Consider the following 109,786-nt stretch of genomic DNA (forward strand, 5'->3'; position numbering starts at 1 on the left):
GACCAGCGTTTCCGTATCGGGACGCGGCACCAGCACGCGGGCATCGACCTGCAGGCTGAGGCCATGAAATTCTTTTTCACCCAGCAGGTAGGCGACAGGCTCTCCGGCCCGGCGGCGCGAGAGCTGCGCAGCCAGCGCAGACCATGCGGTATCGGGCATCGCGTCGGTGTCGTGCGCCAGCAGCCAGGCACGGTCGTGCGGCGCACGGCCCAGCGCATGCAGCAGCAGCAGCTGGGCGTCGAGCCGGTCGACGCCCAGCGCGATGGACGCGGCCAGCGCCTGCGCCACGGTGGCCGGCTTCGGGTTCTCGACGGCGCTCATGCCGGCAGGCTCGATTCCAGCTCGGCCAGCTGCTCGGCCTCGCGCGCGGCGCGCAGCGCGCCCAGCACGTCGCCCAGGTCGCCTTCCATGATGGCGAGCAGCTTGTAGAGCGTGAGGTTGATGCGATGGTCGGTGAGCCGGCCCTGCGGGAAGTTGTAGGTGCGGATGCGGTCCGAGCGGTCGCCGCTGCCGATCAGGCCCTTGCGCATGGCGGCGTCCTTGGCGGCGCGCTCGCTGCGCTCCTTCTCCTGGATGCGCGCCGACAGCACCTGCAGCGCTTTCGCCTTGTTGCGGTGCTGGCTGCGGTCGTCCTGGCACTCCGCCACGATGCCGGTCGGGATGTGCGTGATGCGCACGGCCGAGTCGGTCTTGTTGATGTGCTGCCCGCCAGCGCCGCTCGCGCGGTAGGTGTCGATGCGCAGGTCGGCCGGGTTGATCTGCACCGCGACCGTCTCGTCGGGCTCGGCCAGCACGGCGACCGTGCAGGCGCTGGTGTGGATGCGGCCCTGCGTCTCGGTGGCCGGCACGCGCTGCACGCGGTGGCCGCCCGATTCGAAGCGCAGGTGGCCGAACACGTCGTCGCCCACGATGCGCACCACCACTTCCTTGTAGCCGCCGAGCTCGCTCTCGCTCTCGCTGACGATCTCGCAGCGCCAGCCGGCGCGGTCGCAGTAGCGCGTGTACATGCGCAGCAGGTCGCCCGCGAAGAGGGCCGATTCGTCACCGCCCGTGCCCGCACGGATTTCGAGGAAGGCATTGCGCGCGTCGTCCGGGTCCTTGGGCAGCAGCAGGCGCTGCAGCTCGTCCTCCAGTTGCACCAGCTCGGCCTCGCCGCTGGCGATTTCCTCCTTTGCCATCTCGGCCATGTCGGGGTCGTCCAGCATTTCCTTCGCGCCGGCGATGTCGGCCTCGCGCTGCCTGTAGCGCTCGTAGCGGCCCGCGACCTGCGTCACCTCGGCGTGCTCGCGCGAGATGGTGCGGTACTGGGCCATGTCGCTCATGATGTCTTCGCGCGAGAGCAGGAAGTCGAGCTCGCCCAGGCGCTGGGCGTAGCGTTCGAGTTGGTGGCGGAGAAAGGATTTCACGGAGGAAGGAGGCTCGAAAAAATGGGGATGTGCTGCCGTGCGAAGGCAGGGCGCATGAAAGCCGCAGCCATGCAGGCCGGGCCGCCGATGAGCGTCGCTAACGCTCTTTGCGCAGGAAGAGGCGCGAGATCGTCTGCGCCGTCTGCTCGCGCGAGGCGGCATCGCCCGCGTGCAGCTCGGCCATCGCGCCGTGCATCATCTTCTGCGTGAGGCCGCGAGACATGGCCTCGAGCACGGCCTCCACCGATTCGCCCTTGGCCAGCAGCTTGCGCGCACGCGCCATCTCGGCGGCGCGCCACTCGTCGGCCTGCGCATTGAGCTGCTGGATCAGCGGCACCGTGCCGCGCTGGCCCAGCCAGTGCATGAAGCTCTGCACGCCGGCGTCGATGATCACCTCGGCCTGCGCCACGGCGGCCTGGCGGTTGGCCTGGCCCTGCTGCACGACCTGTGCGAGGTCGTCGACGGTGTAGAGATAGATGTCTTCCAGCGCCTTCACCTCGGGCTCGATGTCGCGCGGCACGGCCAGGTCGACCATGAACATCGGGCGGTGCTTGCGAGCCTTGAGCGCACGTTCGACGGCGCCCAGGCCGATGATCGGCAGCGTGCTGGCGGTGCAGCTCACGATGATGTCGAACTCGGCCAGCCGCGAGGGCAGGTCGGCAAGGCGCATCGCCTCGCCGCCGAAGCGCGAGGCCAGCTTCTCGCCGCGCTCCAGCGTGCGGTTGGCGATGGCGATGGCCTTCGGCTCCTTGGCCGCGAAGTGCGTGGCCGCGAGGTCGATCATCTCGCCCGCGCCGACGAAGAGCACGCGCGTCTTGCGCAGGTCCTCGAAGAGCTGGCCGGCCAGCCGCACCGCGGCGGCGGCCATGCTGATGGAGTGGGCGCCGATCTCGGTGGCGGTGCGCACTTCCTTGGCCACCGCGAAGGAGCGCTGGAACAGCTGGTTGAGCGTGCTGCCGAGGGCGCCGGCCGTCTCGGCGGCGCGCACGGCGTCCTTCATCTGGCCGAGGATCTGGGCCTCGCCCAGCACCATCGAGTCGAGCCCGCTGGCCACGCGGAAGGCGTGGCGGGCGGCTTCGCCGTCGTGCAGGGTGTAGGCGTGCGAGCGCAGCAGGGCGGGGGCCACGCCGCCGCTCTGGGCGAGCCAGCCGAAGGTGTGGTCGAGCGCGGCGTGCTCCGAGGCGCAGTAGATCTCGGTGCGATTGCAGGTGGAGATGATCGCGGCCTCCACCTGGGGATGGCGGCCGGAGGCGAAGGAGCTGCGCAGGCTCTGCAGCGTGGGGGCGATCTGGTCGAGCGCGAACGCGAAACGACCGCGCAGATCGAGCGGCGCGGTCGTGTGGTTCAAGCCGAGGGCCCAGACTGACATGCCCGTGATTATAAAATCAGCAGCCCCACGGGGCTTGACGAGGGACAAATGGCTTTCCCTATGACAGCCATAACCCTGGACACATGTTCCAGCCCGTGCGCAACCTCCTCCGATGGACCTGCCGGCCCTCCTGAACCACCTGCTTAATTTCGTAGCACCCGCGGCTTTCCTGGCGCTGGTGCTGGCCTTTGCCGGGCGCTTCCTGGGCGGCGGGCGCGCCGGCGTCCCGCGCTGGTGGCTGCAGTTCGCGCTGACCTTCGCGGCCGGCGTCGGGGTGCTGGTTGCCGGGCTGGTGGTGTTCGGGCGCGATGGGGCGATGGCGACCTACGCCGCGCTGGTCGTGGTCTGCGGCACGGTCCAGTGGCTGGCGATGCGCGGCTGGCGCCGCTGAAATTTCCCCCCGCTCAGCCAGGCAGCCGCCGGATCATGTAGACCGACTCGCCCGGGTAGGTGGCAAGCCGGGCCTGCTGCTGCGGGCCATGAGGCAGCGTGGCCGCATAACCTTGGCGCTCCCAGAACCCCACCGACGATTGCACCGACACCAGCGTCGACTGCCGCCAGCCGGCATGCAGCGCATGGGCCCAGGCATGGCGCACCAACCGGGGCCCCAGCCCCATGCCCGACGCGTCCGGATGCACCGCCAGGTCGTGCAGGTAGAGCGAATCGGCCTGCGCCGCCACCTCGAACTCGCCGTGCAGCGGCGTCAGCTTGCCGGCCACCGACGGATAGCCCGCCAGATAGGCCCGCACGCCGCCTTCATGTTCCACCACCCAGCCCGTGTGCGGCGCGGCGGCGAGCCGTCTGGCGATGAGCGCGCCGTCTTCCACGAAGCCAGCGCCGTAGCAGGCAAGCTGGATCGCCAGCACCGCGTCGAGGTCGTCGGTGCGCATGCCGCGCACGATGACGTTGTCGGGCGCCATCAGGCCAGCAGCAGCTTGTCGTCGTCCAGCTTCTCGCCGCGGGTCTGCTCGAACATGCGCAGCAGGTCGGGCACGTCGAGGCCCGAGCGCTGCGGTCCGGCCACGTCGAGGATCACCTGGCCCTCGTGCAGCATCACCGTGCGCGAGCCGTAGTCCAGCGCCTGGCGCATGCTGTGCGTCACCATCATCGCGGTGAGCTGGCCGGCCTCGACGATCTTCGCGGTCAGCTCCAGCACGAAGGCGGCGGTCTTGGGGTCGAGCGCGGCCGTGTGTTCGTCGAGCAGCAGGATGCGCGAGGGCCTGAGCGATGCCATCAGCAGGCTCACCGCCTGCCGCTGCCCGCCCGAGAGCAGGCCGATGCGGTCGGCCAGGCGGTTCTCCAGCCCCAGCTTCAGGATCGACAGCTTCTCGCGGAACATCTCGCGCAGGTTGCGGTTGAGCGCGAAGCCGAAGGCCCGGCGCTCGCCGCGCTTCCAGGCCAGCGCCATGTTCTCCTCGATGGTCAGCGCCTCGCAGGTGCCGGCCATCGGGTCCTGGAACACGCGCGCCACCATGCCCGAGCGCTGCCAGGCGTTCATGCGCGTCACGTCCTTGCCGTCGATCTCGATGCGGCCCTTGTCGACGATCAGGTCGCCGCTCACCGCATTGAGGAAGGTCGACTTGCCCGCGCCGTTCGAGCCGATCACGGTGACGAACTGGCCGGTGGGAATCTCCAGGCTCAGGCCGCGCAGCACGCGGTTCTCGATCGGCGTGCCCGGGTTGAAGGTCATCTCGAGTTGTTGGGCGCGCAGCATCAGTTCTTCCCCTTGAACAGGCCACCCAGCCTGCGCTTGTAGGCGGGCACCAGCAGCGCGAAGGCCACCAGCACGGCGGTCACCAGGTTCAGGTCCTGCGCCTGCAGTCCCATGAAGTCGGTGTTCAACGCCATCGCGATGAAGAAGCGGTAGAGCAGTGCACCCAGCACGCAGGCCAGCGTGGTGATGACCATGCTGCGCGCCGGAATCAGCGTCTCGCCGATGATCACCGCGGCCAGGCCGATCACGATCGTGCCCACGCCCATCGAGATGTCGGCCGTGCCCTGGCTCTGCGCGAACAGCGCGCCGGCCAGTGCCACCAGCGCGTTCGACAGCGCCAGGCCGGCCATGGTGTGGAAGTCGGTGGAAATGCCCTGCGCCCGCGCCATGCGCGCGTTGCCGCCGGTGGCGCGCATCGCGAGGCCGGCCTCGGAAGCGAAGAACATGTCGACCACGATCTTCGCGACGACCACGATCAGGAGCAGCAGAAGCGGCTTGGCCCACTGCTCGGGCATGCCGCCGAAGCTGGCCATGCTGAACACCGTGGGTTCGGTGATGAGCGCCACGTTGGGCTTGCCCATCACGCGCAGGTTGATGGAGTACAGCGCGATCATCACCAGGATGCTCGCGAGCAGCTGCATGATCTTGAGCTTGACATTGAGCCAGGCCGTGACCCAGCCCGAGGCGGCGCCGGCCACGCAGGCCACTGCGGTGGCGGCGACCGGATTCCAGCCCGCCACGATCAGCGTCGCGGCCACGGCAGCGCCCAGCGGGAAGCTGCCGTCCACCGTGAGGTCGGGGAAGTTGATGATGCGGAACGACAGGAAGACGCCCAGCGCGACCAGCCCGAATATCAGGCCGATCTCGATGGCGCCCAGCGAAGCGATGAGCGACATGGGAAGGAGGAAGACGGGTTCGGCTTCTTACTTCGTGCTCACGACCTTGGCGGTCTTCAGCAGCTCGTCGGACAGCGTCACGCCCTGCAGCCTGGCCGCGCCCGGGTTCACCACCAGCTCGAAGTTGGCGCTGGTCTGCGACGCGATGGCGCCGGGCTTCTCGCCCTTGAGGATGCGCACCACGACCTTGCCGGTCTGGCGGCCGATGTCGGTGTAGTTCAGGCCCAGTGCGGCCACGGCGCCGCGCTCGACGGTGGCGGTGTCGGCCGCCACCACCGGCAGCTTGCCCTGCTGCGCCACCTTCACGATGCCCTCGAAGGCCGAGACCACGTTGTTGTCGGTGGGCGTGTAGATCACGTCGGCCTTGCCGACCAGGCTCTGCGCGGCGGTGGGCACGTCCACCGTGCGGGCGGCGGCGGCTTCGACCACGGTCATGCCGGCGGCCGAGGCGGCCTTCTTGAGCGAGTCGACGATGGCCACCGAGTTGGCTTCGCCGGGGCTGTAGATCACGCCGATGCGCTTGGCGGCGGGCACCACCTGCTTGATGAGGGCGATGTGCTTTTCCAGCGGCGACAGGTCGGACACGCCCGTCACGTTGGTGCCCGTGGGCTCCCAGCTCTTCACCAGCTTGGCCGCCACCGGGTCGGTGACCGCCGAGTACACCACCGGAATGCTCTTGGTGGCCGCCACCATGGCCTGCGCCGACGGCGTGGCGATGGCGACGATCGCATCGGGCTGGTCGCCCACGTACTTGCGGGCGATCTGGGCGGCGGTGCCCACGTTGCCCTGCGCGCTCTGGTAGGTGAACTTGAGGTTCTTGCCTTCCTCGTAGCCCGAAGCCTTCAGCTCGGCCTTCACGCCGTCGCGCACCGCGTCCAGCGCCGGGTGCTCGACGATGGCGGTCACGGCCACCGACTTGGTGTCGGCCGCGAACGAAGGCGCGGCGGCCAGCATGCCGAGGGCCAGGGCCATTGCGCTGAAGGGGGTGCGAAGCAAAGCGTTTTTCACGGGAAAGGGTCTCCGGGTGGGGATTTGGATGCGTCTGAAGCCGCCGGCGGGTGCCGGCGGCGAGGGATTCAACGGCTGGACATCGCGTCGTGCGGTCCGGGCGCCACGGAGTCTAGATCGTACTTTGCACAATTAAGGTGCATGAAAGCCTCGGGCTTACCCCGCTTTGCGCCATAAAATTGCATCGATCTGGTGCATTGGGAGAAGAAATTGCATGACATCGCACTCGACCGGATCGACCGGAAGATTCTCGAGCACCTGCAGGCCCACGGCCGGGCCACCAACCTGGAACTGGCGGAGGCAGCCAATCTCTCGCCCGCCCAGTGCCTGCGGCGCCACCGGCGGCTGGAGGAACTGGGGCTGATCCACGGCTACGCGGCGCGGCTGAACGCGCGCCACATCGGGCTGGGCGTGACCGCCTTCATCCACGTGACCATGGCGCGCGGCCATGTCGACGAGCTACCCAAGTTCCAGGACCTGATCGCGGACATGAAGCAGATCCTGGAGTGCTACTCGGTGACGGGCGACTTCGACTACGTGCTCAAGGTCGTCGCGCACGACCTCGAGTCGCTCTCTCAGTTCCTGATGCACACGCTGATGCACATGCCCGGCGTGTCGGCGGTGCGCTCCAGCGTTTGCCTCAACGAGATCAAGTTCACCACGGCGCTGCCGCTGGAGTGAAGGAGGCGGGAGCGGACAGCCGAACGCAGAAGGAATACAAAAACTACGCAGAGGTCGCAGAAGGAGAACCAAAAAAGTTTTCTTCTGCGACCTCTGCGAAACCTTCGCGACTTCTGCGTTCGGCTGTCCGCTCCCGATCCCGCTCCCGATCCCGCCTTCAACCCGCCCCGCCAGGCGCCGGCGGCGGTGCCGTCATCACCATCGTCGGCACCGCCAGCGGCAGCGAGGCGTTCTTCAGTTCGTCGAGGATGGTGAACAGCAGGTCGCTGCGCACGCCGCCCGCGAGCCGGGGGCTCGCCACGTAGGCGATGGCCTGGAAGATCAGGAGCCCGTTCTCGATGCCCTCCAGCGTGAGCGAAGGCGCCGGCGTCTCCAGCACGCCCTCGTGCGCCTTGCAGGCCGCGAGGATCAGCTCGCGCACGCGCTGCGCGTCGGTGGTCAGCGGCATCGGCAGGCGGATCAGCACCCGGCCCTCGGCGTTGGCCAGCGTCATGTTGCGCACGGTCTTCGTGATGAACTCCGAGTTCGGCACGATCAGCGTCGAGCGGTCGCCCAGCTGGATCTCGGTGGCGCGCACGTTGATGCGCCGCACGTCGCCCTCGGCCGTGCCCAGCACCACCCAGTCGCCCACCTTCACCGGCTGCTCGGCCAGCAGGATCAGCCCCGAGATGAAGTTCTGCACGATGGCCTGCAGGCCGAAGCCGATGCCCACCGACAGCGCGCTGGCCACCCACGCGATGCGCTCGATGCCGATGCCCAGCGCCGACAGCGAGAAGGCGATCACCAGGATGCCGCCCACGTAGCCCAGCAGCGTGGTGATGGAGCTCTGCATGCCCGGCTCGAACTTGGTGTTGGGCAGGTAGCTGCGCGCGAGCCAGCGCTTGAAGATGCGCAGCACCACGAAGCCCACCACGGCCACCGCGACCGCGCTGAGGATCGCGCCCGGCACCAGCTGGAACTCGCCCACCTTCACGCCGGTGCCGAACTTGCCGCTGCGCTGGAACACCTCGCCCGGCCCCGTGCCCAGCGGCGCGGCCAGCGCCACCAGCATGTAGAAGAAGAGCGCCACCCGGCTGATCGCCGAGAGCACCGTGGCGGCCTGGTCCAGCGTCTGCGGCGCGAGGTTGAAGCTCTTCTGCAGCCGCTGGCCGAAGCCGGCGCGAGACGACACCGTGGCCATGAACACGTCGTCCGCGAACTTGAAGAGCACGTAGAAGGCGGCCGCGACGATGCCGCTCCAGGCCAGCTGCGAGGCCAGGAAGCTCGCGAGCGCCACGTAGCCCAGCGCCACCAGCACCCAGATCGCGATCATCAGCATGCCGATCAGCGCCACCAGCAGGCCGACCCACATCGGCCGCTCGGGCAAGCCGGCTTCGGCCGCGTCGGCGCGCAGCGGCTTCACGAGGTAGAGCACCGAGGCGACCAGCGCCGTCAGCACCAGCGCGGTGAGCACGTGCGTGGCCACCACGGCGGCGAAGCTGGCGTCGATGAGCGCGTTGACCTCGGCCGGCGTCCAGGCCAGCACCGCCACCAGCGCCACCATCCAGGGCAGGGGCGCGAGCCGGCTGGCCATCTCGTCGGGAATGGGCGGCAGCCGCCACGAGGGCCGGCGCGTGGCCAGCAGCCCGCGGCCCAGCCCGATCACGAAGGCCATGAACACCAGCAGCTGCGCGGCCGACTGCAGCACCTTGCGCGCCTGCGGTTCCCAGGTGGCGAACTCCTTCAGCACCTCGACGAAGCCATGCGCCGCCACCGCCACCAGCAGCACGTGGCTGGCGACGATGCCGATCACCAGCACCGAGCGCCGCAGCCGCCCCGCCGGCAGGTAGCGCGCCGCCAGCCAGGCGAGCAGCACCTCGGCGCCCCAGATGCCGAACAGCGTGAGCAGCAGCGCGCCCACCAGCGCGGCGATCACCGGAAGGCGGGTCTCCGGCTGGGTGGCGGCCACCAGGCCGTCGTTCACCGAGGAGACCATCGCCTTCAGGCGCACCAGGTCGTCGGGCCAGGCTTCGCGCAGGTCGCTCCAGAACTCGGTGGTCAGTGGCGAGGCCGCGCGCTCGGTGAGCTGCGCCTCGAACAGCGCCCGCCGCTGCGTGACCAGCTCGGTGCCGCGCTGGCGCACGTCGACCGACAGCAGGCGCGCGAGGCGGATGTCGGCATCCAGTGCGTTGCGCTCCTTCGTCAGGCTCGCACGCTGGCGGGTGATGTCGGGGTCTTCGGTGGTGCCGGCGGCGGGCGGATTGCCAAGCTCGCCGAGCTTGGCGTTCAGATCGGCCAGATCGCCGGTGCGCGCGGCGACGAACTTGTCGGCCTGCACGCCGATGTCGTTGATCTGGGCGAGCAGCTTGCGCGCGTCGTCGTCCGTCTCGGCGGCGTTGCTGAGCTTGGTGAACTGCGCGCGCAGCTCGGCGATCGTGGGGGCAGGGGCTGCGGCGGCCGCGGCGGCGCTGTTGGCGTTGTTTCCGTTGCCGGCGTCCGGTTGCGCCTGCGCACCGCCGCAGATGAACAGGGCCGCGAGGCAGAAGCTCGCGAAGCGTTGGGTCCAACTCATGGCCGCATCATAGAAGCCGCCATTTCGTAAGGACTGGTAAGAATCTCCGCGTCAGGCGGCTGGAGGAAAGAGATCGACCCTGTCGGTGATGATGCCGTCGGTGCCGAGCTCGATCAGCCGCTGCGCGGCCCAGTCGTCGTTCACCGTGTAGCTCAGCGCGCGCATGCCCGCCTCGTGCACCAGCGCCACCACGGTGGCGTCCCACAGCGCGTGGTTGCAGACGATGGCGACACAGCCGAGCTGCCTGGCCGCCTCGAGCCAGCCATCCCAGAGCTTGTCGAGCAGCAGGCCGCGCGGCAGCCCGGGCTGCACCGCCTGGGCGCCCTTGAGCGATTCGACCTGGAAGGAGGTGAGCAGCGGCGGCACGGCTGCGCCCTTCCAGAGGCGGGCGGCCTCACGGGCGACCACTTCGCCTGTCTCGCGCTCGGTGCCGGGCGTGGGCTTGATCTCGATGTTGAGCAGATGGCCGTTGGCCAGGCAGAAGCGCGCCAGATTCTCCAGCGTGGGCAGCGGCTCGCCCGCGTAGGCGCGCGAATGCCAGCCACCCGCGTCGAGCTGCGCCAGCGCGCTCCAGGGCTGCGCGCCGCCGGTGCCGTGGCCGCTGGTGGTGCGATCGAGCGTGGCATCGTGCATCAGGAACACCACGCCATCGGCGCTGAGTTTGGCGTCGCACTCGAACATGCGATAGCCGTGCGAGGCGCCGAGGCGGAACGCGGCCAGCGTGTTCTCGGGAGCGAGCTTGCCGGCGCCGCGGTGGGCGACCCAGCGGGGGTAGGGCCAGGGATTCAGCTCGGCCATCGATCAGTCCGCGCGTTTGCCGGAGCCGGCGTCGAACCAGTGCAGCTTGTCTTCGCGCGCCGCGATCTTCACCGTGTCGCCTGCAACTGGCGGATGGTCGGCCTCGTCGGTGCGCATGATGATCTGCTCGTCGCCGATGCGGCCGTACACCAGCCGCTCGGCGCCCAGCAGTTCGACCTGCTCGACCTGCACCGACCAGCCGCTCTCGTCGAGCTTCAGGTGCTCGGGGCGGATGCCCAGGATCTGGCCCGGGCGCACGCCGGGCGCGTGCTTCAGCAGGTTCATCGGCGGCGAGCCGATGAAACTCGCGACGAAGGTGGTGGCGGGGCGCGAGTACACCTCCTCGGGGGTGGCGAACTGGTCCATCACGCCGCCGTTCATCACGATGATGCGTTGGGCCAGCGTCATGGCCTCGACCTGGTCGTGCGTGACGAACAGCGAGGTGATGCCGAGCTCGCGGTGCAGCTTCTGGATCTCGAGGCGGGTCTGCGCCCGCAGCTTGGCGTCGAGGTTCGACAGCGGCTCGTCGAACAGGAACACCTGCGGCTGGCGCACGATGGCGCGGCCCATGGCCACGCGCTGGCGCTGGCCGCCGGACAGCTCGCGCGGCTTGCGCTCCAGCAGGTGGCCCAGCTCGAGGATCTTCGCGGCCTTGTCGACGCGCGTCTTGATCTCGGCCGGCGGGACCTTCGCGATCTTCAGGCCGTAGGCCATGTTCGCGAACACGCTCATGTGCGGATACAGCGCGTAGTTCTGGAACACCATGGCGATGTCGCGCTCGGCGGGCTCCAGGTTGTTCACCACCTTGTTGCCGATGGCGATCTCGCCGGCGGAGATTTCCTCCAGGCCGGCCACCATGCGCAGCAGCGTGGACTTGCCGCAGCCCGAGGGCCCGACGATGACGATGAACTCGTGGTCGGCGATCTCGGCGCTCACGCCGTGGATGACCTGGTTCGCCTTGGGCCCGTGGCCGTAGCGCTTGATGACGTTGCGTAGGGAGAGGGAAGCCATAACTTATTTTTCAGTGTCCACGAGGCCTTTGACGAACCACTTCTGCATGAGGACCACCACCAGCGCCGGCGGCAGCATCGCGAGGATGGCGGTCGCCATCACCACGTTCCATTCGTTCTGGCCGTCGCCGCCGGCGATCAGCCGCTTGATGCCGACCACGATCGGGTACATGTCCTCGTTGGTGACCGCCAGCAGCGGCCAGAGGTACTGGTTCCAGCCGTAGATGAACTGGATCACGAAGAGCGCGGCGATGCTGGTCTTCGACAGCGGCAGCAGCACGTCGAAGAAGAAGCGCATCGGGCTCGCGCCGTCCATGCGGGAGGCCTCGGTGAGTTCCTCGGGCACCGTCAGGAAGAACTGCCGGAACAGGAAGGTGGCAGTGGCCGAGGCGATCAGCGGCACCGTCAGGCCCGCGTAGCTGTTGAGCATGCTCAGGTCCGACAGCACCTTGTAGGTGGGCAGGATGCGCACTTCCACCGGCAGCATCAGCGTGACGAAGATCGCCCAGAAGCAGATCTTCTTGAACGGGAAGCGGAAGTAGACGATGGCGAAGGCCGACAGCAGCGAAATGGCGATCTTGCCGACGGCGATGACCAGCGCCGTCACCAGGCTCACCCACATCATGTGCGCCACCGGGGCGTTGGAGCCTGCGCTGCTCGCGCGGCCGAAGAGCGCGCCCTTGTAGCTCTCCAGCATGTGCGAGCCCGGCAGCAGCGGCATCGGCCGCTGCACGATCTCCTGCGCCGTGTGCGTGGACGCCACGAAGGCGAGGTAGATGGGGAAGGCGACGATCAGGACGCCGAGGATCATCACCACGTGGGCCAGGATGCCCTGGGTGCTTCTTCTTTCAACCATGTCAGTACTGCACCTTCTTTTCGACGTAGCGGAATTGCACGATGGTGAGCGCGATCACGATCACCATGAGCACCACCGACTGCGCGGCCGAGCCGCCGAGGTCCAGGGCCTTGAAGCCGTCGTGGTAGACCTTGTAGACGAGGATTTCCGTGTCCTTGCCCGGGCCGCCCTCGGTGGCGGCGTGCACGATGGCGAAGGTGTCGAAGAACGCGTAGACCACGTTCATCACCAGCAGGAAGAAGGTGGTGGGCGACAGCAGCGGGAACTGCACCGTCCAGAAGCGGCGCCACGGGCGCGCGCCGTCGATGGCGGCCGCCTCGATCAGCGACTTCGGGATGGACTGCAGCCCCGCCAGGAAGAACAGGAAGTTGTAGGAAATCTGCTTCCACACGGCGGCCATCACGATCAGCGTCATCGCGTGCTTCGAGTTGAGCAGGTGGTTCCAGTCGATGCCGATCTTGCCCAGCGCATAGGCCACCACGCCCAGCGAGGGGGAGAACATGAACACCCACAGCACGGCGGCCACAGCGGGCGCCACGGCGTACGGCAGGATCAGCATGGTCTTGTAGAACATGCCGCCGCGCACGATGCGGTCGGCGAACACGGCCAGCGTCAGCGACAGCGTCAGGCCGATGCTGGCCACCAGCACCGAGAAGATGGCGGTGGTCTTGAACGACTCGGCGTAGGCCGGGTCCTCGAAGAGTTCCCTGAAGTTCTGCAGCCCGACGAAATCGACCGAGGTGCCGAAGGCATCCTGCTGCTGCAGCGACTGCAGCAGGGCCTGTGCGGCCGGCCAGAAGAAAAACACGAATATCACCGCCATCTGCGGTGCCAGCAGCAGCCAGGGCAGCCAGCCCGAGCGAAAGAAGACGCGTTTTTCCATGAACCCTCTACATATAAAAATCCCGCCCGGCCCGCTCTTGCGCAAGAGCGGACGGGGGCGGGCGATATTAGCCGGACACGCGCGGGGTCCGGTTGTCGATCGTCAGCTCTTGTTGGCCTTCTGGAAGCGTTCCAGCTGCTCGTTGCCGCGGGTCACGATGGCGTCGAGGGCTTCCTTGGCGGTCTTCTTGCCGTTCCAGACCTGTTCGAGCTCTTCGTCCTCGATGGCGCGGATCTGCACGTAGTTGCCCAGGCGGATGCCGCGGCTCTTGTCGGTGACCTTGCGGATCATCTGCGTCACGGCCACGTCGGTGCCAGGGTTCTGCTTGTAGAAGCCCGAGTCCTCGGTGAGCTTGTACGAGGCCATGGTCACGGGCAGGTAGCCGGTGCGCTTGTGGCTGGCGGACTGCACTTCAGGCGTCGAGATGAAGCTGAAGAACTTGGCCACGCCCTTGTACTCGGCCGGTTTCTTGCCCGACATGACCCACAGGCTGGCGCCGCCGATCACGGTGTTCTGGGGCGCGCCGGGCACGTCCGGGTAGTAGGGCAGGGGAGCCAGGCCGTAGGCGAACTTGGCGTTCTTCGCCACGTTGCCGTAGAAGCCCGAGGACGTGTTGATCATGGCGCACTCGCCCGACACGAACGAGGCCTCGGGCACGTTGCCGCGGCCCTTGTAGATGAACAGGCCCTGCTTGGCCATGCTGGCCAGGTTCTCGATGTGGCGCTGGTGCAGCGGCGAATTGACCTTCAGGCGCGCGTCCAGGCCCTGCAGGCCGTTGGCCTTGCTCGCGAACTCGACGTTGTGCCAGGCCGAGAAGCTCTCGACCTGCGTCCAGTTCTGCCAGGCCGTGGTGAATGGGCACTTGTGGCCGCTGGCCTTGAGCTTGGCGGCGGCGGCGACCACCTCGGGCCAGGTGGCGGGAGCCTTGTCGGTGGGCAGGCCGGCGGCCTTGAAGGCGTCCTTGTTGAAATAGAAGATGGTGGTCGAGCTGTTGAACGGGAAGCTCAGCATCTGGCCGTTGGGCGCCGTGTAGTAGCCGGCCACGGCGGGGATGTAGGCGGCCGGGTCGAACTTCTCGCCCGCGTCCTTCATGACCTGGCCCACCGGCACGATGGCACCCTTGCTGGCCATCATGGTGGCGGTGCCCACTTCGAACACCTGCAGGATGTGCGGGGCGTTGCCGGCACGGAAGGCGGCGATGGAGGCCGTCATCGATTCGTCGTAGGTGCCCTTGAAGGTGGGGACGACCTTGTATTCCTTCTGGCTCTCGTTGAACTGCCTGGCCAGGTCGTTGACCCACTCGTTGTTGACGGCGGTCATGGAATGCCACCACTGGATCTCGGTCTGGGCCTGCGCCACGTTGAACAGCGTGGTGGCGGCCAACGCCGATGCCAGCGCGAGCGTCTTGAATCGCATGAAGACTCCTGAAGGGAAAAATGGAAAGCGCGGATGCTAGGGCATGTGGATGACACAGCCGCGTCACATTGGCGCACGGAGCACGGGTTTCCTCCAATCGGGGAAACCCCTTTGGACCCTTCGGCCTTCCCTTGCCTTTTCGGCCGGATTTGGCCCTGTTCGCAGCAGGCCCGGCAGGGGGCGAGGCCTCTCTTGCTGCGCCGCACCATGCTAGCATCGCCCTCCCTTTTTTCGGCCTAGCCTGTCGCCGTGGCCGGGGCTTCCAAGAGACCTCCATGAGCAGCAAAACCTCCCTCGACAAAAGCAGGATCAAGTTCCTCTTGCTCGAAGGCATCCACCCCTCGGCCGTGGAGGTGCTGCGCGCCGCCGGCTACACCAACGTCGAGTCGCTGCCGGGCGCGCTGCCCGATGCCGAGCTGAAAGAGAAGATCGCCGACGTGCACTTCCTGGGCATCCGCTCGCGCACCCAGCTCACGGCCGAGGTGTTCGCTGCGGCGCACAAGCTGGTGGCGGCAGGCTGCTTCTGCATCGGCACCAACCAGGTCGACCTCGAAGCCGCCCGCGAACACGGCGTGGCGGTGTTCAACGCTCCTTATTCCAACACCCGCTCGGTGGCCGAGCTGGTGCTCGCCGAAGCCATCCTGCTGCTGCGCGGCGTGCCCGAGAAGAGCGCGGTGGCGCACCGCGGCGGCTGGCTCAAGTCGGCCGAGAACGCCTACGAGATCCGCGGCAAGACGCTGGGCATCGTGGGCTATGGCTCGATCGGCGCGCAGCTGTCGGTGCTGGCCGAGGCGCTGGGCATGCACGTGGCCTTCTACGACGTGGTCACCAAGCTGCCGCTGGGCAATGCGCGCCAGGTGCGCGACCTGCACCAGCTGCTGGCCCAGAGCGACATCGTCACGCTGCACGTGCCCGAGACCCAGGCCACCCAGTGGATGATCGGCGCGGCCGAGATCGCCGCGATGAAGCCCGGCGCGATCCTCATCAACGCCTCGCGCGGCACGGTGGTCGAGATCGATCCGCTGGCCGAGGCGCTGAAGGCGCGCAAGCTGCTGGGCGCCGCCATCGACGTGTTCCCGGTGGAGCCGCGCAGCAACAAGGACGAGTTCCAGTCGCCGCTCAGGGGCCTGGACAACGTGATCCTCACGCCCCACATCGGCGGCTCGACCATGGAGGCGCAGGCCAACATCGGCCTGGAAGTGGCGGAAAAGCTGGTCAAGTACAGCGACAACGGCACCTCGACCTCGTCGGTCAACTTCCCCGAGGTGGCGCTGCCGGCGCACCCTGGCAAGCACCGGCTGCTGCACGTGCACCGCAACGTGCCGGGCGTGCTGTCGGAGATCAACAAGATCTTCTCGGACAACCACATCAACATCTCCTCGCAGTTCCTGCAGACCAACGAGAAGATCGGCTACGTGGTGATGGACATCGACGCGGCCTCCTCCGACCTGGCGCTGGAGAAGCTGGCGAAGGTGGGCGGGACGATCCGCAGCCGCGTGCTGTTCTGACCCGGCCTCCCGGAGGGAGGTGATTCCCCCGGAAGCAGCGCCTATCACAAGGCCGCAAGCACGGTCACGAGGCAAGACCCCGAGCGCTGCAATAAAATCCCCAGCCCGGCTATGGGCGCGCAGCGCCCGGCCGAGGCGCCCCACCCGATGAATGCTCCGACCGCGTTGAATACGCTATTGGCACAGGCCGCAGAGCCTGTCCGACTGCGCGAGATCCCGTACAACTACACCAGCTTCTCCGATCGCGAGATCGTGATTCGCCTGCTGGGCGAACGCGGCTGGGAACTGCTGCAGACCTTGCGTGCCGAGCGCCGCACCGGCCGATCGGCGCGCATGCTCTACGAGGTTCTGGGCGACATCTGGGTGGTGCAGCGCAACCCCTACCTGGTCGACGACCTGCTCGACAACCCGCGCCGCCGCGGCCAGCTGGTCGATGCCCTGAGGCACCGCCTGGCCGAGGTGCAGAAGCGCCGCACCCCCGACAGCGACCTGCCGCGCGACCAGCTCGTGGGCGAGCTCACCGGCCTGGTGGGCGATGCGGTGGCTGCCTTCGACACCAAGTTCCGCGACGTCGCCGCCCTGCGCCGCAAGGCCACGCGCGTGCTGGGCCGGCTCACCGCCAAGGACAACATCAAGTTCGACGGCCTCTCGCGCGTCGCCCACGTCACCGACGCCACCGACTGGCGCGTGGAGTACCCCTTCGTGGTGCTGTGCCCCGACACCGAGGCCGAGATGGCGCTGCTGGTGAAGGGCTGCATCGAGCTGGGCCTGACCATCATCCCGCGCGGAGGCGGCACCGGCTACACCGGCGGCGCCATTCCGCTGACCTGGAACAGCGTCGTCATCAACACCGAGAAGCTGGAGGCGATGACCGAGGTCGAGCACGTCGCGCTGCCCGGACTGGCCGACCCGGTGCCCACCATCTGGACCGAGGCCGGCGTGGTCACCCAGCGCGTGGCCGACGCGGCCGAGCGCGCGGGCTTCGTCTTCGCGGTCGACCCGACCTCGGCCGAGGCCTCGTGCGTGGGCGGCAACGTCGCCATGAACGCGGGCGGCAAGAAAGCCGTGCTCTGGGGCACGGCGCTCGACAACCTGGCTTCGTGGCGCATGGTGACGCCGCAGGCCGAGTGGCTCGAGGTCACGCGCATCGGCCACAACCTCGGCAAGATCCACGACGCCGAAAGCGCCGTGTTCGAGCTGCAGTACTACGCCGCCGACGGCAGGACCAAGCTGCGCAGCGAGCGCCTGGAGATCCCGGGCCGCACCTTCCGCAAGGAAGGCCTGGGCAAGGACGTGACCGACAAGTTCCTCTCGGGCCTGCCGGGCATCCAGAAGGAGGGCTGCGACGGCCTCATCACCAGCTGCCGCTGGGTGGTGCACCGCATGCCGGCGCACACCCGCACCGTCTGCCTCGAATTCTTCGGCAACGCGAAGGACGCGGTGCCCAGCATCGTCGAGATCAAGGACTTCATGTTCGCCGAGCAGAAGCGCTCGGGCGTGCTGCTGGCCGGCCTCGAACATCTGGACGACCGCTACCTCAAGGCTGTGGGCTACGCCACCAAGTCGAAGACGCACGGCGGGCTGCCCAAGATGGTGCTGTTCGGCGACATCGCGGGCGACGACGCCGACGCGGTGGCGCGCGTCACCTCCGAGGTTGTGCGCATTGCCAACTCGCGCAGCGGCGAAGGCTTCATCGCCATCAGCCCCGAGGCGCGCAAGAAGTTCTGGCTCGACCGCAAGCGCACGGCGGCCATCAGCCGCCACACCAACGCCTTCAAGATCAACGAAGACGTGGTGATCCCGCTGCCGCGCATGGCCGAGTACAGCGACGGCATCGAGCGCATCAACATCGAGCTGTCGCTGCAGAACAAGCTCGCGCTCACCGACGAGCTCGAAGCTTTCCTCACGCGCGGCAACCTGCCGCTGGGCAAGACCGACGACGCACACGAGATTCCTGCGGCCGAGCTGCTGGAAGATCGCGTCGCGCAGGCGGTGGCGCTGGTGCAGGAAACGCGCGCGCTGTGGGCCGGCTGGCTGAAGGACGTCGACGCGCTCTTCCCGCAGCTGCAGGACCACTCGCTGCGCGCGAGCTGGAAGACCCAGCTGCGCCAGCCGCTGCAGGCCATCTTCACGGGCGCGGAGTTCGCGCCGATCCTGGCGGAGTGCACCGCCATCCACAAGCGCGTGCTCAAGGGCCGCGTGTGGGTCGCGCTGCACATGCACGCGGGCGACGGCAACGTGCACACCAACATCCCCGTCAACAGCGACAACTACGACATGCTGCAGACCGCGCATGCCGCGGTGGTGCGCATCATGGCGCTGGCGCGCAGCCTCGACGGCGTGATCTCGGGCGAGCACGGCATCGGCATCACCAAGCTCGAATTCCTGAGCGACGACGAGCTGCGTCCCTTCACCGAGTACAAGGCCAAGGTCGACCCCGAAGGCCGCTTCAACAAGGGCAAGCTGCTGCGCGCGCCCGCGGGCAAGCCCGAGACGCTGCACGCCGACCTGACCAACGCCTACACGCCGAGCTTCGGCCTCATGGGGCACGAGTCGCTCATCATGCAGCAGAGCGACATCGGCGACATCGCCAACAGCGTGAAAGACTGCCTGCGCTGCGGCAAGTGCAAGCCCGTGTGCGCCACGCACGTGCCGCGCGCCAACCTGCTGTACAGCCCGCGCAACAAGATCCTCGCGACCTCGCTGCTGGTGGAGGCCTTCCTCTACGAAGAGCAGACCCGGCGCGGCGTGAGCATCAAGCACTGGGAGGAGTTCGAGGACGTGGCCGACCACTGCACTGTGTGCCACAAGTGCCTCACGCCCTGCCCGGTGAAGATCGACTTCGGCGACGTGTCGATGAACATGCGCAACCTGCTGCGCAAGATGGGCCAGAAGAGCTTCCGCCCCGGCAACGCGGCCGCGATGTTCTTCCTGAACGCGACCAATCCGCAGACCATCAAGGCGGTGCGCGCGGGCATGGTGGGCGTGGGCTTCAAGGCGCAGCGCCTGGCCAACGACCTGCTGCGCGGCCTCACGAAGAAGCAGACCTCCGCGCCGCCGGCGTCGCTCGGGCCGGCTCCGGTCAAGGAGCAGGTGATCCACTTCATCAACAAGAAGATGCCGGGCAACCTGCCGAAGAAGACGGCGCGCGCGCTGCTCGACATCGAGGATGCGGACTACGTGCCGATCATCCGCAACCCGAAGGCGACCACCTCCGAGACCGAGGCGGTCTTCTACTTCCCGGGCTGCGGATCGGAGCGGCTGTTCTCGCAGGTGGGGCTGGCCACGCAGGCCATGCTCTGGCATGCGGGCGTGCAGACCGTGCTGCCGCCGGGCTACCTGTGCTGCGGCTATCCGCAGCGCGGCAGCGGCCAGTTCGACAAGGCCGAGAAGATGATCACGGACAACCGCGTGCTCTTCCACCGTGTGGCCAACACGCTCAACTACCTCGACATCAAGACGGTGGTGGTGAGCTGCGGCACCTGCTACGACCAGCTGCAGGGCTACCAGTTCGACAAGATCTTCCCGGGCTGCCGCATCGTCGACATCCACGAGTACCTGCTCGAGAAGGGCATCACGCTCGCCGGTGCGGCCGGCGGCGGCTACCTCTACCACGACCCCTGCCACTCGCCGATGAAGCAGCAGGACCCGATGAAGACGGTGAAGGCGCTGGTCGGCGACAACGTGCTCAAGAACGACCGCTGCTGCGGCGAGTCGGGCACGCTGGGCGTGTCGCGGCCCGACATCTCCACGCAGATCCGCTTCCGCAAGGAACAGGAGCTGAAGAAGGGCGAAGCCGCGCTGCGCGAAGCCGGCAAGGTCGGCGAGAAGGAGAACGTGAAGATCCTCACCAGCTGCCCGAGCTGCCTGCAGGGCCTCTCGCGCTACGGCAACGACCTGAACAGCGGCCTGCTCGAAGCCGACTACATCGTGGTCGAGATGGCCAACAAGATCCTCGGCGAAGACTGGATGCCGAACTACGTGGAAGCCGCCAATCAGGGCGGCATCGAGCGGGTGCTGGTGTGACGTCGAAGGTGCAGGGCTGCGTGCTGTGCGAGGGCCCGGGCGGGCGCCTCGTGTTCGAGGGCGCGAAGCTGCGCGTGATCCATGCCGAGGAGGCGGGCTTCCCGGCCTTCTATCGCGTGGTGTGGCGCGAGCACGCGCCGGAGTTCTCCGATCTCGACGAGTCCGACCGTGCCCTGTGCATGGAAGCGGTGACTGTGGTCGAGCAGTGCCTGCGCGAGCATCTGAAGCCGGCGAAGATCAACCTCGCCGCGCTTGGCAACATGGTCGCGCACCTGCACTGGCATGTCATCGCGCGCTTCCCAAACGACAGCCACTTCCCCGGCTCGGTGTGGGCGCCGGTGCAGCGCGAGCGCGATGCGGCGCTCGAAGCTGACATTGCCGCGCGCCTGCCCGCCGTCGAGGCTGCGATGATCGAGCGATTGGGCAACAGGAGCTTCTGATGGCAGGCTTGAAACCTGGCGCACCGACGCCGCAGTCGATCACCGTGCACGGGCAGTCGCGCGTGCTCGAAGTGGGCTTCTCCGACGGCGCGACCTTCCGCATTCCCTTCGAGCTGATGCGCATCTGCTCGCCCTCGGCAGAAGTGCAGGGCCATGGTCCCGGACAGGAAGTGCTGCAGACGGGCAAGCGCGACGTCGAGCTCGTCGAGCTCGAGGCAGTGGGCAACTACGCGGTGCAACCGACCTTCAGCGACGGCCACAACACGGGCATCTATTCGTGGGACCTGCTCTACGAACTGGGCGAGAAGCAGGCCGAGCTGTGGTCTGCCTATGAGCGCCGGCTGGCCGAGGCGGGTGTCGACCGCGACGCGCCGATGATCGAGAAGGGCGGCCACGCCTGCGGCAGCCACTGAGGCCTTCGAGGCAGCGCAAGAATCCGCCGCTGCTATTGAAAAGATAGCCCTACGCCCAGAAAGGGCGGGGCTGAAAAAGCAACAAATGTCCGCCGTGGTCGCGGGGTCGTCGACTTGATGTGAAGGCTTCCGGCCTAACATCGGTCGCATGAGTACCACACACTTCGGCTTCGAAACGGTCGACGAAAGCGAGAAGGCCCGCCGCGTTCGCGGTGTCTTCGATTCGGTCGCATCGCGCTACGACATCATGAACGACCTGATGTCGGCAGGCCTGCACCGCGCCTGGAAGGCATACACCGTCATGGTCGCGAACGTGGGCGAAGGCTCGCGCGTCCTCGACATCGCAGGCGGCACCGGCGACCTCGCACTGGCCTTCGCCAAGAAGGTCGGCGCCAGCGGCCAGGTGGTCCACACCGACATCAACGAAGCCATGCTGCGCACCGGCCGCGACCGGCTGCTCGACGCCGGCGTGGTGCTGCCCACCATGGTCTGCGACGCGGAGAAGCTGCCCTTTCCCGACAACCACTTCGACGTGGTCACCGTGGCCTTCGGCCTGCGCAACATGACGCACAAGGACGCCGCGCTCAAGGAGATGAACCGCGTGCTCAAGCCGCGCGGCAAGCTGCTGGTGCTCGAGTTCTCGAAGGTCGCGAAGCCGCTCGCGAAGGCCTACGACTGGTACTCCTTCAACGTGCTGCCGAGGCTCGGCAAGCTCGTGGCGGGCGACGATGCGAGCTATCGCTATCTCGCCGAATCCATCCGGATGCACCCCTCGCAGGAGGAGCTCAAGACCCTCATGAAAGAGGGCGGTTTCGGACATGTGGACTATCACAACATGACTGGGGGAATCGCTGCCCTCCATGTTGGAATCAAGTGTTGAAAAAGCGGATCTTTCGCTCGAGAGGAGACGACGATATGAAGAGTTTGGGTTCTTTGTTCCTGGCAGCCGCGCTGGTCCTGGTCAGTGTCCAGGCCGAGGCTGCGCGCATCGGTGGCGGCAAGTCGATGGGTCGCCAGTCGTCCAACGTGACGCAGCGCGAGTCCGCAGCGCCTTCGGCACCCGCGCAGCAGAACGCGACCAACGCGGCAGCGGCCAAGCCCGCAACGCCCGCGCCCGCGGCAGCTGCACCGAAGCGTCCCTGGGGCGCGATGCTCGGCGGCCTGGCCGCCGGCCTGGGCCTCGCATGGCTCGCCAATTCGCTGGGCCTCGGCGCCGGCTTCGCCAACATCCTGCTGATCGGCCTGCTGGTGCTGGCAGGCGTGGTGGTGTGGCGCATGATCAAGTCGCGCTCGCAGCCCGTTGCCAATCGCCAGGGCGGCTTCGCCTTCCAGGGCGCCGGTGCCAGCCCGAGCAACGCGAGCGCTCCGGCGCAGTACAGCCCCAACAACGTGGGCAACGACGCATCGGCGCGTCCCTGGGAGCGCAACAACGCTGCCTTCGATGCCACGCCGCACGGCAGCAGCCTTTCGGCGGCTGGCGCAGCGGCAGGCGGCAGCATGATCGGCTCGGCACTCGGCGGTTCGCAGTCGTGGGGCATTCCCGCCGGCTTCGACGTCGACGGCTTCCTCGGCGCTGCAAAGCGCAACTTCGTGACCCTGCAGGACGCGTGGGACCGCGCCGACGTGTCGACGCTGCGTTCGATGATGACCGACGGCATGGTCGACGAAATCCGTTCCCAGCTGGCCGACCGCGCCAGCCACACCGGTGGTGCCTCCAACAAGACCGAAGTCGTGATGCTCGACGCCAAGCTGCTCGGCATCGAGGAGCTGCCAGACGCCTACATGGCCAGCGTGGAGTTCTCCGGCATGATCCGCGAAGACGCCTCGGCCGGCCCGGGCCCGTTCCGCGAAGTGTGGAACATGACCAAGCCGGTCAGCGGCAACAGTGGCTGGCTGGTCGCGGGCGTACAGGCACTGCAGTAATAAAAAGCTGAAAAGCGGCCCTCACGGGGCCGCAACGCAGGCGGGATAATGGGGACATGGCCACACCATCGTCCCCATTTTCTTTTCTAGGCGATCTCTTCAACACCATTGGCGAGCGCCTGCAGCCCCCGGACTGGGCGGTCCACGAGATCCAGAACCGCGCGGTCCTGTTCCTCAACCATGTGCTCCAGCAGGAGCCCGAGGCCCAGCAGCGGCTGCTGCGCCAGCAGGGGCGGGTGGTGCGCTTCCAGTGGCGCTTCGTGACCATGGAGCTGGTGGCAACGCCGGCCGGCCTTCTCGACCTGGCCCCCGCCGGTTCGGTGCCCGAGCTGACGCTCACCGTCACCGACGACTCTCCCTTCGACATCGCCCGCGCCGCGCTTCGAGGCGACAAGCCCGCCGTGCAGATCATTGGCGACGTGCAGCTGGCGGCCGAGGTCAACTGGCTGGTCGACCATGTGCGCTGGGACGTCGAGGACGATCTGGCCCGCGTGATCGGCGACGTGCCCGCGCATACGCTGGGCAACGCCGTGCGCCGTGTTGTCGGTGCGCTGCGCCAGTTCGTCGGCAACCGCACGGCCGGCAAGGCCGGCGGTTCGGCTGTCGGCCCCGCAGGCAACGCCGAATGAGGCGCTTCTACCGCGGACTTTTCATCGTCTGGGTCGCGCTGCGCTACGGCCTCGACGAGCTGGTGCTCTCGAGCTTCCAGAAGCCCTGGGTGCGCGGGGTCACGCGCGTTCTTTCCTTCGGGCGCAACCTCGATGCGCCGCGCGGCCAGCGCCTGCGCGAGGCGCTCGAGCGCCTCGGCCCCATCTTCGTGAAGTTCGGCCAGGTTCTGTCGACCCGGCGCGACCTGCTGCCGCCCGACATCGCCGACGAGCTGGCCTTCCTGCAGGACCGGGTGCCGCCGTTTCCCTCTTCCGTGGCCATCGCCACCATCGAGCGCGCGTTCCGCCGCCCGGTGAGCGATGTGTTCGTGCAGTTCGACGAGACGCCCATCGCCAGCGCATCGATCGCGCAGGTGCACTTCGCGACCATCCGCACCAACGAGGGCGAAGAGCGCGAGGTGGCGGTGAAGGTGCTGCGCCCCAGCATGCGCGGCGTGATCGAGAAGGACCTGGCGCTGATGGCCATGATGGCCGGCTGGCTCGAGAACCTCTCGGCCGACGGCAAGCGCCTGAAGCCGCGCGAGGTGGTGGCCGAGTTCGACAAGTACCTGCACGACGAGCTCGACCTGGTGCGCGAGGCCGCCAACGCGGCCCAGCTGCGCCGCAACATGGCCGCGCTCGACCTGGTGCTGATTCCCGAGATGTTCTGGGACTTCTGCCACCCCGAGGTCATCGTGATGGAGCGCATGAAGGGCGTGCCCATCGCGCAGATGGACCGCCTGCGCGCGGCCGGCGTCGACATTCCCAAGCTGGCGCGCGACGGCGTGACCATCTTCTTCACGCAGGTGTTCCGCGACGGCTTCTTCCACGCCGACATGCACCCGGGCAACATCCAGGTGAGCCTGGAGCCGGAGACCTTCGGGCGCTACATCTCGCTTGACTTCGGGATCATCGGCACGCTGACCGAGTCGGACAAGGAATACCTCGCGCAGAACTTCGTGGCCTTCTTCCGGCGCGACTACAAGCGCGTGGCCGAGCTGCACCTGGAAAGCGGCTGGGTGCCGGTGGGCACCCGGATCGATGAACTGGAGGCGGCCATCCGTACCGTGTGCGAGCCGTACTTCGACCGGCCGCTGAAGGAAATCTCGCTGGGCATGGTGCTGATGCGCCTGTTCCAGACCTCGCGGCGCTTCCACGTCGAGATCCAGCCGCAGCTGGTGCTGCTGCAGAAGACGCTGCTCAACATCGAGGGCCTGGGGCGCAACATCGACCCCGAACTCGACCTCTGGGCCACGGCCAAGCCCTTCCTCGAGAAGTGGATGGTCGACCAGATCGGCCCCAAGAAGCTGCTGCAGCAGCTCAAGGCCGAGGCGCCCAGGTACGCCAAATTGCTGCCCCAATTGCCTCGATTACTGCACGATTTCCTGGAGAATCGCCCAGTCGACAACCGCCGCGAGCTGCTCGAGCTGCTGGCCGAACAGAAGCGCACCAACCGGTTGCTGCAGACCATCGTCTACGGTGGCATAGGTTTTGTATTGGGGTTGCTCGCCATGCAATTGCTGGTGCGCGTGCGTCTGTTCTAGAGGAGTCTGTGCCGTGTTGTTGACGCTGGTCATCGTCTATCTGCTTGTCACCATCGCGATCGGCCTGTACGCCGCCAAGCGGGTGAAGAACACCACCGACTTCGCCATCGCCGGGCGGCACCTGCCGCTCTACATGATCGTCACGACCACCTTCGCGACCTGGTTCGGCTCCGAAACGGTGCTCGGCATCCCGGCCAAGTTCATCGAGGGCGGGCTCAACGGCGTGGTCGAAGACCCGTTCGGCGCCGGCACCTGCCTGATCCTGGTGGGCCTGTTCTTCGCCGGCAAGCTCTACCGCATGACGCTGCTGACCATCAGCGACTACTACCGCGAGCGCTACGGCCGCGGCGTGGAGGTGGCCTGCTCGCTGATCATCATGCTGAGCTACCTGGGCTGGGTCTCGGCGCAGGTCACGGCGCTGGGGCTGGTGTTCAACCTGCTGTCGGGCGGCGTGGTCAGCATCCCGGTGGGCATGGTGATCGGGGTGATCTCGATCCTGGCCTACACGCTCTTCGGCGGCATGTGGTCGGTGGCGGTCACCGACTTCATCCAGATGATCATCCTCGTGGCCGGCCTGGCCGTGATCGCGATGTTCGCGGGCAACATGGCCGGCGGCGCCGACAAGGTGGTGGCCTTCGCGGTCAGCAAGGACCTCTTCAAGTTCTGGCCCGAGCCGAGCTGGCACGACATGGTGTTCTTCTTCGCCGCGGCCATCACGATGATGCTGGGCTCCATCCCGCAGCAGGACGTGTTCCAGCGCGTGATGTCGGCCAACAGCGTCAAGGCGGCCCGCCGTGGCCCGGTGATCGGCGGCCTGGCGTACATCCTCTTCGCCTTCGTGCCGATGTTCCTCGTGGCCAGCGCGCTGCTCATCATGCCGGAGCAGACCGGCGCGCTGCTGAAGGAAGATCCGCAGAAGGTGCTGCCCACGCTGGTGCTCGAGAAGATGCCCTTCGTGATGCAGGTGCTGTTCTTCGGCGCGCTGCTGTCGGCCATCAAGTCGACGGCCTCGGCCACGCTGCTGGCCCCGAGCGTCACCTTCACCGAGAACATCTGGCGCCAGTTCCGCCCGGCCGGCACCGATCGCCAGAACCTCATGACCATGCGCATCACGGTGCTGCTGTTCAGCGCCGCCGTGCTGGCCTACGCCATTCGCATGCAGGGCACGCCGATCTACGAACTGGTTTCGGGCGCCTACCAGGTGCCGCTGGTGGGCGCCTTCGTGCCGCTGGTGTGCGGCCTGTACTGGCGCCGGGCCACCACGCAGGGCGCGGTCGCCTCGATCGTCCTGGGCATCGGCGTGTGGCTGCTGTTCCTGCAGGTGCCGTCCTGGGGAGCCGTGTTCCCGGCCCAGCTGGCGGGTGTTCTGTGCTCTTTCGCGGGCATGGTGGCCGGCTCGCTGCTGCCGCAATGGTTGGCGAACACTCACACGCCGCACCGCCCGCTGGCCACGGAGCCGGCCTGAAGCCGGGGCCCGCCGGCCGGGCCGGGCGTCCTTTCACGGGGGCGCCCCTATAATCGAGGGCTTTGCGAGCGGCCGCTGCGCCGCTTTTTTGACCTCATTTCCCATGCCCATCTACGCCTACAAGTGCAGCGCCTGCGGCTTCGCCAAGGACGCTTTGCAGAAGATGTCCGACGCACCCCTCACGGTGTGTCCGGCGTGCGGCGCGAGTGCGTTCGAAAAACAGGTCACGGCCGCCGGCTTCCAACTCAAGGGCTCGGGCTGGTACGTGACCGATTTCCGTGACGGCGGCGGCAAGAAGTCCGAGCCGGCCACGTCGCCCGCCTCCGGCGAATCTTCGTCTTCCTCCTCTTCTTCCACCACGTCAGCCGCGCCGAGCCCCGCTCCGGCGCCCGCCGCACCGGCTCCCGCGCCGGCCGCGACGAGCGGCGACTGAAACACCCCCCGACCGCCATGCTCGCCCTGCGCAAATGGTTGCTGTCCGGCCTGCTGGTCATCGTGCCGCTGGTCATCACGCTCGGCGTGCTGAACTGGATCATCGGCACGCTCGACCAGACGCTGTGGCTGCTGCCCGAGCAGTGGCAGACCTGGCTGAGCGACCACAAGGTGCGCGGCCTGGGCGTGCTGCTCACGCTGGCGATCCTGCTGGTGGTGGGGGCCACGGCCAGCAACTTCGTCGGCAAGCGCCTGCTCGGCTGGGGTGACGCCGTGGTCCGGCGCATCCCGGTGGTGCGCTCGATCTACTCCAGCGTCAAGCAGGTGTCGGACACGCTGTTCTCCGAGAACGGCAATGCCTTCCGCACCGCGGTGCTGGTGCAATGGCCGCGCGAAGGCGTGTGGACCATCGCCTTCGTGACCGGCGCGCCCGGCAACGAGGTCGCCGCGCATCTCGGCGAGGGCGAGTTCCTCAGCGTCTATGTGCCGACCACGCCCAATCCCACGGGCGGCTACTTCGTGATGCTCAAGCGCAGCGACTGCATCGAACTGAAGATGAGCGTGGACGAAGCGCTCAAGTACATCGTCTCGATGGGGGTGGTCGTTCCAGGCGGCCCTGCCACGGTGGCGGTGAAGTCTTCCAACTCATAAAAGAACGAACGCGCCCGCGAGGCGCCGGAATGGATTCCTATGGCCATGCGTACTCAATATTGCGGTCTCGTGACCGAAGCCCTGCTGGGCCAGACCGTCACCCTTTGCGGCTGGGTCAACCGTCGCCGCGACCACGGCGGCGTGATCTTCATCGACGTGCGTGACCGCGAAGGCTACGTGCAGGTGGTGTGCGACCCCGACCGCGCCTCGACCTTCGCCGTGGCCGAGAGCCTGCGCAACGAATACTGCGTGCAGATCACCGGCCTGGTGCGCGCGCGGCCCGAAGGCACGACCAACGACCAGCTCAAGAGCGGCAAGATCGAAGTGCTGTGCCATGAGCTGAAGGTGCTGAACCCCTCGGTCACGCCCCCGTTCCTGCTGGACGACGACAACCTGTCGGAAACCACCCGCCTCACGCACCGCGTGCTCGACCTGCGCCGCCCGGCCATGCAGCGCAACATGCTGCTGCGCTACAAGGTGACGATGGAAACGCGCAAGTTCCTCGACGCCAACGGCTTCATCGACATCGAGACGCCGATGCTGGGCAAGTCCACGCCCGAAGGCGCGCGCGACTACCTCGTGCCCAGCCGCGTGCACGACGGCAGCTTCTTCGCGCTGCCGCAGTCGCCCCAGCTCTTCAAGCAGCTGCTGATGGTGGCAGGCTACGACCGCTACTACCAGATCGTGAAGTGCTTCCGTGACGAAGACCTGCGCGCCGACCGCCAGCCCGAATTCACGCAGATCGACATCGAGACCTCGTTCCTCGCCGAGGAAGAGATCCGCGAGATGTTCGAAGGCATGATCCGCAACGTGTTCCGCAACGCCGCGGGCATCGACCTGCCGGTGTTCCCGACCATGACGTACGCGGACGCGATGTTCAAGTACGGTTCGGACAAGCCCGACCTGCGCGTGAAGCTCGAGTTCACCGAACTCACCGAGTTGATGAAGCGCGTGGAATTCAAGGTGTTCTCCAACGCCGCCACCATGGCCGGCGGCCGCGTCGTGGCGCTGCGCGTGCCCGGCGGCGGTGCCGAGGGCGGTCTCTCGCGCGGCGAGATCGACGCGTACCAGGAGTTCGTCAAGATCTACGGCGCCAAGGGCCTGGCCTACATCAAGGTCAACGACGCTGCTGCCGGCCGCGATGGCCTGCAGAGCCCGATCGTGAAGAACCTCGACGACAACGCGCTGGCCGAGATCATCGCGCGCACGGGTGCGCGCAACGGCGACATCCTGTTCTTCGGCGCCGACAAGGAAAAGATCGTCAACGACGCCATCGGCGCGCTGCGCATCAAGATCGGCCACAGCGCCTTCGGCAAGAAGAGCGGCCTGTTCGACGACCGCTGGGCGCCGCTGTGGGTGGTGGACTTCCCGATGTTCGAGTTCGACGAGGAAGGCCAGCGCTGGAGCGCCGTGCACCACCCGTTCACCGCGCCGAAGGACGGCCACGAAGACCTCATGGACACCGCGCCCGAGAAGTGCATCGCCAAGGCCTACGACATGGTGCTCAACGGAATCGAGATGGGCGGCGGCTCGGTGCGTATCCACCGCGAGGAAGTGCAGAGCAAGGTGTTCCGCGCGCTGAAGATCAGCGCCGAGGACGCGCAGCTCAAGTTCGGCTTCCTGCTGGACGCGCTGCAGTACGGCGCGCCGCCCCACGGCGGCATCGCCATCGGCCTGGACCGCCTGGTCATGCTGATGACCGGCGCCGAGTCGATCCGCGACGTGATCGCCTTCCCCAAGACCCAGCGCGCGCAGGACCTGCTGACGCAGGCACCGAGCCCGGTCGACGAGAAGCAGCTGCGCGAACTCCACATCAAGCTGCGCAACGCGCAAGCATGATGTTCGCCCCCAGGCTGCGCGCACTTCGTGTCGCTTCGCCAACCCCCGACCGGGGGCAACACCTGAGGCCCGGCAAAGCCGGTTCCTCGGTGTTCCGCGAAGAAAACTGAGCGCCCCCGATGACGACTGGTTCTCGGCCCTGGAAGATCCCGGAGTCGGTGCTGGTCGTGATCCACACGCCGGCGCTCGATGTGCTGCTGATCCGGCGTGCGGATGCCGAGACCGACTTCTGGCAATCGGTCACAGGCAGCAAGGACGTGGCCGACGAGCCCCTGGTGCTCACCGCGGCGCGCGAGGTGGCCGAGGAAACCGGCATCCTGTGCGGCGAAGGCACGCCGCTGGCCTCGCAACTGGTCGACTGGCAGCTGCGCAACGTCTACGAGATCTACCCGCGCTGGCGCGCCCGCTATGCACCGGGCGTCACCCACAACACCGAGCACCTTTTCGGCCTGCGCGTGCCCGAACGCGTCGTGCCCACGCTCGACCCCCGCGAGCACACCGACTGGCGCTGGCTGCCGTACCGCGAGGCGGCGGACGCCTGCTTTTCCCCATCGAATGCCGAAGCCATTCTGTTGCTGCCAGAATTTGCGCGATGAACCAGCCGGCAGCAGCAGCGGTGCAGAACCTCCGCGTCGCGACCTACAACATCCACAAGGGTGTGCAGGGCATCGGCCCCGCGCGGCGGCTCGAGATCCACAACCTCGGCCACGCCATCGAGCAACTCGACGCCGACATCGTCTGCCTGCAGGAAGTGCGCAAGATGAACCGGCAGGCGGCGGCGCGTTTCGCGCGCTGGCCCGAGCTGCCGCAGGCCGACTTCCTCGCGCCCGAGGGCTACACCGCCGTCTACGAGACCAACGCCGTCACGCGCCATGGCGAGCACGGCAATGCGCTGCTCACGCGCTGGCCGGTGCTGGGCACTACCCACCAGGACATTTCCGACCACCGCTTCGAGCAGCGCGGGCTGCTGCACGTGGTGATCGACGTGGAAGGCCGGCGGGTGCACGCCATCGTGGTGCACCTGGGGCTCATCAAGGGCAGCCGGGTGCGGCAGATCGCGCGGCTGCGCGAGTTCATCGACCGCGAGGTACCGCCCGGCGAGGCCGTGGTGGTGGCGGGCGACTTCAACGACTGGGGCGCGCGCATGCGCTACGCCATGAACGCCATGGGCCTGCGCGACACCAGCGATCTGCGCGGTCCGCGCACGCTCACTTATCCCTCGCGCCTGCCGGTGGCGCAGCTCGACTTCGTCTACGGGCGCGGGCTGGAGCCGCTGTCCTGCGTGGTGCCGCGCGGTCCGATCTGGGCCCGCATGTCCGACCACCTGCCGCTGGTGGCTGATTTTTCACTCCTTAATTGATAGCATTGCTCCGAGAAGGGACGGGCGTTGCGGCCCCGAATGTCTGGAGCCATTCACTGGTACGATCTTTGCCATGCTGAGGAAAACCGACGTCGAACCGCGCCCCGATCGAAACGACGATGACGAGGGCACGCCCGTCTCCGTGAAGATCCGCGAGCGCATCACCGCGGCGCGCAAGCGCTTCAATGCCAACGACAACATCTCCGAGTTCATCCAGCCCGGCGAGCTGGAGGCCCTGCTCGACGAGGTCGAGGTCAAGATGAAGGACGTGCTCCAGAGCCTGGTGATCGACGTCGAGAACGACCACAACACCGACAACACCGCGCGCCGGGTCGCCAAGATGTACCTCAACGAGGTGTTCAGGGGCCGCTATGTGGCGGCGCCTTCGCTCACCGAGTTTCCGAACGCCGAGCACCTGAACGAGCTGATGATCGTCGGCCCGATCACCGTGCGCAGCGCCTGCTCGCACCACTTCTGCCCGATCATCGGCAAGCTCTGGATCGGCGTGATGCCCAACGAGCACACCAACGTGATCGGCCTGTCGAAGTACGCGCGCCTGGCCGAATGGGTCATGGGCCGTCCGCAGATCCAGGAAGAAGCCGTGGTGCAGCTGGCCGACCTGATCCAGGAAAAGACCCAGCCCGACGGCCTGGCCCTCGTCATGGAGGCCGAGCACTTCTGCATGGCCTGGCGCGGCGTGAAGGAAATGGACAGCAAGATGATCAATTCCGTGATGCGCGGCGTGTTCCTGAAAGATCCGAGCCTGCGCCGCGAATTCCTTTCCCTCCTGCCCAGAAAGGACTGAGCCATGCTGGTCCGACTCCTCTACGCCAGCCGCGCCGTCGACACCAGCCCCGAGGCCATCGAGTCGATCCTGGCGCAATCGCGCACCCACAACACCGCGTGCGGCATCACCGGCATCCTCTGCTATGGCGCGGGCACCTTCCTGCAGGCCATCGAAGGCGGCCGCATGGCCATCTCCGAGCTCTACGGCCACATCCAGCGCGATGCGCGCCACAAGGACGTGGTGCTGCTGCACTACGAAGAGATCTCCGAGCGCCGCTTCGGCGGCTGGACGATGGGCCAGGTCAACCTGTCGAAGCTCAACGCATCGACGCTGCTGAAGTATTCCGAGAAGCCCGAGCTCAACCCGTACGCGGTGTCGGGCAAGGTCTCGTTGGCGCTGCTCGAGGAACTGATGGCAACTGCCGCCATCGTCGGCCGCCACTAGAACGTGGCTCTCGCGCTCGGCACTTCGCATCCCCGCTGCGCTCCTCGGAGCCCGCTCGCGCCTTTGAGCGGCCCGGCGGCGCGCGGTCTCGCATAGCTCGAGGTGCCGCTCTCCGCATTCGCGCTGATCCTGCTCGCCGGGATCATCCACGCCAGCTGGAACATCGCCGCCAAGAAAGCGAACGGCGACGCGCGCTTCAGCTTCCAGGCGAGCGTGTTCAACATGGTCATCTGGGCGCCGGTGGGCATCGTGCTAGGCTGGAACGTGGTGCCTGGCTGGGGGCGGGCGGAGTGGGGCTTCGTCGTGCTCAGCGGCGTACTGCACGTCCTGTATTTCATCGTGCTGCTGCGCGGCTACCGCAAATCCGACCTCACGGTGGTCTATCCGCTGGCGCGCGGCTCGGGGCCGCTGCTGTCCTCGCTGGTGGCGGTGCTCTTCCTCGGCGAGAAGATCAGCCTCGTCGGCGTGGCCGGCATCCTTGGCGTGGTGGCCGGCGTGTTCCTCATCGCCGGCGGCCCGCGCCTGTGGCAGAAGGCGCACGACCCGGCGCAGCGCGCGCGGGTGCACAAGGGCATGCGCTACGGCGTGCTGACCGGCGCTTTCATCGCGGCCTACACGGTGGCCGACAGCTACGCGGTCAAGTTCCTCGCGATGTCGCCGATCCTGCTCGACTACATGGGCAACCTCGTGCGCATCGTGCTGCTGCTGCCCGCGGCGCTGCAGGACCGCGCGACCACCATGCGCATGTGGCGCGACCAGTGGAAATACGCGCTGCTGGTGGCGGCGATCAGCCCCGTCTCGTACGTGCTCGTGCTCTACGCGGTGCAGCAGGCGCCGATCTCGCACGTTGCACCGGCGCGCGAGGTGTCGATGCTCTTCGCGGCGCTCATCGGGGGCCATCTGCTGCGCGAGGGAGACCGGCTGCTGAGGCTGATGGGCGCGATGTTCATCGCCGCCGGCGTGGTGGCGCTCGCCCTGGGCTGAGCCAGTGCTGCTGTTCGGCTGCGACTTCTCCAGCGCGCCGACGGCACGCAAGCCCATCGTCGTCGCAACAGGCGAACAGAGCGGCACCGACAGGGTCGTGCTGCGCGGCCTGCAGCGCTTTTCCACGCTCGACGCCTGGGGCGAATGGCTGTGCGCCACGCCGTCCTGGACCGGCGGTTTCGACTTTCCGTTCAGCCTGCCGCGGGAACTCGTCGAGCAGCTGCGATGGCCGCTGCAGTGGGAGCCGCTGATGGCCCACTACGCCGGCCTGAGCCGCGCCGAGATCCGCCAGACCTTCGCCGCCTTCTGCGCGGCGCGCCCGGTGGGCGGCAAGTTCGCGCACCGCAAGGCCGATGGGCCCGCAGGCTCGAGCCCCTCGATGAAGTGGGTCAACCCGCCGGTGGCCTACATGCTCCATGCCGGCGTGCCGCGCCTGCTCGCGGCGGGTGCGCGCATTCCGGGGCTGCACGCCGGCAGGGGGGCCGATCGCATCGCGCTGGAGGCTTATCCGGGTCTGCTGGCGCGCGAGCTGATCGGACGGCGCAGCTACAAGAGCGACGACCTGGCGAAGCAGACACCCGAGCGCCGAGCCGCGCGCGCCGACCTGCTGGCGGCGCTCGAAGCCGGCTCGTCCCGCCTCGGGTTGAGGCTGGCCGTCACCGCGCCGCAGCGCGCGGAGTTGCTCGCGGACGCACGCGGCGACGACATCGACGCCGTGCTGTGCCTGCTGCAGGCCGCCTGGGGCCTGCAGCGCGCCGCAAGCCCCGGCCCGGGCCATGGCCTGCCGGAAGACTTCGATCCGCTTGAAGGATGGATCGTCAGCGCCTGAGCCTCGTTGTCCTACACCGCTTCGGGCTTCCGTCGGCGTTCGCCGCCATGCGGCGGCGCCTAGATTGACTGCGGTGGGCCACCCCGGCCCACCTGTTTCAACATCAATCCATCAGGAAGGAAGCGACATGAACAAGGATCAAGTGGCAGGCCGCGTCGAGGAAGCCAAGGGCAAGCTGAAGGAAGTCGCCGGCAAGGTTGTCGGCAACGAGAAGCTCGAAGGCGAGGGCATTGCCGATCAGGCCGCCGGCAAGGTGCAGAAGACCTACGGCGACGTGAAGGAAAAGGCCAAGGACGCGATCAAGTCGGGCGCCGACAAGCTGTGACCGGTCGGGGGCGGGGGCATGCATCCAGCCCGGCTGCCCCGTTCACACACTCTCTTTTTCTTCCCCATTTCCAATTTCCAAGAAGCGACAGGAGGACTGCCATGAACAACGGATCGAACATTCGACAACGCGTCGCCGGCATGCCGTACGCGCACGTCTGTCTTGCCATGCTGCTGGCCGGCGCCGCGCTGGCCCTGGCCGGCTGCGACAAGGGCGACAACCGCACTGCCGGCGAGAAGCTCGACAGCGCCGTGGCGAAGACCGAGCAGGCGGCCGACACGGCCGCGGCAAAGACGGGCGAGGCCCTGAAGGACGCCAAGGCCAAGGTCGAGTCGTCCAACACCACCGCTGAGGTGAAGGAAGGCGCCGCCAATGCCAAGGAAGCGCTCAAGGAGGCAGGCGCGGCAGTGAGCGCGACGATGGACGATGCTGCCATCACGGCCTCGGTCTCCGCCGGCCTTGCCAGGGACCCGGACCTGAGTGCCATCAAGATCGACGTCGACACCAAGGCCGGCGCCGTGAGCCTGAAGGGGCCGGCACCCTCGGCCGCCGCGAAGGCGCGGGCCGAGGAGATCGCCAAGGGCGTGCAGGGCGTGACCTCGGTGAGCAACCAGCTCGAGGTGAAGGGCTGAAGATCCCCTTCGACCCCCGGCAACGAAAAAGCCCGGCGCTGCCGGGCTTTCTCATGGGCGGGGCCTTCGTCGCTCAGTGGCCGAGCCAGTCCTTCAGTTCGTCGGCATGCTCCTCTTCGTCGGCGAGGATGCCTTCGAGCATGCGGCGCGTGGTCGGGTCCTTGTCGCCGATGAGCGAGATCATCTGGCGGTACGACTCCACGGCGATGCGCTCGGCGATCAGGTTGGCGCGCACCATCGACTGCAGGTCGGTCGATTCGTCGTAGGAGGCATGGCTGCGTTCGAGCAGGTGCGTGGGCGCGAAGTCGGGTTCGCCGCCCAGCTGCACGATGCGTTCGGCGATGAGGTCGGCATGGGCCGACTCTTCGTTGGCGTGCACCAGGAACTCGTCGGCGATGGCTGGCGACTCCACGCCGTTGGCGGTGAAGTAGTGGCGCTTGTAGCGCAGTATGCAGACCAGTTCGGTGGCCAGCGCATCGTTCAGGAGCTTCACGACGTCGTCGCGCCAGGGGCCGTAGCTCGGCGTGACGGCACCGTCGTCCAGGCTGTTGCGGGCTGCGTCGAGGCCGCTCTGGTCGAGCGCCAGGTGCTGGTGGCCGGAGGCCTTGGAGGAGGCTGCCGTGGAGGAAACGTCGTTTTTCATGGAGAGTCCTTTCGTGGGGGGCGAGTTGAATTCGGGGTCTTGCTCATCAGGGTGTTGACGAGGTCGGCCACGTCGGATGTCTTCAGTACGGCCGCGAGCACTGCCGTCGCCGACAGCAGTCGCCAGGGCTTGACCAGCACCAGCAGCGCGCCGGTGGCGGCCGCGGCTGCCATCAGCTTGGCCGGCTCCTTGCGGGCGTAGTGCTCCAGCATCGGCCGCGCCAGCTGGCCGACCGCATGCGCGGGATGCCTGCGCCACCAGCGTTCCAGCACGCTGCGCCCCACGGCGAGCCATACGTTCGCGTTTCTTCTTCGGCTGCCTCCGCGTTCCCCTTGCCCTGCGGGATCTCCTTCTCCTCTTTCGTGCGGGTGGCCTTGGCGCCGGCCTGTGGCCTGCGCTTCATAGTGTGCGTATTCCAGGTCGTCCAACCGGGGATCGGAGCCGGCGTGGCCGCGGCCTTGATGGCTGTCGTCGTCCACGCCGCCGTTCAGCTGCCGCACCAGCGCGCGGCGCGAAAGGGCCAGGCGCTGCTGAGGCGAGAGTTGCTCGGAATGCGAATGGCGGCGCTCAGTACCGGTCATGGCGTGCTCCGGCTTCGTGCAGGGCCTGCAGGTCGGCATCGAGCTGCGAGCGCAGATCCTCGAAGGCGTAGTGGGGTGCGGGCCGCGCCGCGTACCAAGTGCAGATGGCCGCGATCACCACGGCCACGCCCGGAACGGCCACAAGCACCCAGTGGAAGCTGCCGTGCATCACGCCCAGCAGGATCGCAACGCCTATCAGCCCGAGGGCCAGGGTGATGGTGGCCACCGCCAGCACGGCCGCGACGATGCGCGTGGCGATGCCGCGTCCCGCCTGGGCGGATTCCTGCCGGATGAGGGCGGCGTAGTTGGCGAGGTGTTCAGCGACGAGTTCCGGATGCCCGAGCACCGTGGAAAAAATCGGATGGAGCATGGTGCCGGGGTCGATCGACGATGAACGCCTGTTGCCGTATTGATCAGTAGTCGTCGCGGCTGCGGCGGCTGGCCAGCACGATGAGCGCGGTGATGGCGGCGCCGGCCGCCGCCGCCAGCAGCACCGAGCGCACGGGCTGGTCGGAGATGTAGCGGCCCGTGACGTCGGCTGCCTGTTCGAGGCGGCGCTGTGCGCGCGCACTGGTGGTGGACGCGGCATCCAGGCCGCGCTGAACGGCTTGCTGCACGCGGGCGGCAAGCTGCTCGACGGCCGGCTCGGAATCGCGCTGCAGGTCGCGGACCTTTTCGCCCGCCGCATTCACCGCGTTCTGTGCATAGGCGCGGGTCGTTTCGACCGCGTCACGGGCGGTCTGGCGCGCTTCTTCGGCGATTTGCGAGGGAGTCTTGGTCGTCGTGTTCATTTGAAAGTCCTTTCCGGAAAAGTGAAATGCGCAAGCCTGTTGATCGTAACGACGCTACTTGCGTCGTAGCAAGCCGGCAAGGAAGCTCGCGATCGCGAGGATCACGAAGATCACGAAGAGGATCTTGGCGATGCCCACCGCGCTGGCGGCGATGCCGCCGAACCCGAAGAGGGCGGCGATCAGGGCGATGACCAGAAACACCACGGCGTAATGCAGCATGTGGAACTCCTTCGAGGCTTGGCTCGTTGTCTTGAAAACATCGCACCGGACTCCCCAGAAAAGGAAGGCTCCGGCGCCATGGATGCAACCTTAAGTGGGGGGCCGTCCCTGACCTGTCAGCGGCCGTGGCTGGGGTGCGTAGGAGATGGCCGAGTGGCCTTGCGGCGGCGTGTGCAGAAGTGCCGCCCTCGACCGTCCCGGCCCGGGCTCAGGCCGGCTTGACGATCGGCAGCATGGCGCTCAGCCGCGTGCCCTTGCCCGGCACCGACGCCACCGTGAGCCTGCCGCGCGCGGCTTCCACGCGGTGCCGCATCCCCGCGAGGCCGTGGGTGGAGGGCCGCACGCGAAGCGTGTCGAAGCCCTTGCCGTTGTCCGCCACTTCCACCACCACGTGGTTGTCGTAGTTCTTCAGGACGATGGTGGCCTCGGTGGCCTCGGCGTACTTGCCGATGTTGGTGAGGCTCTCCTGCACCATCCGGTAGATGGTGAGCTGGCGCGATTCGTCCATGGTCACCGGCTCCAGCACCATCTCCACCTGCAGGCCCGAGCGCTCGCCGAACTCGCGCCCCAGGATCTCCAGCGAAGCGACCAGCCCGAGGTTGGCCAGCGAGGAGGGCCGCAGGTCCTCGATGATCCGGCGCTTCAGCGCGATGCCGCTGTTGAGCAGCTCGGTCAGATGCTGCAGCCGCTGGATCGCGTCGGGCGCGTCCGCCAGCCGCGACTTCAGCCGCGCCACGTCGAGCTTGGCGGCGGTGAGCAGCGAGCCCAGTTCGTCGTGCAGTTCGCGCGCAAGGAAGCCGCGCTCGGTTTCGCGCACGTCCTGGAGGTGGGTCGCCAGTTCGGCCAGCGAGGCTGTGCGCTCGCGCACCTCGTCTTCCAGGGCGTTGCGCTCGCGCTGCAGGGCCTCCTGCTGGCGCTCGCCAATGGAGCGCAGCGCATGGGTCTGCCGCAGATACAGGAAGAAGGCGATCAGCGCGGCCACCGCCACGATGGAGGTGCCGATGCGCGCCAGCTGCAGCGAGCGCAGCACCTGCGCCTGGCTCTGGTGCAGGGTGCCGTTGCTGATCTTCACCAGCTCGCCGGCGGTGGTGCGGATGGCCTCCATCTCCTCCTTGCCGACGTCGGTGGTGATGACGAACTTCCAGGCGTCCTCCTTGCCGTCCTGGCGCAGGCGCACGCTCATGTCCATCTCGGCGATCTTGCGCAGCACGTGCTTCGACAGCTCGGTCAGCTGGGCGAGCTCGGCGGGCCGGCCGGCGTACAGGCGGCGCAAGGTGGCGAGGTGGCCGTCGACCTGCTTGACCGCGTCGTCGTAGGGCTTTCGGTAGCCGGCCTCGCCGGTCAGCAGGTAGCCTCTCTGGCCGGTCTCGGCGTCCAGCATGTTCTGCAGCAGCTGGTTGAGCGTGCCGCGCACCTGCTGCGCCTCGTCGATGTCGGCGAGGGCGCGGCTGGACTGCCGGTACCCGGCCTCGTTGATGCCGACGAGGGCCAGCGCGGCCAGTGCCGCGAGCAGCAGGCTCACGGCCATTCTTGGTGGGGCTAACCAGTGCATGAAACTTTCAAGGCTGCTTGCGGCGCAAGTTCGTGAATAATTGACAACAATCAGGGACCTGGCATGTTGCGACCCTCGGGTGCGCAACACAACGACGAAAGTAACAAATGATCAAAATCGGAATTGTGGACGACCACGCCATCGTGCGATCGGGCCTCCGGCAGTTCTTCTCCGAGCACGTGGACCTGCGCGTGGCGGGTGAAGCTGCCAGCGGCCGCGAGGCCATCGAACTGGTGCGCACCACGGAGCTGGACGTGCTGGTCATGGACCTTTCGATGCCCGGGCAAAGCGGTATCGACGCACTCGCCATGATCCGCGCCAAGGCGCCGGACGTGGGCATCCTCATCCTGAGCGGCTACCCCGAGGAGCACTACGCGATGAACCTGATCCGTCAGGGGGCGAGCGGGTACCTCAACAAGGAGTGCGATCCCATCGAGATCGTCAACGCCATCCGCACCATCGCGCTGGGCCGGCGCTACATCACGCCCGCCGTGGCCGAACTGCTGGCCCGCCAGCTCGACCGCAAGGACGACGCCGCGCCGCACGAGCAGCTCTCGGAGCGTGAATTCCAGGTGTTCCTCAAGCTCGCCAAGGGCGAGACCGCCGGTGACATCGCCAAGACGCTGTCGCTGTCGGTGAAGACCGTGAGCACCTACCGCACGCGCCTGATGGAGAAGATGAATCTCTCCTCCAACAGCGACCTCACGTACTACGCGCTGAAGAACAAGCTGATCGACTGAGATCGGCTGGTGGGCGGGGAAGGGGTCCAAGGCGGCTTCTTCTCGCTTCTTCTTATTGCTCAGCCGGCAGCGCCGGGTGAAGAGCGCGAGGCCCGGTCGCGGGCCTGCACGAGGCAGAACTCGACCAGCGCGTCGATCTCGTTCGACTTGTCGAAAACCGCATCGACCCCGAATTCCGCGCAGCGCCGCCGGATGTCGGGCGTCGCGTAGTTGCTGAGCACCACCACCTTCTGCACCGGCTTGCGGGCCTGGCAGGCCTGCAGCACGCCGAGGCCGCTGCCCTGCTTGAGGAAGAGGTCGACGATCATGAGGTCCCAGTCGCCGTCGTGGCCGAGCAGCCATGCGCGCGCGCCGCTCTCTGTGTCGGCGAAGCCGACCACGGTGGTACAGGTGAGCTCTTCCAGCGTGCCGATGAGGTTTTCACGGATCGTGAGGTTGTCCTCGACAACATAAGTCTGCAATCTGGAATCCATGCCGAACCACTCTTCCTCTGAGCTTTTGCGGACGCCTTCAGCGTGCGCCCGTTGGCAGGAACTGCCTGCGGCTCGACTTTGCTTCGTCCCCTGCGCGCATCATGCAAGCTTCGGCGGCTGGTGGCTGTAGGCGGGTTCCGACGCGGCCTGCGCAGGCGCCTCCAGTAGGCAATCCCTCACGATCTCTGCGGTTCGTGGCCGACCGCGGCGGGGCGATCGACTGAGTTACAAGGAGCCCATGGCAACGACGAACGCAACGACGAACGTACCGAAGAAGGCCGGCGTCCTGCGCGGCCGGCCGCTCTGGCAGAAGCTGCTGGCGGGCCTCGTGCTGCTGGTTGCGTTGCTGGCGATCGGGCTCGCCTTCTTCCCTTGGGACGTGCTGCGCGAACCGGTCAACCGCTACGTCAGCGAGAAGACCGGGCGCAAGTTCGAGATCACCCGGCGGCTCGACGTGGGCCTGGGGTGGCGGCAGGCCACCGTGAGGCTGGACGGCGTGGAGTTCGCCAACCCCTCATGGGCGCGCGATCCCTATCTGGTGAAGGCGGAGCGTGCCGACTTCGACATACGCCTCTGGCCGCTGATCTCGAGCAGCGTCGTCATTCCCAGGCTGGCGCTTTCCTCCCCCACGGTGGGACTGCAGATGGAAGCCGACGGCCGCCGCACATGGTCGCTGGGCAAGGAAGGCAGGGACAGCTCCGAAGGCGGCACCGTGCCCACCATCGGCCAGGTGCAGATCGACAGCGGCGCGGTCGACTTCCTGGCCAAGCACCTCGGCGTGGACCTGCATGCCGATCTGAGCTACGACAGCGGCCGCGGCGAGATGCCGCTGGACTACCGCATCAAGGGCCGCTACAAGGGCCAGCCGCTGACCGCCAGCGGGCGCACGGGCAATGTGCTGCAGATCGAGGCCACGAACGCGCCGCCTTTCCCGATCGAGATCCGCGCCGCTGCGGGCCAGACGCAGCTGAGGGCGGCCGGCACGGTGGCGCGCCTGTCGGACCTGGACGGCATCGACGCCAGGTTCGATATCAAGGGCCAGACGCTGGGTGCGCTGTTCCCGCTGCTGGGCATCGCGCTGCCGCAGACCTCGCCCTACACCCTGAGCGGCAAGCTCGACAAGCGCGGCAAGCTGTGGGAGGCCTCGGGCCTGAAGGGGCGCCTGGGCCTGTCCGACATCGCGGGCGACATGCGCTTCGACCAGTCCGGCAAGCTGCCGCACCTGGCGGGCGATTTGCGCTCGAACGTGATGGACATGGACGACCTGGGCCCGCTGATCGGCCTGCCGCCCACGGCGCGCACCGCCGCCACGGTGGAAGGGGTCGCGCCGCCGCCCACAGTCACCCAGGTCAAGCGGCCCGGCGGCAAGGTGTTGCCCACTGCGCCGCTGGACTTCGATCGCCTGCGCGCCATGAACGCCGACGTGAAGTACACGGCCGATCGCATCCGCAACGTGCGCGAGGTGCCGCTGGAGCGCGGCAGCGTGCAGGTGAAACTGGCCGAAGGCGTGCTCACGCTCGATCCGCTCGACCTGGGCGTGGCCGGCGGCAGGCTCAGCGGCGCGATCCGCATCGACGGCTCGAAGAAGCCCGCGGACATCCGCGCCTCGCTCGACGCCCGGGCCATGCAGCTGGCGCGGCTGTTCCCGAAGCTCGAAACCACCGGAAACAGCGTCGGCAGGCTGGACGGGCGCATCAATCTCTCGGGCTCCGGCAGCACCGTCGCCAACTGGCTCGGCGGCGCGTCGGGCGATGTGGCGGTCATCTCCGGACGCGGGCAATTCGGCAACCTGCTGCCGGTGTTCGCGACGCTGGTGGGCGGCGACATCATCAAGTTCATCCTGCGCGGCGACCGCAACGTGGAGCTGCGCTGCGCGGCCCTGGCCTTCGACGTCAACAAGGGCCTGATGACCGGGCGCACGCTGGTGGTGGACACCACCAACGCCGTCTTCATCGCCACCGGCCAGGCCAACCTGGCGACCGAGGGGCTGGATTTCGTGATCCGCCCCGAGCCCAAGAGCAAGAACATCCTCTCGATCCGCACGCCGCTGGTGGTGGGCGGCACATTCGGCGATCCCAAGGGCGGGCTGGAGGTCGGCCCGCTGGCCGGGCGCGGGCTGGCCGCGCTGGCGCTGGGTGCGGTCAATCCGCTGCTGGCACTCGCTGCGACCATCGAGCCGGGCCCGGGCGAGGATTCGAACTGCCAGGGCGTGGTGGCGCAGGCGAACAAGCCCACGGCGGGGGCGGCAGCCAAGGGCGCCGCCCGGGCGAAGGGCGCGAAGCAGCCTAACTAGACCGGAGTGGAGGGGAAGGTCGCGCGTTGCGCGCAGACGCTGCAGTGCGGATCGCGCGCCACGCGCAGCGTGTCGAACGAGGTGCTGCGCCCGTCGAACATCAGCAGCTTGCCCGCCAGGGACGGGCCGATGCCGGCCAGCAGCTTCAGCGCCTCGCTGGCCTGCAGCGTGCCGATGGTGCCCACCACCGGGCCGAACACGCCGAGCACCGCGCAGCGCGTTTCCTCGAAGCTCGCATCGGGCGGGAACAGGCAGGCATAGCAGGGCGAGGCGGCGTCGCGGGTGTCGTAGACGCTCAATTGCCCGTCGAAACGGATCGCCGCGCCTGCCACCAGCGGCTTCGCATGCGCCACGCAGGCGCGGTTGACGGCCTGCCGGGTAGCGAAGTTGTCGCAGCAGTCGACCACCACGTCGGCCTCGGCCACGAGACGCGACAGCAGCGCCTCGTCGGCGCGCAGTGCGTGGGTTTCGATGGCGATGTCGGAGTTGATGTCGCGCATGGCCTGCGCGGCTGATTCGACCTTCGGCAGGCCGACGCGCGCATGGGTGTGGGCCACCTGGCGCTGGAGATTGGTGAGATCGACTTCGTCGTCGTCGACCAGCACGATGTGGCCGACGCCCGCTGCCGCAAGGTACAGGGCCACCGGCGAGCCCAGCCCGCCGGCGCCTATGACCAGAACCCGTCCGGCACTGACACGGGCCTGCCCGTCGATGCCGAATTCTTCCAGAAGGATGTGGCGCGAATAGCGCAGCAGCTGGTGATCATTCATGCTCGCCCCCAGGCTTGCCCACTTCGTGTGGCCGCCCACACCCTATCGGGGGCAATACCGGCGGCCCGGCAAGGCCGGTTCCGCGGTATTCCTGAAAAGAACCGACTTGCCGGCTCAGTTCTCTTTCTTCTCTTCCTTGTTGTCGACGATGACCTGCGTCTTGCTCACGAGCACCGGCTGGCCCTTCAGGCGGTTGAGCGCCTGCACGAGCGGGAAGTCCTTGTCGGTGCCGAACTCGGGCACCTTGCGGTCCTGCGGCGGCTTCTTGGCTTCTTCCTCGAGGCGCTTGCGGGCTTCGTCGCGGGCCTTTTCGCGTTCCGGGTCCTTGACTTCTGGGCCCTGGCCGCTGGCCAGGTGCTTCTCGAGGTCGGCCTCGCGCATGCGCAGGGCGGCGAAGGGGCTGCCCTCGGCGCTTTCGTCGACCAGCACGTTCGGCACGATGCCCTTGGCCTGGATCGAGGTGCCGCTGGGCGTGTAGTAGCGCGCGGTGGTGATCTTCAGGCCGGTGTCGGGGCCGAGCGGGCGCACCGTCTGCACCGAGCCCTTGCCGAAGGTCTGGCTGCCCATGATGGTGGCGCGCTTGTGGTCCTGCAGCGCGCCGGCGACGATCTCGCTGGCGGAAGCCGAGCCTTCGTTCACCAGCACCACCAGCGGCACGGTCTTCAGCGCGGCCGGCAGGCTGCGCAGCGGGTCGCTGCCCGAACGGCGCTGGTAGAACTCCGGCGCTGCCTTGTAGACCGACTTGCTCTCGGCCAGCTGGCCGTCGGTGGTGACCACCGTGACGTTCTCGGGCAGGAAGGCCGACGACACCGCCACGGCCGCGTCGAGCAGGCCGCCCGGGTCGTTGCGCAGGTCGAGCACCAGGCCCTTGAGGTTCGGGTCTTCCTTGTAGAGCTCATCGATCTTCTTGACGAAGTCGTCGACGGTGCGCTCCTGGAATTGCGAGAGGCGGATCCAGCCGTAGCCGGGCTCGATCATCTTGCCGCGAACCGACTGCGTGCGGATCTCTTCACGCGTGATGGTCACGGGGAAGGTGCGGCTCTCGTCCTTGCGGAAGATGGTCAGCAGCACCTTGGTGTTGGCTTCGCCGCGCATGCGCTTGACCGCCTCGTTCAGCGACAGGCCGCGCACGGCGGTGTCGTCGATCTTGGTGATCAGGTCATTGGGCTTGAGGCCCGCGCGGAAGGCGGGGGAGCCCTCGATGGGCGAGACGACCTTGATGAGGCCGTCTTCCTGCGAAATCTCGATGCCCACGCCGACGAAGCGGCCCGTGGTGCCTTCCCTGAATTCCTTGAAGGACTTCTTGTCGAAGTACTGGGAGTGGGGGTCGAGCCCGGCGACCATGCCGGAGATGGCGTCGGAGATGAGCTTCTTCTCGTCGACCGGCTCCACGTAGTCGCTCTTGACCATTCCGAAGACGGCGGCGAGCTGCTGCAGTTCCTCGAGCGGCAGGGGCGCGAGCGAGCCGCGCGCGACTGTCTGCAGCGAGACGGTGGTCAGGACGCCTGCAACGGCGCCGGCGGCGACCCAGCCGGTGATCTTGAGTTTCTGGCCCATCATGAGTGGTTGTCCTTGTCGGCGGCTGTCAGTCCAATATACACAGCTTGGAAGCAAATTGTTTGCCGGGGTTCCACGGGTGGAGCGCCGGACGGGGGCTTTTCAGGGCGCTCCTGGCGGGCCTTCTCAGCCCTTGCCCTGCGATGCCACCGCGGCGGCGGCCTTTTCGGCGGCCGCGGCATCGCCGAGGTAGTAGTGGCGCAGGGGCTTGAGGTCGTCGTCGAGCTCGTACACCAGCGGGATGCCGTTCGGGATGTTCAGCCCGACGATGTCGTCGTCGGAGATGCCGTCGAGGTACTTCACCAGCGCGCGGATCGAGTTGCCGTGGGCCGCCACCACCAGCCGGCGGCCGGTGCGGATGGCCGGCGCCATCGATTCGTTCCAGAAGGGCAGAACGCGCGCCACGGTGTCCTTCAGGCACTCGGTCAGCGGGATCTGCTCGGGCGAGAGCTTGGCGTAGCGCACGTCGCCGCGCTCGCTGCGCGGGTCGTCGGCTTCCAGCGGCGGGGGCGGGGTGCCGTAGCTGCGGCGCCAGACCAGCACCTGCTCGTCGCCGTATTTCTTGGCGGTTTCGGCCTTGTTCAGGCCCTGCAGGCCGCCGTAGTGGCGCTCGTTGAGGCGCCAGGAATGCACCACGGGCAGCCAGGTGCGGTCGAGTTCGTCGAGCGTGTGCCACAGGGTGCGGGTGGCGCGCTTGAGCACGCTCGTGTAGGCGACGTCGAAGTCGTAGCCTTCGGCCTTGAGCAGCCGGCCGGCCTGCTTGGCCTGTTCGACGCCGGTTTCGGTCAGGTCGACGTCGGTCCATCCGGTGAAGCGGTTTTCGAGATTCCAGGTCGATTCACCGTGACGGATCAATACCAGTTTGTGCATGTGGGAGGCCTTTGGCTGCGCTTGCGAAACCCCGCATTCTAAAATCCCCGGTTTGCCATTCAAGGAACCCCCGTGAAATTGATCGAATTCGTCACCGCGAACTGGATGCTGATCCTGATCGCGCTCAGCTCGGGTGCCATGCTGGCCTGGCCGCTGGTGCGGGGGGCGGGCGGCGGAACGCTCACCGCGCAGGGCGCCGTGCAGCTCATTAACCGCGAGCGCGCCGTGCTGGTCGACGTGCGCGAGCCCGAGGAGTTCGCCACCGGCCACATGATCGGCGCCAGGAACGTCCCCCTGAACCAGCTCGAGGAAAAGCTCGCCAGCACGGTCAAGAACAAGAACGTGCCGCTGCTGCTGGTCTGCGCCACCGGCGCCCGCGCCCAGCGCGCCGTGGCGGTGGCCAAGAAGCTCGGTTACGAGCAGGCCCAAGCGGTGTCCGGCGGGCTGAAGGCGTGGAAAGAGGCTAACCTGCCGGTTGAAAAAGCCTGAAATCCCCCCGAGATGGAGCGTATGCAAGCAGTCAAGATGTACACCACCGCCGTTTGCCCCTACTGCATACGCGCGAAGCAGATCCTGAAGTCCAAGGGCGTCGAGCAGATCGAGGAGATCCGCATCGACACCGACCCCCAGGCCCGCAACACCATGATGGAGATCACCCAGCGCCGCACGGTGCCCCAGATCTTCATCGGCGACACCCACGTGGGCGGCTGCGACGACCTGATGGCGCTCGACAGCCGCGGCGGCCTGGTTCCGCTGCTGCAGGGCGCCTGAAACCGGCCCTGCCCCGGAACCGTCCTGCGACGGGGCCATAATCGCCAGTTCACTCATCTGCAGCCCGCTGCGGGACCCCCTCCCCGGCGGGCATTGTTTTGATCCTCGAAAGTTCAGCCATGGCCGACCAGCAAGCCCAAGATCCCGTCTTCCAGATCCAGCGCGTCTACCTCAAGGACCTGTCGCTCGAGCAGCCCAATTCGCCCGCGATCCTGCTGGAGCAGGAGCAGCCCACCGTCGACATCCAGCTCGGCGTGGACGCACAGCCCGTGGCTGAAGGCATCTTCGAGATCACCGTGGCCGCCACCGTGCAGACCAAGATCGGCGACAAGACCGTGTTCCTGGTCGAAGCCAAGCAGGCCGGCATCTTCGAGATCCGCCATCTGCCCGAAGAGCAGATGGGCGCCATCCTCGGCATCGCCTGCCCGCAGATCGTCTACCCCTACCTGCGCGGCAACGTGGCCGACGTGATCCAGCGCGGCGGCTTCCCGCCCGTGCACCTGGCCGAAATCAACTTCCAGGCCATGTACGAGCAGCAGCAGGCCCAGGCCGCCGGCCAGGCTGCGCCCTCGCTGGCGCAGTAATCACGGCTTGAAGCCGTACAGCCGCAGCAGCCACCGACGCCGATGAAGATCTGCGTTCATGGCGCCGGCGCCTGGGGCACGGCGGTCGCCGTCAACGCGGCGGCCCGCCACGAAGTCACGCTCTGGGCGCGCGACGCCGCCCAGGCCGACGCCATGTCGGCCGCGCGCGAAAACTCCCGCTACCTGCCCGGGCTGGCCCTGCCGGCCTCGCTGGCCGTTCGCGCCGGCGACATCGCCCAGGCGCAGGCCGGCGCCGACCTCGTCATCGTGGCCACCCCCATGGCCGCCCTGCGCGAGCAGCTCATCGCACTGCGCGGCACCGCCGCCGCCGTGGCCTGGCTGTGCAAGGGCGTCGAGCCTGCGCTCGACGCGTCTTCGCCCGCATCCTTCGGCCTGCTGGCCCACGAGATCTGGGCGCAGGTTGCTCCTGAATTGAGAGCGGGCGTGCTCAGCGGCCCCAGCTTCGCGCAGGAAGTCGCCGAAGGCCGGCCGACCGCGCTGGTGGCCGCCAGTCCGCACGCCGCCGTGCGCGACATGCTGGTCGACGCCTTCCACGGCCCTGCGCTGCGCGTCTATGCCAACGAGGACATCGTGGGCGTGGAGGTGGGCGGCGCGGTCAAGAACGTGCTGGCCATCGCCACCGGGCTGTGCGACGGCCTCGCGCTGGGGCTCAACGCCCGCGCGGCGCTCATCACTCGCGGCCTCGCCGAAATGACGCGCTTCGGCCTCGCGCTGGGTGCCCGCGCCGAAACCTTCATGGGCCTTTCTGGCCTGGGCGACCTGGTTCTGACCTCCACCGGCGACCTGTCGCGCAACCGCAAGGTCGGCCTGCTGCTCGCGCAGGGCCGCACGCTGGCGCAGGCCGTCGATTCGCTGGGCCACGTGGCCGAGGGCGTGTATTGCGCCCGCACCGTGGTGCAGCGCGCGCGCGGTCTCGGCATCGAGATGCCCATCGCCGAGGGCGTGGTCGCGCTGCTCGATGGCCGCATGAGCCCCCAGGACGCCGTGGCGGCCCTCGTCGGCCGCGAGCCGGTGCCGGAATCGGTGCAGCAGCCCCAACCGGGCGCCACCGCTTCCCCCCGTCAATCCCCCTGAGAAAAACGCAGAGACAAAGAGAGCCATGAGCCTTCGCTTTGATTTTTCAGCGTCGGCCGTGGCCGCGCTGGCCCTGTCCGATGCCACCCGCGCATTGCAGGAAGACGTCGCCGACGGCGACCTCACCGCCTCGCTGGTCGACCCCGCCCGCAGCGCCCGCGCCCGCGTGCTGGCCCGCGAGGAGGCCGTGGTCTGCGGCGCGCCCTGGGTGGAGGCCACGCTGCGGCAGCTCGATCCGCAGGTGCGCATCCAATGGCTCTGCGCCGAGGGCGAGCGCTGCGAGGCCGGCCAGACGGTGCTCGAAATCGAAGGCTCGGCCCGCGCGCTGCTGACGGCCGAGCGCACCTCGCTCAACTTCCTGCAGCTGCTGAGCGCCGTCGCCACCAAGACCGCGCTCTATGCCGACGCCGTGCGCGGCACCCGCGCGCGCATCGTCGACACCCGCAAGACCATTCCCGGCCTGCGCCTCGCGCAGAAGTACGCGGTGCGCACCGGCGGCGGCCTCAACCACCGCATCGGCCTGTACGACGCCGTGCTCATCAAGGAAAACCACATCGCCGCGGCCGGTGGCGTGGCCGCGGCCGTGCGCGCCGTGGCCCCTGCGGCCGCGAAGGCGGAATTCGTCGAGGTCGAGGTCGAGACGCTGGCCCAGCTGCGCGAGGCGCTCGATGCCGGCGCGCGCATGGTGCTGCTCGACAACATGGACCTGCCCACGCTGCGCGAGGCCGTGCGCATCAACGACGGGGCCGGCGAAGGCCGCAAGGCCGTGCTCGAGATTTCGGGTGGCGTCACCCTGGAGGGCCTGCGCGCCCTGGCCGAGACCGGCGTCGACCGGATTTCCGTCGGTGCCCTGACCAAGGACGTCAAGGCGATCGACTACTCGATGCGTTTCCAGGAAGGCTGATCCGTCCATGTCGTCCACGGTCATCGACGTCGACTACGAGCAGCCCGCCGGAACCAGGGCCGGCGCCGTCTGCGACACCCGCCACGCCTGGGCGCGCGTGCCGCCCGAGCCATCGCCCGACGAGCGCATCGCGCTGAAGGAGCGCATCCGCCGCCTGCTGCGCGAACGCAATGCGGTGATGGTGTCGCACTTCTACGTGCATCCCGACCTGCAGGACCTCGCCGAGGAAACCGGCGGCATCGTGAGCGACTCGCTCGAGATGGCGCGCTTCGGCCGCGACCACACCGCGCAGACGCTGGTGGTGTCGGGCGTGCGCTTCATGGGCGAGACCTCGAAGATCCTCTCGCCCGAAAAGCGCGTGCTGATGCCCGACCTCGACGCGAACTGCTCGCTCGACCTGGGCTGCCCCGTCGACCAGTTCAGCGCCTTCTGCGACCAGCATCCCGACCGCACCGTGGTTGTCTACGCCAACACCAGCGCGGCCGTGAAGGCGCGCGCCGACTGGCTGGTCACCTCCAGCTGCGCGCTCGACGTGGTGAACGCGCTGCATGCGGCGGGGCAGAAGATTCTGTGGGGCCCCGACCGCCACCTGGGCGACTACATCCGCCGCCAGACCGGCGCCGACATGGTCAGCTGGAACGGCGCCTGCATCGTGCACGACGAGTTCAAGGCGCTGGAGCTCGAGCTGCTCATGAAGGAGCACCCGAAGGCCAAGGTGCTGGTGCACCCCGAGTCGCCTTCCGACGTGATCGCGCTGGCCGATGCGGTCGGCTCCACCTCGGCCATCCTCAACGCCGCGCAGCGCATGGACGCCAAGGAGTTTATCGTCGCCACCGATAGCGGCATGCTGCACAAGCTGCGCACGCTGAACCCCGCCAAGGTCTTCATCGAGGCGCCCACGGCCGGCAACGGCGGCACCTGCAAGAGCTGCGCGCATTGCCCCTGGATGGCGATGAACGGACTGGTGGAGCTGGCGAATGCGCTGGAGACGGGGGCGGGGGAGATCCACGTCGATCCGGCGCTGGGGCTGCGGGCACGCGTGCCGATCGATCGGATGCTGGCGTTCACGGCCGGGTTGAAGAACGGGCAGGCCCCGGGGGGCCTGGTGGCGGGCATCGGCGCCGCCTGAGGTGTTGTTCCCTCTCCCGCTTGCGGGAGAGGGTTAGGGTGAGGGTCTTGGGCCTTACAACATCGCGTGGCCTTCGATGCCGTCAGCCCTCACCCCAACCCTCTCCCCGAGGGGAGAGGGAGCAAGCCCCTAGAAATCCACGGTGCAGGAATCGCCCATCGCCTCGCGCCACACCCGCACGCGCGCCAGCGAGGGCCGCAGGTCCGGCAGCGCATCCGCGATGAACACGCACAGGTTCTCCAGCGTCGGCGGATGCAGCCCCGGCACGTCGTCCAGCAGGTGATGGTCGAGCTGCTCGCGCACTTCCGCGAGCCGGCGGCGCAGCAGGCCCAGGTCGATCACCATGCCGGTCACGGGATCGCGCTCGCCCGAGAGCCACACTTCCGCGTGATAGGTGTGGCCGTGGATACGGCGGCTTCCTTCGGCCTCGATCTCGCGCTTGAGTGTGTGGGCGGCGTCGAAGAAAAAGCGTTGGCTGATGGTGAATCGCATCGTCGAAAGAGAAAACTCGGAAAAAGGGCGCCCGCCTCAGCGGATGCCGGTGATCTTGTGCGTCTGCACGCTCAGGCGCCACACGGGCTGCTTCATGCATTCGGCAATGCACAGTTCGGTGTTCGCGAGCTGGTCGGGCCCGTCCATGGGCTGCAGGAAGCGGTGGGTGAACTCGCCGGTGCGTGCCATGGTGTCGAGGTCGAACCCGGCCTGGGGCCACACCAGCTTCAGCTCCTGCCCGCGCCGCTGCACCCATGGCGCGCCGGCCTTGGGGCTGATGCACAGCCAGTCGATGCCCTCGGGCGCCTCGACCGTGCCGTTGCTCTCCACCGCGATGCGGAAGCGCCGCGCGTGCAGCGCGTCGACCAGCGCCTTGTCGACCTGCAGCAGCGGCTCGCCGCCGGTCAGCACCACCAGCCGGTGGTCGGCATCGGTAGCAGGCCATTGCGCGGCGATGGTGTCGGCCAGCAGGTCGGCGGTCTTGAACTTGCCGCCCAGCGTGCCGTCGGTGCCTACGAAATCGGTGTCGCAGAAACGGCAGATGGCGGAGGCGCGGTCTTCCTCGCGGCCGGTCCAGAGGTTGCAGCCCGCGAAGCGGCAGAACACGGCCGGCATGCCGGCCTGTCCGCCTTCGCCCTGCAGCGTGTAGAAGATTTCCTTGACGCTGTAGGTCATGGGGCAGCCGTCTCGATCTCGAGGTTGTCGATCAGCCGCGTGCTGCCCAGGCGCGCGGCGGCCAGCGCCACCAGCGGCTCGCCGGCAGCCGGCGCCTGCAGGTCGGAGCGGCGGCGCAGCACCAGGTAGTCGGGTTGCCAGCCGCGCTGCGCGAGCGCCTGCATGGCGCGGGCCTCGATCGCGCCGAGGTCGCGCTCGCCCGAGCGCACCGCCTCGGCCATCGCCTTCAGCGCCTTCGAAAGCTGCACCGCCTCGGCACGTTCGCTCTCGCTGAGGTAGCCGTTGCGCGACGAGAGCGCCAGGCCGTCTTCGGCTCGGAAGGTCTCGCCGCCCACGATCTCGATAGGCAGCGCGAACTGCCGGACCATGTGCCGGATCATCATCAGCTGCTGATAGTCCTTCTTGCCGAACACGGCCACGCGTGGCTGCACGCACTGGAAGAGCTTCATCACCACCGTGCACACGCCGATGAAGAAGCCGGGGCGGAAGTGGCCTTCGAGGATGTCGGCCAGCGCAGGGTCGGGATGCACCTTGCAGGTCTGGGGCTCGGGGTAGAGCGCCTTCTCGTCGGGAGCGAACAGCACGTCGCAGCCGGCCGAGCGCAGCTTCTCGCAGTCGATCTCCCAGGTGCGCGGGTAGGTGTCGAAATCTTCGTGGGGCAGGAACTGCAGGCGGTTCACGAAGATGCTGGCCACCGTCACGTCGCCCAGCGGCTTGGCCTGCTTCACCAGGGCCAGGTGGCCGTCGTGCAGGTTGCCCATGGTCGGGACGAAGGCGGGACGCCTGAAGGCGGCCAGGTGGCTGCGCAGGTCGTCGATGGTGTGTGCGATGTACATGAGGGGGGTTCCTTCCTTGCCAGGCGCCTTACCAGGCGTGGATGCGGTCGTCGGGGAAGCTGCCGTCCTTGACGGCCTGCACGTAAGCCTTGAGCGCGGGCAGCACGCCCGGCGCGTCGGCCATGAAGTTGCGCACGAACTTCGGCATCTTCCCGAGGTTGATGCCCAGCATGTCGTGCAGCACGAGCACCTGCCCGGCTGTGGCCTTGCCCGCGCCGATGCCGATGGTGGCGCAGTGCTTCAGTTCGGCCGTGAGCTCGGCGGCCAGCGCGGCCGGCACCATCTCGAGCACCAGCATCGCCGCGCCCGCGTCCTGCAGTTCATGGGCCTGCTGCTTCAGCAGCGCGCCGGCCGTGTCGCCTTTGCCCTGGACGCGGTAGCCGCCCAGCGCATGCACCGTCTGCGGCGTCAGGCCGAGGTGGGCGCACACGGGAATGCCGCGCTCGACCAGGAAGCGCACCGTGTCGGTGGTCCAGCCGCCGCCTTCGAGCTTGACCATGTGCGCGCCGGCCTGCATCAGCACGGTGGCGCTGCGCAGCGCCTGTTCGCGCGACTCCTGGTAGCTGCCGAAGGGCAGGTCGGCGATGAGCCAGGCCGTGCCCTGCACGCGGCGCAGGCCGCGCGAGACGCTGTCGGTGTGATAGCGCATGGTGTCCAGGCTCACTCCCACCGTGCTGTTCAGGCCCTGGCAGACCATGCCGAGCGAGTCGCCGACAAGCAGGCAGTCGACGCCGGCCGCGTCGGCCATGGCGGCGAAGGTGGCGTCGTAGGCGGTGAGCATCGCGATCTTCTCGCCGCGCGCGTGCATGTCGGCCAGGCGCGGCAGGCTCACCGGCTTGCGCGAGGCAGGTGGGGAGGCCGGCGGGAGCGTGCCGTAAGGCGAGGCCGGCGGTGCTTCAGTGGCGGCGGTGGTGGGCGTGGTGTTCGACATGGTTGGGTTTCTCCCTGCGGGCGTCGGTGGCCGGGCATCCTTGAGTGAAGAAAAACGAACGGGTGGGGGTTATCGGTCTGCCGGAGGCGCCAGCACCGTGGGTGCGGCGGGCTCGGCGAGCGAGGGGTAGTCGCGGCTGAAATGCAGGCCACGGCTCTCGTGGCGGGCCTGCGCGGAACGCACGATCAGCTCGGCCACCTGCACCAGGTTGCGCAGCTCGAGCAGGTCGCGCGTGACGTGGAAGTTCGCGTAGAACTCCTGGATCTCGGCCTGCAGCAGCGCGATGCGGTGGCTCGCGCGCTCCAGGCGCTTGTTGGTGCGCACGATGCCGACGTAGTCCCACATGAAACGGCGCAGCTCGTCCCAGTTGTGGGAGATGACCACGGTCTCGTCGGCGTCGGTGACGCGGCTGTTGTCCCAGGCGGGCAGTCCGGCGAGTTCGCGCACCGGTGCCGAGGCGATGGCGCCGGCCGCCGCGCGCGCGAACACCATGCACTCGACCAGCGAGTTGCTCGCAAGCCGGTTCGCGCCGTGCAGGCCGGTGCAGGCGGTCTCGCCGATGGCGTAGAGGCCCGGGATGTCGGTGCGCCCGCTCAGGTCGCTGAGCACGCCGCCGCAGGTGTAGTGCGCGGCGGGCACCACCGGAATCGGCTCGCGCGTGATGTCGATGCCCAGCTCCAGGCAGCGCGCCAGGATGTTGGGGAAGTGCTCCTTCAGGAACGCGGCCGGCTGGTGCGAGATGTCGAGATACACGCAGTCCAGGCCGTGCTTCTTCATCTCGAAGTCGATGGCGCGGGCCACCACGTCGCGCGGGGCCAGTTCGGCGCGCCCGTCGTGTTCCGGCATGAAGCGGGTTCCATCGGGCAGTTTCAGCAGCCCGCCTTCGCCGCGCACCGCTTCGCTGATCAGGAAGGACTTCGCGTGCGGGTGGTAAAGGCAGGTCGGGTGGAACTGGATGAACTCCATGTTCGACACCCGGCAGCCCGCGCGCCACGCGGCTGCGATGCCGTCGCCGGTGGCCGTGTCCGGATTGGTCGTGTAGAGATACACCTTGCCCGCGCCGCCGGTGGCCAGGATGGTGTGCGGCGCTCGGAAGGCCTGCACCTCGTCGGTATCGCCGTCGAGTGCGTACAGGCCCAGGCAGGCGGCGTCGTCGAGCCCAAGCTTCGGGCCGGTGATGATGTCGACCAGCGTGTGGTTCTCGAACAGCGCAATGTTCGGCGTGCGGCGCACCCGTTCGATCAGCACCTGCTGCACCGCCGCACCGGTGGCGTCGGTCACGTGCACGATGCGGCGCTGGCTGTGGCCGCCTTCGCGCGTCAGGTGCAGGCCGCCATCTTCTTCCGAGAAGGGCACGCCCAGCTCGCGCAGCCAGCCGATGGCCTCGGGAGCGTGCTCCACCACGAAGCGCGTCGCCTCGGGGTCGCACAGGCCGGCGCCGGCCACCAGCGTGTCCTCGACGTGCGCGTCGAAGCTGTCGCCCGCGGCCAGCACCGCCGCGATGCCGCCCTGCGCCCAGGCGCTGGAGCCGTCGTTCAGAGCGCGCTTGGTCAGCACGGCCACGCGGTGCGTGGGCGCCAGGTGCAGCGCGGCGGAGAGGCCGGCCAGTCCGCTGCCGACGATGAGGACGTCGAAGTCGCGCACGAGGTATGAATCAGGAAGGGGAGTACGCCAGCCGCACGTAGATGGGAGCGAAGGCTTCCGCCTGCGTGATCTCGATCAGCGTCTCCTTCGCGAGCTCCAGCATCGCGATGAAGGTGACGATCAGCACCGGCACGCCGCGCGACACGTCGAAGAGCTTCTCGAACTCCACGAAGCGCTGGCCCTGCAGGTGGCGCAGCACGATGCTCATGTGCTCGCGCACGTTGAGTTCCTCGCGCGAGATCTTGTGGTGCTGCACGAGCTTGGCGCGCTTCATGATGTCGGCCCAGGCGTCGCGCAGCTCGATCACGTCCACGTCGGGAAAGCGCGGCTTCAGCGACTGCTCGATGTAGACCTGCGCCTTCCAGAAGTCGCGGCCGTACTGCGGCATGGCGCTGATGGCGGCGGCCTGCAGCTTGGTCTGCTCGTACTCGAGCAGGCGGCGCACGAGTTCGGCGCGCGGGTCTTCGGCCTCTTCGCCGTCGGCCACCTTCTTGGGCGGCAGCAGCATGCGCGACTTGATCTCGATCAGCATCGCGGCCATCAGCAAATACTCGGCCGCGAGCTCGAGGTTGCTCTGGCGGATCTCGTCGACGTAGCTCAGGTACTGCCGCGTGAGCCCCGCCATCGGGATGTCGAGGATGTTGAAGTTCTGCTTGCGGATCAGGTAGAGCAGCAGGTCGAGCGGGCCCTCGAAGGCCTCCAGGAACACCTGCAGCGCCTCGGGCGGGATGTACAGGTCCTTCGGCATCGCGAACAGCGGCTCTCCATAGAGCCTCGCGAGCGCGACCTGGTCGACCACCTCGGGCATGTCGACCACCAGCGTGCCGTTGTCCTCGTCGCTGTTCATCGTGCCGGTGCTACCGTTTCAATAGCGGCCGACGCAATGCGGACGGGGATTTGCTGCCAATTCGGCATCGGCGAATGGCTTACTTGGTCTGGGTCTGGTAGACGTAGGGCTGCTGGGGCACGCGGGCTTCGCTGTATTCCTCCAGCAGGCCGCGGTCGAGGTGCTTGTCCCACAGCAGGGCGCGGCCGGCGCGCTGCTCGGCCTCCAGCGTCGGCTTCTTTTCCTTCATCTCCTCGATGAAGTTCGTGATCTCGGAGGTGTAGTGGGGGCGGCGGAAGATGGACATAGACTGGACCTTTGATTGGCGCGAATTTTACCGGGGACGGGCATGAAGCAATTTCGAGCGTGGCGGATCGGCATGGCAATCGGGTGTCTGGCGGCTGCGATCGGGCTCGCCGCATGCGACTCGAAGAACATCGGCGAGCTGGAGGAAGGCGTCTCCACCGAGGCCGACGTGCGGGCCCGCTTCGGCCAGCCCGAGAACATCTGGGACGGCGCGGGCGGCGCCCGCGTGTTCGAGTACAACCGCCAGCCCGCGGGCCAGAAGAACTACATGATCACCATCGGCACCGACGGGAAGATGAGCGCCCTGCGGCAGGTGCTCACGCCCGAGAACTTCGCCAAGGTGCAGCCCGGCATGATGATGGAAGACCTGCGCAAGATGCTGGGCAAGCCCGCGAAGGTCACGCCCTATGCGCTCAGGCGCGAGACCGAATGGGAGTGGCGCTGGGTGCAGCCGCCGAATTCGCCCATGGTCTTCACCGCCACGCTCGACGACGACCAGCGCGTGGTGCGCAGCGGCTCTTCGCCCGATCGCGGCACCGAAGCCCCCTAGCTCCGGCCGGTCGCGAGCAATTGCTCGATCCAGCGCACGGGAATCGCACCAGGCACGAAGGTGCCGTCGCCGAAGACCAGCGCGGGCGTGCCCCGGATGCCCAGCCTGCGCCCGAGCGCGGCATTGCGCTGCAGCGCCGACGTGTCGCAGCCGCCGGCGGATGATGCGGGCTCGGCGCCTTTCTCGATCCAGGCTTCCCACGCTGCGGCCCTGTCCCTGCCGCCGCACCACAGATTGCGCGCCTTGGCCGACGAATCCTCGCCCAGCACCGGATAGAGAAACACGTGCACCGTGACGTTGCCGAGCGCCTTCAGGTCCTTGTCGACGCGCTTGCAATGGCCGCAGTTCGGGTCGGAGAACACCGCGATCTGCCGCTTGCCGTCGCCGTGCACGACCTTGATCGCGTCCTGGAAGGGCAACTGGTCGAAGCGCATGCCGTCGAGCTTGCCGAAGCGCCCTTCGACGGAGTCGGAGCGGCGCTGGGCGAAGGCGGACGGCAGCATGCCGAGTGCGCAAGCGGTGAGGAGAAGTTCGCGGCGTAGATTCACTGGGGCTTTCAAGAGGTCAGACGGCCTGCACATGCAGCGCTTCGGCGGATGATTCTCGCGGCCACAGCGCGAGCCCTCCGGCCAGGCTCCAGGCCTGCGCATGGCCCAGCCGGCGCAGAGCCTTGGCGGCCTGCGCGCTGCGGTTGCCGCTGCGACAGAAGAACACCACCGGCGTCTCTTCGGGCAGCGCCAGCCAATCGGCCAGGGCATTGGGCAGCCTCGACAGCGGCACGGCCTGCAGCCGGGTCGCCGCGTCCAGCACGGGCGCGTGGCCGACACGCTGCTCGTAGGGCTCGCGCACGTCGACCAGCACGAGGCCGGGGTGCGCCTGCTGCAGGGCGGACAGGGCCTCGGGGCTCAGGTCGAAGGCCGGGCCGGCGGTCCAGGTGTCGACACGGGCGCCGCAGGCCATGGTCTGGTATTCGGTGAGCGCGAGGCCGCGTTCCAGCGCCTCCTTGGCGCTCGCGAAGCCGGCCGCGTCCAGGGCGCCGGAGAGCACCTGCCTCAGCAGCGGCTGGGCCGCGCATTCGGTGTCCAGCGTGGCGGCGAAGCGGTCGTCGTAGTCGTGGCCCGGAAGCATCAGCGTGCCCGGCTGCAGCGCCTGCTGCAGCTTGAGCAGCGAGGGGCCGTAGGCCAGCGGCTCGCTCTGAGCGAAGTCGCTGCGCCCCAGCGCGCCGGGCATCAGGGTGTCGCCGACGAAGGCCAGGCGCAGGCCGCCGGCATCGTGCAGCAGGTAGGCGGTCGAGTCTGCGGTGTGGCCGGGCAGCGCCAGCCTGGTGAGCCGCTGCGCGCCGAGCTCGATCTGCTGCGCGCCCTGCGGCCATCCGAGCGCGTCCACGGGGCCGGCCTCGCGTTGCGATTCGGGCACGGCGGCGAGCAGCTCGGGGCCGGAGGAGGCGTGGTCGCCATGGCTGTGCGTGTCGAGCACGGCGGCCAGCGTGTACCCGTGGCAGCCCAGCCATTGCGTGAGCTGGCCGGTCAGCTCGGGCAGCGGGTCGATGACCACGCAGCGGCGGCTGGCGGCATCGGCCAGCAGGTAGCAGCAGGCGCCATCGACCACGAAGCGGGTCAGCCGCTCGGGCGGCAGCGCGTGGCTCTGCGGCGTGGTGCTCAGGCAGCTGTCGCGCAACGATTCGCCGCATGCGCGGATGCGGGCGCATGCCTCGTCGATGAAGGCATCGTCGGCGGCCGGGCCGAAGGACAGCCGCACCGCCGAGGCGGTGCGCCACGCGGGCAGCCCCATCGCCTCCAGCACGTAGCTCGGCCGGGCCTTCGATGCGCCGCAGGCGGAGCCGCCGCTGACGCGCATGTCGGCGGCGTCGAACAGGTCCAGCAGCAGCTTGGAGCTCAGGCCGGGCACCGAGAAGTTCAGCGTGGTCGGCAGGGACAGCTCGGGCGGCGCGTTGAACACCAGGCCGGGGAAGGCGTCGCGCAGCGCGGCGGCGAGGCGATCGCGGCAGGCGGCGAGCGTGCCGTGGTCCTGGAAGGTCCCGCCTTCCTCCAGCGCCTCCAGCACGGCGCCCAGCGCCGCGATGCCCGACATGTTCTCGGTGCCGGAGCGAAGCGAGTCTTCCTGGCCGCCGCCGGCCATCAGCGGCGTGAAGGGCGCGCCCTGGCGCACGTACAGCATGCCGATGCCCTTGGGCGCATAGAGCTTGTGGCCGGAGAAGGGCGCGTAGTCGATGGGCCGCTCGCCCAGCCACAGCGGCAGCTTGCCCAGGGCCTGCACGCTGTCGACCATCCACAGTGCCGGGCTGCTTGCGAGCGCGGCGGCAATGCCGTCGAGATCGCTCACCACGCCGGTCTCGTTGTTGGCCGCCATCGTGCAGACCATGCCGGCGCGTGGCGCATGGGCGCGCAGCCAGCCGAGATCGTGGCGGCCGTCGCGGCCCACGGGAATGGCGAGCACCTCCAGGTTCAGGCCCAGCAGCGCGTTCCAGTGCCTGAGCGCCTCGGGCACGGCCTTGTGCTCGGTCGCGCCATAGAGCAGCAGATCGGCGGCGGTGTCGCCGGTCTGGCGCCGGGCACGCAGCACGCTCAGGGCCGAGAGCACGGCGGTCTGGATGCCTTCGGTCGCGCCGCTGAGGAACAGCAGCCGCCCCGAGGGCGCGCCGATCACCCGGCGGGCGCGGGCGCGCACGGCGTCCATCAGCGCCCGGGCCTTCAGGCCGGTGGTGTGGATGCTGCTCGGGTTGCCGAAGTCGCCGGCCATGGCGGCGAGCGCTGCGGCGCGTGCCTGGGGCAGAACGGGGGTGGTGGCGTTGGCGTCCAGATAGATTTCCATGGACAGGATTCTGCAAAGCCGAACCGGGAAAAGGCTTGCGTTCCAGGCTCCAATTCTTCAGCATTTGAGAATCAGATTCTCAAAAACATGAAGAAGATAAAAATTGATTCCATGGATCGAAAGATCCTCGAACTGCTGCAGCAGAACGCCGAATGGCAGGTCGCCGAGTTGGCCGCGCGGGTCGGCCTTTCGCAGACACCGTGCTGGCGCCGCATCCAGCGCCTGAAGGAGGCCGGCGTCATCACCCGCAGCGTGACGCTGGTCGACCCGCAAAAGGTGAACGTGGGCGTCACCGTCTTCGTCGCCGTGCGCACCCGCACGCATTCGCAGGCGTGGTTCGACCACTTCAAAGCGGTGGTCGACGTGATTCCCGAGGTGGTCGAGTTCTACCGGATGAGCGGCGACATTGACTACCTGCTGCGCGTGGTCGTGCCCGACATCGCCGCCTACGACAAGGTCTATAAGCGCCTGACCGCCGACACCGACCTGTCGGACGTGAGCTCCAGCTTCGCGATGGAGGAAATCAAGTTCACCACCGCGCTGCCGCTTTCCTACGTCGAATGAAAACTGCGGCGAGGCCGCCGTGCGAACTTTCAGTCAACTTATCCGGAAGAAAGGTTGCAGATACATTTTTGACATTCATTGACATTTAGTCACCGACATTACCGGGGCCGTCCGATGCACATCCTGCTTGTCGCGAGCGCGTTCAACAGCCTGACGCAACGGGTTCTCGCCGAACTCCAGGACCAGGGCCACACCGTCGGCGTGGCGCTGGCCCTCGGCAATGACGACGCACTGCGCGAGGCGGTGCGGGTGCATGCGCCGCAGCTCGTCGTGGCGCCGATGCTGACCACGGCGATCCCGCAAGACATCTGGACCGCCCACACCTGCCTGATCGTGCACCCCGGCCCGCCCGGCGACCGGGGCCCCTCGTCGCTCGACTGGACACTGCAGGGCGCCGCCGAAAGCTGGGGCGTTACCGTGCTCGAGGCCGTGGCCGAGATGGACGCGGGCGACGTCTGGGCCTGGTCGCCGCTGAAGCTGCCGCCGCTGGCCGGCAAGAGTGACCTGTACCGCGGCGAGGTGGCCGACGCGGCGCTCGACGCCGTGCTGCTCGCCGTCGAGCGCTTCGCATCGGGCAGGCACAAGCCGCAGAAGCAGGAGGCCGCCGCGCTCGCCGCCGGCTGGCGGCCCTTCATGAAGCAGGAAGAGCGGCGCATCGACTGGACCTCCGACCCGACCGAAGCGGTGCTGCGCAAGCTGCGCGCGGCCGATTCGCAGCCCGGCGTGCTCGACGAACTGCTGGGTGCGCGCTGGTACCTGCACGGCGGCCATCCCGAGGACGAGCTGCGCGGCAGCCGCCCCGGCGAGCTGATCGCCACCCGCGCCGGCGCCATCTGCCGCGCCACCGTCGACGGCGCGGTGTGGATCCAGCAGCTGCGTCCCTGGCGCGAGCCCGGCTCGCGCCTGCCCAGCTACAAGCTGCCGGCCGTCGAGGCGCTGGGCGACCTGCTGCCCTCCGAAGTGCCCGAGGTGCCGGCGCCGCTGCAGTTGCCGGCGGGCCGTCGTACCTTCTCAGACATTCGCTACAGCGAGCAGGGCGCGGTGGGCGTTCTGAACTTCAGCTTTCCGGGCGGCGCGATGAGCACCGCGCAATGCCGGCGTCTGCTGGAGGCCTACTGCTTCGCCTGCACCCGGCCGACCTCCGTGCTGGTGCTGGGCGGCGTGCGCGACTTCTTTTCCAACGGTATCCACCTCAACGTGATCGAGGCGGCAGAGGACCCGGCCGAGGAGTCTTGGGCCAACATCCACGCGATGAACGACCTCGTCGAGGCGGTGCTCACCACCACCGACCGGCTCACCGTGTCGGCGCTCGGCGGCAACGCGGCGGCCGGTGGCGTGATGCTCGCGCTGGCGGCCGACGAGGTCTGGTGCCGCGACGGCGCCGTGCTCAACCCGCACTACAGGCTGATGGGCCTGCACGGCTCGGAATACTGGACCTACGTCCTCCCGCGCCGCGTGGGCGAGAGCGAGGCGTTGCGGCTCACGCAGTCGGCCCTGCCGGTGAGCGCGAAGCGCGCGGTCGAACTCGGCATGGCGCAGCGCGTGCTGCAGGCCGCGCCCGAGGAGCTGGGCGCCGAAGTGGCCCGGCTGGCTGCGGAACTGGCCGCTTCGCAGGAGCTGGCCGATCGCATCGCGCGGAAGAAAGCGATGCGCGAGCAGGACGAGTCGATCAAGCCGCTGCAGCGCTACCGCGACGAGGAGTTGACCCACATGCGCCGCAACTTCTTCGACGCGCGAGAGCCGCATGCGGGTCTCAGGTCGGCATTCGTGCGCAAGGAAAAGGCGTTGCACACGCCGCCGCACGTGGCGCGGCTGGGCCTGGCGGACTGAGCCTGCCGGGCCTGTTCACTGGCTGTCGGGAATCACCGCATCGGCTGCCGCGCCCACGGCCTTGCCCGTGATGCGCGCCGTGCCGATGGCCGCGTCGGCAGCCAGCCCGACAGCGCAGGCGCCCACGCTCACCGCCGTGCTGGCCACCGTCACCACCGCGCAGCCGCCCAGCAGGGACGAAAGCGATGCAAGCAGAAGGGCTCGGCGCAGCAGTGCTGTCATGGCGGTTCCTTTTCCTGAATGAAGCCGGTCAGCGAACCCGCATGCCCGGCGTCGCGCCCGGCCAGGGTTCGAGCACGTGGATGCCGGGGTGGGCCTTCTCGTCGCCATGGCTGGCGGCCAGCACCATGCCCTCGCTCACGCCGAACTTCATCTTGCGCGGCGCGAGGTTGGCGACCAGCACGGTGAGCTTGCCCACCAGCTGCTCGGGCTGGTAGGCCGAGGCGATGCCGCTGAACACGTTGCGGGTCTTGCCCTCGCCGGCGTCCAGCGTCAGGCGCAGCAGCTTGGTCGAGCCCTCGACCTTCTCGCAGGCCACGATCCTTGCGATGCGCAGGTCGATCTTCGCGAAGTCGTCGATGGTGATGGTGGGCGCGATGGCTTCGCCGCCCGGCAGCTCGGTGGCCTGCGCTGCGGCGGGGGCAGCGGCAGCAGGTTCGGGCGCGTCGAACAGCTTGTCGACCAGCTTGGCGTCGGCGCGCTGCATCAGGTGCTTGTATTCGCCGATGGCGTGGCCCGCGGGCAGCGGCTGCGCGGCGTCGGCCCAGGTCAGCGGCGAGATCTTCAGGAAGGCCTCGACGTTCAGCGCCAGCGCCGGCAGCACCGGCTTCAGGTACAGCGTGAGCAGGCGGAAGGCCTCGATGCACACGGTGCACACGTCGTGCAGGCGCGCCTCGGCGCCTTCCTTCTTGGCCAGCTCCCAGGGCTTGTTCTGGTCGACGTACTCGTTGACCTTGTCGGCCAGCGCCATCACCTCGCGCAGCGCCCGGGCGTAGTCGCGGCCGTCGTAGAGCGAATGCAGCTGCGCCGCCGCGTCGCGCAGCGTGAACAGCAGCGCGTCGCCGTCGGCCGAGACCTCGCCCAGCTTGCCGCCGAAGCGCTTGCCGATGAAACCCGCCGCGCGGCTGGCGATGTTGATGTACTTGCCCACGAGGTCGCTGTTGACGCGCGCGACGAAGTCCTCGGGGTTGAAGTCGATGTCCTCGTTGCGGCCGTTGAGCTTGGCGGCGATGTAGTAGCGCAGCCATTCGGGGTCCAGGCCGATGGCCAGGTACTTCATCGGGTCGATGCCGGTGCCGCGGCTCTTGCTCATCTTCTCGCCGCTCACCGTCAGGTGGCCGTGCACGTACACCGCGTCGGGCGCCTTGCGGCCGCTGAAGTGCAGCATCGCGGGCCAGAAGAGCGTATGGAAGGTGATGATGTCCTTGCCGATGAAGTGCACCTGCTCCAGGTCGGGGTCGGCCATGTACTCGGTGTACGAGATGCCGTCGCCGCCCAGCTCGATGCAGCGCTTGTCCAGCAGGTTCTTCAGCGAGGCCAGGTAGCCCACGGGGGCGTCGAGCCACACGTAGAAGTACTTGCCGGGAGCGTCGGGAATCTCGATGCCGAAGTAGGGCGCGTCGCGGCTGATGTCCCAGTCGCCGAGGCCGCCCTTGCCCTCGTCGTCCTTGTAGAGCCACTCGCGGATCTTGTTCTGCACCTCGGGCTGCACGTGGCCGGCGGCGGCGGTCCATTCCTTCAGGTAGGCCTCGCAGCGCGGGTCCGACAGCTTGAAGAAGAAATGCTCGGAGCTGCGCAGCTCCGGCTTGGCGCCCGAGAGGGCCGAGTAGGGGTTGATCAGCTCGGTGGGCGCGTACACCGCGCCGCACACCTCGCAGTTGTCGCCGTACTGGTCCTTCGAATGGCAGTTGGGGCACTCGCCCTTGATGAAGCGGTCGGCCAGGAACATGCCCTTTTCGGGGTCGTAGAACTGCTCGACGCTCCTGGTGCTGATGAGGCCGGCGGCGCGCAGGTCGCGGTAGATGTCCTGCGCGAGCTGATGGTTCTCGGGCGCGTCGGTCGAGTGCCAGTTGTCGAAGGAGATGTAGTAGCCGTCGAGGTAGGGCTTGCGGCCCGCGGCGATCTCGGCCACGAAGGCCTGCGGCGTCACGCCGGCCTTGTCGGCCGCGATGGTGATGGCCGCGCCGTGGGCGTCGTCGGCGCACACGAAGTTGACGTCGGCGCCGTTCATTCGCTGGTTCCGCACCCAGATGTCGGCCTGGATGTACTCCATCATGTGGCCGATGTGGAACTTGCCGTTGGCGTATGGCAGGGCGGTGGTGACGAAGAGCTTGCGCGGGGCGGACATCGGGGAGGGCGCTTTCGGGAGTGGCTGACGGGGAACCTGGCATTTTAGGTTGCATGGCTGCCGGGGGCGTCCGATGGCGCCATCGACCCCACGCCGCACGCCATCGACTTCACCGCCTGTATCGCCGCTCTCTTGGCAGGTTCGGCGAGCTCGCCCCTGGCGCCTTGGCAGTTGCCTTCCAGCGAAGGAGCGCCGAGCGTCGGGCCGGACTCTTCGTGGCCGTGGGCGCCTGCCGGCGAGGCAGCAACGGCGAAGGGCCTCAAAGGTGGCCTCAACGTGGGGGCACTCGACGAGCCGCTGTCGCGCGGGCGACGTATGCTCCAGCCCCCGACCCAGAAAGCGCAGACAGAAAGCGAGACGAAGCCGATGACCACCACCTCCATTCCCGCAACCCTCATCCCCGGCGACGGCATCGGCCCCGAGATCGTCGACGCCACGCTGGCCGCGCTCGACGCGCTGAAGGCGCCCTTCGCCTGGGACACGCAGATCGCCGGCCTGGGCGGCGTCAAGGCTTCGGGCGACCCGCTGCCGCAGGCCACGCTCGACAGCATCCGCAAGACCCGCCTCGCCCTGAAGGGCCCGCTGGAGACCCCCTCGGGCGGCGGCTACCGCTCGTCGAACGTGCGGCTGCGCGAGGAATTCCAGCTGTACGCCAACCTGCGCCCCGCGCGCACCATCATTCCCGGCGGCCGCTTCGACAAGATCGACCTCGTGGTCGTGCGCGAGAACCTCGAAGGCCTGTACATCGGCCACGAGCACTACGTGCCCATCGACGGCGACCCGCACGCCGTGGCCATGGCCACCGGCATCAACACCCGCCAGGGCAGCCGCCGCCTGCTCGAATACGCCTTCGACACGGCCGTGGCCACCGGCCGCAAGAAGGTCACGCTGGTGCACAAGGCCAACATCATGAAGGCGCTCACGGGCATCTTCCTGGAGACCGGCCTGGACCTCTACGAGAAGAAGTACAAGGGCAAGTTCGAACTCGACACGGTCATCATCGACGCCTGCGCGATGAAGCTGGTGCTCAACCCCTGGCAGTTCGACATGCTGGTCACGACCAACCTGTTCGGCGACATCCTCTCCGACCTCGTGGCCGGGCTGGTCGGCGGCCTGGGCATGGCGCCCGGCGCCAACATCGGCACCGATGCGGCGATCTTCGAGGCCGTGCACGGCTCCGCCCCCGACATCGCGGGCAAGGGCATCGCCAACCCCACGGCCTTGCTGCTCGCCGCAGCGCTGATGCTCGACCACGTGAAGCTGCCCGAACTGGCCACGCGCCTGCGCACCGCCATCGACGAGACGCTGAACATCGACAAGGTGCGCACCGGCGACCTGGGCGGCACGGCCGGCACCGAGGCGTTCACGAAGGCGCTGGTCAGCCGCATCAACGGCGCTTGAGCCCCGCTGCGGCCGCGTTTTCTTTTCCGAGCCCCCATGTCATCGACAACCCTTCCAGTCCTCTCCCTGGTCGAAACCCGCGTGCTCGGCGTGCTCGCCGAAAAGCAGCGCACCGTGCCCGACAGCTACCCGCTCACGCTCAACTCGCTGGTGTCGGGCTGCAACCAGAAGACCAGCCGCAACCCGGTGCTCGAACTCACCGAGTCGCAGGTGCAGGCCGCCGTCGACAGCCTCCGGGGCTACAGCCTCGTGGCCGAGACCAGCGGCGGGCGGGCCTTCCGCTACGAGCACAACGTCGACCGCGTGCTGCGCATCCCGTCGCAGTCGGTGATCCTGCTGACCGTGCTGATGCTGCGCGGCCCGCAGACGGCGGGCGAGCTGCGCATCGCCTGCGACCGCATGCACAACTTCGCGGACATCTCGTCGGTGGAGGGCTTCCTCGACGAACTCGCCGAGCGCCCGGCCGGCGCGCTGGTGGTGAAGCTGCCGCGCCTGCCCGGCGCGCGCGAGAGCCGCTGGGCGCATCTGCTGAGTGGTCCGCCGCCCGAGGAAAGCATGCGACCCGCCGGTGTGTCGTCCGATTCGGGGCAGGCGTCGCACGACGTGTCGCTGGGCGAAGTCGCGGCGCTCAAGGCCAACGTGGCGCGGCTGGAAGCCGAGGTGGCGTCGCTGAAGGCGCTGCTGGGGCGGGTGTGCTCGGAGCTGGGGATTTCGGAGGCGGGGTGACGGGCCCCTGAGCGCCTCATGAGCGCCTTCTGATCGCGCCATTTCACACGGGCTTCACGCAGCCCGCACACCCGGTGTCTAACTTCGGCCTCCATTGCGAACACCCCTGGAGCCCTGCATGGACAACGGACACACCGTCGCGTGGCGCGACCACATGCCCTTCGACGACATCACGCGCCGCGCGCTCGCGTGGCTCGCGGCACTGGCCGGCATCGCGAGCCTGTATGCCTTCTTCTGGTGGGCCGCCTCGGCCACCGGTTTCTTCCTCTTCGACGGCTATCGCCACACCTGGCGGAGCCTGGGCACGGCGATCGTGTTCCGCGACATGGACACGGTCTACTACCTGCTGAGCTGGGTCTTTTCCGTCTTCGGCGGCTTCTATGGCTGGATCGCGCTCGTCGGCTTTGCCGCGACGCATCGACGTGGGTGGGATGCGGTGGCGCCGTGGATCAAAACCGGCTGCGCCGTCGGCGTGGCCGCCGGACTGGCCTTCGAGCCGGGACGACTGCTGGCGCTGCTGCCCATGGTCTGCGCGGTGACCCTGCTGCTGCGCTCGATGCTGATGCCGTCCGCCGACGCGCGCCGCGTGGAATTCAGCTCCCGGACACCGGCACGTCCAGGCTGAGCTTCACCGGGTCCATCGTGACCAGCGTTCGGAAGCGCTTGACGTTGTTGCTCTGGAAGAAAAGCTGCCGCGTGAGCGCCGTGTACTGCGCCATGTCACGCACCACGAAGACCAGGATGAAGTCCCACTCTCCGGTGACGTAGTAGCACTGCTGCACCTGCGGGCAGTCTTTGAAGCTCTTCTTCATCGCGTCCAGCCGCTCGATCTGCTCGCTTTCGGCTTCGACCTCGGCCACGATGGTCAGCGGATGGCCCAGCGCGGCGGGCGACAACACCGCGCCGTAGCGCTGGATGACCCCCTCGTCGCGCATGCGCTTGAGCCTTCGGTTCACCGCCGCCGTCGACAGGTGCACGCGCTCGCCCAGTTCGCTCTGGGGCATGCGGCTGTCGGCCTGGATCAGCTCCAGCAGGCGAAGATCGAGGGCGTCTAGCGGGGTCATGGGTGCCTGGTCGGATGCTGGGTGCGCGCAAAAACGTTGCGTCGGAAGCCTCGATTTTGCGTACCTGTCTCGCGCCATTGTCAATAGCATCCCGCCATGAACCTCCACGACGCACCCCTGCGCGACACGCTCACCGGCTGGCGCCGCGCGCTGCACGCGATTCCCGAGACCGGCTTCGAGGAGGCGAAGACATCCGCCTTCGTCATCCGCGTGCTGAAGGCGCTGGGCCTGGAGGTGCACACCGGCATCGGCGGCACTGGCCTCGTGGCCAACCTGAAGGTGGGCAGCGGCAAGGGCACGATCGGCCTGCGCGCCGAGATGGACGCGCTCAACATCACCGAGCTGCCCGCCGACCGCGCCTACGCCTCCACCACGCCCGGCAAGATGCACGCCTGCGGCCATGACGGCCACATGTCGATCATCCTCGGCGCGGCGCAGCTGCTGAGCGAGCGGCGCGACTTCGACGGCACCGTGCGCTTCATCTTCCAGCCAGCCGAGGAGCACGGCCGCGGCGCGAAGGCCATGATGGACGACGGCCTGTTCCAGCGCTTCCCGGTCGACGAGATCTACGGCCTGCACAACATGCCCGGCATGCGCGCCGGCACCTTCGCCACGCGCGCGGGCGGCCTCATGGCCAGCGAGGACAACTTCGTGATCCACGTGAAGGGCCTGGGCACGCACGCCGCGCGGCCGCACATGGGCATCGACCCCATCGTGATCGGCGCGCAGATCGTGCTGGCGCTTCAGACCATCGTCTCGCGCACGCTCGACCCCAGCGCGCAGGCGGTGGTCTCGTGCACCGAGTTCATCACCGACGGCATCCGCAACGCGATTCCGTCGAACGTCGTCATCAAGGGCGACACGCGCAGCTACGACCCCGAGGTGCAGCGCATGCTGGCCGCGCGCATGCGCGAGATCAGCGAGGGCATCTGCCGCATGCACGGTGCCGGCTGCGAGTTCAGCTACACGCACGAGTTCGCGCCCACGGTGAACTGGGCCGGGTGCGTGCCCACGGCGGTGGCCGCCGCCACGGCCGTGGTGGGCGCGGAGAACGTGAACGCCGACGTGGCGCCGATGATGATCTCGGAGGACTTCGGCGCCTTCCTGCAGGCCGTGCCCGGCGCCTTCGTGTTTCTGGGCAACGGCGTCGAGGGCGAGCCCGGCGGCACGCCGCTGCACAACGGCAGCTACGACTTCAACGATGAGGTGCTCTCCACGGGCGCCCGCTATTTCGCGGAGATCGTCCGCATGCGCCTGCCCGCGCAGGGCCACACCACCAACTGATTGATTGATTGAGCGAACGACATGCTTTTCAGGAATCCCCGGGCTCGGCGCCGCGCATACGACGAATCGCTGCGCGAGGTGATGAGCATCGCGCGCGGCAAGGAGAGCCGGCAGTGGCTGTCGACATGGAAGCGGCTGCAGCCCGCGCCTACTCCGGCATGGTCGCTGCCGGGGCTCGCGCGGCAGCTCGGCATCGGCGCGTTGACGGTGAAGGACGAGTCGGCGCGCTCGGCGCTCGGCAGCTTCAAGGTGCTCGGCGCGCCGGTGGCGCTGCTGAGGCTGGTGCTGCGCCGCTGGCCCGACCGCGGGTGGGCGCCCGCCGATCTTCTCGCCGGCAGGCATGCGGATGCGCTGCGCGACTTCGTGGTCGTCAGCGCCACCGACGGCAACCACGGCCGCGCGCTGGCGGCGGCCGCGCAGAGCATCGGCTGCCGCTGCGTGATCGTGCTGCACGCGCAGGTCAGCGAGGAGCGCGAGGCGCCGATTGCGGCGCTGGGCGCGGAGATCGTGCGCATCGCGGGCAACTACGACGAGTCGGTCGAGGAAGCCGCCCGGCTGGCCCGCGCCAACGGCTGGGAGGTGGTTTCCGACACCTCCTACGAAGGCTACGAGGAAGTGCCGCGCGACGTGATGCAGGGCTACGGCATCCTGGCCGATGAGCTGCTCGAGAGCAGCGCCGCCGATACGCCGTGCCCCTTCACCCACGTCATCGTGCAGGGCGGCGTGGGCGGGCTGGCCGCAGGCGTCGTCAGCCATTTCTGGGAGCGCTACGGGGCGGCCCGTCCCAACTTCATCGTCGTCGAGCCCGAGCAGGCCGACTGCCTGCTGCAGAGCGCGCGCAATGGCCATCCGAGCCGCGCGACGGGGTCGGTCGATTCGGTGATGGCCGGGTTGGCGTGCGGAGAGACATCGCCGCTCGCATGGCGCTTTCTTCAGCCCGCCGTCGACGTCTTCATGACGGTGACCGACGCGCAGGCCGAGCAGGCGATGCGCACGCTCGCGAGCGGCGATGCTGGCGATGTGCCCGTGCTCAGCGGCGAATCGGGGGCTGCCGGCCTCGCCGCATTGCAGGCGCTGGCGGCCGACCCCGCCGCCCGCGACGCCGCGCAGTTGGGCGCCGACGCCCGCGTGCTGCTGATCAGCACCGAAGGCGCGACGGCACCGGGTGTGTACCGCGCGATCACCGGGCGTTCCGGCGAAGAAGTCGTCGCGGCGCAGACCCGGTGGCTGGCCGGCGAGCGCGCGTGAGGACGATCTACGCCGCGTTCCAGCCGAAAAAGCGCAGCACCTCGTCGCGCTGCTTCATCGTGTCGGCGCGCCCCAGCGCCATCAGCTCGCGCGTGTAGGCCGACTCGAAGAGCAGGTAGCTGGCCAGTGCGCCGCCCTTCACGTCGGCCGCGACCTTCGAGCCGCCCAGCAGGTGCCGCACCGCGCCGGGCAGGGCATCGACGTGGCGCGCCGCGATCACGTCCAGGCGCTCCGAGGGCGAGATCACCAGCAGGTCGAGCGGGCGCAGCGAGCTCGCCGCGCGCGCCTCTTCCGGGATCAGTCCCAGTGTGTGGTTGATGCGGCGCAGGCGCTCGATGTCCACAGCCAGCGCGTCGAGGAAGATGCTGGACAGCGCGTGGCCCGCGATCTGCGCCATGGTCGGATAGCCGCTGTGGGTGTTGGGCGCGGTGGCGTCGCGCGGCTCGTGCATGCGGCCCGCGCCTATCACCACGATGCGCTGCGCCCCAAGGTGGATGGCCGCTGCGATGGGTGCCGACTGCCGCATCGAGCCGTCGCCGAAGTACTCGGTGTGGCCCTGCATCGGCAATGCCGTGGCCGGGAACACGAAGGGAATGGCCGACGAGGCCAGCAGGTGCTCGTGCGTGATGCTGTCGCGCACCGACAGGCGCTGCGAGCGTACCCACGGCTCCATCGGCACGGCCGCCTCGAAGAAGGTGACGTGCTCGCCCGAGCTGTAGCTCGACGCGGTCACGGCCAGCGCCTGCAGGTGGCCGTCCTTCATCAGCTGCGGCAGGCGGTCGAGCGGCACCATGCGCCGCAGCAGCTGCGACAGCGGCGTGTTGTCGAGCAGCGACTTCGGCTTGATGCGCATCCAGTTGGCCGCGAAGCGCCCGAAGCCCAGCAGCATGCGCCAGCGCGTGCCGCTGCCGATCACCGAGAGCGAATCGGCGCGGTACACCTGCTCGGCGCGGAACTTGCCCCAGACGTCGGCGATGTGGCCCACCACATAGTCGAAGTCGTCGCAGCCGCAGGCCAGCGCCGCCGCGTTGATGGCGCCGGCCGAGGTGCCGGTGATGACCTGGAAGGGGTTGGCCGCGCCGGTGATCGCCGTGCCGGCCGCCCGGCGGATCTCGGCGATGGCTTCGAGCACGCCGACCTGGTAGGCGGCCCGCGCGCCGCCCCCGGTGAGCAGAAGGCCGGTGACGGGGCTTGTGTCGGGCATTTTGTTCGTTGTCGGGCTATTGGAAGGGCTCGGGGTGCCGGCTTGGCGAGCGCCTTAGACTACCGGCCATTCAGGAGTTTGATCAATGGCACTCACCCCAGAAGGGCTCATGGAGGCGCTCAAGGCCGTCCAGGACCCTAACACCGGCAAGCCTTTCGCGGCGACCCGCTCGCTCAAGAACCTCCAGGTCTCGGAGGGCGACGTCTCGTTCGACCTCGAACTCGGCTACCCGGCCAGGAGCCAGCACGCGGCCATCCGCAGGGAACTGGTGGCGGCCGCCAAGGCGCTGCCGGGCGTGGAGAACGTGTCGGTGAACATCGTCACCAGGGTCATCAGCCACGCGGTGCAGCGCGGCGTGCAACTGATGCCGAACGTCAGGAACATCATCGCGGTGGCCTCCGGCAAGGGCGGCGTGGGCAAGAGCACCACGGCGGCCAACCTGGCGCTGGCGCTGGCCTCCGAAGGCGCCACGGTCGGCCTGCTCGACGCCGACATCTACGGCCCCAGCCAGCCCATGATGATGGGCATCGAAGGCCGCCCCGACAGCGCCGACGGCAAGACCATGGAGCCCATGGAGCGCCACGGCGTGCAGGTCATGTCCATCGGCTTCCTGGTCGACCAGGACCAGGCCATGATCTGGCGCGGCCCCATGGCCACCCAGGCGCTGGAGCAACTGCTGCGCCAGACCAACTGGAAAGACCTTGACTACCTCGTCGTCGACATGCCCCCGGGCACCGGCGACATCCAGCTCACGCTGAGCCAGCGCGTGCCGATGACGGGCGCGGTGATCGTCACCACGCCGCAGGACATCGCGCTGCTCGACGCCAAGAAGGGCATCAAGATGTTCGAGAAGGTCGGCGTGCCGATCCTGGGCATCGTCGAGAACATGGCGGTGCACGTGTGCTCGAACTGCGGCCATGCCGAGCACATCTTCGGCGCCGACGGCGGAAAGAAGATGGCGGCCGAGTACCAGATGGAGTACCTGGGCGCGCTGCCGCTGGACATCAATATCCGGCTGCAGGCCGACAGCGGGGCGCCCACGGTGGTGTCGCAGCCCGACAGCGAGGCCGCCGGCATCTACAAGGCGGTCGCCCGCCGCGTGGCCGTGGGCATCGCAGAGAAGGCGAAGGACTTTTCCGCGAAGTTCCCGACGATCTCGATCAGCAAGAACACCTGAAGAACGGCCTTTCCCGATGAACCTGCTCGCCTCGATGCGCTACCTGGTGGCGCTGAACGAGCACAAGCACTTCGGCCGCGCGGCCCAGGCCTGCCACATCACGCAGCCGGCCCTGTCGAATGCGCTGCGCGCGCTGGAGACCGAGTTCGGCGTCGTCATCGTCAAGCGGGCCCGCGTGTACGTGGGCCTCACGCACGAGGGCGAGCGCGTGCTGGCCACGGCGCAGCGCATGCTGCGCGACAACGAGGTACTGCTGCAGGAACTGCGCAGCGACGTGGACAACCCGCACGGGCGCCTGCGCATGGCGGCCGTGCCTACGGCGATTCCGATGCTCTCGCGCTTCGCGGCCATGCTGCAGGAGCGGCACCCGGGCATCGTGCCGGCGGTGCTCTCGATGAGTTCGCAGGACCTGGAGACTGGACTGGAGAGCCTCTCCATCGACCTCGCGCTGGGCTACACCGAGCGCATGCACCTGCCGGGCATCAAGCTCAGCGCCTGGCCGCAGAGCGTGGAGCACTACTTCCTGCTGCGCCGTGCGAATAAGCCATCGTCTGACGAACTGCGCATCGGCGAGCCCATCGCCTGGGCCGAGGCGGGCAAGCTGCCGCTGTGCCTGCTGACCTCCGACATGCACAACCGCGCCATCGTCGACCAGGCGCTGCGCGAAGCGGGCGCGCCGGTGAATCCGGCCATCGAGACCAATTCGGTGCTGGCGCTCGCGCTCGCGGTGAGCGCGGGCAAGGTCTGCAGCGTGCTGCCCGGCGGCATGGTGGATGCCGTGCGCACCCACCGAGAGCTGGAAGCACTGCCGCTGGTGGGGCCGGACGTGCGCACGCCCATCGGCTTCATGACGCAGGACGGCGTGCGCGCTTCCCGCGCCCTCGAGGCCGCGCTGGCATTCATGCAGGCGCCCGAATGGCAGGCGCATCTGCAGGAGCATGACGGGTCGCTGGGCGATTGATCGGCGGCCTCTCTTTGCCGCTCTCATTTAGTTATTGAATCAGGCCATGCCCTGATCGAATTTGACGGCGCTTAAACCGTTCGCAGACACTCCGCGCCCCGGATTAGCAAAAACTTACACATCCGGCGAACAAGGAGAAATATGGCAGGTTCATCTGCAGGCGTTCTCGAAGGAGAGCGCATCGTTGGAGCAGGGGCGCAACCGCAGCCCGGCTTCCTGGAAAAGGAACGCATCATCGCGGGCCCCGGCTTCAACCGCTGGCTCGTTCCACCGGCCGCATTGGCCATCCACCTGTGCATCGGCATGGCCTACGGCTTCTCGGTGTTCTGGCTGCCGCTGTCGAAGGCGCTGGGCACCGCCGGCACCGGCGCGCAGTCCTGCGCCAAGGACATGAGCTTCTTCGCCGAGCTCTTCGCCACCAACTGCGACTGGCGCGTGGCCACCCTCGGCTGGATGTACACCCTGTTCTTCGTCTTCCTCGGCTGCTCGGCGGCCCTGTGGGGCGGCTGGCTCGAACGCGCGGGCCCGCGCAAGGCCGGCGTGGTGTCGGCGCTGTGCTGGTGCGGCGGCATGCTGCTGTCGGCACTGGGCATCCACCTGCACCAGTTCTGGCTGATGATCCTCGGCTCGGGCGTGATCGGCGGCATCGGCCTCGGGCTGGGCTACATCTCGCCGGTGAGCACGCTGATCAAGTGGTTTCCCGACCGCCGCGGCATGGCCACCGGCATGGCCATCATGGGCTTCGGCGGCGGCGCGATGATCGGCTCGCCGCTGGCGGTCGACCTGATGAAGCGCTTCTCCACCGCCACCGACGTGGGCGTGATGCAGACCTTCGTGGTCATGGCGCTGGGCTACTTCGTCTTCATGATGGCGGGCGCGCTGGGGTACCGCGTGCCGCCCTCGGGCTGGAAGCCCGAAGGCTGGACGCCGCCTCCGGCGCAGGTCAGCAACACCATGATCACGCAGCGCCACGTGCACGTGCGCAAGGTCTGGGGCATTCCGCAGTTCTGGCTCGTGTGGCTGGTGCTGTGCATGAACGTGAGCGCGGGCATCGGCGTGATCGGCATGGCCTCGCCCATGCTGCAGGAAGTGTTCGGCGGCGCGCTGATCGACCTGCCCGCGAAGTACGGCGAGCTCGACAAGACGCAGCTCGCGGCCATCGCCGTGGTGGCGGGCGGCTTCACCGCGCTGCTCTCGCTCTTCAACATCGGCGGGCGCTTCGTGTGGGCGAGCATGTCGGACAAGCTGGGCCGAAAGCTCACCTACACGGTGTTCTTCGTGCTCGGCGGCATCCTGTACGCGAGCATTCCCTCTTCGGCGGGCGCGGGCAGCAAGCTGCTCTTCGTGGGCGCGTGCTGCGTGATCGTGTCGATGTACGGCGGCGGCTTCGCCACCGTGCCGGCCTACCTGGCCGACCTGTTCGGCACGCAGTTCGTGGGCGCCATCCATGGCCGCCTGCTGACCGCATGGGCCACGGCCGGCATCCTCGGCCCGGTGGTGGTGAACTACATGCGCGAATACCAGCTGGGCCTGGGCCTGCCGCGCGAGCAGGTCTACAACCAGACCATGTACATCCTCGTGGGCATGCTGGTGATCGGCTTCATCGCCAACCTGCTGGTGCGCCCGGTGGCCGACAGGCACTTCATGAGCGATGAAGAGCTGGCCGTCGAGAAGAAGCTGGCGCACGAGAAGGCATCTGCCGCCGAGGTGGGAGCCGGCTCGGGCCGCGCCGACACGGTGAGCCCGGCGGTCGTCGCGCTGGCCTGGCTGGCGGTGGGCATTCCGCTGGCCTGGGGCGTCTACAAGACGCTGGTGAGCGCCGCCAAGTTCTTCCACTGAAGACGGTCGGCAGCGGCAGTCGGCACCCCGGCTGCCGGCCGTTGCAGGCCGACAATGGCGCCCAGCATTGGTTTACGCTTGGCGCCCACATGAAATCCAAAGTCCAGTTCCGTCTGCGCGTCTACCGGGACGACGCCATCGCCATCGGTCCCGGCAAGATCGCGGTGCTCGAAGCCGTGGCCGAGACCGGCTCGATCTCGGCGGCAGCCCGGCTGCTGGGCATGTCTTACCGGCGGGCCTGGATGCTGATCGACGAGATGAACCAGTCGCTGGCCTCTCCGGCCGTGAACACGGCGGCAGGCGGCTCGCGCGGCGGCGGCACGGCGCTCACCCCGGTGGGCGAGGAGATCGTCAAGCACTACCGGGCCATCGAAAATGCTGCGCGCCTTGCCGCCGCGGCCGACATCCGTGCGCTCACGCGGCTCCTGGCGCAGTAGGTCCGCAAGCGACCATTGAGCTGCCGGACGCGCGGTTCATTGCTACTTGATAGCTCCCTGAATGCCTCTTCCGGCCGGCGGTACGGCCCACGCCGCCTCGCGGCGCAGCACCTCGCCGATGTCGCCCGCGTCGGTGGCGCCCACGAAGAACGATTGGCTTGCGCCGTCCGCGCCGACGATGGACAGCACGAAGCCAGCGGCATCCATGGTGCGTTCGATGCGCCATTCCTGTACCCGTGTCACGCGATGGCGAAGCTCCGGCCGGCCCGAGATCGAACGGACGACGGCGTCGTGGGCGGATGCGCGCATGGCGGGTGTCTCCTACGCTATATCCGTCAGTATATGGAGGATGACCGATTTGCGCACTCCTGAAAGAACATCGGGCTGAACGTGTAACAATCGCGCCGTATTTTCATGAACATGACGAACTCGCTCATCGCCTCGACCGACTGGTTCCCCCTGGTGCTGTCGCTCAAGGTCGCCGCCGTGGCGACCGTGCTGGCGCTGATCGTCGGCGTGGCGCTGGGCTGGGTGTTCGCGCGCAAGAAATTCTTCGGCAGCAACGTGCTCGAAGCCGTCTTCATGCTGCCGCTGGTGCTGCCGCCCACGGTGATCGGCTACGCCATCCTCGTGGCCGCGGGGCGCCGCAGCCCGCTGGGCGGCTGGCTGCGCGAGCACCTGGACTACACCATCATCTTCAGCTGGCACGGCGCGGTGGTGGCCTCGGCCGTGGTGGCGCTGCCGCTGGTGCTCAAGTCGGCCAGCGCGGCGTTCGCGGGCGTGGACCGCTCGCTCGAAGCAGCCGCCAGCACGCTGCGGCAGTCGCCGTTCTCGGTGTTCCTGCGTGTCACGCTGCCGCTGGCCTGGCCCGGCATCCTGGCCGGCACGCTGCTGGCTTTCGCGCGCGCCATGGGCGAGTTCGGCGCCTCGCTGATGGTGGCCGGCTCCATTCCGAAGCAGACCCAGACGCTGTCGATGGCCATCTACGACGCGGTGCAAGCCGGGCACGACGACCTCGCGCTGCTGCTGGTCATCGTCACTTCGCTGCTGTCCATCACCGTGCTGGTGCTGTCGAACCGCTTCTTCTCGCTTCGCTGATCTCGTGTTCCATCCATACCCACAAGGAGTTGCAATGCGTCCGTTCCGTCTCTTGTCCCTCGTCGTCGCGCTCGCATTGCCGCTGGCCGCCTCGGCCCAGCAGATCACAGTGTCCGCCGCCGCGAGCCTGACGGATGCGTTCAAGGAGATCGGACCCAAGTTCGAAGCCGCCAAGGCCGGCGCCTCGGTGCGCTTCAACTTCGCCGCCTCGGGCGTGCTGCTGCAGCAGATCGGCCAGGGCGCGCCGGTGGACGTGTTCGCCAGTGCCGACCAGGAAACCATGAACCGCGGCGTCGAGCAGAAGGCCATCGATGCCGCCACGCGCAAGGACTTCGTCACCAACAGCCTGGTGCTCATCGAGCCCGCCAAGGAAGGCGTGGGCCTGAAGTCGCTGCAGGACCTGAGCGGGGCCAATGTCAAGAAGATCGCCGTCGGCAAGGTCGCGACCGTGCCGGTCGGCCGCTACACCAGGCAGGTGCTCGACAACGCCAACCTCTGGACCGCGCTCGAACCCAAGTTCGTGCAGGCCGACAGCGTGCGCCAGGTGCTCGACTACGTGAGCCGCGGCGAGGCCGAGGCCGGCTTCGTCTACCGCACCGACGCGGCCATCGCCGGCGACAAGGTGAAGATCGCCTTCACGCCCACCGGCCACGCGCCCGTGACCTATCCGATCGCCGTGGTCGCCGAGAGCAGGCAGAAGGCGCTGGCCGGCGACTTCATCGCCTTCCTCTCGACGCCCGCCGCGCAGGAAGTGCTCGCGCGCTACGGATTCGGCAAGCCATGATCGATGTCGATCTGAAGCTCACGGTGGCCGACGGCCGCCGGCGCTTCGATCTCGCGGTGCGTTTCGCGACGGACGTGCCCTTTGCCGCGCTCTACGGCCCGTCGGGCGCGGGCAAGTCGCTCACCCTGCAGGCCATCGCCGGCCTGCTGCATCCCAGTTCGGGCCACGTGCGGCTCGACGGCCGCACGCTGTACGACTCGGCCCAGGGCATCGACGTGCCCGCGCCGGCGCGGCGCATCGGCTATCTCTTCCAGGACTACGCGCTGTTCCCGCACCTCAGCGTGCGCGAGAACGTCTCCTTCGGCCTGACTGCATGGCATCGCCGCAGGCCCGCCGCGAAGGACGCCGAGCGCGTCCATGCCCTGCTCGAAAGCTTCGGCCTCGCCACGCTGGCCGACAGCCGCCCCCAGAACCTCTCGGGCGGCCAGCGCCAGCGGGTGGCGTTGGCCCGCGCCCTGGCCTGCGAGCCGCAGGTGCTGCTGCTCGACGAACCCTTCGCCGCCCTCAACCCCATGCTGCGCGCCGAACTGCGCGAGGAACTCGCCCAGGTGCGCAGGCAGTGGGGCATTCCGGTGCTGATGATCACGCACGACATCGAGGACGTGCTCGCCCTGGCCGACGTGGCCTTCGTCTACAGCGAAGGCCGGGTGGTCCGCGAGATCGACCTGCACAACGCCGAGAGCCGCGATGTCGCGCTGCACGAGGCGGCCGGTGCTCGCCTCGCGGAAGACACGCCGCTGCGGCGCAAGCTGAGGGGGCTGCTGATGAGGGACACCCGGGGAGTCTGAGGCGGCTGGCTTCATTTCCTTTTTGAATCGCCGCATGTCCCGATTCAATTTGACGCTCCGCTGGCCCGCGGCGAACACTCGCTCGCATGAGCAGCGAGCAGAAGATCGAGTTTTACAAGGGCCCCGCGGGCGGTTGGGGCGCATTGCGCAGCGTGACGAACGCGCTGCTGCGGCAGGACATTCCCATCAAGGGCGCGAAGACGCTGCTCTCGGCCAACCAGCCTGACGGTTTCGATTGCCCGGGCTGCGCCTGGCCCGACCGCAACCACGCCTCCACCTTCGAGTTCTGCGAGAACGGCGTGAAGGCCGTGGCCGCCGAGGCCACCGCGCGCCGTGCCGGCCCCGAGCTGTTCGCGAAGCACACCGTGGCCGAACTGGCCGGGCAGAGCGACTTCTGGCTCGAAGACCAGGGCCGGCTCACCCACCCGATGGCCTACGACGCTGCGAGCGACAAGTACGTGCCGATCGAATGGGACGATGCCTTCGCGCGCATCGCCCGCCACCTGAACGCGCTGCCCGACCCCGACCGGGCCATCTTCTACACCTCGGGCCGGGCCAGCAACGAGGCGGCCTTCCTGTACCAGCTGTTCGTGCGCGAATACGGTACCAACAATTTCCCTGACTGCTCGAACATGTGCCACGAGCCCAGCGGCAGCGGCATGCGTCCGCAGCTCGGCGTGGGCAAGGGCACGGTCACGCTCGACGACTTCGAGAAGGCCGACGCGATCTTCATCTTCGGCCAGAACCCCGGCACCAACCACCCGCGCATGCTCGGCGAACTGCGCGCGGCGTCGAAGCGCGGCGCGCGCATCGTGAGCTTCAACCCGCTGCGCGAGCGCGGCCTGGAACGCTTCGCCGACCCACAGGACAAGCTCGAGATGGCGACCCTGGGCTCCACGCCCATCAGCACGCACTACTTCCAGCTGCGCGTGGGCGGCGACTTCGCCGCCATCAAGGGAATGATGAAGCACGTCATCGAGCGCGAGGACGAGGCCGTGGCTCGCAGCGAGCCTTCGGTGCTCGACCATGCATTCATCGCCGAGCACACCACCGGCTTCGATGCACTGGCGGCCGACCTGCGCGCCGAGCAGTGGGACATCCTGGTGCGCGAATCGGGCCTGAGCGAGGAACAGATTCGCGCTGCGGCCGACGTGTACCTGGGCGCCGAGCGCGTCATCGCCTGCTGGGGCATGGGCATCACCCAGCATCAGCATTCGGTGGCCACGATCCAGATGATCGGCAACCTGCTCATGATGCGCGGCAACATGGGCCGCGAGGGCGCGGGCGCCTGCCCGGTGCGCGGACACAGCAACGTGCAGGGCGACCGCACGATGGGCATCTGGGAGAAGCCGCCCGCCGCGCTGCTCGACCGCCTGCAGAAGGTGTTCGGCTTCGAGCCGCCGCGCCGCAACGGCGTCGATACCGTCGAGGCGATCCAGTCGATGCTCGACGGCAAGGGCAAGGTTTTCTTCGCGCTCGGCGGCAACTTCGCGGCCGCCACGCCCGACACCTACCAGACCTGGAAGGCGCTGCGGCAGTGCGAGCTCACGGTGCACGTGACCACCAAGCTCAACCGCAGCCACGTGATCCACGGGCGCGAAGCGCTCATCCTGCCGTGCCTGGGCCGCACCGAGATCGACATGCAGGCCGGCGGCCAGCAGGGCGTGACGGTGGAAGACTCCATGAGCATGGTGCACATCTCCATGGGCATCAACCCGCCCGCGTCGGAGCAGCTGCTGTCGGAGCCGGCCATCGTCGCGCGGCTCGCCGCGGCCACGCTGGGCGCGCGCAGCAACACGCCGTGGCTGTGGCTCATCGAGGACTACGCGCGCATCCGCGACAAGATCGAAGCCGTGTTCGACGACTTCAAGGACTTCAACGCCCGCGTGGCGCACCCCGGCGGCTTCCGCCTGCGCAACACCGCGAGCGAGCGCGTGTGGAACACCTCGTCGAAGAAGGCCGTGTTCTTCACGCATGCCGTGCCGCTGGACACGCCTTCGCACCGTGCCCGGGCACGATTCGCGAAAAAGGGCGACACCATCGTCTTCACGCTGCTGACTACGCGCTCGCACGACCAGTACAACACCACCATCTACGGCATGGACGACCGCTACCGCGGCGTGTTCGGCCAGCGCCGCGTGGTCTTCATCCACAAGGAAGACATCCGCTCGCTGGGCATGAAGGACGGCGACTGGGTCGATATCCAGACCGTGTGGAACGACGGCCAGGAGCGCCGCGCCGACCGTTTCAAGCTGGTGGCCTACGACATCCCGCGCGGCAACATCGCGGCCTACTACCCCGAGACCAATCCGCTGGTGCCGCTGTCGGCCGTGGCCGAGAACGCCGGCACGCCGACTTCCAAGTCCATTCCCGTGGTGCTGGTGCCGCACGAACTGCCGATCCAGAAACTGGCGGAGGACGAGGCAGACGGCATGGTGGCGGCGGCATGAGTGCGTTGCTGCAGGACAGCCTGTCGGTGGCCATCCTGCGCATGCTCGCGCAGGAGCCCGACGGCACGGGCGTCTCGCTGCCGCGCCTGGGCAAGCGGCTAGGCCAGGGTGCCAGCGTGCTGATGCGCCGGCTCACGATGATGGGCGATGCCGCCATCGGCGGCGTGCGCGGCCCGGGCTGGGTGCGCGTGGTGCAGCAAGACGACCGCTGGGTCGCGCACCTGCTCGAAGCCGGGCGGGCGCAGGTGGGAACACTTCCTCCCGAAGACGAGAACCGCGACTGAGCCGACAATGGCTCGACCAGCTGGAGCCCCCATGTCGAAGCCAGAAACCGACGATTCCGAAGACACCCTGCCGCCGCTGTCGCGGCACGCCGTGCGCGTGTTCGGCGAGCGAGGCGTCGCGCCCGAAGGCGAGTTGCGCGACGACACCCTTGCTGCCGAGGTGCCGGTGGCACTGGTGTTCAACGGCGTCTCGCACGCGGTGATGATGGCCACCCCGCAGGACATGGATGCCTTCGCACTCGGCTTCGCGCTGAGCGAGGGCATCCTCGACACCGCCGCCGACTGCCGCGGCATCGACGTGCGCACCGTCGATGCTTCCGAAGCCGGCCTGCCCGCCGGCATGCCCGGCATCGAGGTACAGCTCGAGATTTCCACGCGCAGCTTCGAGCGCCTGAAGGACCGCCGTCGCAGCCTCGCGGGCCGCACCGGCTGCGGCGTGTGCGGCGTCGAGAGCTTCGCGGGGCTCGATCTGTCTCCGCAGCCCGTGCCCCGGCGCGACTGGATCGAACGCATCGACCTGCCCACCGTGCTGCGCGCCTTCGCGGCCATGCCGCCGCGCCAGGTGTTCAACGCCGAAGCCGGCGCAATCCACGCGGCCGCATGGGCCACCGTCGACGGCGAACTCACCGACCTGATGGAAGACGTCGGCCGCCATAACGCGCTCGACAAGCTCATCGGCAGCCTCGCACGCGCGAACCGCCTGCAGGAGCCGGGCTTCGTGCTGATGTCCAGCCGCGGCAGCCACGAACTCGTGCGCAAGTGCGCGCGCGTGGGCATCGCGGCGATGGCGACCATCTCCGCGCCTACCGCCATGGGCGTGCGCATGGCCGAGCTGTGCGGCCTGCGGTTCTGGGGGCTGTGCCGCGCGCCACGGGGCGTGCTCTATGCCGATGGGCTCGGCGGGGCGGTTCTTTCGAGCGCCAGCACCGCATCGGCCACGGCCTCGATGCCCTGATCCGAAAGATCACCGGCCACCACGCGCTGCCGCCCCGCCCAGGCGCGGAAATGCAGCTCCTGCGACTTCTGATAGTGCGGGTCGTAATGCAGCGCCATCAGCTCCGCAAACAGATGCGGTAGATCCGCCTCATGCGCCCACTGCTGCCAGCGCAAAACGGTCTCCTTGCCCTGCAGTTCCTTGAGCGCGCCCAGCCTGTCGGCCAGCGCGTCCCGGTCATCACCCAGATAGGCGTAGTCGCGCAGCAGATAAGCCAGCCGTGCCTCGGGCGGGGCTGCCACCTCGATACATGGCGCGGCGCGCATTTGCGCCACCAGCGGCAGCGGCAGCGACAGCCGCCCGATGCGGATGCTCTCGCCCTCCACGTACAGCGGGCGCGAGAGGTCGACGGTCTCGAGCACCGCCGCGATGCGCGTCTCGAAGTGCTTCTGCGAAGGCTGCGCCACGCCCGGCAGCGAACCGAGCAGCGAACCCTTGTGGCGGGCGAAATCTTCCAGGTCGAGCACCTGTGCGCCGCGCGCGGCCAGCGCGTGCAGCACCCGGGTCTTGGCGCTCCCGGTGGCGCCGCAGATCACGCGCAGGTCGAGCTTCGGGGTCAGCGTATCGATCTGCGAGATGACGTGCCGGCGAAAGCTCTTGTAGCCGCCGGCGAGCTGCTGGGCGTCCCAGCCGACGAGGCGCAGCCAGGTGACCATCGAGCCGCTGCGCATGCCGCCGCGCCAGCAGTAGACCAGCGGCTTCCAGTTCTCGGGCCGGTCGGCCAGCGTCTCGCGCAGGTGCCTGGCGATGTTGGCCGCCACCATCGCGCCGCCGATGCGCCGCGCCTCGAAGGCGCCGGTCTGCACGTAGACGGTGCCGACGATGTGGCGCTCCTCGTCGTTCAGCACCGGGCAGTTGATGGCGCCCGGGATGTGGTCGAGCGCGAACTCGGCCGGCGAGCGGGCGTCGATCAGCGTGTCGAAGGCGTGGCGGTCGGCCACCCGCACGGGCTGGCGATGACTCATGGCAAAAGGAACCTCATGCCCCCGATTGTCGGTGACGGGGGATCAGGCGTAGGCTGGTCCAAGTCCTTTACGCAAGCGAGCGCTGGCAAAGTCCACCAGCGTGACCAGCACGAACATCGCGATCAGCACCGTCATCGCCTGCTGCTGCTGGAAGATCGACAGGTGGAAGTACAGCAGCTGCCCCAGCCCGCCGCCGCCCACGAAGCCCAGCACGGCAGCCATGCGGATGTTCATCTCCCAGCGGTAGAGCGTGTATGCCACCCACTGCGGCAGCACCAGCGGCAGGCTGGCGTAGCTGAAGGCAGTGACTGCATTCGCGCCCGACAGCGTCAGCGCCTGCTCGGGCTCGCGCGGCGCGTTCTCCAGCGCTTCGGCGAACAGGCGCCCCAGCACGCCCGTGGTGTGCAGCGATAGCGCCAGCGCACCCGCGAAGGGGCCGATGCCGGCGGCCAGCACCATCAGCGCAGCCCACACCAGCTCGGGCACGCTGCGCAGGAAGTTGAGCGCAAAGCGTGCGGCATGGCGTGGCAGCCAGCCTGCGCGGCCCGATGCGGGCAAGGCCAGCACCGCGCCCGCGAGCGCGGCCAGCACGGTGCCGAGGGCCGATACCGCCAGCGTCTGCAGGGCGCCGGTGCCCGCCTTGGCAAGGAAATCGGGCGAGAGGTCCGGCGGGAAGAACTCCACGATGAACTTGCCCATGAGCCGCAGCGACTCCATCGAACCGAGCGCGCGGTAGTCGATGCCCAGGTAGGCGAAGCTCGCGACAACCGCCGTGCCGATCAGCAGCAGGGCGATGCGGCAGCGCCAGCACGGCGCCGGGCGCGGAGGCAGCATCTGTGTCATGCCAAGAGCCTCCGCAACGCGCTGCTCAGCAGGTCGGCCAGCAGCACCAGCGCCAGGAACACCAGCAGGATGCTGCTGGCTTCGCCGCCGTTGAGCATCTTCATCGACTGGTCCATCAGCTGCCCCAGGCCGCCCGCGCCCACGAAGCCCATCACCACCGAGGCGCGCACCGCGCATTCCCAGCGGTAGACGGTGTACGAGGCCAGCTCCTGCGCAGTGTTCGGCAGCAGGCCGTAGCACAGCGCCGCGAGCCGGCCGCTGCCGCCTTCGAGCAGCGCGCGGGCCGGGCGCGTGTCGGCCGATTCGAGGATCTCCGCGTAGACCTTGCCCAGCATCCCGCCGTAGGTGATGGCCAGCGCCAGCACACCCGAGGCCGGCCCGAGCCCGAGCGCGCGCACGAAGAGCAGCGCCCAGACGATTTCCGGAATCGCCCGCAGCACCATCAGCAGCCAGCGCGCGGCCTGCCGAACGACGCCGGCCTGCACCCGGCTCGGCCCCGGTCCGATGCGCGAGATGGAGAGCGCGCGCGTCGTCACGAAGCCCAGCGGCGCGCCGATCAGCAATGCGAGGGCAGTGCCGGCCGTGGCCATGGCCAGCGTCTCCAGCGTAGCCTTGAAGAGCAGGGCGAGAAACGCCGGCGAGCCATCGGGCGGAAAGAAGCCCGCCAGGAAGCCGCCGATGACCGCGAGATTGCCGCTGCCGAACAGCGCCCACGGCTTGAACTCGGACAGCGCCAGCATCGGCCATGCGATGACCAGCGCGGCGGTCCATGCAGCCAGCCGGCGCGCGGCGTGCGGATCGCGCAAAGCTGCGGCCGTGCTCAAGGGCAGTCCGGCCGGTGGAAGGCCGCCTCCACTACCGCGACTGTTGCGGCACCCGCCGGCAGCGGTCGTTGCGTCGCGATGCCGCCTTCGCTCGCGTAGAGCGCATCGAGCATCCCGGGCGTGACCTGTGCGGCCGGCAGGTCGAACATCACCGCGCCGCCGCGCATGCCGACGATGCGCGGAAACCAGCGCAGCGCGAGGTCCACCGCGTGCAGCGAGGCCATCAGGGTCGCGCCCGTCGATTCGCTCTGCGCGACGAGTTGGCCGATGGCCGCGTCGGCCAGCGTGGGGTCGAGCGCGGACACCGGCTCGTCCGCCAGCAGCAGCGCCGGCCGCTGGTACAGCACGCGCGCGATGCCCACGCGCTGCAGCTGGCCGCCGGAGAGCCGGTCGCAGCGCTCGAAGAGCCGCTCTTCCAAGCCCAGCCGCGCGAGCGCCTCGTGCGCGCCGGCGATGTCCGATGGATGGAAAAGCGAGCCCAGCGCGCGCAGCGTCGACCACTCGCCCAGGCGCCCCGCGAGCACGGCGGTGACCACGCGCAGCCTCGGCGCAATGGGCGGCGACTGGTGCACGGTGCCGATGCGGGCGCGCAGCTTCTTCAGCGCTGCGGCCGGCAGCTGCCAAGGCCTGGTGCCCAGCGCCTGCACCTCGCCCTCGGTGGGCCGCAGCGCCGCGCCGAGCACGCGCAGCAGCGTGGTCTTTCCTGCCCCCGAAGGCCCGATGACGGCGATGCGTTCGCCGTCGCGCGCGGCCAGCGTCACGCCGGCCAGGGCGCGCTGGCCGTTGGGATGCACGACGCCCGCGCCGTCCAGCGAAAAGCTCATCCGCTCAGCTTGTCCGGCTTGCCTGTCACTTGATGAGGCCGGCCGACTTGCCCGCCGTCTCGATCCCGTCGTAGTTCGACGACTTGGTCGGGATGAACTTGCTCGCGCGCTGCAGCGCCATGATTTCCTTGTGCGCCGGGTTGGCCGGGTCGAGCTTGAGGAAGGCGTCGGTCAGCTTCTTCGTGACCGCGGGGTCGAGGCCGGGGCGCACCGTCCAGTTGTAGTCGTAGTAGGTCGGCGTGGTGGCCAGCACGCGCACCTTGGCGGCGTTGGGGTTCTTTGCCTCCACCAGCTTGTCCCACACCGACGCGTTGAGCACGCCGGCCTCGGCGCGCGAGGCGGCCACGAAGGCCACGGTGGCGTCGTGCGCGCCCGAGAACGCGACGGTCTTGAAGTCCTTCTCGGGGTTAATGCCAGCCTGCAGCAGGAAGTAGCGCGGCATCAGGCTGCCCGAGGTGGAGGAGGGCGCGCCGAAGGCGAAGGTCTTGCCCTTCAGGTCGGCCAGCGTCTTGGCGGTGCTGTCAACCGGCACGATGAACTTGCTGGTGAACACCTCGTCCTCCGCGCGCTGCACGATGGGCACCGCGCCGCCGTTGGTGCGGATGCGCGCCTGCACGAAGGTGAATCCGCCGAGCCAGGCCAGGTCGATCTTGTTGGTGGCCAGGCCCTCGACCACGGCGGCGTAGTCGGTCACGGGCGTGAACTGCACGTCCATGCCGGTTTCCTTCTTGAGATAGTCGCCCAGCGGCGTGAACTTGCGCTGAAGCTCGGTGGGCGCCTCGTCGGGAATGGCCGAGACGCGCAGCACGCCCTGCGCGAAGGCGCCGGCGCTTGCGGCGCAGAAGCTCAGGGCAAGGGCCAGTCGGGTGAGTGTCTTTTTCATGGATGCGCCTCGGAGGCTTGCGGTTTTGGAAAGGACGGGATTGTAGAAAGCGGGCCCGATTCGATAATCGCGCCATGAACCCGACTCTCATGAACCCGCTCGCGCCCCTGCGCCTCACGAGCTTTTCGCATGGTGGCGGCTGCGGCTGCAAGATCGCGCCAGGCGTGCTGTCGCAGATCCTGAAGAACCAGGCCGGCGGGCTGATTCCGCCCGAGCTCATGGTGGGCATCGAGACCGCCGACGACGCGGCCGTCTACCGGCTCAACGACCAGCAGGCGCTGATCGCGACCACCGACTTCTTCATGCCCATCGTCGACGACCCGTACGAGTTCGGCCGCATCGCCGCGACCAACGCGATCAGCGACGTGTACGCGATGGGCGGGCGCCCGATCATGGCGCTGGCGCTCGTGGCCATGCCGATCAACCAGCTGCCGGTGGAGGTCATCGCCGAGATCGTGCGCGGCGGGCAGGACGTGTGCCGCGCGGCTGGCATCCCGATTGCGGGCGGCCACACCATCGATTCGGTCGAGCCGATCTACGGCCTCGTCGCCATGGGCCTGGTGCACCCCGAGCGCGTGCGCCGCAACGCCGACGCGAAGGCCGGCGACGTGCTCGTGCTGGGCAAGCCGCTGGGCGTGGGCGTGCTCTCCGCCGCGCTCAAGAAGGAACAGCTCTCCGAGACCGGCTACCGCCAGCTCATCGAAAGCACGACGAAGCTCAACACGCCCGGCATCGCGCTTTCGGCGCTCGACGGCGTGCACGCGCTGACCGACGTCACCGGTTTCGGCCTGGCCGGCCACACGCTCGAACTGGCGCGCGGCGCGAAGCTCAGGGCCGTCGTCGAATGGTCGAAGGTGCCGCTGCTGGAGAACGTGCTGGCCATGGCCGCCGAAGGCTTCGTCACCGGCGCGTCGGGCCGCAACTGGGCCGGCTACGGCGCCGAGGTGAGCCTCGCGCCCGGACTGCACGCCACCACGCAGAACCTGCTGAGCGACCCGCAGACCTCGGGCGGCCTGCTCGTGAGCTGCGCGCCCGATGCGGTCGATGCGGTGCTGAAGGTCTTCCGTGACGAGGGCTTCTCGCGCGCGGCCGTCATCGGCCGTGTGGAAGCCGGCGAGCCCTCGCTGCACGTGGTGCCGTAGCGCCCCGCATTTCTCCCTCCCCCGCTGGGGGAGGGCAGGGGTGGGGGCAAGCGGCGGTCGATGAAGCACCGCGCAAAAATCAGCGTCGCTTGCCCCCATCCCAACCTTCCCCCAAAGGGGGGAGGAGCTAGACAAAGAAAACGGCGGAGGGAGGAAGGAGTCGAACCTTCCCGGCGACGGCTGGCGCCACCAACCGGGTTTGAAGCCCGGCCGCCCCACCAGGGACGATCTCCCTCCATGACTCATTTCGTCGTTCACGGCCTCGCCCCGAACAACGCCGTGTCGGGCCGCAGCAGGTGCGTGTCCTTCACGCGCCGCGTGTAGCCCACACGATCGAAGAATTCCAGCAGCTGGATCGCGCGCTTGCGCCCCAGCCCGGTCGCGTCCCTGAAGCTCGCGGCTTCCAGGCCCGCCGGCCCGTCGAGGCAATCGCGCGCGATCGCGGCGAGGCGCTCCACGGTCGCCAGCGGATAGTACAGGTCCTTCACCACCTGGAAGGTCTCGCCGCGCCGTGCGAGGCTTGCGAGCGTCTGCCGCACCATCGCCTCGCTCGCCGCGCAGTCCTTCGCAAGGTCGCGCACCCATGGCGGATCGAAGCCGCCATCGGCCAGCCTGGGCAGCAGCTTCTGCGCGAGCTTCTGCTCGGCCTCGTTGAGGCGCGCGGCGTGGTCCGGCAGATGCAGCCATGTGCCGCTGCGCACCAGCGTGCCGCGCGCGATCAACTCGTCGAGCGCATGGCGCCAGAGCGCGTCGTCGGTGCGCGGCCCGGCCAGGCGCTTGAGGCGGCGGGCGTCGGGGCCGACCTCGTCGGGCGCCGTGCGATGGAAATCCGCGAGGCGCTCGGCGATCTGCTCTTCGAGCGCCCCCAGGTGCGACCGAGCGATCGCCGTATGGCCGATGCGCACCGCGTCGGCAGGCAGCGGCAGCGCTTCTTCGTCGGCCAGCGAGAGCGCACGCACCACCTGCGCGGTGTCGATGCCCATCGGCGCGTTGTGCAGCAGCGCGGTCACGCGGGCAGCGCGGTCGTCGATGGCCCATGCCGCCAGCGTCCGCAGCCGCTCGGGCGTGCGGCGATAGCGCACCGGCGCGAAGGGATCGAGCACGTGCACGCCCGCCACCGTGCGCGTGGCCGAGGCATCGCGCAGCACGCCGCGGTCGCCGTGCCATGCGCCTACGGGTTCGCGCAGCACCAGCTGGGCCAGCGCGGTCTCGCCGGGCGCGAGGGCATCGCGGTCGAGCAGCGCGACCGATGCCATCACGTCGCTCGCGCCCAGGTGCGCATGCACCGTCGCACCCGAGCGCAGCGACCTCGCCTCGTCGGGCCACAGCGTGAGCAGCACGTCGATGCGCGCCGAGGCGAGCGCGACGGACTGCGCGCAGATCCACTCGCCGCGATGCACCTCGTCCTTGCCGATGCCGGCCAGTGCGAGCGCGCAGCGCTGCCCGGCATGTGCCGATTCGGCCTGCTGGTTCTGCGCATGGATGCCGCGCACGCGCACCGTGCGGCTGCCCGGCGCGATGCGCAGCTCGTCGCCGATGCGCACCGTGCCGCTGAAGACCGTGCCGGTGACGACGGTGCCCACGCCCGAGAGGCTGAACGACCGGTCCACCGCGAGCCGGAAGGCCAGGTCGTCTTCTCGCGCGCGCTCCTGGCGCGCCACGTCGAGCAGCCGCTCGCGCAGCGCATCGATGCCTTCGCCCGTCGTCGCAGATACCGCCAGCATCGGGGCACCGGCCAGCGGCGTGGGCGCTAGCAGGGCAGCGATGCCGGCCCGCACCTCCGCGAGCCGCGCCTCGCGCACGCCGGCATCGATGCGGTCGATCTTGGTGATGGCCACCGTCGCCGAGCGAACGCCCAGCAGCGCCACCACCGCGAAATGCTCGCGCGTCTGCGGCATCACGCCGTCGTCGGCCGCCACCACCAGCAGTGCGTGGTCGATGCCGGTCGCGCCGGCCAGCATGGTGTGCAGCAGGCGCTCGTGGCCCGGCACGTCGACGAAGCCCAGCGACACGCCGTCGGGTGCGTGCAGGTACGCATAGCCGAGCTCGATGGAAATGCCGCGCCGTTTTTCCTCGGGCAGGCGGTCGGTGTCCACGCCGGTGAGCGCGCGCACCAGCGTGGTCTTGCCGTGGTCGATGTGGCCTGCGGTGCCGATGATCATCGTGGGTGTGCCGTCACATGAAGTTGCGGGTGTGCAGCTCGGCGAGGCGCTGCGCCTCGTCGGGCCCGAAGCCCAGCCGCGAGAGCCGCGCCCGGCGCCCTGCAGCCATGTCGCGCTGCAATTGCTGCACGGCTGCGTGCCCGCGCGCGACGGCAGCGGGCGAGAGTTCGCCGGCCGCGAGCAGCACCAACGAATCGAACACCTCCTCGTTGAGGCCCGCCGTGCCGGCCAGCGTGTCGTAGCGCAGCTCGATGGCGTTGCGCAGCCGCACCTGGTAGTCGGGCTGCACCGAGAGCCGGTATTCCAGATGCGCCATGCCGAAGGCGACGTGGCGCGCCTCGTCGCGTGCGGCGAGTCGCGCGATCTGCCGGGTCACCGGGTCGGGCGCGTGCGCGTGCAAAAAGTTGAGCAGGTTCACGAAGCTGCCTTCGCCGAGCACGGCCAGCAGGAAGGTGGCGATGGAGAAATCGGGCGCGTCGAACAGCGTGCGCAGCGAGGCCTGCCCGCCCGCGGTCGAGAGCGCGGGCCGGTGGCCGCGCAGCGTGGCGCGCCGGGTGAAGACTTCGACATGCCGCGCCTCGTCGGCGCACTGCAGCGCCAGCAACTGCAGCACCTCGCGGAAATGGGGGTGGATCTGCCCCAGGTGGCGCGCCGGCACCAGCAGCGCGGCGTTCTCGTTCTCGATGAGGTACGTCATCACCTGCACGACTGCAGCCTCGACGGCGTCCGGCAGCTCGAAGGGCGCGTCCCAGTCGATGGCGGTTGCCGGGTCCCACTGGGCCGCGGCCGCCTGCCTGTAGAGCTCGCCGGCCGTCGCGGCCCAGAGTTCGTCGCGGCGGTGCAGCGCGAAGAAGAAGGGCGGGCTGCCGGCTTCCACCGTGGCACCGCGCGCGGCCAGGCCCCAGCCGGAAGCGGCGTCTTCGGCGGGGACATCGTCGGCGTTGCCGGTCGATTGCGCGCCGAGCCAGCGGCCCTCGGCATGCGGGCCGCGTGTGACCACTGCATCTTCTGCATCGAAGCGCAGCGCATGCCCCTGGCTCCGGCACCAGGCCTCCAGGTGCATGCGCCAGTCCGGCGAGCGTCCGCGCACGCGCAGCTCGCCGCGCACCGGCCGTTCGGCCAGTGCGCGGCGGATGAGCAGCAGGGCGCCCTGGTCGAGGCCCAGCGACTCAATATCGATAGTCGGGATTGGTGATGCGGCCATCGCCGTCGTAGAAACCTTCGTCGTCCACCGCGCGTTCGAGCAGCGCATAGCCGCTGGTGCGGCCGGTGCGCCATTCGCGCAGTCCTTCGAGCTCGAGCAGCGGGCGCACCTGCGGGTCGTCCCAGCGCATCGCCATCAGCAGCGAGACGAAGCGGTCGACCAGCGCCGCCGGCGCGCCGGGGCTGGTGGTGAAGTTGCAGTGGTCGTAGGCGCCGGTGCGCGCCACTACGCGGGTGCTGCCCGGCGGCAGCGTGCCGTCGAGGCCGAAGGCCAGGTGGTTGCCGTCGATCAGGCAGCAGGCGTCGATCTCGCCCGCCATCAGCGCCAGTGCCGCGTCGCGCTCGCCGCCGATGTGGTCGCCGTGCTTGCCGCCGAGCACGTCGAAGTAGCGAGCCTCGAAGTCGCGCTGCTTCACCAGGCCTTCGCTGCGCAGGTGGTCGAGCGGGATCAGCGTGGCCTGCGGCGAATCGAGTGCGCCGAGGCCGACGGTCTTGCCGCGCAGGTCTGTCAGCGACTGCACGGGGCTGTCGGCGCGCACGACGATGGCCGAGCGAAGGTCGCAGTCGGTGTCGCGCATGGCCACGGCCTGCACCTTCAGGCCCCGGCTGCGCGCGATGCGCTCGGCGCGCACCCAGGCCAGCGGCGAGTTCCATGCGAGGTGCAGCGTGCCGTCGAACTGCGCCTCGACCTGGCTTTCGTAGTTCGAATACAGCACGTAGTCGAAGGCCAGGCCGTTCTTCGCGAAGAAGGCCTTGAAGCCTTCCCAGATGGTGACGACCTTGGGCGCGTAGGCCACGGCGCCCATGATCAGCGTGGGTTCGGGCATGGAGTCGATCCTTTCCTCAGAACAGCGGCAAGCCGGTGATGGCCTTGCCGATGAAGTCGTAGAGCACGTCGGAGGTCGGCGCCATCACGCTCGATGCGCGGGCGTCGCGGAAGAGGCGCTCGATGCCCGCCTCCTTGCGGAAGGCCGCGCCGCCGCACACGCGCATCGCGATGTCGGTGACTTCCAAGGCGGACTCTGCGGCCGCAGCCTTCACTTCGAGCACGCGCAGCATGGTGTCGGCACGGCCCGCGCCGATGGCGGCGATGGTGTCGTCCAACAGTGCCTGCGCCATGTCGGCCTTGATGCGCGCCTTCGCAAGGTAGGCGCGGATGGTGGGCAGGTCGGCCAGCGACGAATCGAGGTGCACGTGCCGCGTCTGGCCCACGTGGCCGATGGCGGCCTGCAGCGCGCCTTCCATCAAGCCGGTGGAGCAGGCGGCGCTGAGCACCGAGAACCATGGCAGCACCACGCCCATCATGGTGTCGAAGCCCTTGCCATCCTCGCCGAGCCGAGCGCTCGCGGGAATGCGCACGTTGCTCGCTGTGATCGGCGTGGAGGCGTTGCCGCGCAGGCCCAGCCCGTCGAAGCGGCCGGGCTGGCTCAGGCCGTCGGACTTGGCATCGACCAGCCACAGCGTGCTGGCCCCTTCGGCGGCGAGCGGCTTGCTCGACCACACGTAGCTGTCGGCCTCGAAGGCGGATGTGACCCAGCTCTTGCGCGCATCGAGCACCACGTTGCCGCCGTCCGCGCGCGCGGTGCCGGTGGGCGCCCAGAAATGGCTGCGCGAATCGGCCTCCGAAAAGGCCAGCGTGCTCAGGTGCGTGCCCTTGGCGATCGCGCGGCGCGTTTCCTCGGGGCCGAACTGTTCCAGCACTGCCGTGGCGCAGTAGTGCATGCACACGATCATCGCGGTGGAAGGACAGGTCTGCGCGATGCGCGAGACCACCTGCGCGGCCTCCTTCAGGCCCAGGCCCTGGCCGCCGACCGACGCGGCCGAGACCAGCCCGAGCAGGCCGGCCTCGCCCAGCGCCGAGATCGTCTCTCGTGGAAAGCGTGCCTCGGCGTCGGTGCGCTGGGCCAGGGGCTTCAGCGTTTGCGTTTCGATACCGGCGAGCACGTCGAGGGGGTTCATCGCTTTCTCCAGGGAGGCGGTTGAGGGAATCGATCTACAGGAGGCGCTCGCGCAGAGTGGCGAGCTGGTCCGTGAACGGGGCGCTGTCTTCCAGGCAGCGCAGGTCGAGCAGCAGGCGGTCTTCGGCGACGCGGCCGATCACCGGCAGCGGCAGGCCGCGCAGCGCGGTGGCGAGGGCATCGAGCGCGGTGCCGATGCCCTTCTTCGAAGTGCCGGCCGGCGCGATCGCAAGGCCCGCCGAAGGCAGCCGCTCGACCGGCAGCGATCCGGAGCCGATCTGCCCGAGCAGCGGCACCACCTCGACGGTGAAGCGCGGCGCCACGGCCGCCTGCACCGGCTCGCGCAGCGCCTGGGCCATCTCCCGGATCGCATCGGCGGGGCGGGTGAGCAGCCGCAGCGTCGGCAGGTCCTGCGCGAGGCGCTCGGGCCGCAGGTACAGCGACAGCGTGGCTTCGAGCGCCGCCAGCGGCAGCTTGCTCATGCGCAGCGCGCGCTTCATCGGGAACTTGCGGATGCGGCCGACGGCCTCCTTGCTCCCCACGATGAGGCCGGCCTGCGGGCCGCCCAGCAGCTTGTCGCCCGAGAAGGTGACCACGTCGCAGCCGGCCGCGAGCATCTCCTGCGGCAGCGGCTCGCGCGGCAGGCCATAGCGCGCGAGGTCGATGAGCGAGCCGCTGCCCAGGTCGGTGGCCAGTGGCACGCCGCGCGCATGCGCGATGCCCGCGAGCGTGGCCTCGTCTACGGCGGCGGTGAAGCCCTGCACCGCGTAGTTGCTGGTGTGCACCTTCATCACGAGGGCAGTGCGCTCGTTGATGGCGCGCTCGTAGTCCTGCGGGTGCGTGCGATTGGTGGTGCCGACCTCGACCATGCGCGCGCCCGCGCTGGCCATCACGTCGGGCATGCGGAAGGCGCCGCCGATCTCCACCAGCTCGCCGCGCGAGACGATCACCTCGCGTTCGCGCGCCAGCGCGGCGATGGTCAGCAGCACGGCGGCCGCGTTGTTGTTGACCACCGTGGCGGCCTCGGCGCCGGTGATGGTGCACAGCAGCTCTTCGACCAGCGAGTCGCGGTCGCCGCGGCTGCCGGTGGCGAGGTCGTATTCGAGGTTGTTGGGCGATGTCATCACCGCGAGCAGCCGCTGCAGCGCAGCGTCGGCCAGCAATGCGCGGCCCAGGTTGGTGTGGATGACTGTGCCCGTGAGGTTCAGCACCGCCTTCATGCGCGGCGCGAGGCGCGACTGGATACGCGCGGCGAGCGCGCCGCCCAGTGCATCAGGCTGCACCTCCGCAGCGGCGAGCTTGCCCGCAACGGCTTTCGCGCGCAGGCCATCGAGCAGCGCACGCGCCTCTTTCACCACGAGCGTATGGCCATGCTCGGCCAGCAAGGCGCCCGGCACGGCGAGGCGCAGCAATTGATCGACAGAAGGCAGATCCTGGGGCCTTGCCGTCGAGCCGTGGACCACGGACTCTTCGGGCATCGCCATCAGCCGCCTCCGCCGTCGTCGGGGGGCCGGCGCGCCCGGCCGCCCGAAGCGGCCGGCCTGCCCCCGGTAGGGGGTTGGCGGACCGACACGAAGTGCGGGAAGCCTGGGGGGAAGGTCATGTTTCGGGCTCGCCGAAAAGGAGCATCAGGTTGTGGCCGCTGCGCTGGTGGCCAGCTTCCGACACGAGCAGATCCAGCGTGACGCTCGCCAGGTCGTCGGCGACAGGCTCGACCTCGGGGTCTTTTTCCATCACGACCTGCTTGAGGTAGTGGCCGCAGCTGTCGCAGCACTCGGCCTTCACCGCGCCCTCGCGCGCGCCGGTGGCGGGCACTTCCACGCCGGGCTGCGGCGACAGCGACTCGAAATGGATGCCCTTGGTGCTCTCGCAATGCGTGCACTTGATGCGCACGTAGTGCCACTCGGTGCCGCACAGCGAGCAGTGCAGGTAGCGGAAGCCCGCCTCGTCGGCGCCGATGCGCGTGATGCTCACCGTGGGTGCGCTGCCGCAGCAGGGGCATTCGTTGCCGGGGTCGGTGCGGCCGTAGCTGTTCTCGCCCGCGCTCTCGGCCACCTGCAGCACCAGCTGCGTCCAGTAGGCCTGCAGCCCCGCGGCGATCAGCGGCGCGGCGGCGAGGTTGAGCCCGAACATGATGCGGCGCGAGAGCCGGTCAGCCTGCGCGTCGATCCATGCATCGTCGGCGGCCGCCACGCGGTCCAGCGTGTCGCGTGCGGGGCCTTCGGGCAGCCGTGCGCGGAAGAGAGCGAGCAGCCGCCGCAGCTCCTTCAGCCACACGGGGTCGCGTGTCCAGCCGAAAGCCGGCATCGGCGGCTTGAGCACCTTCGCGGCGGCTTCGAGCGCTTCGGCCTCGGGCAGCCCGACTGGCGCGTAGTCCTGCAGCACCTGGTGCTGCGCCTGCGCGAGGTCGGCGATGAAGATCAGGTACTCGCGCATCGGATGCGAGGCGGCGAGCTGGCGCAGGCGAAGCTGCCGGTCGGAGAAGGCGAGGGCGCGCACCGGCAGGCGCAGGAACGGCATCTGCCGTCCGGCCTGCATCGCGATCTGCTCGGGCTCGAGGACGCGGGTGGTCCGGATCGGCGGTGGGCTGCCGGTGGAACTCGTCATCGGCGCAGTATCACTCACCTCGCGTCATTTTGCGATGCCAGAGCGGATGGTTGAGTTTTGCCCAGCCTTCGGTGACCGTACCTCGCGTCATTGCCCGCAGCGTGCCCTTGACCCAGATGGCGGCGTAGATGTGCGTGATGACCGAGAGGATCAGCACCACGGCCGAGGCCGCGTGCACCACTACTGCGATGCGCCGCACGAGGATCGGGAAGAAGCCGACGAACCACGGGCTCCAGAACATGAAGCCCGTCACCAGCAACAGCAGCAGGCTGATGCCGAAGGCCCAGAACACCAGCTTCTGGCCGGCGTTGTACTTGCCCACGGCCGGCATGCCCGACTTGTCTCCCTTGAGCATCTTCGGCGCGTTGGCGAGCCAGTCGCGGTCGCTTCGGTCGAGGGTGTTCTCGCGCCACATCGTGAAGAACAGGAACACGAAGCCCAGCACCATCAGCAGGCCCATGAAGGGATGCAGGATGCGCGTCCATGGCCCGCCGCCGAAGAGCGCGCTCAAAAAGAAGAGGCTCGGGTGGAAGAAGGCCAGGCCCGAGAGCGCCGCCGCGAAGAACATGATCGCGACGAACCAGTGGTTCATGCGCGTGGCGTCGCGGTAGCGGCGAAGGTAGTAGCGTGTCATCGCGTTCTTCTCCTCATGCGCGGGGCGCGGTGGGCGGAGCCGAAGTAGCCGGGGCCGGCGGCTCCTCGATCACCACCACGTCGTCGGGCCTGCCGTCGCGGTCGGCGTCGGGGTGGTCTTCCTTGGGCTCGATGGGGCCGGTCTTCATGTAGTGGAAGAAGCTGCCCACCACGGCGCCGATCATGGCGACCATGGCGAGCGGCTTTGCCACGCCCTTCCACAGCGACACCAGCGGGCTGATGTGCGGGTCCTTCGGCAGGTCGGCGTAGAGTTGCGGCCGGTCGGCGTGCTGCAGCACGTACATCACGTGCGTGCCGCCCACGCCCGCCGGGTCGTACACGCCGGCGTTGGCGAAACCGCGCTCCTTCAGGTCGACGATGCGCTCCGAGGCGTACTCGTGCATGTCTTCCTTGGTGCCGAAGTGCAGCGCGCCGGTAGGGCAGGCTTTCACGCAGGCCGGCTCCAGGCCCACGCCCACGCGGTCGGAGCACAGCGAGCACTTGTAGGCCTTGTTGTCGGCCTTGCTGATGCGCGGCACGTCGAAGGGACAGCCGGTGACGCAGTTGCCGCAGCCCACGCAATGCTCGCTGATGAAGTCGACGATGCCGTTGGCGTACTTGACGATCGCGCCTGGCGCCGGGCACGACTTCAGGCAGCCCGGGTCGTCGCAGTGCATGCAGCCGTCCTTGCGGATCAGCCATTCGAGCTTGCCGGCCTCGGGCTCCACCTCGGAGAACTTCATCACCGTCCAGGAGGCGGGCGTGAGGTCGACCGGGTTGTCGTAGGTGCCATGCGTGGTGCCGACCTCGTCGCGCAGGTCGTTCCACTGCATGCACGCGACCTGGCAGGCCTTGCAGCCGATGCAGGCCGACACGTCGATCAGCTTCGCGACCGGCTGTACCTGCGGGCGGTGACGGATCTCCGGCGACGGCGTGGTCGTGGCCGAGCGGGCGGCGATGTCGAGGGTTTGAAGAGAGGACATCGTTCAGGCCTTCTCGATGTTCACTGTGAAGGACTTGTACTCCGGCGTCTGCGTGTTCGCGTCGCCCACGAACGGCGTCAGCGTGTTCACCAGATACCCCGGCTTCGCGATGCCCACGAAGCCCCAGTGGTTCGGCAGGCCCACGGTATGGACCGTGCGCCCGTCCACCTGCAGCCCCACGATGCGCTTGGTGACCACTGCCACGGCCTTGATGTAGCCGCGCTTGCTCGACACCTTGACCATGTCGCCGTGGCCGATGCCCTTCTCCTTCGCGAGCTCTTCGCCGATCTCGACGAACTGCTGCGGCTGGATGATGGCCGAGGTGCGCACGTTCTTGGTCCAGTAGTGGAAGTGCTCGGTGAGCCGGTAGCTGGTCGCCACGTACGGGAAGTCCTTCGGCACCCCGAGCCTTTCCAGGTCGCCCTTGAAGATGCGCGCCGCGGGGTTGGCGCGCGCCTTCTCGTTGTTCGGGTGCATCAGGTTGTTCACCAGCGGCGACTCGAAGGGCTCGTAGTGCTCGGGCAGCGGCCCCTCGGCCATGCCGGTGGGGGCGAACAGGCGCGCCACGCCCTCGGCGGTCATGATGAAGGGGCGCACCGCCTCCGCGTCGGTCGGGTTCGCGTCGGGGCGGATGTCGGGCACGTCGGCCCCGGCCCATTGCTTGCCGTTCCACGAGACCAGGCCGCGCTTCGCGATCCACGGTTTGCCGGTGGCCGGGTCTGTCGAGGCACCGTTGTAGAGAATGCGCCGGTTCGCGGGCCAGGCCCATGCCCAGTTCTGCACCATGCCGATGCCGTACGGGTCGGCGTTGTCGCGCCGCGCCATCTGGTTGCCGGCCTGCGTCCATGCGCCTGCGTAGATCCAGCAGCCGCTGGCGGTGCTGCCGTCGTCGCGCAGCAGGCCGAAGCCCGAGAGCTGCTCGCCGGCCTTGGCCAGCGGCGGCTTGGTCGGGTCCTTCGGGTCGGTCAGGTCGACCAGCGCGCGGCCGTTGTATTCCATGGCCAGTTCCTGCGCGGAGGGCGAGTGCGGAATCTTGTAGGGCCAGGTGAGCTTGACGATCGGGTCGGGGAAGGCGCCGCCGTCCTTCGCATAGGCCGCGCGCAGCCGGTTGAAGATGCCCGCCACGATCTCGATGTCGCCCTTGGCCTCGCCCGGCGGCTCCGCGCCCTTCCAGTGCCACTGCAGCCAGCGGCTGGAGTTGGTGAGCGAGCCGTCCTCCTCCGCGAAGCAGGTGGACGGCAGGCGGAACACCGTGGTCTGGATGTCGGCGGTCTTGACGTCGTTGAACTCGCCGAAGTTGCGCCAGAACTCGCTGGTCTCGGTCTGCAGCGGATCGATGGTGACCAGGAACTTGAGCTTGGAGAGCCCGTCGACGATCTTCTTCTTGTCGGGGAACGAGCCCACCGGGTTGAAGCCCTGGCAGATGTAGCCGTTGAGCTTGCCCTGGTTCATGAGCTCGAAGGCCTGCAGCACGTCGTAGAGCCTGTCGATCTTGGGCAGGTAGTGGAAGGCCCAGTCGTTCTCCGCCGTGGCCGCGTCGCCCCACCACGACTTCTGCATGCTGACGAAGAACTTCGGATAGTTCTGCCAGTAGCTCATCTGGTTGGGCCGCAGCGGCTTGAGCGCGCGGGTCTTGTAGTAGTCCTCCAGCGTCTGCTCGTTGTCACGCGCCAGCGACATGTAGCCGGTCAGCGAGTTCGACAGCAGCCCCAGGTCGGTCAGGCCCTGGATGTTGCTGTGGCCGCGCAGCGCGTTCATGCCGCCGCCGGGCACACCGATGTTGCCCAGCAGCAGCTGCACGATGGCGCCGGTGCGGATCATCTGCGAGCCCTGGCTGTGCTGCGTCCAGCCCAGCGCGTACATGATGGTCATGGTGCGCTGGGAGGTGCTGGTGCTCGCGATGTACTCGCACACCTTCAGGAACTTGTCCTGCGGCGTGCCGGTGATGCGGCTCACCATCTCGGGCGTGTAGCGCGCGTAGTGCCGCTTCATCACCTGCAGCACGCAGTTCGGGTCCTGCATGCTCATGTCGACCCTGGCCATGCCCTGCTCGTCGAGCGCGTAGCCCCACGACTTGGGGTCGTAGTTGCGCTTCTCGGGGTTGTAGCCGCTGAACAGGCCGTCCTCGAACTTGTAGTCGGGGCCGACGATGAAGGTCGCGTTGGTGTAGTTGCGGACGTACTCGGTCTGGATCTTGTCGTTGGTCAGCAGGAAGTTGATGACCCCGCCGAGGAAGGCGATGTCCGACCCCGCGCGGATCGGCGCGTAGTAGTCGGCCATGGCGGCCGAGCGCGTGAAGCGCGGGTCGACCACCACCAGGCGGGCCTTGTTCTGTTTCTTGGCTTCGATGACCCACTTGAAGCCGCACGGATGCGCCTCCGCGGCATTGCCGCCCATGATCAGCACGACATCCGCGTTCTGGATGTCCTGCCAGTGGTTGGTCATCGCGCCTCTGCCGAACGTCGGGGCCAGACTGGCCACCGTGGGTCCGTGTCAGACGCGTGCCTGGTTGTCGAACACCAGCATCCCGGTCGAGCGGAATGCCTTGTGCGTGATGTATCCGGTTTCGTTGGACGAGGCCGAGGCGCAGAGCATGCCGGAGCTGGTCCAGCGGTTCACGGTCTTGCCGTCGGCGTTGGTGGTCTGGAAGTTCGCGTCGCGGTCGGCCTTCAGCAGCTTGGCGATCCGGTCGAGCGCCTCGTCCCAGCCGATGCGCTTCCACTCCGTGGCCCCGGGTTCGCGCACCTCGGGGTATTTCAGGCGCATGGGGCTGTGCACGAAGTCGAGCAGGCCGGCGCCCTTGGGGCACAGCGTGCCGCGGTTGACGGGGTGATCGGCATCGCCCTCGATGTGGAGGATGTCGGACACCACGTTCTTCGCCTTGTCGCCCAGGCTGTACATGATGAGCCCGCAGCCCACCGAGCAGTACGGGCAGGTGTTGCGCGTCTCGGTGGTGCGCGCGAGCTTGAAGTTGCGGGCCTCGGCCAGCGCGGCGGTCGGCGAGAAGCCGAGCGCGACGATGCTGGAGCCGACCAGCCCCGCGCTGCTCACGCGAAAGAATTGCCGGCGGTTCATGTCCATGACGGAACCCCCTGCGGCGGTGAAGTGATGGAGTTTTTCATCGTGGTCTTCTTTTCTTCTGGCGGGTAACTCGAATTCGAATGAATCTGGCGGCGCTACTTGGGCGCCGTGCCGTCGCCTCCGCTGGGCGCGGGCGCCGCGCCGGAGGTGCCGCTGGCGCCGCCCGGGCCGCTCATGCCGCCCACGGCCGCGCCGCCTTCGGACGGGCCTTGATGGGATGCGGAGGATTCGACCTTGTCACCGGAGGCGGCCGGGGCGACGCCCGTGGGGCTTGCTCCGGTGGCGCCGGCGGTGGCGGAGGCCTTCGGCGCGGGAGGCTTGGGATCGCATGCACTCGCCATCAGGCCGGCGGCAAGGCACAGGCCGATGATCTGCAGGCGCTGCTGACATCGTGGCATCGACACTCCTTGTGGGAAGGACGGGTCCGACAACGGGCTGTTTTTATGGCCTCGTTTTCCGCTTGCCGGTGTGCCCGGTTTGCGACAAACGGGATACGTTTAACGCATCATGCGACAGCATCATGTCCGGATCAAGGCCCGCAGGCGCGCAATAACCCTCGAATCCCGCCGTGAGGCCGGGCGTCGGCTATCGTTCGCGCCATGAACGCCTCCCTCCGCCTGGGTTGGCGCACGCTCTGGCGCGACCTGCGCGCCGGCGAGCTGCGCCTGTTGATCGTCGCCGTGCTGCTGGCCGTGGCCGCGCTCACGGCCGTCGGCTTCTTCGCCGACCGATTGCAGGGCGGACTCAAGCGCGACGCGCGCCAGCTGCTGGGCGGCGACGCGGTGATCGTCAGCGACAACCCCACGCCCGAGGCCTTCATGGCGCAGGCGAAGTCGCTCGGGCTCCAGGGCACATCCACCTACGGCTTCCCGACCATGGCCCGCGCCGAGGACGCGCAGGGCGGCGCCAGCAAGCTGGTGGCGCTGAAGGCCGTGACGGCCGGCTATCCGCTGCGGGGCAGCCTGCAGACCTCCACCACCATCGATGGCGCAGGCGCCGTCACGCGCGACATCCCGCCGCCGGGCGAGACCTGGGTCGACGCCTCGCTGCTCGACTCGCTGGGCCTGAAGGTCGGCGACACGCTGCTGCTGGGCGACACCGGCCTGCGCGTGGGCCGTGTCATCACGCTGGAGCCCGACCGCGGCGCCGGCTTCATGAGCTTCTCGCCGCGCGTGATGCTCAACCAGGCCGACGTGGCCCGCACCGGGCTCGTGCAGCCGGCAAGCCGAGTCGGCTACCGCTACGCCGTGGCGGGCAGCGACGCGGCGGTCAAGCGCTTCACCGACTGGGCCGACGCCACTATCAAGAAGGGCGAGCTGCGCGGCGTGCGGCTCGACTCCTTCGAGAGCGGCCGACCCGAGATGCGCCAGACGCTCGACCGTGCCGAGAAATTCCTGAGCCTGGTCGCGCTGCTCGCGGCGCTGCTGTCTGCGGTGGCGGTGGCGCTGGCCGCGCGCGGCTTCGCGGCCAGCCACCTCGACGACTGCGCGATGCTGCGCGTGCTCGGCCAGAGCCAGCGCACCATCGCCATCGCCTATGCCTTCGAGTTCGCGGTGATCGGCATCGTGGCCAGCGCGCTGGGCGTGGCCATCGGCTTCGCGGTGCACTACGTGTTCGTGCTGCTGCTGGCCGGGCTGGTCGAGACCGCGCTGCCCGCCGCGACACTGTGGCCCGTGGCCTTCGGGCTCGGCATGGGGCTGACGCTGCTGTTCGCCTTCGGGCTGCCGCCGGTGCTGCAACTGGCGCGCGTGCCGCCGCTGCGCGTGATCCGGCGCGACGTGGGCGGCCTCAAGCCTGCATCGCTCGCGGTGCTGGGTGTGGGCGTGGCGGGCTTCGCGGCGCTGCTGATGGCGGCGAGCAGCGACATCAAGCTGGGGCTCATCGCCGTCGGCGGCTTCGCGGGCGCGGTGGCGGTGTTCGCGCTGCTGAGCTGGCTCGCGGTGAAGGTGCTGCGCCGCAGCGTCAACGAAACCACCGCGCCGCGCTGGCTGGTGCTGGCCACGCGGCAGATCTCGGCGCGGCCGGCCTACGCGGTGGTGCAGGTCAGCGCGCTCTCGGTGGGGCTGCTGGCGCTGGTGCTGCTGGTGCTGCTGCGCACCGACCTCGTGGCGAGCTGGCGCCAGGCCACGCCGCCGGACGCGCCGAACCGCTTCGTCATCAACGTCATGCCCGACCAGAGCGAGGCCTTCCAGAAGTCGCTGCGCGACGCAGGCGTGAGCAAGTTCGACTGGTACCCGATGATCCGCGGCCGGCTCGTGGCCATCAACGACAAGCCGGTCTCGCCCGACGACTACACCGAAGACCGCGCCAAGCGCCTGGTGGACCGCGAGTTCAACCTCAGCAACAGCCTGGAGGCGCCCCCGCACAACAGCATCACCGCCGGCAAGTGGACGCCCGGCGCGGCCGGCGAGGTGAGCGTGGAAGAGGGCCTGGCCGAGACGCTGGGCCTGAAGATGGGCGACGTGCTGCGCTTCGACATCGGCGGCATGCAGAACGACGCGCGCATCACCTCGCTGCGCAAGGTCGACTGGGGTTCGATGCACGCCAACTTCTTCGTGATGTACACGGTGGCCTCGCTGGCCGACGTGCCCACCACCTACATGGGCGCCTTCCGCGCGCCCGAGACGCGCGGCTTCGACAACGCACTGGTGCGCAGCTATCCGAACGTGACCAACGTCGACATGAGCGCCACCATCAACCAGGTGCAGCGCGTGCTCGACCAGGTGATCCGCGCGGTCGAGTTCCTGTTCGGCTTCACGCTCGCGGCCGGCCTTGTGGTGCTGTTCGCCGCGGTGACGGCCACGCGCGAGGAGCGAGCGCGCGAGTTCGCGGTGATGCGCGCGGTGGGCGCACGCGCCAGCCTGCTGCGGCAGGTGCAGCGCGCCGAACTCGCGGGCGTGGGCCTGCTCGCGGGCTTCCTCGCGAGCATCGTGGCCGCGCTGATCGGCTGGGGGCTCGCGCGCTACGTGTTCGAGTTCACCTGGACCGCCTCGCCGCTGGTGCCGGTGGCAGGCGCGCTGGCGGGCGCGGTGCTGGCGCTGGGCGCCGGATGGTGGGGCTTGCGCGAGGTGCTGCGCCGGCCGGTGGTCGACACATTGCGCCGCGCGGCCGAGTAAGGCGTCGCGGCGCAACAGTTTTTTTCTTCGCCCGAGGGCCGGACGGGGCCGTGGAATGCAATACATTCCCCGGCCCCGTATCCAATTCAGAGAAGAGAAATTCCTGCATGCGCCTGGCGTCTTTCCAGATCACCAACTTTCGCTCGATCAACGACAGCGGCCTCATCGATTCCACGCAGATCACCACGATCCTCGGCCGCAATGACAGCGGCAAATCGAACCTGCTGCGCGCGCTCCACAGCCTGAACCCCGCCGAAGGCATCGCCGAACTCAGCCCCATCAAGGACTTCCCGCGCCATCGCCGGCTCGAAGAGTGCACCGGCGACACGCCCGTCGTCTTCACGCGCTGGAGCCTCGACGAAAGCGAACAGGCCGAGCTGGCTGCCATCCTTCCGCGCGCTGCCGGCGTGCGCCACGTCACCGCGAGCCGCGGCTATGCGGCCAGCCGCTCGGCCGGCTTCGAAGGGCTGGCGGCCCTGTCGCTGGACGTGAGCGAGATCAAGGGCAAGGTCCGCAAGATCGTGCCGGCGGTGAAGGCCGCCACGGAGAAGGTCGCCGAGGAGGCCGCCAAGGCCGCACTGGACCAGGAAGCCGACGTCTTCGACGCCGCGATGATCATGAGCCCCGACTACATCAAGTGGTCGGCCGGCGCGGTCAAGGCGGCGCAGGCCCTGCGCAAGGCGCTGGCCGTGGCGGGTGCCGAGCTCAGCGACAAGCAGGAGCAGATGCTGGCCGAGCTGGAAGACATGGCGCTGGCCATCGCCAACGACGCGCCCGCGCTGGAGCGCGCGCAGCAATGGGTGATCGGCAAGCTGCCGCGCTTCGTCTACGTCGACGAATACCCGGCGCTGCCCGGCCGCCAGAACATCGCCGAATTCCTGGGGCGCGAAGGCTGGGGCCAGCTCACGCCCGAGCAGCAGAGCTTCGGCAAGCTGTGCAAGGTCGCGGGGCTCGACCTGCGGCAGCTGCAGGCCCTGCTCGACAGGAATGACCAGGCCACGCGCAACCAGCTCGTCAACCGCGCAGGCTCGGTGGTGACCGCCGAGATTCGCCGCCTGTGGAAAGACCGCGCGCTGAAGGTGCGCTTCAACCTCGACGGCCAGTACCTCGACACGCTGGTGTCGGACCCGAACGCGGCCTACGAAGTCGAAGTGAACCTGGAAGAGCGCAGCCGCGGCTTCCAGTGGTTCTTCTCCTTCTACGTCGCCTTCTTCGCCGACACCCAGGGCGGCCAGGCCGAAGACGCCGTGCTGCTGCTGGACGAACCCGGCCTGCACCTGCACGCCCATTCGCAGGCCGACCTGCTGGCGCACCTGGAAAAGGACTTCGCCGGCAACCAGGTGATCTACACCACGCACTCGCCCTTCATGGTGCCCACGCACCGGCTCGACGCGGTGCGTACGGCGAGCCTGGACGAAACCGCGGGTACGACTGTGAGCAACACCGCGCAGGGGGATGAGCGCACGCTGTTCCCGTTGAAGGCAGCGCTGGCGTTCGCGCGGATGGCCAGTGAGCCGGTGAAGCAGGAGGCTGCGAAGCCTGTGGCTGCGACGCAGGAATCGGTGAAGCCGGCGCCCGCAAAGCAGAACGCGTCGGAGGGCGCGAAGCCTGCGAAGTCGGCAAAGTCCGCTGAGGCAGTCAAGCCCGAGCCTGTGAAGCCAGAACCTGCGAAGCCCGTCGTCGCGGAAAGCGCCAAGCCAGTGGAAGCTGCACCTGTTGCAGTGGCCGCACCTGCAGTCTTGCCTGCACCCGCGATGCCTGAGCCGGCGAAGGTTGCCGCTCCTGCAAAGATCGAGGCAGTCAAGACCGAGGTTGCGAAGCCCGTCGTCGTGGAAAGCGTCAAACCGGCAGAAGCAGCGCCTGTTGCAGTCGCCGCGCCGGTCGTCCCGCCTGCGGAAGTGCCGGCACCAGTGACGGCTGAACCGGCGAAGCCGGTGGCCGGTGAGAGCATCAAGTCTGCCGAGCCTGTGGCCGAGACCCCGGTCGCCGTGGCTGCCGTGCCCGCCGAGGCACCGGTGATGCAACGCGTCGAAGAGCAGACGGCCGTTGTGAGCCCTCAAGCAGAGCAGCCGGCAGAAGTCGCCTGACGGACGGCGCTCTCAGCGCCTGCTTGAACTCATGCGGCGCCGACCATGCGCCGCATGAGCAGGGTCTTCAGATCGTGGTCCGCGGACCGCGGGAACACGATCTTCATTTCGCGTCCTTTTCTTCTTCTACGGCCTGCCGGCCCAGATCTGCGAACACGTCTTCCGCCGGACGGAACTGGCCCTGCTCGATTGCGTGGTTACCTAGCACCAGGATCTTGAGAAGCGCGAGCGTGGCTTCGCGCTCCTCGTAGGAGCCAACATCCATCACGACGAGCCTGGCTTCGCCGTTCTGGGTGATAAGCATGGGCTCGCGGGTATCGGACAAGGTCTTCACGATGTCCGCGGCATGGCTCTTGAAGTAGCTGATGGGTTTGACGTGAGTCGAGAAATTCATGGCGCTCATCCCTGGTGTCGTGGCCGGTCGAATTCATTGTGGTCTGAACTCGGCCCGACTCGACCTGAGGCGGGCTACGGCGCGACGCCGTCCTCCCTGAACATATGCTCCCCCGCAAAGTCCACGAACGCCCGCACCTTCGGCGACAGCTGCCGGCTCGACGGCCACAGAGCCGAGAACTGGCCCTGTCGCACGAGGTGCGTGGCCAGCACGCGCTGCAGTTCGCCGCGGCACAGCGAGTCGCGCGCGAGGAAATCGGGCATGTAGGCCACGCCGAGGCCGGCGACCGCGGCGCCGAGCATGGCTTCCATGTTGTTGCACAGCAGGCCTGCCGGCAGTTGCGCGGGCAGGCCGGGCAGGTCCCAGTCCTCGATCTTTCCGCCGGTGGCGAACTTGTAGCGCAGGCAGGTGTGCCGCGCGAGGTCGGCCGGGGTCTGCGGCACGCCGTGGCGCTCCAGGTAGGCGGGCGAGGCCACGAGCACGAACCGGAACGGACCGAGGCGGCGGGCGACCAGCTGCGAATCGACCAGGTCGCCGCTGCGGATCGCCACGTCGACGCCCTCGGCGATCACGTCGACCAGCCGGTCGTTGAAGTCGAGGTCGAGCTCGATCTCGGGGTAGCGCTCCCTGAAGGCCGGCAGCATCGGCAGCAGGAAGCGGTAGCCGATGGTCGGCAGGCTCACGCGCAGGCGGCCGCGTGGCGCGGCGATGGCGTCCTGCATCATGGACCGCGCGTCGTCCAGCTCGTCGAGGATGCGGCGGCAGCGCTCGTGGAAGAGGGCGCCTTCCTGCGTGAGCCGCATGTGGCGCGTGGTGCGGTTGAAGAGGCGCACGCCGAGCTGCTCCTCGAGCCGCGCGACGTTCTTGCCCACGGCCGAGGCCGAGATGCCCAGAAGCCGGCCGGCCTTGGCAAAGCTCGACAGGTCGGCCGCCCGCACGAAGGATTCGAGTCCGCTGAAGCTGTCCATGGATTGGCAACCTTTGGTTGGGAGTGTGTGGAGCAATGCGGCAATTCTCAGCGCATTGATTCCTTTCTATCTTCGTGCCTTCCTTGTCACCTTCCGCGAAAGCACATTCCCGATGCCCGCTTCTTCCTCCAGAAACTGGCTCCTGGCCGCCGTCTGCCTCGCGGCGCTGGGCATGCCGCTGAGCTTCACCGGTCCGGCGGTGGTGCTGCCCGCCGTTCGCGACGCGCTGGGCGGCAGCCCGGTGCAGCTCAACTGGGTGACCAACGCCTTCATGCTGAGCTTCGGCGCCACGCTGATGGCGGCCGGCGCGCTGGCCGACGCCTATGGGCGCAAGCGCGTCTTCCTGCTGGGGCTCGCGGTGGTGGCGCTCAGCGCCTCGCTGCTGACCCTGGCGCCGGGCATCGTGGCCTTCGACCTGGCGCGCGCGCTGCAGGGGCTGGGCTCGGCGGCGGCCTTCGCGGCGGGCACGGCCGCGCTGGCACAGGTGTTCGACGGCGCGGCGCGCACGCGGGCCTTCAGCCTGATCGGCACTTCGTTCGGCGTGGGGCTGTCCTGCGGCTCGATGCTCTCGGGCTGGCTCGCGCAGAGCTTCGGCTGGCAGGCAGTGATGCTGAGCCCCGGTGCGGTCAGCCTGCTGGCGCTCGGCATCGCGTCGCTCGCGATGCGTGAGTCGCGCAACCCGCAGGCCATGGGGCTGGACGTGCCGGGCACGCTGAGCTTCACCGCCGCGCTGAGCCTGCTGACGCTGGGCGTGCTGCAGGCGCCCGACAGCGGCTGGGGCAGCGCGCGGGTGCTCGGGGCGCTGGCGGGTGCGGCGGCGATGGGCGCGGTCTTCGTCGCCATCGAAAGGAGGGTGGCGCATCCGATGCTCGACCTGTCGCTGTTCCGCTTTCCGCGCTTCGTCGGCGTGCAGCTGCTGGCGGCCGCGCCGGCCTATGGTTTCGTCGTGTTGCTGGTGCTGCTGCCGATCCGCTTCATCGGGCTCGAAGGGCGCGGCGCGATCGAGGCGGGGGCTTTCATGTTCGCGCTCTCGGGGCCGATCCTCGTGGTGCCGACGCTGGCTGCGTCGCTGGCGCACCGGTTCTCGGCCGGCGCGATCTCGGCCGTGGGGCTGCTGGTGTGCGCCGTAGGGCTTTTCTGGCTCAGCCGTTGCGCGCCGGGCATGCCGCTGGGCGCGATGGTGTGGCCGCTGCTGCTGATCGGCGCGGGCATCGGGCTGCCTTGGGGGCTGATGGACGGCCTGGCCGTGAGCGTGGTGCCGCGCGAGCGCGCGGGCATGGCATCGGGCATCTTCAACACGGTGCGGGTGGCGGGGGAGGGCATCGCGCTGGCACTCGTGGGCGCGGGGCTGACGGCGCTGGTGGCTGCGCGGCTGGGTCTTGCGGAGGCGGCATCGCGCGCTGCGCAGTGCGTCACCACCGGAGACATCTCGCAGGCGCTGGCCCTGCTGCCCGGCATGGACCGCGCGGCAGTGCTCCACGCCTACGGCGCAGCGTTCGGCACGCTGCTGTGGGTGCTCGCGGGCGTGACCGTGGCGACGGCGCTGGTGGTGTTCGCCTTCCTGCGCGGCGAGACGCATGCCGAGGCCGGCGCCGTGGCGCTGGAGTCGACGGCCTGCTGATTCAGGCTGCCCTGGCGGCCTCGAAGATGTCGCGCAGCCAATGCGTGAACACGCGCACGCGCGACGACAGCTGCCGGTTCTGCGCATAGAGCACCGAGACCGGCATCGGCGGCGGTGCGAACTCCGGCAGCAGCACCTTGAGCCGCCCGTCCGCCAGCTCGCCGGCCACGCGGTAGCGCGGCACCTGCACCAGCCCGAGGCCCGCGACGGCCGAGCCGGTGTAGAGGTCGGCACCGGTCACCGAGACGATGCCGCCCAGCTGCACGTTCGTCAGTTGCCCGTCGACCGTGAATTCGAGCGGCACCGGCTTTCCCGTTGCGCTGGATATGTAGTGGATGGCGCGGTGCGACGCCAGCTCTTCCATGCTTTCGGGCTCGCCGTGGGCTGCGATGTAGGCCGGGCTCGCGACCGTGACCTGCGGCAGCAGCGCCACGCGGCGTCCGATCATCGATGAGTCCTGCAGCGTGCCCGCGCGCAGCACGCAGTCGACGCCTTCCCGGACAAGGTCGACGAGCCGGTCGTCCTCGCCGATGTGCAGCTCCAGCTCAGGGTAGCGCGCCAGGAAGCCCGGCAGTGCCGGCACCACGAAATGCCGTGCCAGCGTGCCCTGCAGGTTCACGCGCAGCAGTCCCTTGGGCGCCTCGTCGCGAAACAGGCCCTCGGCTTCCTCCACGTCGGCCAAGAGCCGCACGCAGCGGCGGTAGTAGGCCTCGCCGTCCTGCGTGAGGCGCACGGTGCGGGTGGTGCGCTCCAGCAGCCGGGTGCCGACGCGCTGCTCCACGCGCTTGATGAGATTGGTGACTGTTGCGCGCGGTATGCGCAGGTCCTCGGAGGCCTGCGTGAAGCTCTGGCGCTCGGCGATGCGCACGAAGGCCTGCATTTCCTGGAAGCGGTCCATGGGCGGTGCCGATCAATTGTTGAGGAAAATGGAATAGTAATGTCGATTAGAGGCTGATTATCTTTTGGATGGAACGATCGAAGATTCGTCTCACCCACCCCCCCACCCCTGCAAAGGAACAGCCCGCCATGAACCAGTCATCCACTCCCAAGGTCGCCATCGTCACCGGCGCATCGCGCGGCATCGGCGCCGCCGTCGCGCAGCGCCTCGCCCGGGACGGCTTCGCCGTCGCCGTCAACTACGCATCGAGCCCGGAGCAGGCCGATGCCCTCGTCGTCGAGCTGAAGGCCGCCGGCGGCCGTACCTTCGCCGTCAAGGCCGACGTGGCCAGCGCCGAGGAAGTGCGCGCCATGTTCGACGCCGTCGAGGCGCAACTCGGCAAGGTCGACGTCCTGGTCAACAACGCCGGCGTGCTCCGGACGCTGCCGCTGGCCGAGCACAGCGACGCGCAGTACGACCAGACCTTCGACATCAACGTGCGCGGCACCTTCAACACGCTGCGCGAGGCCGCCATGCGCCTGAACGAGGGTGGCCGCATCGTCAACTTCTCGAGCACCACGCTCGCGCTGAACATGCCCGGCTACGCGATCTACAACGCCACCAAGGCGGCGGTCGAGGCTTTCACGCACGTCTTCGCCAAGGAACTGCGCGGCCGCGGCATCACCGTGAACGCCGTGGCGCCAGGCCCCATCGCCACCTCGCTCTTCCTCGACGGCAAGACCGAGGAGCAGGTCCAGGCCTTCGCGAAGATGCCGCCGCTGCAGCGCCTGGGCCAGCCCGAGGACATCGCATCGGTGGTGTCCTTCCTCGCCGGGCCCGATGCGGGCTGGGTCAACGGCCAGATCCTGCGGGCCAACGGCGGCGTCGCCTGAAGGAGGAGACACGCCATGAAGAAGCAGATCGTCCTCGTCACCGGCGCCGGCAGCGGCATCGGAAAGCTCACGGCCCTGTCGCTCGCCGAAGCGGGCCACGTCGTCTACGCATCGATGCGCGACATCGCAGGGCGCAACAACGGCCGCGCCGCCGAGCTGCGTGCCCTGGCCGCGGCGAAGAACATCCAGTTGCACCCGCTCGAGCTCGACGTGCTCTCGCAGGAGTCGGCCGATGCGGCCGCCGCGACCATCGTGCGGGAGCAGGGTCATCTCGACGTGGTGATGCAGAACGCCGGCCACCTGGTGGTCGGCCCCACGGAGGCCTTCACGCCGGATGAGAT

109 protein-coding genes and 1 tRNA gene (2 of these 110 only partly in view) are annotated in these 109,786 nt (G+C 68.5%); 54 read left to right on the forward strand and 56 right to left on the reverse strand.

The window, feature by feature from the left end; all coding sequences use genetic code 11:
• The 3 genes from prmC to hemA all read right to left on the reverse strand — a co-directional run.
• Positions 1-321: the beginning of a peptide chain release factor N(5)-glutamine methyltransferase gene (gene prmC / locus EJP67_RS26305; protein WP_126024688.1), read on the reverse strand. 534 nt of this gene lie to the left of the window's left edge; only the first 321 of its 855 coding nucleotides appear in the window; it begins with the start codon at positions 319-321; the stop codon falls past the left edge of the window.
• Positions 318-1,406, reverse strand: coding sequence for a peptide chain release factor 1 (gene prfA, locus EJP67_RS26310; protein WP_126024689.1), 1,089 nt, complete (start codon positions 1,404-1,406; stop codon positions 318-320). Before prfA ends, prmC begins: the two co-directional genes overlap by 4 nt.
• 97 nt (positions 1,407-1,503) lie before the next feature.
• Positions 1,504-2,775: a glutamyl-tRNA reductase gene (gene hemA / locus EJP67_RS26315; protein WP_093302366.1), complete on the reverse strand. Its 1,272-nt coding sequence runs from the start codon at positions 2,773-2,775 to the stop codon at positions 1,504-1,506.
• A gap of 112 nt (positions 2,776-2,887) precedes the next feature.
• Here hemA and EJP67_RS26320 point away from each other — a divergent pair, with 112 nt between their 5' ends.
• A complete protein-coding gene (locus tag EJP67_RS26320; protein ID WP_126024690.1) occupies positions 2,888-3,166 on the forward strand; it encodes a hypothetical protein in 279 nt (92 codons plus the stop codon).
• A gap of 13 nt (positions 3,167-3,179) precedes the next feature.
• Here EJP67_RS26320 and EJP67_RS26325 read toward each other — a convergent pair whose 3' ends face one another.
• From EJP67_RS26325 to EJP67_RS26340, 4 genes are read right to left on the reverse strand one after another with little or no spacing between them, the layout of a single operon-like run.
• Positions 3,180-3,695 carry a GNAT family N-acetyltransferase gene (locus EJP67_RS26325; protein WP_126024691.1) on the reverse strand — a complete coding sequence of 172 codons (516 nt, stop codon included), beginning with the start codon at positions 3,693-3,695 and terminating at the stop codon, positions 3,180-3,182.
• Entirely contained in the window at positions 3,695-4,489 is a 795-nt protein-coding gene (locus EJP67_RS26330; protein ID WP_126024692.1) for an ABC transporter ATP-binding protein, read from the reverse strand. The genes EJP67_RS26325 and EJP67_RS26330 overlap by 1 nt, the downstream gene beginning before the upstream one ends.
• Entirely contained in the window at positions 4,489-5,385 is an 897-nt protein-coding gene (locus EJP67_RS26335; RefSeq protein WP_019656560.1) for an ABC transporter permease, read from the reverse strand. The genes EJP67_RS26330 and EJP67_RS26335 overlap by 1 nt, the downstream gene beginning before the upstream one ends.
• A gap of 27 nt (positions 5,386-5,412) precedes the next feature.
• Positions 5,413-6,357: an ABC transporter substrate-binding protein gene (locus tag EJP67_RS26340; RefSeq protein ID WP_126024799.1), complete on the reverse strand. Its 945-nt coding sequence runs from the start codon at positions 6,355-6,357 to the stop codon at positions 5,413-5,415.
• A 246-nt stretch (positions 6,358-6,603) separates the two neighbouring features.
• On the opposite strand from EJP67_RS26340, the gene EJP67_RS26345 reads away from it, so the two are divergent.
• A complete protein-coding gene (locus EJP67_RS26345) occupies positions 6,604-7,074 on the forward strand; it encodes an Lrp/AsnC family transcriptional regulator (protein ID WP_126024693.1) in 471 nt (156 codons plus the stop codon).
• A gap of 157 nt (positions 7,075-7,231) precedes the next feature.
• Here EJP67_RS26345 and EJP67_RS26350 read toward each other — a convergent pair whose 3' ends face one another.
• The 6 genes from EJP67_RS26350 to ugpB form a co-directional block, all read right to left on the reverse strand.
• On the reverse strand, positions 7,232-9,625 hold the full coding sequence (locus tag EJP67_RS26350; protein WP_126024694.1) for a DUF3772 domain-containing protein: 2,394 nt from the start codon (positions 9,623-9,625) through the stop codon (positions 7,232-7,234).
• 51 nt (positions 9,626-9,676) lie between these two features.
• Positions 9,677-10,423, reverse strand: a complete 747-nt coding sequence (gene ugpQ, locus EJP67_RS26355) for a glycerophosphodiester phosphodiesterase (RefSeq protein WP_126024695.1) — start codon at positions 10,421-10,423, stop codon at positions 9,677-9,679.
• 3 nt (positions 10,424-10,426) lie between these two features.
• Positions 10,427-11,434, reverse strand: a complete 1,008-nt coding sequence (locus EJP67_RS26360; RefSeq protein ID WP_126024696.1) for a sn-glycerol-3-phosphate import ATP-binding protein UgpC — start codon at positions 11,432-11,434, stop codon at positions 10,427-10,429.
• 3 nt (positions 11,435-11,437) lie between these two features.
• Positions 11,438-12,289 (reverse strand): sn-glycerol-3-phosphate ABC transporter permease UgpE, encoded by an 852-nt coding sequence (ugpE, locus tag EJP67_RS26365; RefSeq protein ID WP_019656566.1) that lies wholly within the window; start codon positions 12,287-12,289, stop codon positions 11,438-11,440.
• A 1-nt stretch (position 12,290) separates the two neighbouring features.
• Positions 12,291-13,172: a sn-glycerol-3-phosphate ABC transporter permease UgpA gene (ugpA, locus tag EJP67_RS26370; protein ID WP_126024697.1), complete on the reverse strand. Its 882-nt coding sequence runs from the start codon at positions 13,170-13,172 to the stop codon at positions 12,291-12,293.
• Positions 13,173-13,274: 102 nt separating this feature from the next.
• Positions 13,275-14,588: a sn-glycerol-3-phosphate ABC transporter substrate-binding protein UgpB gene (gene ugpB / locus EJP67_RS26375; RefSeq protein ID WP_126024698.1), complete on the reverse strand. Its 1,314-nt coding sequence runs from the start codon at positions 14,586-14,588 to the stop codon at positions 13,275-13,277.
• Between the two features lie 275 nt (positions 14,589-14,863).
• Here ugpB and serA point away from each other — a divergent pair, with 275 nt between their 5' ends.
• The 20 genes from serA to EJP67_RS26475 all read left to right on the forward strand — a co-directional run bounded on the left by serA (position 14,864) and on the right by EJP67_RS26475 (position 34,837).
• On the forward strand, positions 14,864-16,096 hold the full coding sequence (gene serA / locus EJP67_RS26380) for a phosphoglycerate dehydrogenase (protein ID WP_126024699.1): 1,233 nt from the start codon (positions 14,864-14,866) through the stop codon (positions 16,094-16,096).
• Between the two features lie 147 nt (positions 16,097-16,243).
• Positions 16,244-20,122 carry a DUF3683 domain-containing protein gene (locus EJP67_RS26385; RefSeq protein WP_126024700.1) on the forward strand — a complete coding sequence of 1,293 codons (3,879 nt, stop codon included), beginning with the start codon at positions 16,244-16,246 and terminating at the stop codon, positions 20,120-20,122.
• Positions 20,119-20,562, forward strand: coding sequence for an HIT family protein (locus EJP67_RS26390; RefSeq protein ID WP_126024701.1), 444 nt, complete (start codon positions 20,119-20,121; stop codon positions 20,560-20,562). Before EJP67_RS26385 ends, EJP67_RS26390 begins: the two co-directional genes overlap by 4 nt.
• A complete protein-coding gene (locus tag EJP67_RS26395; RefSeq protein WP_126024702.1) occupies positions 20,562-20,975 on the forward strand; it encodes a gamma-butyrobetaine hydroxylase family protein in 414 nt (137 codons plus the stop codon). The genes EJP67_RS26390 and EJP67_RS26395 overlap by 1 nt, the downstream gene beginning before the upstream one ends.
• 148 nt (positions 20,976-21,123) lie before the next feature.
• On the forward strand, positions 21,124-21,855 hold the full coding sequence (gene ubiE, locus EJP67_RS26400) for a bifunctional demethylmenaquinone methyltransferase/2-methoxy-6-polyprenyl-1,4-benzoquinol methylase UbiE (RefSeq protein WP_126024703.1): 732 nt from the start codon (positions 21,124-21,126) through the stop codon (positions 21,853-21,855).
• 35 nt (positions 21,856-21,890) lie between these two features.
• Entirely contained in the window at positions 21,891-22,898 is a 1,008-nt protein-coding gene (locus EJP67_RS26405) for a Tim44 domain-containing protein (protein ID WP_126024704.1), read from the forward strand.
• A 56-nt stretch (positions 22,899-22,954) separates the two neighbouring features.
• Positions 22,955-23,527: a ubiquinone biosynthesis accessory factor UbiJ gene (locus tag EJP67_RS26410; RefSeq protein ID WP_126024705.1), complete on the forward strand. Its 573-nt coding sequence runs from the start codon at positions 22,955-22,957 to the stop codon at positions 23,525-23,527.
• Positions 23,524-25,089, forward strand: a complete 1,566-nt coding sequence (gene ubiB / locus EJP67_RS26415; protein ID WP_126024706.1) for a ubiquinone biosynthesis regulatory protein kinase UbiB — start codon at positions 23,524-23,526, stop codon at positions 25,087-25,089. The genes EJP67_RS26410 and ubiB overlap by 4 nt, the downstream gene beginning before the upstream one ends.
• 13 nt (positions 25,090-25,102) lie before the next feature.
• Positions 25,103-26,554, forward strand: coding sequence for a high affinity choline transporter 1 (locus EJP67_RS26420; RefSeq protein WP_126024707.1), 1,452 nt, complete (start codon positions 25,103-25,105; stop codon positions 26,552-26,554).
• Positions 26,555-26,657: 103 nt separating this feature from the next.
• Positions 26,658-26,987 (forward strand): FmdB family zinc ribbon protein, encoded by a 330-nt coding sequence (locus tag EJP67_RS26425; protein WP_126024708.1) that lies wholly within the window; start codon positions 26,658-26,660, stop codon positions 26,985-26,987.
• A gap of 17 nt (positions 26,988-27,004) precedes the next feature.
• Positions 27,005-27,637 carry a DUF502 domain-containing protein gene (locus tag EJP67_RS26430; protein ID WP_126024709.1) on the forward strand — a complete coding sequence of 211 codons (633 nt, stop codon included), beginning with the start codon at positions 27,005-27,007 and terminating at the stop codon, positions 27,635-27,637.
• A 39-nt stretch (positions 27,638-27,676) separates the two neighbouring features.
• Positions 27,677-29,476, forward strand: coding sequence for an aspartate--tRNA ligase (gene aspS, locus EJP67_RS26435; RefSeq protein WP_126024710.1), 1,800 nt, complete (start codon positions 27,677-27,679; stop codon positions 29,474-29,476).
• A 119-nt stretch (positions 29,477-29,595) separates the two neighbouring features.
• Positions 29,596-30,072, forward strand: coding sequence for a dihydroneopterin triphosphate diphosphatase (nudB, locus tag EJP67_RS26440; protein ID WP_126024711.1), 477 nt, complete (start codon positions 29,596-29,598; stop codon positions 30,070-30,072).
• On the forward strand, positions 30,069-30,836 hold the full coding sequence (locus EJP67_RS26445; RefSeq protein WP_126024712.1) for an endonuclease/exonuclease/phosphatase family protein: 768 nt from the start codon (positions 30,069-30,071) through the stop codon (positions 30,834-30,836). Before nudB ends, EJP67_RS26445 begins: the two co-directional genes overlap by 4 nt.
• 73 nt (positions 30,837-30,909) lie before the next feature.
• Positions 30,910-31,641 carry a GTP cyclohydrolase I gene (gene folE, locus EJP67_RS26450; protein ID WP_126024713.1) on the forward strand — a complete coding sequence of 244 codons (732 nt, stop codon included), beginning with the start codon at positions 30,910-30,912 and terminating at the stop codon, positions 31,639-31,641.
• Between the two features lie 3 nt (positions 31,642-31,644).
• The gene (locus EJP67_RS26455; protein ID WP_126024714.1) at positions 31,645-32,067 is read left to right on the forward strand and encodes a BLUF domain-containing protein; all 423 of its coding nucleotides are present in this window, start codon (positions 31,645-31,647) and stop codon (positions 32,065-32,067) included.
• Positions 32,068-32,169: 102 nt separating this feature from the next.
• Complete coding sequence (locus EJP67_RS26460; protein ID WP_126024715.1) at positions 32,170-33,051, forward strand: EamA family transporter; 882 nt, start codon at positions 32,170-32,172, stop codon at positions 33,049-33,051.
• A gap of 4 nt (positions 33,052-33,055) precedes the next feature.
• Positions 33,056-33,880 (forward strand): DUF429 domain-containing protein, encoded by an 825-nt coding sequence (locus tag EJP67_RS26465; protein WP_126024716.1) that lies wholly within the window; start codon positions 33,056-33,058, stop codon positions 33,878-33,880.
• Positions 33,881-34,007: 127 nt separating this feature from the next.
• A complete protein-coding gene (locus EJP67_RS26470) occupies positions 34,008-34,205 on the forward strand; it encodes a CsbD family protein (protein WP_093198234.1) in 198 nt (65 codons plus the stop codon).
• Positions 34,206-34,306: 101 nt separating this feature from the next.
• Positions 34,307-34,837, forward strand: a complete 531-nt coding sequence (locus tag EJP67_RS26475; protein ID WP_420824281.1) for a BON domain-containing protein — start codon at positions 34,307-34,309, stop codon at positions 34,835-34,837.
• 73 nt (positions 34,838-34,910) lie between these two features.
• Here EJP67_RS26475 and EJP67_RS26480 read toward each other — a convergent pair whose 3' ends face one another.
• The 6 genes from EJP67_RS26480 to EJP67_RS26505 all read right to left on the reverse strand — a co-directional run bounded on the left by EJP67_RS26480 (position 34,911) and on the right by EJP67_RS26505 (position 38,599).
• Positions 34,911-35,480, reverse strand: a complete 570-nt coding sequence (locus EJP67_RS26480; protein ID WP_126024717.1) for a ferritin-like domain-containing protein — start codon at positions 35,478-35,480, stop codon at positions 34,911-34,913.
• Positions 35,477-36,061 carry a hypothetical protein gene (locus EJP67_RS26485; RefSeq protein ID WP_126024718.1) on the reverse strand — a complete coding sequence of 195 codons (585 nt, stop codon included), beginning with the start codon at positions 36,059-36,061 and terminating at the stop codon, positions 35,477-35,479. Before EJP67_RS26485 ends, EJP67_RS26480 begins: the two co-directional genes overlap by 4 nt.
• Positions 36,048-36,431, reverse strand: coding sequence for a phage holin family protein (locus EJP67_RS26490; protein WP_126024719.1), 384 nt, complete (start codon positions 36,429-36,431; stop codon positions 36,048-36,050). Before EJP67_RS26490 ends, EJP67_RS26485 begins: the two co-directional genes overlap by 14 nt.
• Before the next feature lie 43 nt (positions 36,432-36,474).
• A complete protein-coding gene (locus tag EJP67_RS26495; RefSeq protein ID WP_126024720.1) occupies positions 36,475-36,852 on the reverse strand; it encodes a hypothetical protein in 378 nt (125 codons plus the stop codon).
• A gap of 54 nt (positions 36,853-36,906) precedes the next feature.
• A complete protein-coding gene (locus EJP67_RS26500; RefSeq protein ID WP_093198217.1) occupies positions 36,907-37,071 on the reverse strand; it encodes a DUF1328 domain-containing protein in 165 nt (54 codons plus the stop codon).
• Between the two features lie 208 nt (positions 37,072-37,279).
• Positions 37,280-38,599, reverse strand: coding sequence for a CHASE3 domain-containing protein (locus EJP67_RS26505; RefSeq protein ID WP_126024801.1), 1,320 nt, complete (start codon positions 38,597-38,599; stop codon positions 37,280-37,282).
• Between the two features lie 131 nt (positions 38,600-38,730).
• Between EJP67_RS26505 and EJP67_RS26510 the strand changes: the two genes are divergently transcribed.
• A complete protein-coding gene (locus EJP67_RS26510) occupies positions 38,731-39,363 on the forward strand; it encodes a response regulator (protein WP_019656595.1) in 633 nt (210 codons plus the stop codon).
• A 59-nt stretch (positions 39,364-39,422) separates the two neighbouring features.
• On the opposite strand, the gene EJP67_RS26515 is transcribed toward EJP67_RS26510, so the two are convergent.
• Entirely contained in the window at positions 39,423-39,836 is a 414-nt protein-coding gene (locus EJP67_RS26515) for a response regulator transcription factor (RefSeq protein ID WP_126024721.1), read from the reverse strand.
• A gap of 238 nt (positions 39,837-40,074) precedes the next feature.
• Between EJP67_RS26515 and EJP67_RS26520 the strand changes: the two genes are divergently transcribed.
• Entirely contained in the window at positions 40,075-42,129 is a 2,055-nt protein-coding gene (locus tag EJP67_RS26520) for an AsmA family protein (protein WP_126024722.1), read from the forward strand.
• On the opposite strand, the gene EJP67_RS26525 is transcribed toward EJP67_RS26520, so the two are convergent.
• The 3 genes from EJP67_RS26525 to gpmA all read right to left on the reverse strand — a co-directional run bounded on the left by EJP67_RS26525 (position 42,126) and on the right by gpmA (position 45,326).
• Positions 42,126-42,899, reverse strand: coding sequence for a HesA/MoeB/ThiF family protein (locus EJP67_RS26525; RefSeq protein ID WP_126024723.1), 774 nt, complete (start codon positions 42,897-42,899; stop codon positions 42,126-42,128). The genes EJP67_RS26520 and EJP67_RS26525 overlap by 4 nt on opposite strands.
• A gap of 114 nt (positions 42,900-43,013) precedes the next feature.
• Positions 43,014-44,456 carry a S41 family peptidase gene (locus EJP67_RS26530; RefSeq protein ID WP_126024802.1) on the reverse strand — a complete coding sequence of 481 codons (1,443 nt, stop codon included), beginning with the start codon at positions 44,454-44,456 and terminating at the stop codon, positions 43,014-43,016.
• Positions 44,457-44,582: 126 nt separating this feature from the next.
• Positions 44,583-45,326, reverse strand: a complete 744-nt coding sequence (gene gpmA / locus EJP67_RS26535) for a 2,3-diphosphoglycerate-dependent phosphoglycerate mutase (RefSeq protein WP_126024724.1) — start codon at positions 45,324-45,326, stop codon at positions 44,583-44,585.
• 105 nt (positions 45,327-45,431) lie between these two features.
• Here gpmA and EJP67_RS26540 point away from each other — a divergent pair, with 105 nt between their 5' ends.
• From EJP67_RS26540 to nadA, 6 genes are all read left to right on the forward strand, one after another.
• Positions 45,432-45,815 (forward strand): rhodanese-like domain-containing protein, encoded by a 384-nt coding sequence (locus tag EJP67_RS26540; RefSeq protein WP_420824282.1) that lies wholly within the window; start codon positions 45,432-45,434, stop codon positions 45,813-45,815.
• 21 nt (positions 45,816-45,836) lie between these two features.
• Positions 45,837-46,097 (forward strand): glutaredoxin 3, encoded by a 261-nt coding sequence (gene grxC / locus EJP67_RS26545; RefSeq protein WP_126024726.1) that lies wholly within the window; start codon positions 45,837-45,839, stop codon positions 46,095-46,097.
• Between the two features lie 119 nt (positions 46,098-46,216).
• The gene (secB, locus tag EJP67_RS26550; RefSeq protein WP_093198195.1) at positions 46,217-46,681 is read left to right on the forward strand and encodes a protein-export chaperone SecB; all 465 of its coding nucleotides are present in this window, start codon (positions 46,217-46,219) and stop codon (positions 46,679-46,681) included.
• Between the two features lie 42 nt (positions 46,682-46,723).
• On the forward strand, positions 46,724-47,776 hold the full coding sequence (locus tag EJP67_RS26555; RefSeq protein ID WP_126024727.1) for an NAD(P)H-dependent glycerol-3-phosphate dehydrogenase: 1,053 nt from the start codon (positions 46,724-46,726) through the stop codon (positions 47,774-47,776).
• A gap of 25 nt (positions 47,777-47,801) precedes the next feature.
• Positions 47,802-48,680 carry a carboxylating nicotinate-nucleotide diphosphorylase gene (gene nadC, locus EJP67_RS26560; RefSeq protein WP_126024728.1) on the forward strand — a complete coding sequence of 293 codons (879 nt, stop codon included), beginning with the start codon at positions 47,802-47,804 and terminating at the stop codon, positions 48,678-48,680.
• Positions 48,681-48,687: 7 nt separating this feature from the next.
• Positions 48,688-49,809, forward strand: a complete 1,122-nt coding sequence (gene nadA, locus EJP67_RS26565) for a quinolinate synthase NadA (protein ID WP_126024729.1) — start codon at positions 48,688-48,690, stop codon at positions 49,807-49,809.
• 129 nt (positions 49,810-49,938) lie between these two features.
• Here the strand turns inward: nadA and EJP67_RS26570 are convergent, their stop codons facing one another.
• The 7 genes from EJP67_RS26570 to EJP67_RS26600 all read right to left on the reverse strand — a co-directional run bounded on the left by EJP67_RS26570 (position 49,939) and on the right by EJP67_RS26600 (position 55,520).
• Positions 49,939-50,301 carry a 6-carboxytetrahydropterin synthase gene (locus tag EJP67_RS26570; RefSeq protein ID WP_126024730.1) on the reverse strand — a complete coding sequence of 121 codons (363 nt, stop codon included), beginning with the start codon at positions 50,299-50,301 and terminating at the stop codon, positions 49,939-49,941.
• A 36-nt stretch (positions 50,302-50,337) separates the two neighbouring features.
• Positions 50,338-50,976, reverse strand: coding sequence for a 7-carboxy-7-deazaguanine synthase (queE, locus tag EJP67_RS26575; protein ID WP_126024731.1), 639 nt, complete (start codon positions 50,974-50,976; stop codon positions 50,338-50,340).
• Positions 50,973-51,812, reverse strand: a complete 840-nt coding sequence (gene panC, locus EJP67_RS26580) for a pantoate--beta-alanine ligase (RefSeq protein WP_126024732.1) — start codon at positions 51,810-51,812, stop codon at positions 50,973-50,975. The genes queE and panC overlap by 4 nt, the downstream gene beginning before the upstream one ends.
• A gap of 28 nt (positions 51,813-51,840) precedes the next feature.
• Complete coding sequence (panB, locus tag EJP67_RS26585; RefSeq protein WP_126024733.1) at positions 51,841-52,743, reverse strand: 3-methyl-2-oxobutanoate hydroxymethyltransferase; 903 nt, start codon at positions 52,741-52,743, stop codon at positions 51,841-51,843.
• A gap of 69 nt (positions 52,744-52,812) precedes the next feature.
• Entirely contained in the window at positions 52,813-54,387 is a 1,575-nt protein-coding gene (gene nadB / locus EJP67_RS26590; protein WP_126024734.1) for an L-aspartate oxidase, read from the reverse strand.
• Between the two features lie 10 nt (positions 54,388-54,397).
• Complete coding sequence (locus EJP67_RS26595; protein WP_019656612.1) at positions 54,398-55,234, reverse strand: segregation and condensation protein A; 837 nt, start codon at positions 55,232-55,234, stop codon at positions 54,398-54,400.
• 79 nt (positions 55,235-55,313) lie between these two features.
• Complete coding sequence (locus tag EJP67_RS26600) at positions 55,314-55,520, reverse strand: DUF3460 family protein (RefSeq protein ID WP_126024735.1); 207 nt, start codon at positions 55,518-55,520, stop codon at positions 55,314-55,316.
• Positions 55,521-55,592: 72 nt separating this feature from the next.
• On the opposite strand from EJP67_RS26600, the gene EJP67_RS26605 reads away from it, so the two are divergent.
• Entirely contained in the window at positions 55,593-56,069 is a 477-nt protein-coding gene (locus EJP67_RS26605; RefSeq protein ID WP_126024736.1) for an outer membrane protein assembly factor BamE, read from the forward strand.
• Here EJP67_RS26605 and EJP67_RS26610 read toward each other — a convergent pair.
• Both EJP67_RS26610 and EJP67_RS26615 read right to left on the reverse strand, forming a co-directional pair.
• Entirely contained in the window at positions 56,066-56,572 is a 507-nt protein-coding gene (locus tag EJP67_RS26610) for a DsbC family protein (RefSeq protein ID WP_165909709.1), read from the reverse strand. The two genes, EJP67_RS26605 and EJP67_RS26610, sit on opposite strands and share 4 nt — an antisense overlap.
• 61 nt (positions 56,573-56,633) lie before the next feature.
• The gene (locus tag EJP67_RS26615; RefSeq protein WP_126024738.1) at positions 56,634-58,901 is read right to left on the reverse strand and encodes an aminotransferase class V-fold PLP-dependent enzyme; all 2,268 of its coding nucleotides are present in this window, start codon (positions 58,899-58,901) and stop codon (positions 56,634-56,636) included.
• A 102-nt stretch (positions 58,902-59,003) separates the two neighbouring features.
• On the opposite strand from EJP67_RS26615, the gene EJP67_RS26620 reads away from it, so the two are divergent.
• On the forward strand, positions 59,004-59,465 hold the full coding sequence (locus EJP67_RS26620; RefSeq protein WP_126024803.1) for an Lrp/AsnC family transcriptional regulator: 462 nt from the start codon (positions 59,004-59,006) through the stop codon (positions 59,463-59,465).
• 114 nt (positions 59,466-59,579) lie between these two features.
• Positions 59,580-61,295 carry an enoyl-CoA hydratase-related protein gene (locus EJP67_RS26625; protein ID WP_126024739.1) on the forward strand — a complete coding sequence of 572 codons (1,716 nt, stop codon included), beginning with the start codon at positions 59,580-59,582 and terminating at the stop codon, positions 61,293-61,295.
• A gap of 15 nt (positions 61,296-61,310) precedes the next feature.
• Here EJP67_RS26625 and EJP67_RS26630 read toward each other — a convergent pair whose 3' ends face one another.
• Together EJP67_RS26630 and metG are read right to left on the reverse strand one after the other, a co-directional pair.
• Positions 61,311-61,517, reverse strand: coding sequence for a hypothetical protein (locus tag EJP67_RS26630; protein ID WP_126024740.1), 207 nt, complete (start codon positions 61,515-61,517; stop codon positions 61,311-61,313).
• A gap of 28 nt (positions 61,518-61,545) precedes the next feature.
• Entirely contained in the window at positions 61,546-63,642 is a 2,097-nt protein-coding gene (gene metG, locus EJP67_RS26635) for a methionine--tRNA ligase (RefSeq protein ID WP_126024741.1), read from the reverse strand.
• 366 nt (positions 63,643-64,008) lie between these two features.
• On the opposite strand from metG, the gene EJP67_RS26640 reads away from it, so the two are divergent.
• The 3 genes from EJP67_RS26640 (at position 64,009) to EJP67_RS26650 (ending at position 66,394) form a co-directional block, all read left to right on the forward strand.
• Positions 64,009-65,043 carry an isocitrate/isopropylmalate dehydrogenase family protein gene (locus EJP67_RS26640; RefSeq protein WP_126024742.1) on the forward strand — a complete coding sequence of 345 codons (1,035 nt, stop codon included), beginning with the start codon at positions 64,009-64,011 and terminating at the stop codon, positions 65,041-65,043.
• Positions 65,044-65,079: 36 nt separating this feature from the next.
• The gene (locus EJP67_RS26645; protein ID WP_126024743.1) at positions 65,080-65,769 is read left to right on the forward strand and encodes a YceH family protein; all 690 of its coding nucleotides are present in this window, start codon (positions 65,080-65,082) and stop codon (positions 65,767-65,769) included.
• A 118-nt stretch (positions 65,770-65,887) separates the two neighbouring features.
• The gene (locus tag EJP67_RS26650) at positions 65,888-66,394 is read left to right on the forward strand and encodes a hypothetical protein (protein ID WP_126024744.1); all 507 of its coding nucleotides are present in this window, start codon (positions 65,888-65,890) and stop codon (positions 66,392-66,394) included.
• On the opposite strand, the gene EJP67_RS26655 is transcribed toward EJP67_RS26650, so the two are convergent.
• Positions 66,363-66,833: an Lrp/AsnC family transcriptional regulator gene (locus EJP67_RS26655; RefSeq protein WP_126024745.1), complete on the reverse strand. Its 471-nt coding sequence runs from the start codon at positions 66,831-66,833 to the stop codon at positions 66,363-66,365. The genes EJP67_RS26650 and EJP67_RS26655 overlap by 32 nt on opposite strands.
• Before the next feature lie 96 nt (positions 66,834-66,929).
• Between EJP67_RS26655 and EJP67_RS26660 the strand changes: the two genes are divergently transcribed.
• Positions 66,930-68,117: a M20 aminoacylase family protein gene (locus EJP67_RS26660; protein WP_126024746.1), complete on the forward strand. Its 1,188-nt coding sequence runs from the start codon at positions 66,930-66,932 to the stop codon at positions 68,115-68,117.
• A 21-nt stretch (positions 68,118-68,138) separates the two neighbouring features.
• The gene (locus tag EJP67_RS26665; protein WP_126024747.1) at positions 68,139-69,365 is read left to right on the forward strand and encodes a diaminopropionate ammonia-lyase; all 1,227 of its coding nucleotides are present in this window, start codon (positions 68,139-68,141) and stop codon (positions 69,363-69,365) included.
• 7 nt (positions 69,366-69,372) lie between these two features.
• On the opposite strand, the gene EJP67_RS26670 is transcribed toward EJP67_RS26665, so the two are convergent.
• Positions 69,373-70,569 carry a patatin-like phospholipase family protein gene (locus EJP67_RS26670; protein WP_126024748.1) on the reverse strand — a complete coding sequence of 399 codons (1,197 nt, stop codon included), beginning with the start codon at positions 70,567-70,569 and terminating at the stop codon, positions 69,373-69,375.
• A gap of 85 nt (positions 70,570-70,654) precedes the next feature.
• Here EJP67_RS26670 and apbC point away from each other — a divergent pair, with 85 nt between their 5' ends.
• The 4 genes from apbC to EJP67_RS26690 all read left to right on the forward strand — a co-directional run bounded on the left by apbC (position 70,655) and on the right by EJP67_RS26690 (position 74,983).
• Positions 70,655-71,746: an iron-sulfur cluster carrier protein ApbC gene (gene apbC / locus EJP67_RS26675; protein WP_126024749.1), complete on the forward strand. Its 1,092-nt coding sequence runs from the start codon at positions 70,655-70,657 to the stop codon at positions 71,744-71,746.
• A 16-nt stretch (positions 71,747-71,762) separates the two neighbouring features.
• The gene (locus tag EJP67_RS26680; RefSeq protein ID WP_126024750.1) at positions 71,763-72,707 is read left to right on the forward strand and encodes a LysR family transcriptional regulator; all 945 of its coding nucleotides are present in this window, start codon (positions 71,763-71,765) and stop codon (positions 72,705-72,707) included.
• 141 nt (positions 72,708-72,848) lie between these two features.
• Positions 72,849-74,546 (forward strand): OFA family MFS transporter, encoded by a 1,698-nt coding sequence (locus EJP67_RS26685; protein ID WP_126024751.1) that lies wholly within the window; start codon positions 72,849-72,851, stop codon positions 74,544-74,546.
• Between the two features lie 89 nt (positions 74,547-74,635).
• Positions 74,636-74,983, forward strand: coding sequence for a winged helix-turn-helix domain-containing protein (locus tag EJP67_RS26690; RefSeq protein ID WP_126024752.1), 348 nt, complete (start codon positions 74,636-74,638; stop codon positions 74,981-74,983).
• 42 nt (positions 74,984-75,025) lie between these two features.
• Here the strand turns inward: EJP67_RS26690 and EJP67_RS26695 are convergent, their stop codons facing one another.
• The gene (locus EJP67_RS26695) at positions 75,026-75,292 is read right to left on the reverse strand and encodes a hypothetical protein (RefSeq protein WP_126024753.1); all 267 of its coding nucleotides are present in this window, start codon (positions 75,290-75,292) and stop codon (positions 75,026-75,028) included.
• 105 nt (positions 75,293-75,397) lie between these two features.
• Between EJP67_RS26695 and modB the strand changes: the two genes are divergently transcribed.
• The 6 genes from modB to fdhD all read left to right on the forward strand — a co-directional run bounded on the left by modB (position 75,398) and on the right by fdhD (position 81,342).
• Positions 75,398-76,081: a molybdate ABC transporter permease subunit gene (modB, locus tag EJP67_RS26700; RefSeq protein ID WP_126024754.1), complete on the forward strand. Its 684-nt coding sequence runs from the start codon at positions 75,398-75,400 to the stop codon at positions 76,079-76,081.
• A gap of 34 nt (positions 76,082-76,115) precedes the next feature.
• Positions 76,116-76,865, forward strand: a complete 750-nt coding sequence (gene modA, locus EJP67_RS26705) for a molybdate ABC transporter substrate-binding protein (protein ID WP_126024755.1) — start codon at positions 76,116-76,118, stop codon at positions 76,863-76,865.
• Positions 76,862-77,653: an ABC transporter ATP-binding protein gene (locus EJP67_RS26710; protein WP_126024756.1), complete on the forward strand. Its 792-nt coding sequence runs from the start codon at positions 76,862-76,864 to the stop codon at positions 77,651-77,653. The genes modA and EJP67_RS26710 overlap by 4 nt, the downstream gene beginning before the upstream one ends.
• A gap of 86 nt (positions 77,654-77,739) precedes the next feature.
• On the forward strand, positions 77,740-80,103 hold the full coding sequence (locus tag EJP67_RS26715; protein WP_126024757.1) for an FdhF/YdeP family oxidoreductase: 2,364 nt from the start codon (positions 77,740-77,742) through the stop codon (positions 80,101-80,103).
• Entirely contained in the window at positions 80,100-80,387 is a 288-nt protein-coding gene (locus EJP67_RS26720; RefSeq protein ID WP_126024758.1) for a hypothetical protein, read from the forward strand. The genes EJP67_RS26715 and EJP67_RS26720 overlap by 4 nt, the downstream gene beginning before the upstream one ends.
• A 31-nt stretch (positions 80,388-80,418) precedes the next feature.
• Positions 80,419-81,342, forward strand: coding sequence for a formate dehydrogenase accessory sulfurtransferase FdhD (fdhD, locus tag EJP67_RS26725; RefSeq protein WP_126024759.1), 924 nt, complete (start codon positions 80,419-80,421; stop codon positions 81,340-81,342).
• On the opposite strand, the gene mnmH is transcribed toward fdhD, so the two are convergent.
• The 5 genes from mnmH to EJP67_RS26750 are packed head-to-tail and all read right to left on the reverse strand — an operon-like array spanning position 81,270 to position 85,720.
• Entirely contained in the window at positions 81,270-82,346 is a 1,077-nt protein-coding gene (gene mnmH, locus EJP67_RS26730) for a tRNA 2-selenouridine(34) synthase MnmH (protein WP_126024760.1), read from the reverse strand. The two genes, fdhD and mnmH, sit on opposite strands and share 73 nt — an antisense overlap.
• Before the next feature lie 42 nt (positions 82,347-82,388).
• A complete protein-coding gene (gene phnE, locus EJP67_RS26735; RefSeq protein WP_126024761.1) occupies positions 82,389-83,189 on the reverse strand; it encodes a phosphonate ABC transporter, permease protein PhnE in 801 nt (266 codons plus the stop codon).
• On the reverse strand, positions 83,186-84,013 hold the full coding sequence (locus EJP67_RS26740) for a PhnE/PtxC family ABC transporter permease (RefSeq protein WP_126024762.1): 828 nt from the start codon (positions 84,011-84,013) through the stop codon (positions 83,186-83,188). The genes phnE and EJP67_RS26740 overlap by 4 nt, the downstream gene beginning before the upstream one ends.
• Entirely contained in the window at positions 84,010-84,837 is an 828-nt protein-coding gene (locus EJP67_RS26745; RefSeq protein WP_126024763.1) for a phosphonate ABC transporter ATP-binding protein, read from the reverse strand. The genes EJP67_RS26740 and EJP67_RS26745 overlap by 4 nt, the downstream gene beginning before the upstream one ends.
• Before the next feature lie 25 nt (positions 84,838-84,862).
• Entirely contained in the window at positions 84,863-85,720 is an 858-nt protein-coding gene (locus EJP67_RS26750; RefSeq protein ID WP_126024764.1) for a putative selenate ABC transporter substrate-binding protein, read from the reverse strand.
• Between the two features lie 74 nt (positions 85,721-85,794).
• On the opposite strand from EJP67_RS26750, the gene selD reads away from it, so the two are divergent.
• Positions 85,795-86,862, forward strand: coding sequence for a selenide, water dikinase SelD (gene selD, locus EJP67_RS26755; protein ID WP_240650791.1), 1,068 nt, complete (start codon positions 85,795-85,797; stop codon positions 86,860-86,862).
• 144 nt (positions 86,863-87,006) lie between these two features.
• Here selD and EJP67_RS26760 read toward each other — a convergent pair.
• The 11 genes from EJP67_RS26760 to EJP67_RS26815 all read right to left on the reverse strand — a co-directional run bounded on the left by EJP67_RS26760 (position 87,007) and on the right by EJP67_RS26815 (position 99,887).
• A tRNA-Sec gene (locus EJP67_RS26760) sits at positions 87,007-87,099 on the reverse strand.
• 17 nt (positions 87,100-87,116) lie between these two features.
• Positions 87,117-89,024, reverse strand: coding sequence for a selenocysteine-specific translation elongation factor (selB, locus tag EJP67_RS26765; RefSeq protein WP_126024765.1), 1,908 nt, complete (start codon positions 89,022-89,024; stop codon positions 87,117-87,119).
• Between the two features lie 13 nt (positions 89,025-89,037).
• Entirely contained in the window at positions 89,038-90,228 is a 1,191-nt protein-coding gene (locus tag EJP67_RS26770) for a ferritin-like domain-containing protein (protein WP_126024766.1), read from the reverse strand.
• Complete coding sequence (locus tag EJP67_RS26775) at positions 90,194-91,054, reverse strand: phosphate/phosphite/phosphonate ABC transporter substrate-binding protein (RefSeq protein ID WP_126024767.1); 861 nt, start codon at positions 91,052-91,054, stop codon at positions 90,194-90,196. The genes EJP67_RS26770 and EJP67_RS26775 overlap by 35 nt, the downstream gene beginning before the upstream one ends.
• A gap of 16 nt (positions 91,055-91,070) precedes the next feature.
• A complete protein-coding gene (locus EJP67_RS26780; protein WP_126024768.1) occupies positions 91,071-92,186 on the reverse strand; it encodes an acyl-CoA dehydrogenase family protein in 1,116 nt (371 codons plus the stop codon).
• Positions 92,187-92,220: 34 nt separating this feature from the next.
• The gene (gene selA / locus EJP67_RS26785; RefSeq protein ID WP_126024769.1) at positions 92,221-93,669 is read right to left on the reverse strand and encodes an L-seryl-tRNA(Sec) selenium transferase; all 1,449 of its coding nucleotides are present in this window, start codon (positions 93,667-93,669) and stop codon (positions 92,221-92,223) included.
• A 115-nt stretch (positions 93,670-93,784) separates the two neighbouring features.
• Positions 93,785-94,792 carry a formate dehydrogenase accessory protein FdhE gene (fdhE, locus tag EJP67_RS26790; protein WP_126024770.1) on the reverse strand — a complete coding sequence of 336 codons (1,008 nt, stop codon included), beginning with the start codon at positions 94,790-94,792 and terminating at the stop codon, positions 93,785-93,787.
• Positions 94,793-94,802: 10 nt separating this feature from the next.
• Positions 94,803-95,426 carry a formate dehydrogenase subunit gamma gene (locus tag EJP67_RS26795; protein ID WP_126024771.1) on the reverse strand — a complete coding sequence of 208 codons (624 nt, stop codon included), beginning with the start codon at positions 95,424-95,426 and terminating at the stop codon, positions 94,803-94,805.
• Between the two features lie 13 nt (positions 95,427-95,439).
• Positions 95,440-96,408: a formate dehydrogenase subunit beta gene (gene fdxH, locus EJP67_RS26800; protein ID WP_126024772.1), complete on the reverse strand. Its 969-nt coding sequence runs from the start codon at positions 96,406-96,408 to the stop codon at positions 95,440-95,442.
• Positions 96,409-96,411: 3 nt separating this feature from the next.
• Complete coding sequence (fdnG, locus tag EJP67_RS26805; RefSeq protein ID WP_165909710.1) at positions 96,412-99,489, reverse strand: formate dehydrogenase-N subunit alpha; 3,078 nt, start codon at positions 99,487-99,489, stop codon at positions 96,412-96,414.
• A 95-nt stretch (positions 99,490-99,584) separates the two neighbouring features.
• On the reverse strand, positions 99,585-99,887 hold the full coding sequence (locus EJP67_RS26815; protein WP_126024775.1) for a hypothetical protein: 303 nt from the start codon (positions 99,885-99,887) through the stop codon (positions 99,585-99,587).
• A 201-nt stretch (positions 99,888-100,088) separates the two neighbouring features.
• Between EJP67_RS26815 and EJP67_RS26820 the strand changes: the two genes are divergently transcribed.
• A complete protein-coding gene (locus EJP67_RS26820) occupies positions 100,089-102,605 on the forward strand; it encodes an ABC transporter permease (protein ID WP_126024776.1) in 2,517 nt (838 codons plus the stop codon).
• Between the two features lie 107 nt (positions 102,606-102,712).
• Positions 102,713-104,692 (forward strand): AAA family ATPase, encoded by a 1,980-nt coding sequence (locus EJP67_RS34150; protein WP_276312266.1) that lies wholly within the window; start codon positions 102,713-102,715, stop codon positions 104,690-104,692.
• A 103-nt stretch (positions 104,693-104,795) separates the two neighbouring features.
• Here EJP67_RS34150 and EJP67_RS26830 read toward each other — a convergent pair whose 3' ends face one another.
• The gene (locus EJP67_RS26830) at positions 104,796-105,086 is read right to left on the reverse strand and encodes a type II toxin-antitoxin system Phd/YefM family antitoxin (protein WP_126024777.1); all 291 of its coding nucleotides are present in this window, start codon (positions 105,084-105,086) and stop codon (positions 104,796-104,798) included.
• Between the two features lie 74 nt (positions 105,087-105,160).
• Complete coding sequence (locus EJP67_RS26835) at positions 105,161-106,054, reverse strand: LysR family transcriptional regulator (RefSeq protein ID WP_126024778.1); 894 nt, start codon at positions 106,052-106,054, stop codon at positions 105,161-105,163.
• 112 nt (positions 106,055-106,166) lie between these two features.
• Between EJP67_RS26835 and EJP67_RS26840 the strand changes: the two genes are divergently transcribed.
• Positions 106,167-107,675 (forward strand): MFS transporter, encoded by a 1,509-nt coding sequence (locus EJP67_RS26840; protein ID WP_126024779.1) that lies wholly within the window; start codon positions 106,167-106,169, stop codon positions 107,673-107,675.
• A 1-nt stretch (position 107,676) separates the two neighbouring features.
• On the opposite strand, the gene EJP67_RS26845 is transcribed toward EJP67_RS26840, so the two are convergent.
• A complete protein-coding gene (locus tag EJP67_RS26845) occupies positions 107,677-108,573 on the reverse strand; it encodes a LysR family transcriptional regulator (protein WP_126024780.1) in 897 nt (298 codons plus the stop codon).
• A gap of 128 nt (positions 108,574-108,701) precedes the next feature.
• Between EJP67_RS26845 and EJP67_RS26850 the strand changes: the two genes are divergently transcribed.
• Both EJP67_RS26850 and EJP67_RS26855 read left to right on the forward strand, forming a co-directional pair.
• Positions 108,702-109,445, forward strand: coding sequence for an SDR family oxidoreductase (locus EJP67_RS26850; RefSeq protein WP_126024781.1), 744 nt, complete (start codon positions 108,702-108,704; stop codon positions 109,443-109,445).
• Positions 109,446-109,460: 15 nt separating this feature from the next.
• Positions 109,461-109,786: the 5' end (the start) of an SDR family NAD(P)-dependent oxidoreductase gene (locus tag EJP67_RS26855; RefSeq protein ID WP_126024782.1), read on the forward strand. 571 nt of this gene lie beyond the right edge of the window; only the first 326 of its 897 coding nucleotides appear in the window; the start codon lies at positions 109,461-109,463; its stop codon lies off the right edge, out of view.

The organism is Variovorax guangxiensis (assembly GCF_003952165.1).
GTDB classification, from domain to species: domain Bacteria; phylum Pseudomonadota; class Gammaproteobacteria; order Burkholderiales; family Burkholderiaceae_C; genus Variovorax; species Variovorax guangxiensis.

Excerpts from the sequence above, each read along its gene's own strand:
- hemA (WP_093302366.1), bottom strand. The coding sequence starts at position 2,775 with ATGTCAGTCTGGGCCCTCGGCTTGAACCACACGACCGCGCCGCTCGAT.
- EJP67_RS26320 (WP_126024690.1), top strand. The coding sequence starts at position 2,888 with ATGGACCTGCCGGCCCTCCTGAACCACCTGCTTAATTTCGTAGCACCC.
- EJP67_RS26325 (WP_126024691.1), bottom strand. The coding sequence starts at position 3,695 with ATGGCGCCCGACAACGTCATCGTGCGCGGCATGCGCACCGACGACCTC.
- EJP67_RS26330 (WP_126024692.1), bottom strand. The coding sequence starts at position 4,489 with ATGCTGCGCGCCCAACAACTCGAGATGACCTTCAACCCGGGCACGCCG.
- EJP67_RS26335 (WP_019656560.1), bottom strand. The coding sequence starts at position 5,385 with ATGTCGCTCATCGCTTCGCTGGGCGCCATCGAGATCGGCCTGATATTC.
- EJP67_RS26340 (WP_126024799.1), bottom strand. The coding sequence starts at position 6,357 with ATGGCCCTGGCCCTCGGCATGCTGGCCGCCGCGCCTTCGTTCGCGGCC.
- EJP67_RS26350 (WP_126024694.1), bottom strand. The coding sequence starts at position 9,625 with ATGAGTTGGACCCAACGCTTCGCGAGCTTCTGCCTCGCGGCCCTGTTC.
- ugpQ (WP_126024695.1), bottom strand. The coding sequence starts at position 10,423 with ATGGCCGAGCTGAATCCCTGGCCCTACCCCCGCTGGGTCGCCCACCGC.
- EJP67_RS26360 (WP_126024696.1), bottom strand. The coding sequence starts at position 11,434 with ATGGCTTCCCTCTCCCTACGCAACGTCATCAAGCGCTACGGCCACGGG.
- ugpE (WP_019656566.1), bottom strand. The coding sequence starts at position 12,289 with ATGGTTGAAAGAAGAAGCACCCAGGGCATCCTGGCCCACGTGGTGATG.
- ugpA (WP_126024697.1), bottom strand. The coding sequence starts at position 13,172 with ATGGAAAAACGCGTCTTCTTTCGCTCGGGCTGGCTGCCCTGGCTGCTG.
- ugpB (WP_126024698.1), bottom strand. The coding sequence starts at position 14,588 with ATGCGATTCAAGACGCTCGCGCTGGCATCGGCGTTGGCCGCCACCACG.
- serA (WP_126024699.1), top strand. The coding sequence starts at position 14,864 with ATGAGCAGCAAAACCTCCCTCGACAAAAGCAGGATCAAGTTCCTCTTG.
- EJP67_RS26385 (WP_126024700.1), top strand. The coding sequence starts at position 16,244 with ATGAATGCTCCGACCGCGTTGAATACGCTATTGGCACAGGCCGCAGAG.
- EJP67_RS26395 (WP_126024702.1), top strand. The coding sequence starts at position 20,562 with ATGGCAGGCTTGAAACCTGGCGCACCGACGCCGCAGTCGATCACCGTG.
- ubiE (WP_126024703.1), top strand. The coding sequence starts at position 21,124 with ATGAGTACCACACACTTCGGCTTCGAAACGGTCGACGAAAGCGAGAAG.
- EJP67_RS26405 (WP_126024704.1), top strand. The coding sequence starts at position 21,891 with ATGAAGAGTTTGGGTTCTTTGTTCCTGGCAGCCGCGCTGGTCCTGGTC.
- EJP67_RS26410 (WP_126024705.1), top strand. The coding sequence starts at position 22,955 with ATGGCCACACCATCGTCCCCATTTTCTTTTCTAGGCGATCTCTTCAAC.
- ubiB (WP_126024706.1), top strand. The coding sequence starts at position 23,524 with ATGAGGCGCTTCTACCGCGGACTTTTCATCGTCTGGGTCGCGCTGCGC.
- EJP67_RS26425 (WP_126024708.1), top strand. The coding sequence starts at position 26,658 with ATGCCCATCTACGCCTACAAGTGCAGCGCCTGCGGCTTCGCCAAGGAC.
- EJP67_RS26430 (WP_126024709.1), top strand. The coding sequence starts at position 27,005 with ATGCTCGCCCTGCGCAAATGGTTGCTGTCCGGCCTGCTGGTCATCGTG.
- aspS (WP_126024710.1), top strand. The coding sequence starts at position 27,677 with ATGGCCATGCGTACTCAATATTGCGGTCTCGTGACCGAAGCCCTGCTG.
- nudB (WP_126024711.1), top strand. The coding sequence starts at position 29,596 with ATGACGACTGGTTCTCGGCCCTGGAAGATCCCGGAGTCGGTGCTGGTC.
- EJP67_RS26445 (WP_126024712.1), top strand. The coding sequence starts at position 30,069 with ATGAACCAGCCGGCAGCAGCAGCGGTGCAGAACCTCCGCGTCGCGACC.
- folE (WP_126024713.1), top strand. The coding sequence starts at position 30,910 with ATGCTGAGGAAAACCGACGTCGAACCGCGCCCCGATCGAAACGACGAT.
- EJP67_RS26455 (WP_126024714.1), top strand. The coding sequence starts at position 31,645 with ATGCTGGTCCGACTCCTCTACGCCAGCCGCGCCGTCGACACCAGCCCC.
- EJP67_RS26470 (WP_093198234.1), top strand. The coding sequence starts at position 34,008 with ATGAACAAGGATCAAGTGGCAGGCCGCGTCGAGGAAGCCAAGGGCAAG.
- EJP67_RS26475 (WP_420824281.1), top strand. The coding sequence starts at position 34,307 with ATGAACAACGGATCGAACATTCGACAACGCGTCGCCGGCATGCCGTAC.
- EJP67_RS26480 (WP_126024717.1), bottom strand. The coding sequence starts at position 35,480 with ATGAAAAACGACGTTTCCTCCACGGCAGCCTCCTCCAAGGCCTCCGGC.
- EJP67_RS26485 (WP_126024718.1), bottom strand. The coding sequence starts at position 36,061 with ATGACCGGTACTGAGCGCCGCCATTCGCATTCCGAGCAACTCTCGCCT.
- EJP67_RS26490 (WP_126024719.1), bottom strand. The coding sequence starts at position 36,431 with ATGCTCCATCCGATTTTTTCCACGGTGCTCGGGCATCCGGAACTCGTC.
- EJP67_RS26495 (WP_126024720.1), bottom strand. The coding sequence starts at position 36,852 with ATGAACACGACGACCAAGACTCCCTCGCAAATCGCCGAAGAAGCGCGC.
- EJP67_RS26500 (WP_093198217.1), bottom strand. The coding sequence starts at position 37,071 with ATGCTGCATTACGCCGTGGTGTTTCTGGTCATCGCCCTGATCGCCGCC.
- EJP67_RS26505 (WP_126024801.1), bottom strand. The coding sequence starts at position 38,599 with ATGGCCGTGAGCCTGCTGCTCGCGGCACTGGCCGCGCTGGCCCTCGTC.
- EJP67_RS26510 (WP_019656595.1), top strand. The coding sequence starts at position 38,731 with ATGATCAAAATCGGAATTGTGGACGACCACGCCATCGTGCGATCGGGC.
- EJP67_RS26515 (WP_126024721.1), bottom strand. The coding sequence starts at position 39,836 with ATGGATTCCAGATTGCAGACTTATGTTGTCGAGGACAACCTCACGATC.
- EJP67_RS26520 (WP_126024722.1), top strand. The coding sequence starts at position 40,075 with ATGGCAACGACGAACGCAACGACGAACGTACCGAAGAAGGCCGGCGTC.
- EJP67_RS26525 (WP_126024723.1), bottom strand. The coding sequence starts at position 42,899 with ATGAATGATCACCAGCTGCTGCGCTATTCGCGCCACATCCTTCTGGAA.
- EJP67_RS26530 (WP_126024802.1), bottom strand. The coding sequence starts at position 44,456 with ATGGGCCAGAAACTCAAGATCACCGGCTGGGTCGCCGCCGGCGCCGTT.
- gpmA (WP_126024724.1), bottom strand. The coding sequence starts at position 45,326 with ATGCACAAACTGGTATTGATCCGTCACGGTGAATCGACCTGGAATCTC.
- EJP67_RS26540 (WP_420824282.1), top strand. The coding sequence starts at position 45,432 with ATGCTGATCCTGATCGCGCTCAGCTCGGGTGCCATGCTGGCCTGGCCG.
- grxC (WP_126024726.1), top strand. The coding sequence starts at position 45,837 with ATGCAAGCAGTCAAGATGTACACCACCGCCGTTTGCCCCTACTGCATA.
- secB (WP_093198195.1), top strand. The coding sequence starts at position 46,217 with ATGGCCGACCAGCAAGCCCAAGATCCCGTCTTCCAGATCCAGCGCGTC.
- EJP67_RS26555 (WP_126024727.1), top strand. The coding sequence starts at position 46,724 with ATGAAGATCTGCGTTCATGGCGCCGGCGCCTGGGGCACGGCGGTCGCC.
- nadC (WP_126024728.1), top strand. The coding sequence starts at position 47,802 with ATGAGCCTTCGCTTTGATTTTTCAGCGTCGGCCGTGGCCGCGCTGGCC.
- nadA (WP_126024729.1), top strand. The coding sequence starts at position 48,688 with ATGTCGTCCACGGTCATCGACGTCGACTACGAGCAGCCCGCCGGAACC.
- EJP67_RS26570 (WP_126024730.1), bottom strand. The coding sequence starts at position 50,301 with ATGCGATTCACCATCAGCCAACGCTTTTTCTTCGACGCCGCCCACACA.
- queE (WP_126024731.1), bottom strand. The coding sequence starts at position 50,976 with ATGACCTACAGCGTCAAGGAAATCTTCTACACGCTGCAGGGCGAAGGC.
- panC (WP_126024732.1), bottom strand. The coding sequence starts at position 51,812 with ATGTACATCGCACACACCATCGACGACCTGCGCAGCCACCTGGCCGCC.
- panB (WP_126024733.1), bottom strand. The coding sequence starts at position 52,743 with ATGTCGAACACCACGCCCACCACCGCCGCCACTGAAGCACCGCCGGCC.
- EJP67_RS26595 (WP_019656612.1), bottom strand. The coding sequence starts at position 55,234 with ATGAACAGCGACGAGGACAACGGCACGCTGGTGGTCGACATGCCCGAG.
- EJP67_RS26600 (WP_126024735.1), bottom strand. The coding sequence starts at position 55,520 with ATGTCCATCTTCCGCCGCCCCCACTACACCTCCGAGATCACGAACTTC.
- EJP67_RS26605 (WP_126024736.1), top strand. The coding sequence starts at position 55,593 with ATGGCAATCGGGTGTCTGGCGGCTGCGATCGGGCTCGCCGCATGCGAC.
- EJP67_RS26610 (WP_165909709.1), bottom strand. The coding sequence starts at position 56,572 with ATGCTGCCGTCCGCCTTCGCCCAGCGCCGCTCCGACTCCGTCGAAGGG.
- EJP67_RS26615 (WP_126024738.1), bottom strand. The coding sequence starts at position 58,901 with ATGGAAATCTATCTGGACGCCAACGCCACCACCCCCGTTCTGCCCCAG.
- EJP67_RS26625 (WP_126024739.1), top strand. The coding sequence starts at position 59,580 with ATGCACATCCTGCTTGTCGCGAGCGCGTTCAACAGCCTGACGCAACGG.
- EJP67_RS26630 (WP_126024740.1), bottom strand. The coding sequence starts at position 61,517 with ATGACAGCACTGCTGCGCCGAGCCCTTCTGCTTGCATCGCTTTCGTCC.
- metG (WP_126024741.1), bottom strand. The coding sequence starts at position 63,642 with ATGTCCGCCCCGCGCAAGCTCTTCGTCACCACCGCCCTGCCATACGCC.
- EJP67_RS26640 (WP_126024742.1), top strand. The coding sequence starts at position 64,009 with ATGACCACCACCTCCATTCCCGCAACCCTCATCCCCGGCGACGGCATC.
- EJP67_RS26645 (WP_126024743.1), top strand. The coding sequence starts at position 65,080 with ATGTCATCGACAACCCTTCCAGTCCTCTCCCTGGTCGAAACCCGCGTG.
- EJP67_RS26650 (WP_126024744.1), top strand. The coding sequence starts at position 65,888 with ATGGACAACGGACACACCGTCGCGTGGCGCGACCACATGCCCTTCGAC.
- EJP67_RS26655 (WP_126024745.1), bottom strand. The coding sequence starts at position 66,833 with ATGACCCCGCTAGACGCCCTCGATCTTCGCCTGCTGGAGCTGATCCAG.
- EJP67_RS26660 (WP_126024746.1), top strand. The coding sequence starts at position 66,930 with ATGAACCTCCACGACGCACCCCTGCGCGACACGCTCACCGGCTGGCGC.
- EJP67_RS26665 (WP_126024747.1), top strand. The coding sequence starts at position 68,139 with ATGCTTTTCAGGAATCCCCGGGCTCGGCGCCGCGCATACGACGAATCG.
- EJP67_RS26670 (WP_126024748.1), bottom strand. The coding sequence starts at position 70,569 with ATGCCCGACACAAGCCCCGTCACCGGCCTTCTGCTCACCGGGGGCGGC.
- apbC (WP_126024749.1), top strand. The coding sequence starts at position 70,655 with ATGGCACTCACCCCAGAAGGGCTCATGGAGGCGCTCAAGGCCGTCCAG.
- EJP67_RS26680 (WP_126024750.1), top strand. The coding sequence starts at position 71,763 with ATGAACCTGCTCGCCTCGATGCGCTACCTGGTGGCGCTGAACGAGCAC.
- EJP67_RS26685 (WP_126024751.1), top strand. The coding sequence starts at position 72,849 with ATGGCAGGTTCATCTGCAGGCGTTCTCGAAGGAGAGCGCATCGTTGGA.
- EJP67_RS26690 (WP_126024752.1), top strand. The coding sequence starts at position 74,636 with ATGAAATCCAAAGTCCAGTTCCGTCTGCGCGTCTACCGGGACGACGCC.
- EJP67_RS26695 (WP_126024753.1), bottom strand. The coding sequence starts at position 75,292 with ATGCGCGCATCCGCCCACGACGCCGTCGTCCGTTCGATCTCGGGCCGG.
- modB (WP_126024754.1), top strand. The coding sequence starts at position 75,398 with ATGAACATGACGAACTCGCTCATCGCCTCGACCGACTGGTTCCCCCTG.
- modA (WP_126024755.1), top strand. The coding sequence starts at position 76,116 with ATGCGTCCGTTCCGTCTCTTGTCCCTCGTCGTCGCGCTCGCATTGCCG.
- EJP67_RS26710 (WP_126024756.1), top strand. The coding sequence starts at position 76,862 with ATGATCGATGTCGATCTGAAGCTCACGGTGGCCGACGGCCGCCGGCGC.
- EJP67_RS26715 (WP_126024757.1), top strand. The coding sequence starts at position 77,740 with ATGAGCAGCGAGCAGAAGATCGAGTTTTACAAGGGCCCCGCGGGCGGT.
- EJP67_RS26720 (WP_126024758.1), top strand. The coding sequence starts at position 80,100 with ATGAGTGCGTTGCTGCAGGACAGCCTGTCGGTGGCCATCCTGCGCATG.
- fdhD (WP_126024759.1), top strand. The coding sequence starts at position 80,419 with ATGTCGAAGCCAGAAACCGACGATTCCGAAGACACCCTGCCGCCGCTG.
- mnmH (WP_126024760.1), bottom strand. The coding sequence starts at position 82,346 with ATGAGTCATCGCCAGCCCGTGCGGGTGGCCGACCGCCACGCCTTCGAC.
- phnE (WP_126024761.1), bottom strand. The coding sequence starts at position 83,189 with ATGACACAGATGCTGCCTCCGCGCCCGGCGCCGTGCTGGCGCTGCCGC.
- EJP67_RS26745 (WP_126024763.1), bottom strand. The coding sequence starts at position 84,837 with ATGAGCTTTTCGCTGGACGGCGCGGGCGTCGTGCATCCCAACGGCCAG.
- EJP67_RS26750 (WP_126024764.1), bottom strand. The coding sequence starts at position 85,720 with ATGAAAAAGACACTCACCCGACTGGCCCTTGCCCTGAGCTTCTGCGCC.
- selD (WP_240650791.1), top strand. The coding sequence starts at position 85,795 with ATGAACCCGACTCTCATGAACCCGCTCGCGCCCCTGCGCCTCACGAGC.
- selB (WP_126024765.1), bottom strand. The coding sequence starts at position 89,024 with ATGATCATCGGCACCGCAGGCCACATCGACCACGGCAAGACCACGCTG.
- EJP67_RS26770 (WP_126024766.1), bottom strand. The coding sequence starts at position 90,228 with ATGGCCGCATCACCAATCCCGACTATCGATATTGAGTCGCTGGGCCTC.
- EJP67_RS26775 (WP_126024767.1), bottom strand. The coding sequence starts at position 91,054 with ATGCCCGAACCCACGCTGATCATGGGCGCCGTGGCCTACGCGCCCAAG.
- EJP67_RS26780 (WP_126024768.1), bottom strand. The coding sequence starts at position 92,186 with ATGAACCCCCTCGACGTGCTCGCCGGTATCGAAACGCAAACGCTGAAG.
- selA (WP_126024769.1), bottom strand. The coding sequence starts at position 93,669 with ATGGCGATGCCCGAAGAGTCCGTGGTCCACGGCTCGACGGCAAGGCCC.
- fdhE (WP_126024770.1), bottom strand. The coding sequence starts at position 94,792 with ATGACGAGTTCCACCGGCAGCCCACCGCCGATCCGGACCACCCGCGTC.
- EJP67_RS26795 (WP_126024771.1), bottom strand. The coding sequence starts at position 95,426 with ATGACACGCTACTACCTTCGCCGCTACCGCGACGCCACGCGCATGAAC.
- fdxH (WP_126024772.1), bottom strand. The coding sequence starts at position 96,408 with ATGTCCTCTCTTCAAACCCTCGACATCGCCGCCCGCTCGGCCACGACC.
- EJP67_RS26815 (WP_126024775.1), bottom strand. The coding sequence starts at position 99,887 with ATGCCACGATGTCAGCAGCGCCTGCAGATCATCGGCCTGTGCCTTGCC.
- EJP67_RS26820 (WP_126024776.1), top strand. The coding sequence starts at position 100,089 with ATGAACGCCTCCCTCCGCCTGGGTTGGCGCACGCTCTGGCGCGACCTG.
- EJP67_RS34150 (WP_276312266.1), top strand. The coding sequence starts at position 102,713 with ATGCGCCTGGCGTCTTTCCAGATCACCAACTTTCGCTCGATCAACGAC.
- EJP67_RS26830 (WP_126024777.1), bottom strand. The coding sequence starts at position 105,086 with ATGAATTTCTCGACTCACGTCAAACCCATCAGCTACTTCAAGAGCCAT.
- EJP67_RS26835 (WP_126024778.1), bottom strand. The coding sequence starts at position 106,054 with ATGGACAGCTTCAGCGGACTCGAATCCTTCGTGCGGGCGGCCGACCTG.
- EJP67_RS26840 (WP_126024779.1), top strand. The coding sequence starts at position 106,167 with ATGCCCGCTTCTTCCTCCAGAAACTGGCTCCTGGCCGCCGTCTGCCTC.
- EJP67_RS26845 (WP_126024780.1), bottom strand. The coding sequence starts at position 108,573 with ATGGACCGCTTCCAGGAAATGCAGGCCTTCGTGCGCATCGCCGAGCGC.
- EJP67_RS26850 (WP_126024781.1), top strand. The coding sequence starts at position 108,702 with ATGAACCAGTCATCCACTCCCAAGGTCGCCATCGTCACCGGCGCATCG.